The organism is Leisingera sp. M523 (genome assembly GCF_025141335.1).
Lineage (GTDB): Bacteria > Pseudomonadota > Alphaproteobacteria > Rhodobacterales > Rhodobacteraceae > Leisingera.
In genome coordinates, this window is record NZ_CP081036.1 from 3,047,495 (window position 1) to 3,158,376 (window position 110,882).

112 protein-coding genes, 1 other RNA gene, 9 pseudogenes and 1 riboswitch (2 of these 123 running past the window's edge) are annotated in these 110,882 nt (G+C 62.5%); of the genes and pseudogenes, 65 read left to right on the plus strand and 57 right to left on the minus strand.

From position 1 onward, the window contains the following. The 4 genes from K3557_RS15030 to K3557_RS15045 all read right to left on the minus strand — a co-directional run. Positions 1–480: the 5' end (the start) of a heavy metal translocating P-type ATPase gene (locus tag K3557_RS15030; RefSeq protein ID WP_259994767.1), read on the minus strand. It extends 1,698 nt beyond the left edge of the window; 480 of the gene's 2,178 nt are visible here — the first part of the coding sequence; it begins with the start codon at positions 478–480; its stop codon lies beyond the left edge, outside the window. A gap of 5 nt (positions 481–485) precedes the next feature. Then, positions 486–950 carry a FixH family protein gene (locus K3557_RS15035; protein WP_259994768.1) on the minus strand — a complete coding sequence of 155 codons (465 nt, stop codon included), beginning with the start codon at positions 948–950 and terminating at the stop codon, positions 486–488. 3 nt (positions 951–953) lie between these two features. Then, positions 954–2,387, minus strand: a complete 1,434-nt coding sequence (gene ccoG / locus K3557_RS15040; protein ID WP_259994769.1) for a cytochrome c oxidase accessory protein CcoG — start codon at positions 2,385–2,387, stop codon at positions 954–956. A gap of 232 nt (positions 2,388–2,619) precedes the next feature. Beyond that, positions 2,620–3,495, minus strand: a complete 876-nt coding sequence (locus tag K3557_RS15045) for a LysR family transcriptional regulator (protein ID WP_259994770.1) — start codon at positions 3,493–3,495, stop codon at positions 2,620–2,622. A 98-nt stretch (positions 3,496–3,593) separates the two neighbouring features. On the opposite strand from K3557_RS15045, the gene K3557_RS15050 reads away from it, so the two are divergent. From K3557_RS15050 to tnpC, 6 genes and pseudogenes are all read left to right on the plus strand, one after another. Continuing rightward, positions 3,594–3,773, plus strand: coding sequence for a hypothetical protein (locus K3557_RS15050; RefSeq protein ID WP_259994771.1), 180 nt, complete (start codon positions 3,594–3,596; stop codon positions 3,771–3,773). 258 nt (positions 3,774–4,031) lie between these two features. Next, the gene (locus K3557_RS15055) at positions 4,032–4,724 is read left to right on the plus strand and encodes a DUF2270 domain-containing protein (protein ID WP_259989953.1); all 693 of its coding nucleotides are present in this window, start codon (positions 4,032–4,034) and stop codon (positions 4,722–4,724) included. 383 nt (positions 4,725–5,107) lie between these two features. Continuing rightward, a pseudogene (locus tag K3557_RS15060) lies at positions 5,108–6,269 on the plus strand (IS1182 family transposase); the annotation flags it as partial. Positions 6,270–6,625: 356 nt separating this feature from the next. Continuing rightward, a complete protein-coding gene (locus K3557_RS15065) occupies positions 6,626–6,913 on the plus strand; it encodes a transposase (protein ID WP_259999647.1) in 288 nt (95 codons plus the stop codon). Beyond that, positions 6,861–7,145 (plus strand): annotated as a pseudogene (locus K3557_RS20635) (hypothetical protein); the annotation flags it as partial. The gene K3557_RS15065 and the pseudogene K3557_RS20635, both read left to right, overlap by 53 nt. Continuing rightward, positions 7,143–8,372 (plus strand): annotated as a pseudogene (gene tnpC / locus K3557_RS15070) (IS66 family transposase); the annotation flags it as partial. The pseudogenes K3557_RS20635 and tnpC, both read left to right, overlap by 3 nt. Positions 8,373–8,441: 69 nt before the next feature. Here the strand turns inward: tnpC and K3557_RS15075 are convergent. Together K3557_RS15075 and K3557_RS15080 are read right to left on the minus strand one after the other, a co-directional pair. After that, entirely contained in the window at positions 8,442–10,529 is a 2,088-nt protein-coding gene (locus tag K3557_RS15075; RefSeq protein WP_259993711.1) for a recombinase family protein, read from the minus strand. After that, positions 10,526–10,915, minus strand: a complete 390-nt coding sequence (locus K3557_RS15080) for a hypothetical protein (RefSeq protein ID WP_259993787.1) — start codon at positions 10,913–10,915, stop codon at positions 10,526–10,528. The genes K3557_RS15075 and K3557_RS15080 overlap by 4 nt, the downstream gene beginning before the upstream one ends. A gap of 68 nt (positions 10,916–10,983) precedes the next feature. On the opposite strand from K3557_RS15080, the pseudogene K3557_RS15085 reads away from it, so the two are divergent. Further along, positions 10,984–11,198: pseudogene (locus K3557_RS15085) on the plus strand (transposase domain-containing protein); the annotation flags it as partial. Positions 11,199–11,369: 171 nt separating this feature from the next. Here the strand turns inward: K3557_RS15085 and K3557_RS15090 are convergent. Continuing rightward, entirely contained in the window at positions 11,370–12,308 is a 939-nt protein-coding gene (locus tag K3557_RS15090) for a LysR family transcriptional regulator (protein WP_259994772.1), read from the minus strand. Positions 12,309–12,398: 90 nt separating this feature from the next. Here K3557_RS15090 and K3557_RS15095 point away from each other — a divergent pair, with 90 nt between their 5' ends. Further along, positions 12,399–13,235, plus strand: coding sequence for a TauD/TfdA family dioxygenase (locus K3557_RS15095; protein WP_259994773.1), 837 nt, complete (start codon positions 12,399–12,401; stop codon positions 13,233–13,235). A 20-nt stretch (positions 13,236–13,255) separates the two neighbouring features. Further along, entirely contained in the window at positions 13,256–14,887 is a 1,632-nt protein-coding gene (locus K3557_RS15100) for an arylsulfatase (protein ID WP_259994774.1), read from the plus strand. Positions 14,888–15,278: 391 nt separating this feature from the next. Here the strand turns inward: K3557_RS15100 and K3557_RS15105 are convergent. The 9 genes and pseudogenes from K3557_RS15105 to ccoN form a co-directional block, all read right to left on the minus strand. Next, positions 15,279–16,111 (minus strand): annotated as a pseudogene (locus tag K3557_RS15105) (transposase); the annotation flags it as partial. Next, a pseudogene (locus K3557_RS15110) lies at positions 16,098–16,532 on the minus strand (helix-turn-helix domain-containing protein); the annotation flags it as partial. The pseudogenes K3557_RS15105 and K3557_RS15110, both read right to left, overlap by 14 nt. A 65-nt stretch (positions 16,533–16,597) precedes the next feature. After that, positions 16,598–17,239: pseudogene (locus K3557_RS15115) on the minus strand (tyrosine-type recombinase/integrase); the annotation flags it as partial. A gap of 45 nt (positions 17,240–17,284) precedes the next feature. Beyond that, a complete protein-coding gene (locus tag K3557_RS15120; RefSeq protein ID WP_259994775.1) occupies positions 17,285–17,548 on the minus strand; it encodes a hypothetical protein in 264 nt (87 codons plus the stop codon). Positions 17,549–17,594: 46 nt separating this feature from the next. Next, a pseudogene (locus tag K3557_RS15125) lies at positions 17,595–19,023 on the minus strand (transposase). 214 nt (positions 19,024–19,237) lie between these two features. Then, positions 19,238–20,107, minus strand: coding sequence for a cytochrome-c oxidase, cbb3-type subunit III (gene ccoP / locus K3557_RS15130; protein WP_259994776.1), 870 nt, complete (start codon positions 20,105–20,107; stop codon positions 19,238–19,240). After that, positions 20,104–20,316, minus strand: coding sequence for a cbb3-type cytochrome c oxidase subunit 3 (locus tag K3557_RS15135; protein ID WP_259989940.1), 213 nt, complete (start codon positions 20,314–20,316; stop codon positions 20,104–20,106). The genes ccoP and K3557_RS15135 overlap by 4 nt, the downstream gene beginning before the upstream one ends. Positions 20,317–20,326: 10 nt before the next feature. After that, positions 20,327–21,055, minus strand: coding sequence for a cytochrome-c oxidase, cbb3-type subunit II (gene ccoO, locus K3557_RS15140; RefSeq protein ID WP_129369760.1), 729 nt, complete (start codon positions 21,053–21,055; stop codon positions 20,327–20,329). Between the two features lie 14 nt (positions 21,056–21,069). Then, the gene (gene ccoN / locus K3557_RS15145; protein WP_259989937.1) at positions 21,070–22,680 is read right to left on the minus strand and encodes a cytochrome-c oxidase, cbb3-type subunit I; all 1,611 of its coding nucleotides are present in this window, start codon (positions 22,678–22,680) and stop codon (positions 21,070–21,072) included. A gap of 204 nt (positions 22,681–22,884) precedes the next feature. On the opposite strand from ccoN, the gene K3557_RS15150 reads away from it, so the two are divergent. Further along, positions 22,885–23,724 carry a universal stress protein gene (locus K3557_RS15150; RefSeq protein ID WP_259994777.1) on the plus strand — a complete coding sequence of 280 codons (840 nt, stop codon included), beginning with the start codon at positions 22,885–22,887 and terminating at the stop codon, positions 23,722–23,724. A gap of 81 nt (positions 23,725–23,805) precedes the next feature. Here the strand turns inward: K3557_RS15150 and K3557_RS15155 are convergent, their stop codons facing one another. After that, positions 23,806–24,063 carry a GlsB/YeaQ/YmgE family stress response membrane protein gene (locus tag K3557_RS15155; RefSeq protein ID WP_259989933.1) on the minus strand — a complete coding sequence of 86 codons (258 nt, stop codon included), beginning with the start codon at positions 24,061–24,063 and terminating at the stop codon, positions 23,806–23,808. Between the two features lie 435 nt (positions 24,064–24,498). Between K3557_RS15155 and K3557_RS15160 the strand changes: the two genes are divergently transcribed. Then, positions 24,499–24,792 carry a hypothetical protein gene (locus K3557_RS15160; protein WP_259994778.1) on the plus strand — a complete coding sequence of 98 codons (294 nt, stop codon included), beginning with the start codon at positions 24,499–24,501 and terminating at the stop codon, positions 24,790–24,792. 215 nt (positions 24,793–25,007) lie between these two features. Here the strand turns inward: K3557_RS15160 and fnrL are convergent, their stop codons facing one another. After that, a complete protein-coding gene (fnrL, locus tag K3557_RS15165) occupies positions 25,008–25,748 on the minus strand; it encodes a transcriptional regulator FnrL (RefSeq protein ID WP_259989929.1) in 741 nt (246 codons plus the stop codon). A gap of 61 nt (positions 25,749–25,809) precedes the next feature. Here fnrL and hemN point away from each other — a divergent pair, with 61 nt between their 5' ends. Beyond that, the gene (gene hemN / locus K3557_RS15170) at positions 25,810–27,165 is read left to right on the plus strand and encodes an oxygen-independent coproporphyrinogen III oxidase (protein WP_259994779.1); all 1,356 of its coding nucleotides are present in this window, start codon (positions 25,810–25,812) and stop codon (positions 27,163–27,165) included. A gap of 332 nt (positions 27,166–27,497) precedes the next feature. Here the strand turns inward: hemN and K3557_RS15175 are convergent, their stop codons facing one another. The 4 genes from K3557_RS15175 to K3557_RS15190 form a co-directional block, all read right to left on the minus strand. Beyond that, positions 27,498–29,093, minus strand: a complete 1,596-nt coding sequence (locus tag K3557_RS15175; RefSeq protein WP_259994780.1) for an ABC transporter ATP-binding protein — start codon at positions 29,091–29,093, stop codon at positions 27,498–27,500. Between the two features lie 125 nt (positions 29,094–29,218). Beyond that, positions 29,219–30,325 (minus strand): ABC transporter permease, encoded by a 1,107-nt coding sequence (locus K3557_RS15180; RefSeq protein WP_259994781.1) that lies wholly within the window; start codon positions 30,323–30,325, stop codon positions 29,219–29,221. A gap of 3 nt (positions 30,326–30,328) precedes the next feature. Continuing rightward, positions 30,329–31,414, minus strand: coding sequence for a microcin C ABC transporter permease YejB (locus tag K3557_RS15185; protein ID WP_129369751.1), 1,086 nt, complete (start codon positions 31,412–31,414; stop codon positions 30,329–30,331). A gap of 9 nt (positions 31,415–31,423) precedes the next feature. Continuing rightward, positions 31,424–33,349, minus strand: coding sequence for an extracellular solute-binding protein (locus K3557_RS15190; RefSeq protein WP_259994782.1), 1,926 nt, complete (start codon positions 33,347–33,349; stop codon positions 31,424–31,426). A 229-nt stretch (positions 33,350–33,578) separates the two neighbouring features. Here K3557_RS15190 and K3557_RS15195 point away from each other — a divergent pair, with 229 nt between their 5' ends. Further along, positions 33,579–33,803, plus strand: a complete 225-nt coding sequence (locus K3557_RS15195; protein WP_247676989.1) for a DUF333 domain-containing protein — start codon at positions 33,579–33,581, stop codon at positions 33,801–33,803. A gap of 86 nt (positions 33,804–33,889) precedes the next feature. Here K3557_RS15195 and K3557_RS15200 read toward each other — a convergent pair whose 3' ends face one another. Then, positions 33,890–34,396 (minus strand): cytochrome c family protein, encoded by a 507-nt coding sequence (locus K3557_RS15200; RefSeq protein ID WP_259994783.1) that lies wholly within the window; start codon positions 34,394–34,396, stop codon positions 33,890–33,892. 119 nt (positions 34,397–34,515) lie between these two features. On the opposite strand from K3557_RS15200, the gene K3557_RS15205 reads away from it, so the two are divergent. Continuing rightward, positions 34,516–35,349, plus strand: a complete 834-nt coding sequence (locus K3557_RS15205; protein ID WP_129369747.1) for a prephenate dehydratase — start codon at positions 34,516–34,518, stop codon at positions 35,347–35,349. A gap of 193 nt (positions 35,350–35,542) precedes the next feature. Here K3557_RS15205 and ffs read toward each other — a convergent pair. Further along, positions 35,543–35,641: signal recognition particle sRNA small type (ffs, locus tag K3557_RS15210), an RNA gene on the minus strand. A gap of 63 nt (positions 35,642–35,704) precedes the next feature. After that, positions 35,705–37,564, minus strand: coding sequence for a 5'-nucleotidase C-terminal domain-containing protein (locus tag K3557_RS15215; protein ID WP_259994784.1), 1,860 nt, complete (start codon positions 37,562–37,564; stop codon positions 35,705–35,707). 336 nt (positions 37,565–37,900) lie between these two features. On the opposite strand from K3557_RS15215, the gene nudC reads away from it, so the two are divergent. Next, entirely contained in the window at positions 37,901–38,887 is a 987-nt protein-coding gene (gene nudC, locus K3557_RS15220) for an NAD(+) diphosphatase (RefSeq protein WP_259994785.1), read from the plus strand. 57 nt (positions 38,888–38,944) lie between these two features. Beyond that, entirely contained in the window at positions 38,945–39,412 is a 468-nt protein-coding gene (locus K3557_RS15225) for an SRPBCC family protein (protein ID WP_259994786.1), read from the plus strand. 25 nt (positions 39,413–39,437) lie between these two features. On the opposite strand, the gene K3557_RS15230 is transcribed toward K3557_RS15225, so the two are convergent. Beyond that, positions 39,438–40,316: a serine aminopeptidase domain-containing protein gene (locus K3557_RS15230; protein ID WP_259994787.1), complete on the minus strand. Its 879-nt coding sequence runs from the start codon at positions 40,314–40,316 to the stop codon at positions 39,438–39,440. An 84-nt stretch (positions 40,317–40,400) separates the two neighbouring features. Here K3557_RS15230 and K3557_RS15235 point away from each other — a divergent pair, with 84 nt between their 5' ends. The 3 genes from K3557_RS15235 (at position 40,401) to K3557_RS15245 (ending at position 42,281) form a co-directional block, all read left to right on the plus strand. Then, positions 40,401–40,991, plus strand: a complete 591-nt coding sequence (locus K3557_RS15235) for a TetR/AcrR family transcriptional regulator (RefSeq protein WP_259994788.1) — start codon at positions 40,401–40,403, stop codon at positions 40,989–40,991. A gap of 18 nt (positions 40,992–41,009) precedes the next feature. Continuing rightward, positions 41,010–41,232: riboswitch (cobalamin riboswitch) on the plus strand. 109 nt (positions 41,233–41,341) lie between these two features. Beyond that, positions 41,342–41,746, plus strand: coding sequence for a hypothetical protein (locus K3557_RS15240; protein ID WP_259994789.1), 405 nt, complete (start codon positions 41,342–41,344; stop codon positions 41,744–41,746). Between the two features lie 145 nt (positions 41,747–41,891). Then, the gene (locus K3557_RS15245) at positions 41,892–42,281 is read left to right on the plus strand and encodes a hypothetical protein (RefSeq protein WP_259994790.1); all 390 of its coding nucleotides are present in this window, start codon (positions 41,892–41,894) and stop codon (positions 42,279–42,281) included. Between the two features lie 18 nt (positions 42,282–42,299). Here the strand turns inward: K3557_RS15245 and K3557_RS15250 are convergent, their stop codons facing one another. Beyond that, a complete protein-coding gene (locus tag K3557_RS15250; RefSeq protein WP_259994791.1) occupies positions 42,300–42,848 on the minus strand; it encodes a protein-tyrosine phosphatase family protein in 549 nt (182 codons plus the stop codon). A gap of 195 nt (positions 42,849–43,043) precedes the next feature. On the opposite strand from K3557_RS15250, the gene K3557_RS15255 reads away from it, so the two are divergent. The 3 genes from K3557_RS15255 to K3557_RS15265 all read left to right on the plus strand — a co-directional run bounded on the left by K3557_RS15255 (position 43,044) and on the right by K3557_RS15265 (position 45,737). Further along, positions 43,044–44,858: a DNA polymerase III subunit gamma/tau gene (locus tag K3557_RS15255; protein WP_259994793.1), complete on the plus strand. Its 1,815-nt coding sequence runs from the start codon at positions 43,044–43,046 to the stop codon at positions 44,856–44,858. After that, on the plus strand, positions 44,851–45,321 hold the full coding sequence (locus tag K3557_RS15260; protein WP_259994794.1) for a DUF6998 domain-containing protein: 471 nt from the start codon (positions 44,851–44,853) through the stop codon (positions 45,319–45,321). The genes K3557_RS15255 and K3557_RS15260 overlap by 8 nt, the downstream gene beginning before the upstream one ends. Before the next feature lie 71 nt (positions 45,322–45,392). Further along, positions 45,393–45,737 carry a YbaB/EbfC family nucleoid-associated protein gene (locus tag K3557_RS15265; RefSeq protein WP_024088825.1) on the plus strand — a complete coding sequence of 115 codons (345 nt, stop codon included), beginning with the start codon at positions 45,393–45,395 and terminating at the stop codon, positions 45,735–45,737. A gap of 62 nt (positions 45,738–45,799) precedes the next feature. Here K3557_RS15265 and K3557_RS15270 read toward each other — a convergent pair whose 3' ends face one another. Next, entirely contained in the window at positions 45,800–46,291 is a 492-nt protein-coding gene (locus K3557_RS15270; protein ID WP_259994795.1) for a GNAT family N-acetyltransferase, read from the minus strand. Positions 46,292–46,474: 183 nt separating this feature from the next. Between K3557_RS15270 and recR the strand changes: the two genes are divergently transcribed. After that, positions 46,475–47,074, plus strand: coding sequence for a recombination mediator RecR (recR, locus tag K3557_RS15275; protein ID WP_129369737.1), 600 nt, complete (start codon positions 46,475–46,477; stop codon positions 47,072–47,074). An 81-nt stretch (positions 47,075–47,155) separates the two neighbouring features. Here recR and ltaE read toward each other — a convergent pair whose 3' ends face one another. Then, complete coding sequence (gene ltaE / locus K3557_RS15280) at positions 47,156–48,205, minus strand: low-specificity L-threonine aldolase (protein WP_259994796.1); 1,050 nt, start codon at positions 48,203–48,205, stop codon at positions 47,156–47,158. Beyond that, on the minus strand, positions 48,202–48,879 hold the full coding sequence (locus tag K3557_RS15285) for a hypothetical protein (protein WP_259994797.1): 678 nt from the start codon (positions 48,877–48,879) through the stop codon (positions 48,202–48,204). Before K3557_RS15285 ends, ltaE begins: the two co-directional genes overlap by 4 nt. A gap of 138 nt (positions 48,880–49,017) precedes the next feature. Here K3557_RS15285 and K3557_RS15290 point away from each other — a divergent pair, with 138 nt between their 5' ends. Next, entirely contained in the window at positions 49,018–49,914 is an 897-nt protein-coding gene (locus K3557_RS15290; RefSeq protein WP_259994798.1) for a LysR substrate-binding domain-containing protein, read from the plus strand. Between the two features lie 158 nt (positions 49,915–50,072). Here K3557_RS15290 and K3557_RS15295 read toward each other — a convergent pair whose 3' ends face one another. Next, positions 50,073–52,220, minus strand: a complete 2,148-nt coding sequence (locus tag K3557_RS15295) for an ATP-binding protein (RefSeq protein WP_259994799.1) — start codon at positions 52,218–52,220, stop codon at positions 50,073–50,075. A gap of 309 nt (positions 52,221–52,529) precedes the next feature. Beyond that, positions 52,530–53,297: a DUF1013 domain-containing protein gene (locus K3557_RS15300; protein WP_259994800.1), complete on the minus strand. Its 768-nt coding sequence runs from the start codon at positions 53,295–53,297 to the stop codon at positions 52,530–52,532. A gap of 130 nt (positions 53,298–53,427) precedes the next feature. Here K3557_RS15300 and K3557_RS15305 point away from each other — a divergent pair, with 130 nt between their 5' ends. Both K3557_RS15305 and K3557_RS15310 read left to right on the plus strand, forming a co-directional pair. Further along, complete coding sequence (locus tag K3557_RS15305) at positions 53,428–54,072, plus strand: ribonuclease T2 (protein WP_259994801.1); 645 nt, start codon at positions 53,428–53,430, stop codon at positions 54,070–54,072. A gap of 287 nt (positions 54,073–54,359) precedes the next feature. Then, on the plus strand, positions 54,360–55,217 hold the full coding sequence (locus K3557_RS15310; RefSeq protein WP_259989875.1) for a DUF2189 domain-containing protein: 858 nt from the start codon (positions 54,360–54,362) through the stop codon (positions 55,215–55,217). A 66-nt stretch (positions 55,218–55,283) separates the two neighbouring features. Here K3557_RS15310 and K3557_RS15315 read toward each other — a convergent pair whose 3' ends face one another. Beyond that, complete coding sequence (locus K3557_RS15315; protein WP_259994802.1) at positions 55,284–56,267, minus strand: NAD(P)H-quinone oxidoreductase; 984 nt, start codon at positions 56,265–56,267, stop codon at positions 55,284–55,286. A 92-nt stretch (positions 56,268–56,359) separates the two neighbouring features. Here K3557_RS15315 and K3557_RS20640 point away from each other — a divergent pair, with 92 nt between their 5' ends. Continuing rightward, complete coding sequence (locus K3557_RS20640; RefSeq protein WP_409201185.1) at positions 56,360–56,614, plus strand: transposase zinc-binding domain-containing protein; 255 nt, start codon at positions 56,360–56,362, stop codon at positions 56,612–56,614. A 344-nt stretch (positions 56,615–56,958) separates the two neighbouring features. On the opposite strand, the gene K3557_RS15325 is transcribed toward K3557_RS20640, so the two are convergent. From K3557_RS15325 to K3557_RS15335, 3 genes are all read right to left on the minus strand, one after another. Continuing rightward, complete coding sequence (locus K3557_RS15325) at positions 56,959–57,384, minus strand: hypothetical protein (RefSeq protein ID WP_259989870.1); 426 nt, start codon at positions 57,382–57,384, stop codon at positions 56,959–56,961. A 30-nt stretch (positions 57,385–57,414) separates the two neighbouring features. Beyond that, on the minus strand, positions 57,415–57,585 hold the full coding sequence (locus K3557_RS15330; RefSeq protein ID WP_259989868.1) for a hypothetical protein: 171 nt from the start codon (positions 57,583–57,585) through the stop codon (positions 57,415–57,417). A 120-nt stretch (positions 57,586–57,705) separates the two neighbouring features. Beyond that, a complete protein-coding gene (locus tag K3557_RS15335; protein WP_259994803.1) occupies positions 57,706–58,407 on the minus strand; it encodes a COQ9 family protein in 702 nt (233 codons plus the stop codon). 118 nt (positions 58,408–58,525) lie between these two features. Here K3557_RS15335 and rpsU point away from each other — a divergent pair, with 118 nt between their 5' ends. Both rpsU and K3557_RS15345 read left to right on the plus strand, forming a co-directional pair. Then, positions 58,526–58,732, plus strand: a complete 207-nt coding sequence (gene rpsU / locus K3557_RS15340; protein ID WP_024088814.1) for a 30S ribosomal protein S21 — start codon at positions 58,526–58,528, stop codon at positions 58,730–58,732. A 720-nt stretch (positions 58,733–59,452) separates the two neighbouring features. Then, on the plus strand, positions 59,453–60,505 hold the full coding sequence (locus K3557_RS15345) for a CAP domain-containing protein (protein WP_259994804.1): 1,053 nt from the start codon (positions 59,453–59,455) through the stop codon (positions 60,503–60,505). 84 nt (positions 60,506–60,589) lie between these two features. Here the strand turns inward: K3557_RS15345 and ppk2 are convergent, their stop codons facing one another. Together ppk2 and K3557_RS15355 are read right to left on the minus strand one after the other, a co-directional pair. Next, positions 60,590–61,507, minus strand: a complete 918-nt coding sequence (gene ppk2, locus K3557_RS15350; protein ID WP_259989860.1) for a polyphosphate kinase 2 — start codon at positions 61,505–61,507, stop codon at positions 60,590–60,592. A gap of 219 nt (positions 61,508–61,726) precedes the next feature. Next, the gene (locus tag K3557_RS15355; protein WP_259989858.1) at positions 61,727–62,185 is read right to left on the minus strand and encodes an Lrp/AsnC family transcriptional regulator; all 459 of its coding nucleotides are present in this window, start codon (positions 62,183–62,185) and stop codon (positions 61,727–61,729) included. Between the two features lie 139 nt (positions 62,186–62,324). On the opposite strand from K3557_RS15355, the gene ald reads away from it, so the two are divergent. The 3 genes from ald to K3557_RS15370 all read left to right on the plus strand — a co-directional run bounded on the left by ald (position 62,325) and on the right by K3557_RS15370 (position 65,651). After that, complete coding sequence (gene ald / locus K3557_RS15360; protein WP_259994805.1) at positions 62,325–63,443, plus strand: alanine dehydrogenase; 1,119 nt, start codon at positions 62,325–62,327, stop codon at positions 63,441–63,443. A 235-nt stretch (positions 63,444–63,678) separates the two neighbouring features. After that, positions 63,679–64,629: a calcium-binding protein gene (locus K3557_RS15365; protein ID WP_259994806.1), complete on the plus strand. Its 951-nt coding sequence runs from the start codon at positions 63,679–63,681 to the stop codon at positions 64,627–64,629. A gap of 215 nt (positions 64,630–64,844) precedes the next feature. After that, on the plus strand, positions 64,845–65,651 hold the full coding sequence (locus K3557_RS15370; protein WP_259994807.1) for a mechanosensitive ion channel family protein: 807 nt from the start codon (positions 64,845–64,847) through the stop codon (positions 65,649–65,651). A gap of 107 nt (positions 65,652–65,758) precedes the next feature. On the opposite strand, the gene K3557_RS15375 is transcribed toward K3557_RS15370, so the two are convergent. The 5 genes from K3557_RS15375 to K3557_RS15395 form a co-directional block, all read right to left on the minus strand. After that, positions 65,759–66,295 carry a hypothetical protein gene (locus tag K3557_RS15375; protein WP_259994808.1) on the minus strand — a complete coding sequence of 179 codons (537 nt, stop codon included), beginning with the start codon at positions 66,293–66,295 and terminating at the stop codon, positions 65,759–65,761. Between the two features lie 269 nt (positions 66,296–66,564). Next, entirely contained in the window at positions 66,565–67,107 is a 543-nt protein-coding gene (locus tag K3557_RS15380) for a GNAT family N-acetyltransferase (RefSeq protein ID WP_259994809.1), read from the minus strand. After that, entirely contained in the window at positions 67,104–67,553 is a 450-nt protein-coding gene (locus K3557_RS15385; protein ID WP_259994810.1) for a YtoQ family protein, read from the minus strand. Before K3557_RS15385 ends, K3557_RS15380 begins: the two co-directional genes overlap by 4 nt. Then, positions 67,544–68,206: a phosphoribosyltransferase gene (locus tag K3557_RS15390; protein WP_259994811.1), complete on the minus strand. Its 663-nt coding sequence runs from the start codon at positions 68,204–68,206 to the stop codon at positions 67,544–67,546. Before K3557_RS15390 ends, K3557_RS15385 begins: the two co-directional genes overlap by 10 nt. Before the next feature lie 48 nt (positions 68,207–68,254). Next, positions 68,255–68,890, minus strand: a complete 636-nt coding sequence (locus K3557_RS15395; protein WP_259994812.1) for a class I SAM-dependent methyltransferase — start codon at positions 68,888–68,890, stop codon at positions 68,255–68,257. Positions 68,891–68,977: 87 nt separating this feature from the next. Between K3557_RS15395 and K3557_RS15400 the strand changes: the two genes are divergently transcribed. Further along, on the plus strand, positions 68,978–69,856 hold the full coding sequence (locus K3557_RS15400) for a LysR family transcriptional regulator (RefSeq protein ID WP_259994813.1): 879 nt from the start codon (positions 68,978–68,980) through the stop codon (positions 69,854–69,856). A 94-nt stretch (positions 69,857–69,950) separates the two neighbouring features. On the opposite strand, the gene pheT is transcribed toward K3557_RS15400, so the two are convergent. The 5 genes from pheT to K3557_RS15425 form a co-directional block, all read right to left on the minus strand. Further along, positions 69,951–72,347, minus strand: a complete 2,397-nt coding sequence (gene pheT / locus K3557_RS15405) for a phenylalanine--tRNA ligase subunit beta (protein ID WP_259994814.1) — start codon at positions 72,345–72,347, stop codon at positions 69,951–69,953. 88 nt (positions 72,348–72,435) lie between these two features. After that, positions 72,436–73,251, minus strand: coding sequence for a PHB depolymerase family esterase (locus tag K3557_RS15410; protein ID WP_259994815.1), 816 nt, complete (start codon positions 73,249–73,251; stop codon positions 72,436–72,438). 642 nt (positions 73,252–73,893) lie between these two features. Then, the gene (pheS, locus tag K3557_RS15415; RefSeq protein WP_237456778.1) at positions 73,894–74,967 is read right to left on the minus strand and encodes a phenylalanine--tRNA ligase subunit alpha; all 1,074 of its coding nucleotides are present in this window, start codon (positions 74,965–74,967) and stop codon (positions 73,894–73,896) included. Between the two features lie 252 nt (positions 74,968–75,219). Then, positions 75,220–75,390, minus strand: a complete 171-nt coding sequence (locus K3557_RS15420) for a hypothetical protein (RefSeq protein WP_259989834.1) — start codon at positions 75,388–75,390, stop codon at positions 75,220–75,222. After that, on the minus strand, positions 75,390–75,539 hold the full coding sequence (locus K3557_RS15425; protein ID WP_259994816.1) for a hypothetical protein: 150 nt from the start codon (positions 75,537–75,539) through the stop codon (positions 75,390–75,392). Before K3557_RS15425 ends, K3557_RS15420 begins: the two co-directional genes overlap by 1 nt. A gap of 185 nt (positions 75,540–75,724) precedes the next feature. Between K3557_RS15425 and K3557_RS15430 the strand changes: the two genes are divergently transcribed. Then, positions 75,725–76,360 carry a DUF1326 domain-containing protein gene (locus tag K3557_RS15430; RefSeq protein ID WP_259989832.1) on the plus strand — a complete coding sequence of 212 codons (636 nt, stop codon included), beginning with the start codon at positions 75,725–75,727 and terminating at the stop codon, positions 76,358–76,360. A gap of 9 nt (positions 76,361–76,369) precedes the next feature. Here K3557_RS15430 and K3557_RS15435 read toward each other — a convergent pair whose 3' ends face one another. The 3 genes from K3557_RS15435 to K3557_RS15445 form a co-directional block, all read right to left on the minus strand. Further along, a complete protein-coding gene (locus K3557_RS15435) occupies positions 76,370–76,630 on the minus strand; it encodes a 50S ribosomal protein L20 (protein ID WP_259994817.1) in 261 nt (86 codons plus the stop codon). 188 nt (positions 76,631–76,818) lie between these two features. Then, positions 76,819–77,991, minus strand: coding sequence for a sterol desaturase family protein (locus tag K3557_RS15440; protein WP_129369710.1), 1,173 nt, complete (start codon positions 77,989–77,991; stop codon positions 76,819–76,821). Positions 77,992–78,082: 91 nt separating this feature from the next. Then, positions 78,083–78,799 carry a helix-turn-helix domain-containing protein gene (locus K3557_RS15445; RefSeq protein ID WP_259999649.1) on the minus strand — a complete coding sequence of 239 codons (717 nt, stop codon included), beginning with the start codon at positions 78,797–78,799 and terminating at the stop codon, positions 78,083–78,085. A gap of 118 nt (positions 78,800–78,917) precedes the next feature. On the opposite strand from K3557_RS15445, the gene K3557_RS15450 reads away from it, so the two are divergent. Together K3557_RS15450 and K3557_RS15455 are read left to right on the plus strand one after the other, a co-directional pair. Beyond that, positions 78,918–79,520 carry a pyridoxamine 5'-phosphate oxidase family protein gene (locus K3557_RS15450; RefSeq protein ID WP_259989822.1) on the plus strand — a complete coding sequence of 201 codons (603 nt, stop codon included), beginning with the start codon at positions 78,918–78,920 and terminating at the stop codon, positions 79,518–79,520. 150 nt (positions 79,521–79,670) lie between these two features. After that, positions 79,671–79,838: a phage integrase N-terminal SAM-like domain-containing protein gene (locus K3557_RS15455; protein WP_409201186.1), complete on the plus strand. Its 168-nt coding sequence runs from the start codon at positions 79,671–79,673 to the stop codon at positions 79,836–79,838. Between the two features lie 45 nt (positions 79,839–79,883). Here K3557_RS15455 and K3557_RS15460 read toward each other — a convergent pair whose 3' ends face one another. Beyond that, entirely contained in the window at positions 79,884–80,066 is a 183-nt protein-coding gene (locus tag K3557_RS15460) for a hypothetical protein (RefSeq protein WP_259999717.1), read from the minus strand. Positions 80,067–80,310: 244 nt separating this feature from the next. Between K3557_RS15460 and K3557_RS15470 the strand changes: the two genes are divergently transcribed. The 3 genes and pseudogenes from K3557_RS15470 to K3557_RS15480 form a co-directional block, all read left to right on the plus strand. Beyond that, entirely contained in the window at positions 80,311–80,583 is a 273-nt protein-coding gene (locus K3557_RS15470) for a transposase zinc-binding domain-containing protein (protein WP_259999651.1), read from the plus strand. Further along, positions 80,465–80,974, plus strand: a complete 510-nt coding sequence (locus K3557_RS15475; protein ID WP_259994818.1) for a transposase — start codon at positions 80,465–80,467, stop codon at positions 80,972–80,974. Before K3557_RS15470 ends, K3557_RS15475 begins: the two co-directional genes overlap by 119 nt. 111 nt (positions 80,975–81,085) lie before the next feature. Continuing rightward, positions 81,086–81,205 (plus strand): annotated as a pseudogene (locus tag K3557_RS15480) (transposase); the annotation flags it as partial. Positions 81,206–81,362: 157 nt separating this feature from the next. Here the strand turns inward: K3557_RS15480 and K3557_RS15485 are convergent. Then, entirely contained in the window at positions 81,363–81,827 is a 465-nt protein-coding gene (locus K3557_RS15485; RefSeq protein WP_259994819.1) for an enoyl-CoA hydratase-related protein, read from the minus strand. 697 nt (positions 81,828–82,524) lie between these two features. Here K3557_RS15485 and K3557_RS15490 point away from each other — a divergent pair. From K3557_RS15490 to K3557_RS15535, 10 genes are all read left to right on the plus strand, one after another. Beyond that, a complete protein-coding gene (locus K3557_RS15490) occupies positions 82,525–83,883 on the plus strand; it encodes a sigma-54 dependent transcriptional regulator (protein WP_259994820.1) in 1,359 nt (452 codons plus the stop codon). 4 nt (positions 83,884–83,887) lie between these two features. Beyond that, entirely contained in the window at positions 83,888–85,852 is a 1,965-nt protein-coding gene (locus K3557_RS15495) for a cache domain-containing protein (protein WP_259994821.1), read from the plus strand. 249 nt (positions 85,853–86,101) lie between these two features. Continuing rightward, a complete protein-coding gene (locus K3557_RS15500; protein ID WP_259989815.1) occupies positions 86,102–87,823 on the plus strand; it encodes an OFA family MFS transporter in 1,722 nt (573 codons plus the stop codon). 288 nt (positions 87,824–88,111) lie between these two features. After that, positions 88,112–88,357, plus strand: a complete 246-nt coding sequence (locus K3557_RS15505) for a hypothetical protein (protein WP_259994822.1) — start codon at positions 88,112–88,114, stop codon at positions 88,355–88,357. 80 nt (positions 88,358–88,437) lie between these two features. Further along, positions 88,438–89,259 (plus strand): ABC transporter substrate-binding protein, encoded by an 822-nt coding sequence (locus K3557_RS15510; protein WP_259994823.1) that lies wholly within the window; start codon positions 88,438–88,440, stop codon positions 89,257–89,259. After that, positions 89,256–90,161, plus strand: a complete 906-nt coding sequence (locus K3557_RS15515) for a MotA/TolQ/ExbB proton channel family protein (protein WP_259994825.1) — start codon at positions 89,256–89,258, stop codon at positions 90,159–90,161. Before K3557_RS15510 ends, K3557_RS15515 begins: the two co-directional genes overlap by 4 nt. A gap of 4 nt (positions 90,162–90,165) precedes the next feature. Next, positions 90,166–90,543 (plus strand): biopolymer transporter ExbD, encoded by a 378-nt coding sequence (locus K3557_RS15520; protein WP_259994826.1) that lies wholly within the window; start codon positions 90,166–90,168, stop codon positions 90,541–90,543. 10 nt (positions 90,544–90,553) lie between these two features. After that, on the plus strand, positions 90,554–90,937 hold the full coding sequence (locus tag K3557_RS15525) for a biopolymer transporter ExbD (RefSeq protein WP_259994827.1): 384 nt from the start codon (positions 90,554–90,556) through the stop codon (positions 90,935–90,937). After that, complete coding sequence (locus tag K3557_RS15530; RefSeq protein WP_259994828.1) at positions 90,934–91,734, plus strand: energy transducer TonB; 801 nt, start codon at positions 90,934–90,936, stop codon at positions 91,732–91,734. Before K3557_RS15525 ends, K3557_RS15530 begins: the two co-directional genes overlap by 4 nt. 574 nt (positions 91,735–92,308) lie before the next feature. Next, on the plus strand, positions 92,309–93,349 hold the full coding sequence (locus K3557_RS15535) for a radical SAM/SPASM domain-containing protein (RefSeq protein ID WP_259994829.1): 1,041 nt from the start codon (positions 92,309–92,311) through the stop codon (positions 93,347–93,349). Between the two features lie 96 nt (positions 93,350–93,445). On the opposite strand, the gene K3557_RS15540 is transcribed toward K3557_RS15535, so the two are convergent. Further along, a complete protein-coding gene (locus tag K3557_RS15540; protein WP_259994830.1) occupies positions 93,446–94,243 on the minus strand; it encodes a phytanoyl-CoA dioxygenase family protein in 798 nt (265 codons plus the stop codon). Positions 94,244–94,342: 99 nt separating this feature from the next. On the opposite strand from K3557_RS15540, the gene K3557_RS15545 reads away from it, so the two are divergent. Beyond that, positions 94,343–95,296 carry a LysR family transcriptional regulator gene (locus tag K3557_RS15545; RefSeq protein WP_259994831.1) on the plus strand — a complete coding sequence of 318 codons (954 nt, stop codon included), beginning with the start codon at positions 94,343–94,345 and terminating at the stop codon, positions 95,294–95,296. Here the strand turns inward: K3557_RS15545 and irrA are convergent. Then, positions 95,261–95,677, minus strand: a complete 417-nt coding sequence (gene irrA / locus K3557_RS15550; protein ID WP_027257565.1) for an iron response transcriptional regulator IrrA — start codon at positions 95,675–95,677, stop codon at positions 95,261–95,263. The two genes, K3557_RS15545 and irrA, sit on opposite strands and share 36 nt — an antisense overlap. A 218-nt stretch (positions 95,678–95,895) precedes the next feature. Between irrA and fabA the strand changes: the two genes are divergently transcribed. The 3 genes from fabA to K3557_RS15565 are packed head-to-tail and all read left to right on the plus strand — an operon-like array spanning position 95,896 to position 98,469. Then, positions 95,896–96,405, plus strand: a complete 510-nt coding sequence (gene fabA / locus K3557_RS15555) for a bifunctional 3-hydroxydecanoyl-ACP dehydratase/trans-2-decenoyl-ACP isomerase (protein WP_259994832.1) — start codon at positions 95,896–95,898, stop codon at positions 96,403–96,405. Between the two features lie 36 nt (positions 96,406–96,441). After that, positions 96,442–97,671 (plus strand): beta-ketoacyl-ACP synthase I, encoded by a 1,230-nt coding sequence (fabB, locus tag K3557_RS15560; RefSeq protein WP_259994833.1) that lies wholly within the window; start codon positions 96,442–96,444, stop codon positions 97,669–97,671. 6 nt (positions 97,672–97,677) lie between these two features. After that, on the plus strand, positions 97,678–98,469 hold the full coding sequence (locus tag K3557_RS15565) for an enoyl-ACP reductase (protein ID WP_259989793.1): 792 nt from the start codon (positions 97,678–97,680) through the stop codon (positions 98,467–98,469). Between the two features lie 271 nt (positions 98,470–98,740). Here the strand turns inward: K3557_RS15565 and K3557_RS15570 are convergent, their stop codons facing one another. Continuing rightward, positions 98,741–99,169 (minus strand): peptidylprolyl isomerase, encoded by a 429-nt coding sequence (locus K3557_RS15570; RefSeq protein ID WP_259989791.1) that lies wholly within the window; start codon positions 99,167–99,169, stop codon positions 98,741–98,743. Between the two features lie 136 nt (positions 99,170–99,305). On the opposite strand from K3557_RS15570, the gene K3557_RS15575 reads away from it, so the two are divergent. From K3557_RS15575 to K3557_RS15630, 12 genes are all read left to right on the plus strand, one after another. Next, positions 99,306–99,992: a haloacid dehalogenase type II gene (locus K3557_RS15575; protein ID WP_259994834.1), complete on the plus strand. Its 687-nt coding sequence runs from the start codon at positions 99,306–99,308 to the stop codon at positions 99,990–99,992. Between the two features lie 10 nt (positions 99,993–100,002). After that, positions 100,003–100,833, plus strand: a complete 831-nt coding sequence (locus tag K3557_RS15580; protein WP_259994835.1) for an alpha/beta fold hydrolase — start codon at positions 100,003–100,005, stop codon at positions 100,831–100,833. After that, positions 100,830–101,807 carry a threonine/serine dehydratase gene (locus tag K3557_RS15585; RefSeq protein ID WP_259994837.1) on the plus strand — a complete coding sequence of 326 codons (978 nt, stop codon included), beginning with the start codon at positions 100,830–100,832 and terminating at the stop codon, positions 101,805–101,807. The genes K3557_RS15580 and K3557_RS15585 overlap by 4 nt, the downstream gene beginning before the upstream one ends. A gap of 45 nt (positions 101,808–101,852) precedes the next feature. Further along, the gene (locus tag K3557_RS15590) at positions 101,853–103,049 is read left to right on the plus strand and encodes an endonuclease/exonuclease/phosphatase family protein (protein ID WP_259994839.1); all 1,197 of its coding nucleotides are present in this window, start codon (positions 101,853–101,855) and stop codon (positions 103,047–103,049) included. Between the two features lie 133 nt (positions 103,050–103,182). Next, on the plus strand, positions 103,183–103,974 hold the full coding sequence (gene pcaD, locus K3557_RS15595; protein WP_259994841.1) for a 3-oxoadipate enol-lactonase: 792 nt from the start codon (positions 103,183–103,185) through the stop codon (positions 103,972–103,974). After that, complete coding sequence (locus tag K3557_RS15600; protein ID WP_259994843.1) at positions 103,967–104,677, plus strand: alpha/beta fold hydrolase; 711 nt, start codon at positions 103,967–103,969, stop codon at positions 104,675–104,677. Before pcaD ends, K3557_RS15600 begins: the two co-directional genes overlap by 8 nt. Beyond that, positions 104,677–106,014 (plus strand): adenylosuccinate lyase family protein, encoded by a 1,338-nt coding sequence (locus K3557_RS15605; protein WP_259994844.1) that lies wholly within the window; start codon positions 104,677–104,679, stop codon positions 106,012–106,014. The genes K3557_RS15600 and K3557_RS15605 overlap by 1 nt, the downstream gene beginning before the upstream one ends. 108 nt (positions 106,015–106,122) lie before the next feature. Further along, the gene (locus tag K3557_RS15610) at positions 106,123–107,286 is read left to right on the plus strand and encodes a TCR/Tet family MFS transporter (RefSeq protein WP_259999653.1); all 1,164 of its coding nucleotides are present in this window, start codon (positions 106,123–106,125) and stop codon (positions 107,284–107,286) included. A gap of 89 nt (positions 107,287–107,375) precedes the next feature. Next, positions 107,376–108,464, plus strand: coding sequence for a Zn-dependent alcohol dehydrogenase (locus K3557_RS15615; protein WP_259994845.1), 1,089 nt, complete (start codon positions 107,376–107,378; stop codon positions 108,462–108,464). A gap of 24 nt (positions 108,465–108,488) precedes the next feature. Further along, entirely contained in the window at positions 108,489–108,857 is a 369-nt protein-coding gene (locus tag K3557_RS15620) for a hypothetical protein (protein ID WP_259994846.1), read from the plus strand. Positions 108,858–108,860: 3 nt separating this feature from the next. After that, on the plus strand, positions 108,861–110,093 hold the full coding sequence (locus tag K3557_RS15625) for a mandelate racemase/muconate lactonizing enzyme family protein (RefSeq protein ID WP_259994847.1): 1,233 nt from the start codon (positions 108,861–108,863) through the stop codon (positions 110,091–110,093). Positions 110,094–110,216: 123 nt separating this feature from the next. After that, complete coding sequence (locus tag K3557_RS15630) at positions 110,217–110,501, plus strand: helix-turn-helix transcriptional regulator (protein WP_129372959.1); 285 nt, start codon at positions 110,217–110,219, stop codon at positions 110,499–110,501. Positions 110,502–110,658: 157 nt separating this feature from the next. Here K3557_RS15630 and K3557_RS15635 read toward each other — a convergent pair whose 3' ends face one another. After that, positions 110,659–110,882: the final stretch of a fumarylacetoacetate hydrolase family protein gene (locus tag K3557_RS15635; RefSeq protein WP_259994849.1), read on the minus strand. 625 nt of this gene lie beyond the right edge of the window; the window shows 224 of its 849 coding nt (coding positions 626–849); its start codon lies beyond the right edge, outside the window; the stop codon is at positions 110,659–110,661.

Sequence of the window (110,882 nt, forward strand, 5' to 3'; positions counted from 1 at the left end):
GATGATCGCGGGAAAAGTGATCGCGGCAGAGATCCAATGGAACATGTCCCGCGTCGCATCCGATGCCCCGGACCAAACGGAAACCGACAGCAGCATCACATTCATCGAGGCAAAGAAAGCCACCGCCAGCCGCATCAATAGATCGCGGCCCGCCTTGTCGTTCTGGGTGGCAGCCAGCGCTGCCAGATCCAGTTCGTGCGCCTCGTAGCCGATGCTTTCCAATACCGGAATCAGATCCACGGCGCGCAGGTCCGGCTCGGCCTCAATCAATGCGCGTTTCAGCGTCAGATTGACCCGTGCGGAATGAATGCCGGGGTGTGCGCTCAGCTCCCGCTCCACCGCGGAAATACAGGCCTGGCAGTGAATGCCGGGCAAGGACAGCGCCAGCCGCGCCTCGGTTGGAGCTTGTTCAGCAACGTCCTGCGGGGCCGCGACACAGGCCGGACAGGCCGCAAGCGAGGGGCGGATCTGGGCGGTCATGGCAATCAGCCTCTCACATGCAGGATCACGCGCTGGGTGAACTCGGTGCCATCCTTGGCCCGCGCCACCATGCGGATATTCCAGTTGCCCGGCCCCAGCTTGGCCGGCGCCACATAGGCCTGGCCGTCAAAGGTGAACGCCGGGCGCTGGTCGTCCTGCACATGGGTCGCCCGGCCCAGCGTTGCGCTCAGCTTGGCGACCTCCACCGGGGCGCCGCCGGCATCGGTGATCTCCAGCTTGACCTGATCCCCCTGCGAAGACGCATAGACCGACCAGCCCAGCGCCTCCTGCGCAGAACGGCGCAGATCGAATTCCTGGCTGGCAACATAGGAATTCTTCACTTCCAGTCCTGGAAAGGTCTTCACTGCATTGACCGCCAGGGCAATGTTCACCCCGATGATCACCGCAAAGGCGCCGCAGAACAGCATCAGGGCGTGTTTGCCGGTAAATTCGCGTTCGCGTTTGGCCATGGCTCAGTCCCCCGTGCCGTTAAAGCTCGTGTCCTTGTGGGCGCGTTCCCCGTTTATCAGATCCTCGGCCCAGATGCGAACAGGGGTGCTGCCGGTTTGCGACGGCGCCGAGCCTTTGGCAGAGACAATGTAAACCCGTTGCAGCAGCGCGCTGTCGGCCGGCACATTGACCGAGTGATACACGGTGCCCTCCAACTGCAGCCGCATAGCCGGATCGCCCTTGATCGACAGTTTGAACACCCGGTCCTCGCCATGTTTGTTGCGCAGGCGCACGTCATAGGTGTTGCGGATCGCACCATCGGACAGTGTCACAAAGGTCGGGTTGCGTTCAGGTGCGACGGTCAATTCAATGTCGGAGCGGATGAACAGGGCAAACAGCAGCCCCGCACCGACCAGCGACCAAAGGCTGGTGTACATGATGGTGCGCGGCCGCAGGATGTGCTTCCAGATGTTCTTGGGCGGTTTGCCTGCGCGCTCCTCTGCCTCATCCGACAGCGCCATATAGTCGATCAGCCCGCGCGGCTTGCCGATCTTGGCCATCACGTCGTCGCAGGCGTCGATGCACAGGGCGCAGGTGATGCATTCCATCTGCTGGCCGTCACGGATGTCGATCCCCATCGGACAGACATTGACGCAGGCCATGCAGTCAATGCAATCGCCATGCACGGTGCCCGCCTCGTCCGTCTTGCGCGGCTTGCCGCGCGGCTCGCCCCGCCACTCGCGGTAGCCGACGGTCAGCGTGTCCTCATCCATCATCGCGGCCTGGATGCGCGGCCAGGGGCAGGCGTAGATGCAGATCTGCTCGCGTGCGAAACCGCCGAACAGAAAGGTGGTGCCGGTCAGCACCAGCATGGTGGAATAGGCAACGGGGTGCGCGTTCAGCGTCACCAGATCATAGGCCAGCGTCGGCGCATCGGCGAAATAGAACACCCAGGCACCGCCGGTGGCGAGACCGATCAGCAACCAGGACACCCATTTGGTCAGCCGCAGCCGCGCCTTGCGGAAATCCATTTTCTTCTGCCGGTGCAGGCGCAGGCGGGCGTTGCGGTCGCCCTCGATCCAGCGCTCCACCAGAATGAACAGGTCGGTCCACACCGTCTGCGGGCAGGTGTAACCGCACCAGACCCGGCCCAGCGCCGAGGTGAACAGGAACAGCCCCAGCCCCGCCATGATCAGCAATCCGGCGACGAAATAAAACTCATGCGGCCAGATCTCGATCCAGAAGAAATAGAACCGGCGGCCCGCCAGATCCAAAAGCACGGCCTGATCCGGCAAGCTTGGCCCGCGGTCCCAGCGGATCCACGGCGTCAGATAGTAGATCCCCAGCGTCACCGCCATGATGTACCATTTCAGGTTCCGGAACGGGCCGGACACGCGCCGCGGATAGATCGGCTCCTGGGCGGCGTACAGGCTCGGGGCTGGTTTGGAATCGCTCACGGACACTCTCCGTCTTGTGGCTGTCTCGCGCCGTTGTCACAGATGCATAATGCCAGAACATTGACGTGGATCAAAAAGCGCATCGCACAATCATGTTTTCAGGCACCTTCTCCGCGTACTGTGAAGGCAAAACGCCACCTATGCCTGCCCGCCCGGCGCCGCCAGGGGCAAGTTGCCGCAGCGCAGCGATTGCGGCGTTGCAAAGATGATCTCCGTCAGAACGCCAACGGCTTCACTCCTCCTTCTGCTGCCGCCGCAGCCAGCTGGTCAGATTGCGCGCCTCCCGGCGCAGCACGCCGGGGCGGGTCACGATGTGATAGCCCCGGTCTGCGCCTTCGGTGAACAGTTCCAGCAACCGCCCGCTGTCCAGATCCTCGGCAACAAACTCCCGCACACTGACTGCCACCCCCTGGCCCGCCCGCACCGCCTGCATCAGCAGATTGCCGGGCAGCCGGGTGCGCGGCCCGCGCAACGCCTCGGTGACACCGCGTGATTCCAACCAGCGCGAGGCCTCCGAGGTGCCCAGCTCTTCGAGCCAGGGCAGATCCAGCAAATCCTCCGGGGATGCCACCTGCCGCCCACCCAGAAGACTGCCGGCCGCAATGACCACCATCGGCGATTGCAGCAGCATCCCGGCCTCCAGACCCGGCCAGCTGCCGTCGCCATAGCGGATGGCAATATCCACACCGCCCGGCTTCAGCTCGACAATCTCGCCCCGCGGGTCCAGCACCAGATCAATCTCCGGATGCTCTGCCTGAAACCCGGCCAGCCGCGGCATCAGCCAATGCGCGGCAAACATCGGCGTGCAGGTCACATGCAGCGGCCGGGCAGCCCCAGCGGCGGAAATCTCCTGCACCGCCGCCTCGATCGCGCCAAACCCCAGATGCAGCGCGCGGGCCAGATGCTCCCCGTCCGGCGTCAGTGCCAGCGCCCTGCCGCTGCGGTCCAGCAATGCCGCGCCCAAATGCGCCTCCAGTGCGCGCAGCTGCTGGCTGATGGCAGCGTGGCTGACATTCAAAGCTGCCCCTGCCCGCACCACATTCCCGGTCTCAGCAAAGGCAGTAAAAGCTCTGAGCGCCGCCAATGGCGGCATGTTCAGCCAATCCATATGTAACTCAGCCTTACATAACGCTATTCCATTTAACTCGCAGGAATCGCGCATTCACGCAAGTATCAGAAACAGACGCCAGGATAGGAGGCACTGAAATGCTGATTGATATCTATGCCCGCTCGATGATGACCGCCACGCGGCAGGACTGTGTAAGGCTGCGGGACCTGCCTGCGCCACGCCCCCTGTCCCGCCCTGCAGGCAGGTTCACCTGGTTGATGCGCTGGCTGGCAGCAAAGCCGCCGAAAACCCGCTGCATTCATCCGCAGAACATCTGACGCCCCGGCCAAGAGAGAAGAAAGAAAAAGCGCCGGTTTTCCAGGAAACGCGCGAACAGATCGGAAAACCGGCGCATGACCCCGTTCAGCCTGCACGTCGGCCTTGCGGGATATCATGCTGCCCAGGAGGGCTGTTAAGCCAAGCAGCAATCTCTTTCACCTGTGGTTTTACCCGGTTTGCCGCCGGCAAAGTTTGACACGGATCAAAAAGGCGCAAATTAATTGCCCGGCTCCGGGAAAAAATCTACGCTCGGTCTTATGAACATCGAAACGCGCGAACAGGCGGTCACCAGTGACCGTGCACCGCTGACGGCGGCCGAAGTCGGCGCCCTGGCGCATTTGTACCGGGGCGAGATTTACCGCAGCACCGTCTGGCGCACCCGGCTGGACACCACCACAAACTGGGCGGTCGTCACGCTGGGCGTGGCACTGTCGATTTCCTTTTCCTCGCCCGAAGCCTCGCCCCTGCCGCTGATCCTGGTGGGGGTGCTGATCATCTTCTTTCTGATGCTGGAGGCCCGCCGCTACCGCTATTTCAACGTCTTCCGCGCCCGCGCCCGCTGGATGGAGACGCATTTTTATACCTCGATGCTGAAGGAGGGCGACCTGCATCTGGAAGATCATTGGCAGGACGTTCTGGCCGCGGATTATCTGCGGCCCCAATACCATGTAAGTGTCATGACTGCGATCGGACGGCGGATCCGGCGCAACTACTTTTGGATCCTGCTGATCCAGTCACTGGCCTATGCGGGCAAACTGGTGGTGCATCCAACCGCTGTCCTGTCCCTGCAGCAAGCGGTGGACCGCGCTGACATCGGCCCGTTTCCGGGCGAACTGGTGCTTGGCACCGGTGTTTTCTATGTGCTGCTGTGGGGCAGCATCGCCTGGTGGAGCACCAGAGCCGACGCCGCCCGCGCCCGCAAACGCAGCTCGATGACGTCGATGGGCTAAGGGGCATCCCGCACTGAATCTCTACAGCCGCTTAGCGCTGGAAGCTACCTAAGCAAAGCCTTGCTGTGGCTGGTTGCTCACGGGACTTTGCTGCCATTGCCCTTCCAGGCGATTGCTGACGCAGCATTCGCTTGCAGGTGCGGCAAGCTAATCGCTGCGTTGCACCCGTCGTCGCGAGACCGGCCATTCAAAGTCACTCTGAGGCGCGGAATTCAAACCGTCCTTTCGCTGCAGCCAGGATCTGCCAACGAGGAACGGACATTGTTGCCATCCGCTCTCTTGGTCTGGATGACCGCAGCCAGCCTGTTCTGTTGAAAAACCCGGGTTGTTTTGGGTGTTGAGTGCTGATTCACTTTCCGCGAGGCAAGCGGAGGTGCGTGGCAATGATGGGGCCACGGCAGGAAGCGCAGGGCGCGCTGTTCTATGAGTTCCCGATCGAGGATCATGTCCCGCAGGATCACATGCTTCGGGCGATAGATCGGTTCGTCGACCTGTCTGGCATCCGGCGGCACCTGGCTCCTTTCTACAGTTCGGCCGGCAGGCCGCCGGTTGATCCGGAACTGATGATCCGGATGCTCCTGGCCGGTTACACGATGGGCATCCGCTCGGAGCGGCGGCTCTGCGAGGAGGTGCATCTCAACCTCGCCTATCGCTGGTTCTGCCGCCTTGATCTGACCGGCCCAGTGCCCGGCCATTCGACCTTCTCAAAGAACCGGCACGGCCGTTTCCGCGATAGCGATCTCTTGCGGCATCTGTTCGAGACGGTGGCCGCGCGCTGCATCGAGGAAGGATTGGCGAGTGGTCAGCGCTTTGCGGCGGATGCCAGCCTGATCCAGGCCGATGCCAAGATGCCAACCGGCAGAACTCGCCGCCGCAAGCGGACTGGGCCCCCGAGAAGATCAACCCCGAGAACGCGCCGCGCGCTGTCAGGGAGGATCTGGCGGCGCTCGGCGATGCGGCCTTCGGCGCGGCCAGCCCGGTAAAGCCGAAGTTCACCTCGCATTCCGATCCGGCCTCGCAATGGACCGGCGCACGGGGTGGACCCGCTTATTTTGCCTATTCCACGAACGACCTGATCGACACCGGCAATGGCGTGATCCTTGATGTCGAGGCGACCCGCTCGATCCGGCAAGCCGGGGCCGGTGCCGTGCGGACAATGGTGGATCGGGTGAGCGATGCCTTCGACCTGAAACCTGGCCGCCTGATCGCCGATACCGCTTACGGCACGGGCGAAATGCTCGATTGGCTGGACCGGCAGCGCGGGATCGCACCGCATATCCCGGTGATCCACTGCCCGGCAGGGCATTGCGCAGCAATGTCCAGAGAGGGGACAAGTCCGGGCGCAAGGACGGCACCTTTGAAAGGGCCGGCTTCACCTACGATGCCGGGAACGACGCCTGCATCTGCCCTGGCGGCAAGGAGCTCAAGCAATACCGGCGCGCGTTCACGACACCCAGATCAGGCGACAATAAGGACGGCACCCTGCGCTACCGGGCCCGCAAACCAGACTGTGAGGCCTGTGCCCTGAAGCCGCGGTGCTGCCCCTACTGAAGTGGCCCGCCGTTATGTTTAGGAAAACGGAGGATCAGTGAACGAAGGTCCGGCCTTCAACAGACGGCCAAAAACGTGACAAAATCAAGCTGAGTTTTGCCAAAGGTTTTTGGCACGATATTTTTCCATGACTCTGGTGTAGGGGTGGTCAGTGACAAAAACGACCGTTTTTTTTGCCGGGTGGTTTTTTCAGGTTTTTTTGTCCATCTAACATTTCGTTTTTAGCTTAACTCGGGAGAAGTAAACTTAGAGAATTCAATGACCCGTAACCGGCGGCGGCGCCCCACGTTGTAGCGCCTATCCGGTGCTGCGAGATCTTGCACAACTCATAGTGGGGAGTGCGTTTCGCAATGTGCGCTACAAATTCGTTTCTAATTTCGTTGGGTGTCGAGATCCACGCGTCGGGTCACCGGCGGTGGCCGGATGAAGCCAAGGCCCAGGCAGTGGCGGATACGCTCGAACCGGGCGCGACTGTGAATGGCGTGGCGGGTGCGGTCGCTGGAGGCGCGCCGCCCGGCTGTGGCAGAGTGACTCGGGCAGCCGAAAGCCTGCTCCCAGAGGGGCAGAACAGGGTATGGCCCGGCCATGTCCAGCGCCCCGCCCATCGACCTTTCTGCCATTCCCGAAGACCAGCGTGACGCTGTCCTGGCAGTGCTGCGCGAGCGGGATGCGCTTCGGGAGGCCAACAAACGCCTGGAGCACCTCGTCGCCGAGCTGAACCAGGCCGTGCATGGCAAGCGGTCGGAGAAGCTGAGCGAGGAGCAAGCCATTGATGCGCCATTGGTTCGAGCGACAATGGCGGCCGGCAGCTGGCCTTCGCGGATCTCGAGACCGCAGTGGCCGAGGTCGAGACGCAGCAGGACGCGCAAACGGCCACTGGTCCGGCGCCGCAACCGGGGCAATCTGCCCAAGGACCTGCCGCGGATCGAGAGGGTGATCGAGCCGGACAGCCTGGACTGCCCATGCGGGTGCGGCGAGATGCACCGGATCGGCGTCGTGCCGCAGGCACGCCTTTGGCGTGACGACCGCACCGAGCGGTTGGATATTATTCCCGTGCAGCTCCGCGTCATTCACTGCCCGGCAGTGCATGTTTACATGCTCGAGAGGGATCACCGTCCGGCCCAAGTATGCCTGCCGCGCCTGCGCCGAGGGCGTCACCTAGGCACCGGCCCCCGCGCACCTGATCGAGGGCGGTTTGCCGACCGAGGACGCCATCGCGCATGTGCTGGTCAACAAGCTCTCGGATCACCCGCCTCTATATCGCCAGATCCAGATCCTGGCGCGGTCCGGGATCGACATTCACCGCAGTACGCTCGCCGATTGGGTTGGCACCGCCGCCTGCCACCTCGGTCCCGTAGTCGACCGGCTTGCCCGAGCACCTGGAGGGCTCGGGCAAGCTGTTCATGCCCTCTCGGCAGCATGCTGCGCATGCGCCTGCCGGGTAATAGACGAGACCACGGCGCCGGTCCTGGACCCGGGCCGCGGCCGGACAAAGACCGGATACCTTTGGGCGCTGGCCCGGGACGACCGCGGAAGGGGCGGCGATGACCCGCCCGGCGTGGTGTTCACCTATGCTCCCGGCCGCGCCGGGCAGAACGCGGAACAGATCCTGCAGGGCTTTGATGGCATCCTGCAGCTACCCTCCCGGCAGCATCCTGCGGATGCGCCTGCCGGGTGACAGACGGCTATACCGGCTGCAACCGGCTGACGCGCCCCTCGCGGAAAGGCGCGCGCCGGTCACCGTCGCGTATTGCTGGGCGCATGCCCGCAGGAAGCTGAAGGAGGTCTTCGACCGCGACGGCACCGTGTTGGAAGCACGCCTCCGGCATGACGATCGCCGCCGAGGGGCTGCGCCGGGTTGCGGAGCTTTACCGCATCGAGGGTGAGATCCGCGGCATGGACCCCGACCAGCGGCTGTCGGCCCGGCAGGCCCGCGCCGCGCCGCTGGCCGCCGGGTTCGGAGAATGGCTGCAAAACCAGCGCCGCCGGATCTCCTCAAAGTCGCGTCTCGGTGAGAAGCTGGCCTATATCCACCGCCAGTGGGGCGGGCTGCAGACCTTCCTTCACGACGGCCGCGTCGGGACCGGCTCCAATGCCCCTCTCGGCAGATTGCTTCGCAATTGCCTGCCCGAGAACCTGATCCGCCCGATCGCAGTTGGTTGGTCATTATGCACCCCCTTCGTAAGCGCTTGGAAACATTGATAGCTGGTCGTCGAGGTCAGCGCGACACGGGCGTCCTTTCCGTGCGAGAGCGTTTTTGACCTTATCCGAATGCAGGTCAGCCGTCCGGATTTGGTACGGCGCGCCATCGACCACCTGATTTGCGGGCAGAATACCGTCCTTTATCAGTTTGCGGATGACGTGATTGGTCACACCGAGCTCTTTCGCTGCCTCGGTCATTGTGCGCCACGGGCCATCCTTGTCAGCAGACAGGTATCCGTGAATGTCATTCACACGCCGGATGGATGAAACGCGTTTCGCATTCCAGGTCTTGCCCTGGCCAGTCTGCATTCCCATGCGGTTTAGACAGGCAGCAATCGACTCATCCGGCCAGCGTCCTGCCATCTCGCGAATGACTCCAAGCGCCTCTTCACTGGTGCGGGCATTGTGTTCGCCGCTCTTTGGCTTCTTGACGCGCAATTCCGTGTGCCGGCCGCCTTTCCAGTGGACGACCAGAACAATTTCGCCTGTATCGTCGTCGATATCCGCCACGATGTCTTCGATCAGCGTTCTGAGCAATCGTTGCTTGTCGCGCATGGAGGTCGCCGGAGCCGCCCAGGCGGCCTCAAGGTCCTGCGCCAGCCCCTCCAGGCGGGTGACATCCACGTCCGGGACTGCGGCAATCTCCGCATTCAGGCGCTGCTCGAAGCTTCGAACACGTCCCAGAGCCTCTTCCCATCGGTTCTCCAATTCCGCCGCGATGAGACGGTTATCCGGGTCACAGGCGGCGTAGCGCCGTTCCGCCAGAGATGCGTCGTACCGGGCCTGCTGCAACTCCATCTCGAGCACCAGCCGCTTGTCTTCCACGGCTTGGCTCAACATGGCACGTGCCTCGATAGCGGCGTTGATGGCAATTGGCGCCACGGCCTCAAGAACGGCCTCGGTGATGAGCTTGTCGGCCCGGAACCCGCCGAAGGTGATACAGCGCTTCTGTCCCAGAAGAAGGTTGGGGGTGTCGCAGCGGTAGACAGGGCGTGGACTGCGGCCGGTATAGACCACATGCAGCCGCCGCCCGCATCTCGAACAGCAGAGGAGGCCGGCCAGAAGCGCGCCGCCGCCGCGACCGGATTTGACCCCGCCGGCGCGCCCGAAAGCGTTCCTGGCCAGCTGTGCCTGATTGCGTTCATACTCCTCCCAATCGATATAGCCGGGGTGGTGATCCCTGATCACCACATCCCAGTCTTCGGGGGATTTGCGGTTCTTGTAAGTGACATGCGCGCGCCCGTCCCGGATTTCTGCTTGCCGGCCGGTCTTACCATAGGCGTAGACGCCCGCATAAAACATGTTCTTCAGCACGCTGATCACGTTGCGGTAGCGAATGGGCTGCCATTCGAAGCTCGTCAATCTGATACCATCGGAGGGTCTGGGGAAATGAACGCCCTCGGCAGACATGGCCAGAAGTACCTGCCGGGCACTTCCAAGCTCGCGAAACCGGCAGAAGATCTGCCGGACGACCTCCTGGATCCGGAGATCGGGATCGAACATCACCCCAGCGTCACGATCCCACAGATAGCCGGTCGGCGGGGTATAGCGCAGCTCTCCGCGGCGCGCTTTTGCGCGGGCGGCTTCAACCATGCGCGTGCGCAAGACGCCAAGCTCGAACTCGCTGATGCTGCCCTTCATGCCCAGAAGCAGCCGGTCATTGGGATGACGCGGATCGTAGACGCCGTCATGGTCCACGACACGCGCATCGACCAGGCCGCAAAGCTCCAGCATATGATGCCAGTCGCGGCCGTTGCGGGCCAGGCGCGATACTTCCAGGCAGAAGACGGCGCCGATCGAGCCCGAACACAGCATGGCCACGAGCCGTTCGAAGCCGGGGCGGGCGTGACAGCCACTGGCCGATACACCAAGGTCGTCGTCGATGACATCGATCCCGGCAAATCCATATCCGCGGGCCATCTCGACAAGATCGTATTGCCGGCGCTGGCTTTCGAGGTTCGTCATAACCTGGCTCTGCGTCGACTGGCGCACGTAGATCACCGCCTGACGCTTCAGCAGTTCCGGTGGAAACGTGAGGGCCATGTCATTCATTGCTGTGCCCTCCCGGACCGGCTTTTGCCGCGGTCAGCAGCAATTGCGCCAGGGCTGTCACCATCGACCGGTATTCCGGTTCCGTCAGCGATGGTGCCGGCGATAACGGCAGCGGCAACTGGGCTGGTGTCGAGGATCTGTGATGCTTCATTCGGGGCCTCCATGGGTGACCCGTCACCATTCAACCCTCGCCGGAAACCGAGGTGCCCGAGAACCGAATGAAGTTCGAAAAGCGCATCCGTGGACACCAAAGGTGCGCCAAGCTCGAAACTCTGACAAACCGAAGCATCCAGAATCCAAGCGGGTGCCAGGATCGCGATCCCCGCATCGCGCTCGATCCCAACATGTTGGCCATCACAGCGATTGAGCGTGCGGAAAACCTTCACGTCCGAGCCAAAATAGGCATGCCATCGATAATGAACCCGGTAAACTTGCCCGACATGGGCAGAATGAACGGGAACTGGCCCTGACCAGGAAGAACGCACTTTTTGCCGGTCACGACGAAGGCGGCCGCACCTGGGGCCGCATCGCTTCGCTCATCGCCACGGCGAAGATCAGCGGCGTCGCACCCTTCGCCTCCCTCCAGGCCACCCTCGAAGCCATCGCTGCAGGTCACCCTGCCAGCCGGCCGGCGAGCTCCTCCCCTGGAATTTCCAGCCGTCAAGCTGATCCCGCGTGGGGCGGGGGCAACGCTTACAAAGAGCCCGCTGAAGTTCAAGGGTTTAGCCCATTTCGCTGATGGCCGGTTCCGGCCTGTCCCTACCGCGGCGCCTGCTGCGTTGGCATTCGACGGCACTGAGCTCATTCTGACTGATGCTGCAGAAAAGACGAACGGCAGCATCAAAGGTTTGCAGAGCTTTGGATACCTGCAAGGCCTGAGACAGAGATCGGCGACTTGCAGACCTCTAGAAACCGGTCAATCAGCGCTGTCTGAACTGCTTGGCGCGAGCGGGCAATCACCACCCTGTATTGCCCGATGTTTTCCTTGAGCGGCCGCGCCACGATGGGGTCGCCTTCAGTTGTGTAGTCCTGTTTGGGCGGGAAGCCTGCAAGCGTAAAACCGAACCCCTTGCCGACGTAAGCCTGCACCAGCTCACGGGATTGGGACTGGAACGGAACCTCGGGGTGAACGCCCGCGGCCTGCAGCAGTTGCAGGTAGCTGGGGCCTGGGCCAGCAGGTGAGACGGAGATATATGGCAGACCGGTCAGGTCGGACAGGCTGATCCGGGCTTTCGCTGCCAAGGGGTGTGAGCCTGACAACAGAACCAGGGGCGGCAGCTCCAAAAGTACTTCAACCTCATGCCGACCGGGATCGAACCCCTGGTCAAAGACCACCAGCGCATCCACTTCGCCAGTGTCCAGCGCGGCCACCAATGCCGGATAGTCCGCTTCCTTCACCTCGATACGAACGCCCGGGTGGTTTTCGCGGAAAGCAAGCACCGCAGGCAGCACGATCTGCTGCGCCAGTGCGTGATGGGTGCCGATGTGGATCCTGCCAGCGCGGCCCGACGCAAGATCCGCGGCCCGCCGGTCCAGCGCCGAGGCCTGTACCAGCAGCGCCTCGGCCTGGGTGGCGAACGTCCCGCCAGCGCGGGTCAGCCGCATGCCTTGTGCCGGAAACCGGTCAAACAGGGTCAGGCCGGTGGCGGCCTCCAGCTTATCCAGAGCCGAGGCGACGGCTGCGGCAGAGACATTCAGCTGCCGCGCCGCCTGGGCAATACCGCCCTGCCGTGCGGTTTCCGTCAGGTAGGTGAGTTGGCGAAGGGTGAAGCGAACCATTGGGAAAATCTCTCTTTGAAACAGATTAAATCAGTTTTTCCAGCTTTTGGGCAGGCCCTATGCTGCCTGCAGGTAACAGCGGAGGATATCATGGACATTTTGCCAATGACCGGCGGGCTAGGTGCGGAAATCCTGGGGGCGGATATCCGCCGCAGCGAGGATTTCAGCGCCATCCGGGACGCCTTTGCGGAGTATTCGGTGATCGTGCTGCGGGGGCAGACCGCCGGACCGGGGGATCACCTGGCTTTTGCCCGCCGTTTTGGACCTGTGAATGTCAACCGGTTCTTCAAGCCGGTTGAGGGCCACCCGGAAATCGCCACGGTCCTGAAAGAGAAGGACCAGACAGAGGCCGTTGGTGAGGGGTGGCATACCGATCATTCCTATGATCAGGAACCGGCGATGAGCTCTATTCTTCACGCCATCGAGATGCCGCCCTATGGCGGCGACACGCTATTTGTCTCCATGGGCGCCGCCTATGAGGCGCTTTCAGAACCGATGCGCCGGTTTCTTGATGGTCTGACGGCCGTACACTCCTCGCGGCATGTGTTCGGCGCCGCCGCGATGGACAGCGAGGCCGTGAAATCGGGCCGTCTGGGCAATGCAGAGGCCGCCACCCAGGATGTCCGTCACCCGGTGGTCATCACCCATCCGCTGAGCGGAAGGCGCGGCCTTTTTGTGAACCCGGTCTTCACCACCCGCATTGAAGGGCTGAACCCGGAAGAATCCTCGGCGCTTCTGGCCATGCTTTATGCCCACTGCCAGCAGCCAGAGTTTCAATGCCGCGTGCGCTGGCGGGCCGGTGACATTACCATGTGGGATAATCGCGCCACCTGGCACAAGGCGATCAATGACTATCACGGCTTCCGCCGCCTGATGCATCGGGTCACCGTTGAGGGCGGCCCGCTTGCAACCACTCCCGCGGCCTGAGTCTTAGTGAATGTACCGGTATGACTAACAACAACCCTCAGGCAGAAATCAGTCGCCCCAATGTTATCCTGATCCTCGCGGATGACATGGGCTTTGCCGATCTCGGCTGCACCGGGTCTGAAATCCAGACCCCCAACATCGACGCCCTTGCGCGGGGCGGCGTGATGCTGTCTGCAATGTACAACTGTGCCCGCTGCTGCCCGACGCGGGCGTCGCTTCTGACCGGGCTCTACCCGCATAACGCCGGCGTCGGGCATATGGGCGCCAATCTGGGCACGCCTGCCTATCAGGGGTTCCTGCGCAACGACAGCGCCACCATTGCCGAGCATCTGCGCGCCAGCGGCTATGCGACGCTGATGTCCGGGAAATGGCATGTTGCAGGTGATTTCGAAGCGCGCGAGGTGGACAGCTGGCGGGTCGGAGACGTTGAGCATCCGACACCGCGCCAGCGCGGCTTTGACCGCTTTTACGGAATCATGGACGGGGCGACGCATTTCTTTTCGCCGCATTACATGCTGGAGGACGACAGCCGCGTCGAAACCTTCCCGGATGATTTCTACTTCACCGACGCCATCACCCATAAGGCCATCGGCATGATCGAAGGCGCGGTGGAGGCGGAGAAACCCTTTTTCCTCTACCTTGCCCATACCGCGCCGCACTGGCCGCTGCATGCCCACCCTGAGGACATCGCAAAATACGACGGCGTCTATGCCAAAGGCTGGGACCATATCCGTACCACGCGCCATGAAACGATGAACGGACAGGGCGTGTTCCAGTGCAGCTGGGACATCTCCCCTCGCGACAGCACTGTGCATGGCTGGGAACAGGAAAAGAACCAGGATTGGGAGGCCAGCAAAATGGCCACCTATGCGGCTATGGTGGACCGCATGGACCAGTCGATTGGCAGGTTGATCGCTGCTCTGAAACGGCTCGGGCAGTTCGAAAACACTCTGATCCTATTCCTCAGCGACAACGGCGGCTGCGCCGAATTCATGGCCGAGGACGGCTGGGCGAAGTTCTACCCGGACAAAACGCACGACGGCAGGCAGATCACCATGGGCAATGTGACCGGCCTGCGCCCGGGCGATGCCCAGACCTTTCAGAGCTATGACAAGCCTTGGGCCAATGTCTCCAATGCGCCGTTCCGCCTCTACAAGCATTATGTGCATGAGGGCGGCATCTCGACCCCTCTGGTGGCCCATTGGCCATTGGGGTTCAAACCGCGCGGCAATGCCCATGCGGCCTGTCATGTGGTCGATATCCTGCCGACCATCCTGGAAGCCGCCGGCGCCGCCTATCAGACCGAGATGGGCGGCCATGAAATCCAGCCGCTGCAGGGGGAATCGCTGATGAGCCTTTTTCAGGGCAAGGACTGGCAGCGCGCGCAACCGATCTTCTTTGAGCACGAGGGCAACGCCGCGATCCGGTTGGGGCAGTTCAAGCTTGTGCGGCTGCATGATTGCCCTTGGGAGCTTTACGACATCGAAGCCGACCGCACCGAACTAACCGATCTTGCGGGCTGCAACCCCGCCTTGGAGAAAGATATGTTCCGCCAGTATCAGGCTTGGGCGCAAACCGCCGGTGTCCTGGACTGGAACGAAGCGCTGCCGAAACTGCTGGCGGCGTGGAAGATGGAAACCCCTAATGGCTGAAACTGATAGCTAAGCGGCTACTGGGCCCCGCTTGGAAAAAGACCGGTTTTTTTAAGGTTTTTCGATGCGTGCCATGGCGCGAGGTATCGACGTGTACTGACTGTGGCCCGCGTTGGGAAACCCTGACAAGGAGGAGGCCGCGGAAGCTGGTCGGTGTCTATGGGGAAAGCGTTTCGCCGATGTTATTTTCCGGGAAGTGCTGACCGATTGGAAGCGGTTCTTTCCTTTGTGCCAAGAGCCTTGTTCAGCGCTGTCAGGCATCCGGGCATCGCCATTTCCCCGGTGCGCGTTGCTGGATGTTTGAGCTGCGGCATGATCCGGTGCAGGGCGGCACTGTCCAAAACCGCCTCACCGGCTCAGGCTGCTATTGAGCAATTTGATTTGCGTTCCATCATGCGGCCTGGTTCCTTGGCGGTGCGCGGGTGGTTGGCTTCTGGCCGCGCCGGAAGATCTCGATGATGCGCATGGGGCCACCGCAGTCAGGGCACGGCTCACGCAGTGTGAGCGGGATGATCTCGGTGCTTTCCTTGGGTTCCGGCGTCTGTTCCACTTCAAGTAGCTGCCGTATTTTTGCGATATTGGCTTTGCGGGCGAAACTGGCCTGCAGGCCGTAGTGACGGATGCGGTGGAAGCCATCCATTGCCCGGCAGGCGATTTGGCAGAGCCAAATCTGCCGAAAGGGGGCAGGACGTGGATCAGGAACCGGCGGATGAACTCGTCTGTGCTCAGGCGCATGACCTTTTGGCGGTCGCCTGATTTGACGCGGTAGTCTTTCCAGCGAAAGGCCACCGCCTGGGCATCCGCGCTGATGAGGCGGCTGCTGGAGATGGCGCCACGGTGGGTGTAGCGGCTGAGATAGCCCAGCACCTGCCCGGGTCCGCCGAAGGGCGGTTTGGCATAGACCATCCATTCGGTTTTGCGCTGCGGTGCGAGGTATCTGACAAAGGCCTCTGCATCCCCCAGTCCCCTCAGGTCGCCGAAGAAAGCAAGCTGCCCGGTGCGGTGCAGTGCCATCAACCCTTCGATGAACAGACGGCGAAACAGCCGCGACAGGACACGGACGTGTAAAAAGAACCCCGGCTTGCAGGCGCCCCATCTGGAGCCGTCCGGTGAAAGACTGCCACCGGGTACGATCATGTGAATGTGGGGATGATGCGTCATCGCCGATCCCCAAGTGTGCAACACGGACGTCATGCCGAAACGTGCACCCAAGCGCTTGGGATCGCCTCTCGGTGAGCAGGATGCCGTCCTGGGCGGCAAGGGCCTCCAAGGCCTTCAGCCGCTTCTTCATGGTTTCCAGATCGTTCAGCAGCCAGATCGAGCGGACGCCGGAAGACGACACCATGATGCCCTGCTGCTGAAGCTCCCACGAGGCGCGCTTCTGCCCCAGCGCCGGGTTTTCGATGGCCAGCTCGATCACTGCCTGCTCGACATGCTCCGGCCCCCGGTTCTTCAGGACCGGCTTGCGGCGGCTGAGATCCATCAGCGCCTGCTCGCCGCCCTGTTCATAGAGTTCCTTGAAGCGGTAGAAGCTGTCCCGGCTGTACCCCATCACCCTGCAGGCCTGCGAGACGCTGCCGAGCTGCTTGGCAAGTTCCAGCAGCCCCAGCTTCGGTTTGATGATCTTATCCTGAATACTCGTCATTGATCGGCACTCCATGCTTGCGCTCCAACAGAGCAGAAATGTCAGATCAAGTCGCGTGTTCTACAGTTGAAAGCCCGGCCCAGTTGCCTTGATGTGACCGGATTGATCTTGGGCTTGCCCGGGAAAAGCCAGCCCTCGGGTCGCGCCTCAACCCAGTACTCCCGCAGCAGGTCGAGCAGAGCGGGCGACAACATCACCTTGCGGTCTTTCCGGCCTTTGCCTTCATCGACATGGATCAGAAACCGGTCGCTATCGATGTCGGAGACCTTGAGATTGCAGACCTCTGAAGCCCGCAGACCCCCACCATGGGAAATGCTGAGCGCGGCGCGATACTTCAGACCCGGGCCGGGCGCTGCGGCGAGAAGTTCCGAAACATCTTCGACACTCAGCACCGTCGGCAGCTTCCGGGGCTGCGTGCGAAACTGCATGTACTTCTTCATGTCCTCGCGCCTGCAGGTCTTCCCGAACAGAAACCTCAGCGCCATGATCCGCGCATTGTACGTCGTTGGCGTCACACCGGTATCGGTCATGTGCAGCTGATAGGCGCGAAGATCGTCCGGTGCCGCGGTTTCGGGCGAGCGCTTCAGGAACCCCGCAAAACCCTTCACCGCACGAATGCGTGCCTTCTGGGCTTTGTCGCCCATCCCGTGAATGCGCATGTCTTCAGTCATCCGCTCGCGAAGCGATGTCGTTCTCTCCTCTGTCATTGGAACCTCCTCTGTCGACTGAGAACGCCCCAATCGTCAGACAGGTCACCAAGATCGCAAAATGCTCACCGCTTCCGGTTCATCCCCTACATCAGCCACAAACGCCATTGCCACGCCAGCGGCTTCGTCCTCGTCCGCTCCTTGTGAATTGACAGTTCCAGTCTCGCTGCGCGCTGCACCAATGGCCAGTTTCATCGCCGCGTCACAGCGCCAGATTTTGAGCGCATGCAGCATTTCTTCCGCTGCGGGCTCGTGCAGAGAATAATCACAATGACCACTCCGGGCATATTCCGTTGAAAAACTCCGCATTGCCACCGCCCTGAAGTCTTCTTCAGCAAGGCGCGTTCTCCGCTCTTCATGCCGGACGGGGCGTTTGCGGTATGGGCAGCAGCTTTGCGAGCTTTCTGAGGTTCTGGACGGCAGCTGCGAGGTGGAACTCGTCCCGCGCGCGGCATGGGCCGCGTAATCGGAGCCGGTTAATCCCAAGGATCCGCTTCAGGTGCGCAAACAGCATTTCCACCTTTTTCCGGAGTTTGCAGGAAATCGCGTATTGCGTTGCCTGGGCGATTGCACGAGCCACATCGCGGGAGGGTTCATAGATCGACCGGGTCACTTTGCGCTGGGGAGCTTTCGGGCAGCAGCCTGGTTTCAAGGCACAGGCATCACAATCGGACTTACGGGCCCGGTAGCGCAGCATGCCATCCTGATCCGGCTTGGCTTCCCTCGGTTTTGAGAACGCCCGGCGAAATTGCCTGAGCTCCTTGCCACCTGGGCAAATGTAAGCGTCGTTCGCGGCGTCATAGGTGACGGCGGCTCGCTCGAAGGTGCCGTCCTTACGGCCTGATTTATCTACCACCGGGATATGCGGTGCAATCCCTCGCTCTTCAGCCAGCCAGTTCAGCATGGGCCCGGTTCCATAGGCCGTACCGGCTATCAGCCGCTCGGGCTTAAGACCAAAAGTATCAGTGACCCGGTCCACCATCGTCCGTACGGCGCCAACCTCGGCCCGCCTGATCGAACGGGTGGCCTCGACATTCAGGATCACAGCATTGCCGGTGTCGGTCAGGTAGTTCGCGGAATAGGCAAAATAGGCAGGCCCGCCCCGCGCACCGCTCCATTGCGAGGCCGGATCGGAATGCGATGTGAACTTCGGCTTCACCGGGCTGGCCGCGCCAAAGGCGGCGTCATCCAGTGTGTCCAGTTACTCCCTGACTGCGCGCGGCGCATCCGTCGGGTCAAGCGTCGCCGGTTCCCAATCGTCCTGCGGCGAGGAGTTCTGCCGATTGGCATCCGCCTGGATCAGGCTGGCATCAGCTGCAAAACGCTGGCCGCTGGCCAGCCCTTCCTCAATGCAGCACGCAACCACGGTCCCGAAGACATGCCGCAGGAGATCGCTGTCGCGGAAACGGCCGTGTATCACCCGGCAGGCGATGCAAGCATCGCCTAGAGGGCCGGTTTTTCGAGAAGGTCGAGTGATCTGGCACCGGGTCAGTGAGATCGAGGCGGCAGAACCAGCGGTACGCAAGGTTCAGGTGAACTTCTTCGCAAAGCCGCCGCCCGGACCGGATGCCCATAGCGTATCCCACAAAAAGCATCCGGATGATCAGTTCCGGATCCACAGACGGCCTGCCGGTCGAACTGTAATAGGGAGCAAGGTGCGGGCGGATACCAGACAGGTCCACAAACTGGTCAATCGCCCGCAGCATGTGGTCACTCGGCACATGTCCCTCAATGGAGAACTCATGGAACAACGCACCTTGCGCTTCCTGCCTCGGTCCCATCATCGCCATCAATCCCAGATACCAATGTGAAGATTGAATCAGCGCTCAGACCGCAAGGCAACCTGAGTTTTTCAACGGAATAAGCTCGTTCCAGGCTTTCGCTGCAATGAATCTCGGCGGCCGGTTCGGGCTGACTGCCGAGCCTCCCATCACAACAAGTTTAAAAAAGGGCCGCCCGCAGGCAGCCCTCTCATCATTCTGATCAACCGGCTCCGGCTTATTCGCCGCCGCCCAGCTGGTGGACATAAGACGAGACCGCCCTGATCTGCGCCTCGGTCAGGCGGGTGTTCCAGGCCGGCATCACGCCATAGCGCGAATTGGTCACGGTCTCGCTCAGGGTGGCGTAATCGCCGCCGTAAAGCCAGATCGCATCGGCCAGATTCGGCGCGCCCTGGCTGCGGTCGCCGGTGCCGTCCTCGGCATGGCAGGAGGAACAATTGTCGGCAAAGACAACCGATCCGGCCTCAACCTTGGAAGCATCCTGCGCCTCGCCCGACAGCGACATCACATAGTTGACCACTTGGGAAATCTCTTCTTTCTCAAGCAGCTCGTCACGGCCGAATGCAGGCATCTCGGAATAGCGCGCATCGTCGCTGTCCTCGTTGCGGATGCCGTGGGTGATGGTGGCGTGGACATCCTCCACCGAACCGCCCCAAAGCCAGTCGTCATCCAGCAGGTTCGGGTAACCCTTGGCCCCTGCCGCACCGGACCCGTGGCACTGGGCGCACCAGGTCTTGAACACGGCAGAGCCTGCCGACACCGCGTAGGCGTTCAGCTCAGCATCTTCCGCAATGGCTGTCAGCTCGGTTGCTTCCAGCTTGGCGTTGACCGGCGCGTTGGCTTCTTCTACCGCGGTGATTTCAGCCGCCACGTCGGCGCGGGTCGACCAGCCCAGCACCCCGGCAGTGGCGCCGTTGATCAGCGGCCAGGCCGGATAGGCGATGGTGTAAAGAACGCCCCAGATGATGGTGGCATACAGGGTCCACAGCCACCAGCGCGGCATCGGGTTGTCGAATTCCTCGATCCCGTCCCATTCATGGCCGGTGGTGTTCGGATCGCCTTCGAACTTTTGCGATTTCTTGCTCATGCCCTCGCCTCCTTGGTCTCGGCGGGTTCGTCCGCACCTGCGGCAGGCGCCGGTGCATCATCATGCCGGAACGGGATGTCGGCGGTGTCCTGGTAAACCTTAGTGCTGCCCGGGCGGAACGCCCAGACCACAACACCGATGAAGAAGGTGAACAGGAACAGCAGCATCCAGCTGTCCGCGAATTGCCTGAGGAGTGTATAGAATTCCATCTGTCCCTCCTTAACGGCTCGCGTCCGGGGTGAAGGTCGAGAAATCGACCAGCGTGCCCATCATCTGCAGATAGGCGATCAGCGCATCGGCCTCGGATACCCCCGGCTGGCCGTCGAAGTTGCGCACATTGACCTTCTCGCCGTAACGCTCCAGCAGCCCGTCATAGTCGCTGTCGGGATCTGCCTGGGCGCGGAAATCGGCCTGGGCGGCCTCGATCATCCCGTCGGTGTAAGGCGTGCCCAGCATTGCATTGGTCGCCATCACGTCGCCGATGTATTTGCCGTCGACCCGCTTACGCTCAAGAAAGCCGTATTTCGGCATCACCGATTCCGGCACCACGGCCTGCGGATTGCGCAGGTGGTCCACATGCCACTCGTCCGAGTAGCGGCCGCCGACACGGGCCAGATCCGGCCCGGTCCGCTTGGAGCCCCACTGGAACGGACGGTCGTACATCGACTCTGCCGCCAGCGAGTAGTGGCCGTAGCGTTCGACCTCATCGCGCATCGGGCGGATCATCTGACTGTGGCAGACATAGCAGCCTTCACGGATGTAGATGTCCCGGCCCGCCAGTTCGAGAGGGGTGTAAGGGCGCATGCCCTCCACCTTCTCAATGGTGTTTTCCAGGTAGAACAGCGGTGCGATCTGCACCAGGCCGCCGATGGTCACAACCAGGAAGCTGCAGATCAGCAACAGGGTCGCGTTGGTCTCGAGGATCTTATGTTTGTCGAGAATGGACATAGCTGCCTGGCTCCTTATTCAGCCGGGACCGGAACCGTCAGGCTGGCTTCTTTTGCCGGGGCCTTACGGACAGTCATCCACAGGTTGTAGCACATGATAAGCGCACCAGCGAGGAACATGACCCCGCCCAGACCGCGCACCACATACATCGGGAACTTCGCTGCCACAGTGTCGGCAAAGGAGTTCACCAGGAAGCCGTTGGCGTCCACTTCGCGCCACATCAGGCCTTCCATGATCCCGGTCACCCACATTGACGCGGCGTAAAGCACGATACCGATGGTGGCGAGCCAGAAATGCCAGCTGACGAGGCTCAGCGAGTACAGACGCTCCCGCTTCCACAGCACCGGCACCAGGTAATACAGCGCACCAAAGGTGATCATGCCGTTCCAGCCCAAAGCACCGGAATGCACGTGGCCGATGGTCCAGTCGGTGTAATGCGACAGCGAGTTCACGGCGCGGATCGACATCATCGGACCTTCAAAGGTGGACATGCCATAAAAGCCGACCGAGATCACCATCATCCGGATCACCGGGTCGGTGCGCAGCTTGTCCCAGGCGCCCGAGAGCGTCATCAGACCGTTGATCATGCCGCCCCACGAGGGCATCCACAGGATGATCGACATCACCATGCCCAGGGTCGAGGCCCAGTCCGGCAGCGCGGTGTAATGCAGGTGGTGCGGACCGGCCCAGATATAGAGGAAGATCAGCGCCCAGAAGTGGATGATCGACAGTTTATAGCTGAACACCGGACGCTCGGCCTGTTTCGGAATGAAGTAATACATCATCCCCAGGAAGCCCGCAGTCAGGAAGAAGCCCACGGCATTGTGGCCGTACCACCACTGGATCATCGCATCCTGAACACCCGGCCAGACGATGACTGACTTGGAACCCCAGATCGAGACCGGAAGGGTCATGTTGTTGACCAGATGCAGCATCGCCACGGTGACGATGAACGCCAGGTAGAACCAGTTCGCCACATAGATATGCGGCTCTTTGCGTTTGATCACGGTGCCCAGGAACACGGCCAGATAGGCCACCCAGACCACGGTCAGCCACAGATCAACGTGCCATTCGGGTTCTGCATATTCTTTGGACTGGGTCGAGCCGAACAGATAGCCGGTCGCCGCCAGCACGATGAACAGCTGGTAGCCCCAGAACACGAACCACGCCAGGTTGCCGCCCCACAGCCGCGCCGCAGAGGTCCGCTGCACCACATAAAACGAGGTTGCAATCAGCGCGTTGCCGCCAAAGGCGAAAATGACTGCCGAGGTATGCAGCGGACGCAGGCGGCCAAAATTGGCCAGGCCTTGCGCCCACTCGAAATTCAGTGCCGGAAAGGCCAGCTGGAACGCAATGAAAGTCCCGGCCAGAAATCCGACCACGCCCCAAAAGGCGGTTGCGATTGTGCCAGCGCGCACGACGCTGTCGAAATACTCATTCTCCAGACCAACAACTGCCGGTTTCGGCTCGTTGGTGTGGCGCAAAGTATAAAGGAACAGGCCGCCAGCCACGATCATCACGATGATCGCATGCACCTGGTAAGCCAGATCCCGCGCGTAATTGGAACCGATCATCGCAAACAGCGTGACCAGACCAAGCGCTATCAGCTTGATATAGTTAGACATCTTGCGTCCCTTTGCCATGCCCCCGCGAATCCTGCGGATACGGGAACGTTATTAGACCGCGCCCTTCATGCAAAAGGCGCATCTTTGATGCCTTGATCTGCATCAAGACATATCCGCGCAACATGTGACACATCTGCCCGTGTAACGGAATTCTTTGCACCGCGGCCATCCGGGCTGCGCAGTATCATCGGCCGAGAGGTGTCAATGTCCTACAAGTCCTTGCTAACCATTCTCACAGCTGCGGAAACAGCAGCAGCGCCTTTGGCGCAGATTACGGCCCTGGCCGAAGACTTTGGTGCACATGCCAATGCGCTCTGCCTTGGGGTCGACCGTACCCAGACCGGCTATTACTACGCAGGCGCCAATGCGATGGTGCTGCAGGAAACCCTGTCCCGTGCCCAGGAAGAGGCCGAGCAGGTCGAAGCCCAGGCCGAAGCCGCGCTGCAGCAGGCCGGCGTGCCGTTTGCCACCGACAGCGGTGTCGCCCAAATCGCGGACCTCGGCCGCCATGTGGCGCGTCAGGCGCGTTTTTCCGACTTGGTTGTGCTAAGCAAACCCTATGGCCCGGGCAAGCGTGCCGAAGCCGAACCGATCGTCGAAGCCGCCTTGTTCGAAGGCCGCGCCCCGGTGCTGGTGGTGCCCGACGATGCCGCACCGATGCGCCAGCCCAAAACCGTTCTGGTGGCCTGGAACGAAAGCATCGAGGCGATGACCGCGATCCGCCGGGCAATGCCATTCCTGATTGGCGCCGATCTGGTGCGTATCGCAGTGATCGACCCGCCGCAGCACGGGCCGGAACGCTCCGACCCCGGCGGCTTGCTGGCGCAGATGCTGTCCCGGCACGGTGTTTCTTGCGAAATTGATGTGCTCAGCAAGACCCTGACCCGGGTATCCGATGTGCTGAACCGCCATGCGGCGGACACTGCCGCTGATCTGATTGTGATGGGCGCCTACGGCCATTCCCGCTTCCGCGAAGCGATCCTTGGCGGTGCCACCCGCAACATGCTGGAACAGGCCAAAGTACCGGTGCTGATGGCGCATTGACGGCCCTGTCAGTCAGCAATCTTACCGAATAATAAAGGGCGCCCTGCGGGGGCGCCTTTTTCGTCAATTGTCGCCTGCACCCTACCCGGCCTTGCGTATGAGGCCGATCAGGAACAGCAGGATCACCGCCCCGATGGTGGCATGGATCAGCGACCAGATGAAACCGCCGCCCGCGGCAAACCCCAGTGCCGGAAAGATCGTTCCGGCCAGAAAGGCGCCAACCACGCCGACGATGATATTGCCAAGGATGCCAAAGCCGCGCCCTTGCATGATCTTGCCTGACAGCCAGCCGGCCAGCGCCCCGATGATCAGCATCCCGATCAAGCTTCCAAACTGCATTTCCGCCTCCGTTTGTTGTGATTGCCCCAATAGACCACAGCCGCGGCACCGGGTCACCTGCAGGCAGCAAGGGACCTGGCGGCAAGCGCAGCAAAGCGGCGCAGCTCCCGCCCGTCGTCCGCCCATCTGGCGAAGGGCCTCCTCCCGTTGGGCGTGGCACCGCTGCGCGGTGCCACGCCCAAGGCTGCCAGCGGGTCCGGCACAGCCGGGCACGCGCAGGCGCGGGAGCCCCCCTGTTCTTCCGGTCTTAGCCCTGGCGGACGTAGTGCATCCCTTGAAAGGCCCCGCGGAACTCTGCAGTTTTCCCCGCCAGCGCCGCCGGGACCTCTGCCCGCAGACCATCGGCCATCAGCTCCACTAAGCGCGGTCGTGCTTTGGCTCCACCCTGCGGCGCACCAATTCAGGGGTCCCGATGCGCACCCCGTTCATGCCGCATTGGCGGGCGGCATCGAAAAGCACCTTGGCACCGTCCACATCGCCGCCCTGCCCGCGATTGCGCAATTCCGGCAGTCACCGCGCCTGCGCGCCGAGATGCCGGACACCAAGGATTCGATCACCGCAACCGAAGAGCCGCAGAACCTTGAGCGCACGCCCAATGACCTGTGCCTGTTCCACGGCGGTGAACAGGGCGCTGTGACCGAACAGGACGTGATCTTTCCGGTCTGCGATCCGCCTGCCCGGATCAGGTCCTGCACCTGCGAGGGCCGCAGTATTCGCTGTATGCGTTAGCAATTGAGGCGGACATCAACGGCGCCGGGATATTCATCGGCCATCAGGCTTTTCAGGCGCCGCTGCTGGCCAGCGGGCGTCCTTTGACATCCGTGTCAGCCTGCCACGGGACCTGCGGCAGTGGAGCCTGCGCGCCTCAGGTCCGCGCAGCACTGCGGCGCGGGTGGCGGGCTGGCTGATTGAGAACATCCAGAGGATTGCAGGGAAATGCGGCCTTAGCCCAGGAAGCCGCCGTCGCTGTCGTCGCCGGCCTCTTCCATCAGGCGGCGCATGTCGGGCACTGTGACGTGACGCTTGCCTTCCAGCTCAATAACACCGTCCCTCTTCAAAGCCGAAATCTGCCGGCTCACGGTTTCCAGTGTCAGGCCCAGGTAATCCGCCATTGCCTCGCGGGTCAGCGGCAGGTCGAACACCATGCGGCTGGTGGCGCCGCGCGGTGTCAGCGAGGCATCGCGGCGGGCAATGATCGACAGCAGGCTGGCGATCTTTTCGCGCGCGGTCTTGCGGCCCAGCACCAGCATCCATTCGCGGGCGGCGTCCAGCTCATCCAGTGTCATCTCCAGCAGCCGGTGGGCGATATGCGGGGTGCGCTCCATCAGCTCTTCAAACGGTTTCTTGCGGAAGCAGCACATCACGACGTCGGTGGTCGCCACCACATCATAGGCCGCCCCTTCACGTCCGGGCCGGCCGACAAAATCGCTGGGCAGCAGCAGCCCCACCATCTGGGTGCGCCCGTCCTCCATCGTCTGGGTCAGCGAGGCAATACCCGACACAACCGAGCCGACAAAGGTCATCACATCGCCGGACCAGATGATCGGCTGACCGGCCTCATAGGTGCGGTAGTATTTGACCGCATCCAGCTCCTCCAGCTCATCCGCGTTGCAGCGCGCGCAGACGGCGCGGTGGCGGATCGGGCAGTCGCCGCATCTGGATTGTGACAATACTGGAGCGTGCATCAGGGGATCCCGGTTGATCTGGGTCAAGGTTTGCCTGTCGGGCGTGCCTAAAACTAAAGGAATGGATCAGAAACCTCAATTGGCCGAACTCGGATTATTCGACGCCAAAGTGCCGCGCTATACAAGTTACCCGACGGCGCCGCATTTCGGAAATGCAGTGGATCCCGCCCGGTTTTCCAATTGGGTTTCAAAGATTTCCCCCGGCAGCAGTATTTCCATGTACGTGCATGTGCCGTTCTGCCGCAGGCTGTGCTGGTTCTGTGCCTGCCGCACCCAAGGCACCCGCTCGGACGCGCCGGTGGAGGCCTATGTTCAGGTATTGAAGGCCGAGATTGCACTGCTGCGGCAGCAGCTGCCGGAGGGCGTGACCCTGTCGCGCCTGCATTGGGGCGGCGGCACTCCGACGATCCTGAACGCTGAGCTGATCCGCGATCTGGCCGGCACCATCGCAGAGGCCATTCCCCTGGCGCCCCGGGCAGAGTTCTCGGTTGAAATCGACCCGAATGAGATCGGGGACCGGCGGCTGGAGGCGCTGGCCGGGGCTGGCATGACCCATGCCACGGTTGGAGTTCAGGATTTCGACAGCACCATTCAGCAAGCGATTGGCCGCATCCAAAGTTTCGAGTCGACCCGGACGGCCATCGAACAGCTGCACAGCCATGGGATTGCCGGCCTGAACGCCGATATCCTGTACGGGCTGCCGCATCAGACACCGGCAGGAATGACCGAAAGCGTGCAAAAGCTCGTTTCGCTGACCCCCGGCCGGGTGGCGGTTTACGGCTATGCCCATGTGCCCTGGATGGCCGGGCGGCAAAGCATGATCCGCTCGGATACTCTGCCAACGCCCGAAGCCCGGCTGCAGCTGTTTGAGACCGCCCGACGGCTGTTCCTGTGGGACGGCTACCGGGAGGTCGGTATCGATCACTTTGCACGGCCCGGTGACGGGCTGGCGGTGGCGCAGCGGACCGGGCGGCTGCGGCGTAGTTTCCAAGGCTATACAAATGACCCGGCGGAGGTGCTGATCGGGATCGGCGCCTCGGCGATCTCACGGTTTCCACAGGGCTATGCGCAGAATGCGCCGGGCACATCGGCCTATATCCGTGCCATCCGCGACGGGCAATTCGCCACTGCCCGCGGCCACGGGTTCAGCGGCGAGGACCTCTTGCGGGCGCGGCTGATCGAGGCGCTGATGTGCGACTTCAGGATCAGCCGGGAAGAGATCCTGTCGCGCTTTGCCGTGCCTGCCGCAAGATTGGAAAGGATGTTCGCCGAGGCCGGCGCCGCCTTCCCCGGCATGCTGTCGGTGTCCGCCCAAGGCCTTGCCATCCGCGAGGAGGCCCGTCCGCTGACCCGGATGATCGCCCGCAGTTTTGACGCCTATGATCTCAGCACGGCTGCCCACAGTACAGTGGTTTGAAATCTCTCCCGGATTGCCAGTCTCTCCCGCCCGTCGACGCTGCGCCATATGGCACAGCGCTTCCGTTGGGCCAGGCTCAGCGCCAGCGGCGCTGAGCCTGGCCCAAGGCCGCCAAGGCACGTCCGGCATCAGCCGGGCGGGCCTGCGGGCGCGGGAGGTTTCCGCCTGTTCCGCCTGTTCTGGGGGGGGGGCGAAGGTAGGTCAGCACCGCTGCCGCAATGTTTCGCGCGCGAAACATTTGGTCAAAAGGGCTGCCGCAACTTGCAGGCGTTGCGCCGGCAGCGCGCGCATAAATGCTGCAAAGCCTGCCACAATGTTAACCAGGCGGCGGGTTAACCCGCCGCCGCCAGCAGCCGGCGGGTGTAGTCTGCCTGCGGGTTTGTGAACAGCTCCTCGGCCGCACCGGTCTCCACCACGTCGCCCTGGTTCATCACCACCACGTTATGGGACATCGCCCGCACCACGTTCAAATCATGGCTGATGAATAAATAAGCCAGCCCGTAGCGCGCCTGCAGGTCGCGCAGCAGTTCCACAATCTGCACCTGCACTGTCATATCCAAGGCCGAGGTCGGCTCATCCAGCACCACCAGTTTGGGGCGCAGCACCATGGCGCGGGCAATGGCAATGCGCTGGCGCTGGCCGCCGGAAAATTCATGCGGGTAGCGGTCCATCGCCGCCGGGTCCAGGCCGACCTCTTGCATCACTTCGGCCACCAGATCGCGGGGTTTGCGGTGCTGGTCGACCTTGTGGATCGCCAGCCCCTCGGAGATGATCTGAGCGCAGGTCATCCGCGGACTTAGCGAGCCGAAGGGATCCTGGAACACGATCTGCATGTCTTTGCGCAAGCGCCGCAGATCCCGTGTGGACCATTTGCGCAGATCCTGGCCCTGGAAGGTGACCGCGCCCTCGGACGAGATCAGCCGCATAATGGCGAGTGCCAAGGTGGTTTTGCCCGATCCGCTCTCGCCGACAATGCCCAGGGTTTCCCCGGCCCGGATGGAGACAGACATCGGGTTCACCGCCTTCACATAGCCGATGGTGCGTTTCAGCAACCCGCGCTGAATCGGGAACCAAACCTTGAGGTCCTGTGCAGCCACCAGCTCTTGCGCACCCGCGGGCACCGGCGGCGGGGTGCCGGAGGGTTCCGCCGCCAGCAGTTTCCGGGTGTAGGGGTGCTGCGGATTGACAAAGATCTCTGCCGCCGCGCCTTCCTCGACTATTTCACCGTCCTTCATCACGCAGACCCGGTCGGCGATGCGGCGCACGATGCCCAGGTCATGGGTGATGAACAACAACCCCATGCCTTCGCTTTTCTTCAGATCCGCCAGAAGGTCCAGGATCTGCGCCTGGATTGTCACGTCCAGCGCCGTTGTGGGTTCGTCTGCGATCAGGATGTCGGGCTTGTTGGCCAGCGCCATGGCAATCATTACCCGCTGCCGCTGGCCGCCCGACAGCTGATGCGGATAGGCGCTGAGCCGGCTTTCCGCGTCGCGGATGCCGACCTTGTTCATCAGCTCCAGAATACGGTCCCGCGCCGCACGGCCCGTCAACCCTTGGTGCAGGGCGATGGATTCCTCCAGCTGGCGTTCGATGGTGTGCAGCGGGTTGAGCGAGGTCATCGGCTCCTGAAAGATGAAACTGATGTCATTGCCACGCACGTCCATCAGGTGTTTTTCGCTGGCGCCGACCATTTCAGTGCCGTTGTAGGTAACCGAGCCGCTCACCATGGCGCTGTCGCCCAGCAGCGACACAGTGGAGAGAGCCGAGACCGATTTGCCGGAGCCGCTCTCGCCCACCAGCGCCACGGTCTCGCCGCGGCCCACCGAGAAAGAGACGCCGCGCACCGCTTCGGTCACCTTACCGTCCTGGCGGAAGGAGACGCGGAGGTTCTGGACGTTCAGGAGGGGGGAAGAATCTGAATTGCCCATTTATTCTGCGTCTCCGTCAACACAATTCCCGCCCGGGTCGCTTGCAGCCCGGACCGCGCCTGCCTGCCCCCCGGCAGGCGCGTTTGCGCCCGCCCAGGCAGCCACGCCCCTAATGTTCCGCACACTCATGAAAAGGTCTTTCTGGGGTCGAAGGCATCGCGCACGCCTTCAAAGATGAAGACCAGGAGCGACAGCATGATCGCAAAGGTGAAAAAGGCGGTGAAGGCCAGCCAGGGGGCCTCCAGGTTCTGCTTGGCCTGCAGGGTCAGCTCACCCAAGCTGGGCGCCGAAGACGGCAGGCCGAAGCCGAGGAAATCCAGCCCCGCCAGCGCCGAGATGGTGCCGGTCACGATAAAGGGCAGCATGGTCAGCGTTGCCACCATCGCGTTGGGCAGCATGTGTCGGAACATGATGGTCATATTGCCAACCCCCAGCGCCTTGGCGGCACGGACGTACTCAAGATTGCGGGCGCGCAGGAATTCGGCCCGTACCACGCCGACCAGCGCAGTCCAGCCGAACAGGATCATCAGGAACACCAAGAGCCAGAAACCGCGCCCCAGGATCGCAAACATGATGATGATCACATAGAGCGTCGGGGTGGAGCTCCAAATTTCAATGACGCGCTGGAACACAAGGTCCAGCCAGCCGCCGAAAAAGCCCTGCACCGCACCGGCCAGGATGCCCAGCACGGTGGCAGCGCCGGTCACGATCAGGGTGAACAGGATCGACAAGCGGAAGCCGTGGATCACCCGCGCCAGCACGTCGCGTTTGGTGTCATCGGTGCCCAAAAGATTCTGCCCATTAGGCGGCAGCGGTGCGGCGCCGGGACGGTCCACGGTGGTGTTGAAGCTGTAGGGGATCGGTGGCCAGAGGGTCCAGCCTTGGTGAAACCCTTCCGCTGCATAGGTGCCTGCTGCAATCTGTTCCAGGATGGTTTCGGGTTCGTCAAAGCAATCCTCAACCCCGCCGGAGCGGATCAGGCATTCCACCTCGGGGTCGCTGTAGATCGCCTCGGTCTGGAAATCGCCGCCGAATTTGGTCTCCGGATGGAACTTGAACACCGGCGTATAAAGCTCGCCCCGGTAACTCGCCAGAATGGGTTTGTCGTTGGCGATGAACTCGGCAAAAAGCGAACATGTGAACAGCACGGTGAACAGGATCAGTGACCAGAAGGCGCGCTTGTTCTTGCGGAAATTGCTCCAGCGGCGCTGGTTCAGGGGGGAAAGCGCCATCAGTCAACCCTCCCGCTTGTCAAAGTCGATGCGCGGGTCGACCAGCACATACATCAGGTCCGAGACGATGCCGACAACCAGGCTCATCAGGCCGAAGATGAACAGGGTGCCGAAGATCACCGGATAGTCGCGCGCCACCGCCGCCTCAAACCCCAACCGCCCCAGACCATCAAGCGAGAAAATCGTCTCGATGATCAGCGAACCGGAGAAGAACACCCCGATGAAAACCGAGGGAAAGCCGGCAATCACGATCAGCATCGCGTTGCGGAACACATGGCCATAAAGCACCCGGTTCTCGCTGAGGCCTTTGGCGCGGGCGGTCATCACGTATTGCTTCTTGATCTCGTCAAGGAAGGAGTTCTTGGTCAGAAGCGTCAGCGTGGCAAAGGCGCCGATGGTTGAGGCCAGCACCGGCAGTGCGATGTGCCAGGCATAATCGCCGATCTTACCGATCAGGCTCAGCTGATCCCAGTTGTCCGAGGTGAGGCCCCGGAGCGGGAAGATCTGCCAATAGGAGCCGCCGGCGAACAGCACCAGCAGCATGATGGCAAACAGGAACGACGGGATCGCATAGGCCGCGATGATGAAACCGCTGGTCCAGGTGTCAAAGCGCGAGCCGTCGCGCAGCGCCTTGCGGATGCCCATCGGGATTGAGATCATATAGGCGATCAGCGTGGACCACAGACCAAGCGAGATCGAGACCGGCATTTTCTCCAGCACCAGGTCGGTCACGTCGATCTTGCGGAAGTAGCTTTCACCGAAATCGAACCTTGCGTAGTTGCCAAGCATCGTCAGGAAGCGCTCCAGCGGCGGCTTATCAAGGCCGAACTGCTGCTGCAGTTCTTCGATCAGTTCGGGCGGCAGGCCCTGGCGCCCGGCGTAGTTTTCATTGGCGCTGATCGCCTCGGTGCCGGTATCACCGCCGCCGCCGGCAAAGCCTTCGAACACATCGCCGCCGCCCTCAAGCTGGGCGATGATCTGCTCCACCGGGCCGCCGGGCACAAACTGCACCAGGGCAAAGTTCACCAGCAGGATGCCGAACAGCGTCGGGATCACCAAAAGCAGGCGTCTGAAGATATAGGCTGCCATGTCTCTGTCTTACCGCAGCGCGCCGGCGGCTTTGAGTTCGGCCTCGCGGGACGCATCGATCCACCACAGGTCCAGCATGCCGGTGTCATAGGGCGGCAAGTTGTCCGGCTGGCGGTACATGTCCCAATAGGCGATCCAGCTGACATCCAGATACCAGGCCGGCACCATGAACCGCTTGGCGCGCAGCACCCGGTCCAGCGCGCGGGCATTGGCGCGCAGGTCATCTTGCGTCTTGGCGTTGACGATATTGCCGATCAGCGCATCCACGGCCGGGTCCGCCAGCCCTGCCGGGTTGAACACCGAATATTCATGCGCCTCGGATCCGAATTGCTGGTACAGGCCGGTCGAAGGCTCCAGCGACATCCGGTAGGCCGAGGAGATCATGTCAAACTCCTTTTCCCGGCGGCGGCTGGTGTATTGGGCGTAGTCGACCCGGTTCACCACCGCATCGACCCCCATGGTGCGCAGGTTGGTGGCATAGGGCTGCACGATGCGTTCAATGGTCGGGCTGTCGGCCAGAAACTCCAGCTTGAGCACCTCGCCGTCTGCATTGCGGCGCAACCCATCATCGCCGACGGCCCAGCCAGCCGCGTCCAGCAGCTTCATGGCGCGGCGCAGGTTCTTGCGGTCGCCGGGACGCGACGCCTTGGAACTATGCGCCATCACCGGTTCCGACGTCAGCAGGGACGGGTCGATCTGATCGCCCAGCGCCTCCAGAACCTCTTTCTCACGGCCCTCAGGCAGACCTTCCGCCTGCAGCGGCGAATCCTGCCAGAAGGAAGAGCGGTGGCGGAACAGCCCGTATTGCAGGCTTTCATTGGTCCATTCAAAGTTGAACGCCAGCTGCAGCGCCTCGCGGACGCGGATGTCCTGGAACTTAGGCCGCAGCAGGTTCATCACAAAGCCATTGGCGGATGGCACGTTGCCGTCGGGGATTTCGCCCTTGATCACCTGGCCCTTGTCCACCGCGGCAAAGTCATAAGATGTTGCCCAGCTTTTCGAGTTGTTCTCGGGGCGCAGGGTATAGACGCCGGCCTTGAAGCCCTCCATCGCGGCGATCGCGTCGCCGAAATACTCGATCCGGATGCGGTCATAGTTGTGTCGGCCGATGTTCACGTTCAGACCTGCGCCCCAATAATCCGGGTTGCGGCGGTAGGTGATGCGCTGGTTCACCTCAGCGCTTTCCAGCACATACGGGCCGGAGCCGATACCCGGATCCAGCCGCGGCTCATCCAGGCGGCGGTTTTCAGGATCGGCCTCAAACCAGGCTTTGGAGAACACCGGCGTGCCGCCGACCTGGGTGATCATCGCCCGGCGGGGAAAATCCGGGGAGAAATGGAATTTAATCCGGTGCTGGTCCAGTGCTTCCGCCTTGGGGATGCGTTTGCGCACCGCCTCGGCATAAGATTTCAACCCTTGGTCCAGCAGGATGTTGTGGGAAAACACCACGTCATCAGCGGTGACCGGGGAACCGTCGGAAAACGCCGCTTCGGGGCGCAGGTTGAAGATCACCCAGTCCTGGCTTTCAGGATATTCCAGGCTTTCGGCGATCAGCCCGTAGTAGGAACCCGGTTCATCATAGGATTCCACCAGCAGGCTTTCGAACTGGTTCGAGGACAATGCCCCGGCACGGCCATTGCGGGTATAGGGGTTCATGCTGTCAAAGGTGCCAACGGCAGAGATCGACAGCTCACCGCCCTTGGGGGCCTCAGGGTTCACATAGTCGAAACGGGCAAAGCCTTGCGGGTATTTCAACTCGCCGAATTCGGCAAAACCATGCGCCTTGATGACAGTCTCTTCCGCCCTGACCAGCGTCGCCGCAGCCAATGCCAGGAAAAGCCCCAGTATCAGTACCGGGGCCAGTGCCGCCGCAGCCTGCAGCGGAGTCGCCCTTTCTTTTGCGCGCACGCGCGCCGCGGCTCGAGCGGTGTTCATCTGCCATGACCTCCTTTGCCCGGAGCTTCGGTCCGGATTTCTGCTGCCAAGCTAATGGCCGGGGGCGGTAACATTCAAGTTGAGATTAAGTGATATCCCCGGCTCTCTTGGCACAAAGCAGCCGAAAGGCACGCTTTTTCCAGGCGGCGCTTGCACGCAATAAAATTGCCTGCCAGCCTCGCATCACGATTGCGTTATATAACGAGGGAGTTTGCCGATGCCGAAGTCAATGAAACTTGCCGCCCTTGCGGTTGCCGGGGCTGCCGCGCTCAGCGCCTGTGCCCAGCAGGAAGAGGAAGTGGTCTACAGCAGCCCGGAAGAGGCGTATTGCGTGCAGACCGGCGGCAGTTATGTGCTGCGCAGCGGCAAAGCGGGCACTATCGGCGTCTGCATCCTGCCAGACGGCCAGGAGCGCGATGCGCTGGCCTATTACCGGGAAAACAACCCGGCCTAAGGCGGTCCGGTTCAAACCCGCATCAAAAAAGCCGCTGCAAATCTGCAGCGGCTTTTTCAATTGGATAGCTTGGACAGAAGTCCGGATCAGCCGTCGAGGCTGTCCAGATAGGCGATGAGGTTCACCCGGTCATTTTGCTTTTTCAGGCCGGAGAACGACATGGTGGTGCCCGCGGCATAGGCCGACGGCTTGGTCAGGAAGGCGTCCAGCGCCTCGGCGGTCCAGTCGCCGTCCAGGCCGGTCAGGGCGCCGGAATAGCCAAAGCCCGGGGCCGCTGCGATGTCGCGGCCGACAACGCCGTACAGATACGGGCCGGTCGAGTTGGCGCCGTCTTCCAGCTTGTGGCAGGCAGAGCATTTCTTGAAAACTTTGGCGCCTTTGGCAACGTCGGCAGAGGCCATCAGCTCTTCAAAGCTGACTTCCGGCTCATCGCTGGCTGCGGCATCGGCCGAGGCGACTTCGATCACATAGGCGGCCTCACCATGGCTGTCCATGTGATACAGGCCGCTGGCGGCCCATTTGCCCAGCAGGAGAACCAGGAACGCGCCGCAGACGCCTGCGGTCGCTTTGGTAAGGGTCATTGTGTCAAACATGAATCGCGGGTCCATTTAGCTGTCTGCGTGGCTGTCTAAGGCTTCCCCTTCAAAGTGGCAAGGTATAGACAGCGCGACGAAACGCCCAATTCTTGAAGTTTTGCACGGGGAACACACCCATGAGCCGCAAAATCGCCATTCAGGGGGAGCTCGGCTCCTACAGCCACGAAGCCTGCCGCAATGCCCGGCGTGATCTGGAGGTGCTGCCTTGCCGCACCTTTGAAGACGTGATTGCAGCGGTCAAAAGCGGCGAAGCCGAACAGGCAATGCTGCCGGTGGAGAACTCCACCTATGGCCGGGTGGCCGATATTCACCGGCTGCTGCCGCACAGCGGGCTGCACATTATCGACGAGGCCTTTGTGCGGGTGCATATCAATGTGCTGGGGGTGCCGGGCGCCCGGCTGGAAGACATCCGCGAGGCGAAATCGCATCTGGTGCTGCTGCCGCAATGCGGGACTTTTCTGCGCGAGCACGGCATCACCGGCCGGATCAGCCCCGACAACGCCCGTGCCGCCCGCGATGTGGCGGAAGCCGGAGACAAGCATGTGGCGGCGCTGGCCAGCGAATTGGCGGGCGAGATCTACGGGCTGGAGGTGCTGGCCCGCCACATCGAGGACAACGGCGACAACACCACCCGTTTCCTGATCATGTCGCCGGAGCCGGATTTCCGCCGCCGCGGCGCCCACAGCATGATCACCAGCTTTGTGTTCCAAGTCCGCAACATTCCGGCGGCGCTTTATAAGGCGATGGGCGGATTTGCCACCAATGGCATCAACATGACCAAGCTGGAAAGCTATATGGTCGATGGATCCTTCACTGCGACGCAGTTTTATGCGGACATCGAAGGTCACCCGGAAGATCCCAATGTGCAGCTGGCAATGGATGAGCTGAGCTATTTCACCACCAATGTGGAAATCCTCGGCGTCTATCCCGCGAACAACGGCAGATTCTGAGGCACGAAACCGGACGGGGCGGGGCGCTGCCCCTCTTGGCCTTACGGCCAATTCACCCCGGGGTATTTCAAACCAGAAAGAAGCGGCACCCCGCCGCGCGTCAGCGCGGCGCCCGGCCCAACGGCCGCGGGGCAATCTTTGATTGCGCCGGGGCGGGCGGGAGAACCACCTTGCATTTCTTCTGTGCGGGATAAAGTGAGAGGCTGGACATCGACCCAAGCGGGGCTCGTTGTGGCTGCTTCCTTCCGGATCTGACCAGGTTGGCGAGGCGCCTGCCCGCGCCAACCTCTCGAATCCCGATATAAGCGCCGCCGCCGGGAATGGCAAGTGCCCCGCCTGCCCTGCCTTCTGCGTTTTAAAGCTGCAGCTGCAATTCCAGAAAGCCGCCGCTGCTGTGCCCTCGCGGTTCAGCCAGCCCGGCAGGCAGTTCCTCCAGATACCCGATGGCGCCCGGCCCGGTAACGGCAACCGCGCGGGTGCCGGGCACCGGCGCCAGTTGCCAGGGATAGGGTGCCTCTGCCAGCGGATCGGCGGGCAGCCGCCCGGCGATATAGTCGCGGATTGCCTGGCGGATCCGCATCGGCGGCAATGGCAGTTCTTTGGCCTCGCGCAGCATGCTGAAGCTGCCGCCGCCGCTGACCCGGTAGCTGTTGGCCGCAACCGCAAAATGCTGGGCAGGATCCACCGCCCGGCCGTTCCAGCACAGGTTCCGGATCCGCCGGGCGCTGGGATTGATCCGCACGCCCGCTGCCGAGAACCGTGGCGGCTGGACTGGGTCTATCTGATAACTCAGCCCGAAAATCACATCGAAATTATGCCCTGCCCGCTGCGGGTCGGCCAGCAGCTGCCCGGAGCTGCCCGGCGTGATCCGGCTGAACAGCCCTGCCGACATTTCCAGCCAGTCCAGCAGCTGAGCACCGGTGACCTCGACCACCCGCAATTCATTGGGGAAGACCTGCAGATCAGCGATATTGCGGGCACAGAGATCCCCGGCCGCAATGTCGGTATAAAAATGCGGCCCGGAGCGGCCGCCGAATTTGCACGGTGCAACAGCCGACAGCAGCGGCAGGCTTTTTCCGGCGGCACTCTCAAGCAACGGCCGCACAGCAGCAGCCTGGGCGCTGCCCACCAGTGCCAGGCCGCGATCCGGCGCGAAGAAAGTAAAATAGGAATGCATCGCAACCGAGCTGTAGCCCGCGGGCTGGCGCATACGTTGCAAAGTGCGCGCGTGGTCTTCTGCCAGCGCCTCCGTAAAACCAGGGTCCTCCGGCACCAGCGGTTGGGCTGCCCCGGCTTCCCGGTGGCGGCCCGCCGGCTGCAGGTTGGCCGAGCCGCCGGCTGGCCGCCAGGCCCCGCTGTGATGCTCCAGTTTCAGCTTCAGAATACCCAGATGCGAGCCATGCGCTCCGGGCATCACGACGGGTTTGGCAAAGGGATGCGCGGAATCCGGCAGCGTCAGATGCGTGTGGCCGCCCACAACGGCATCAATTTCCGTCAGTGCGGCAAGCTGCTCCAGTTCATTTTCGCCGCGGCCCGCCCCGGCGTTACTGTCAATTCCCGTATGCGCCAGCGCCAGCACCAGATCGCAGCCCTGGGCCTTCAGCTGCCGGGCCTGGGCCGCGGCGGTTTCAACGATGCCGCCCGCGGCGAGTTGCTGCTGCAACGCCTTGCCGCACCAGATCAGGGTCTGCGGCGGCAGCACTGAAAACAGCCCGATCCGGACCGGTCGCAAACCGGGGCAGCCAGGCACCGCCCGCTCCAGCACCGCCCAGGGTACAAATGGCAGCCGAAGATCCGGCTGCCGCGCCGTCAGGCTTGAGCACAGCACCGGACATGGCACGTCTTTCAGAACGCCTGCCAGCGCCTCCAGGCCGAAATCAAAGTCATGATTGCCAAGTCCAACGGCATCATATTTCAAAAACCGGAATGCGCGCGCCAATGGATGGGGGCCTTTGGCGCCCGGCACGATGTCCCCCAGCGGCGACCCCTGGAAGCCGTCGCCGTTATCGACCAGAAGGCAGGCCGCGCCCAGGCGGTCAGCCTCAGCCCGCGCGCGGTTGATCAAGGTGGCAGCGCGGGACAGGCCGATAGCCCCGTCCGGGCGGTCGGCATAATAATCATGGCTCAGCAGATTGCAGTGCAGGTCCGTAGTGGCCAGCACGTGCAGCAGCCCGGTGGTGGCCCGGGATTGCGAGGCGCGCGCCCCGCTTGTCATGTCCGATATTCCGCTGACACTGCCTGCTGCCGCTCCTTCCCGCACCATTTGGTGCCGTTCTTGTTTTGCGGCTATTTGAATCAGCGTTTTAACGATTTGCAAAGAACCCTTTTTGCTGCATTTGATTTTTTCCTGCTGCCGAGGCTTCAAAGGGGCCGGCGCGCCCTGCCCAGCAGTGAAAAGCCGCAATTCCCACCCGCCAGGTGTGGCGGTGCAGTGACAGGCAAGCGCAGATCGCTGCCGATTGCTGGCAACGCCTGCGGCACGCTGCCATGGATGGCGCTATTTCATCCATGGCACCCAAAAGAAACCGCAGCCAGCCAAAGGAGAGCCGCAATGAAACACGCAGAACAAGTGACATTCGGCGGCGGCGGCGGGCTGGAGCGGGCGGCCCATCTGCGTACGGATACCGCAGCGCTGGAAGCGGCCTGGATCAGCCCGGAGGCCCAGGTGCTGCTGATGTGGCGCGGCAAGCCGCTGACCCGGCGCGAAACAGATGCGCATCTGCCCTGCGGGCTGGGCTGGACCGATCCGGCGCATCCGCTGGCCGCTGGCTGCAAGGATGCCGCATTGTTTCTTGGCCTGGCACCCGGCGGCGCGCCATGTTTTGCCTGTGATATCAGCGGCTGGCAGCCCGAAATCCTGGATCAGGAAGCGCTCAGCAGTTTTGCCGATGCCAGCGAGCAGCAGCACCCTGATCTGCCCGCGTCCCAAGTCTTTGCCGAGCTGCGCCGGGTGATGACCCGCCTCACACCGCTGGAGGCGGAACTGGCTGCCACTGCCAAGGCGCTGCTGGCCTGGCACCGCAGCCACCGGTTTTGCGCAGCTTGCGGCGCGCCCAGCGATTTGGCGCAGGCAGGCTGGCAGCGGATCTGCCCCGCCTGCAAGGCACCTCATTTCCCACGCACCGACCCGGTGGTGATCATGCTGATCACCCATGGCGATGCTGTGCTGATGGGCCGGTCCCCCGGCTGGCCCGAGGGGATGTATTCGCTGCTGGCAGGTTTTGTCGAACCGGGTGAGACGCTGGAAGCAGCCGTGCGCCGCGAAACTTTTGAAGAAACCGGCGTGCAGGTCGGGCGGGTCAGCTACCTGTCGAGCCAGCCCTGGGCCTTTCCGATGTCGCTGATGTTCGGCTGCGCGGGCGAGGCGCTGAGCACGGAGATCACCATCGACCCGGCTGAGATCGAAGACGCGCTGTGGGTCAGCCGCCAGGACATGATGACGGTCTTTGCCGGCGAACACCCGGTTCTAAAGCCGTCACGTCAGGGGGCAATTGCGCATTTTCTGCTCAAGAACTGGCTTGCGGACACCCTGGACTAAATAGCATATTGCCGAAAACGGCGCGCCGGCACGGCAGCGCAACCAAAGCAGGCGCGCATGGAATTTCAAAGCAAAGAAGATATCGAAGCCCCGATTGCCGACGTCTTTGGCGCGGTCTCCGATTTCGGACTGCTGGAGCGCTCGGCCCTGCGGCGCGGCATCGACGTGCAGCGGACCGGCGACACCGCCCATCCGGAAAACGGCCTGGCCTGGGATATCGGCTTTCGGTTTCGCGGCAAGCAGCGCGACATCAGGCTGACGCTGGCGTCTTATACCCCGGTCACCGGGCTGGCGCTGACCGGCAGCGGCAGCGGCCTGGACGGCCAGCTTGAGGTTGAGCTGCTGGCGCTGTCGCCGCGGCGGACCCGGATGTCGGTGCAATTGAAGCTGGCGCCGACCACCCTGACCGGCCGGCTGCTGGTGCAATCGCTGAAACTGGCCCGCAGCAACCTCACCCGCCGGTTCAAGCTGCGGCTGGCCGACTATGCCCGGATCACCGAGGAACGGCTGAACCGCTCCGCCTGATCCCAAGGTTTGGCGGGGCGCCGTGCTATTGCGGCGGCAGCAGCCGCGGCCACAGGGCCGCATTGGCGCGGGCAAAGGCGCCCAGGTGGCCAATCTTCTGCACGCCCGCCTCCTGCGGCACCAGCACAGTCCGCCGCTGCGGCACATCGCCAAAGACGTCCCCCAGCCGCCAAACGGCCGCGGGCGGCACAACGCCGTCATCCGCCATCGCATACAAATCCACCGGCACGCCGGTGCCTGCCCATTTGGGCCGCGGCAAGGCCAAGCCGGTTTCCGGCAGGTAGCTGCCGGGCGTGGTGCACCAGCGCCGCCACTGCCAGTACACTCCGGCAGGCAAATCGGCCCCGAACCCCACCGCGCGCCCGGGCAGATAGCCCAAGGCACGGACCAATGGCGGCACATGGCCGAACCAGAAAGCCAGCGCCAGCGCGCGGTAGGGCCAGGGATGATCGTGGTGATGCACCAAGCCGCCCGCAACCACGATCATGCGGGCGACGTCCTTCAGGCCATCCTGCAGGGGCATCAGCATTGCCCCCAGAGAATGGCCGATCACCCACAACGGCACGCCCGCATAGTGCCGTTGCAGTTCGGCCCTGGCGGCTGGCTGATCTTCCAGCGCCCATTGAACCATTGTTACGTCGGAATGGCGCGGATGGCCCCGCGCCGAGTCTCCGAAATCCCGGTAGTCATAGGTCAGGCAGGCCACTTGCTGCTCTGCTGCCAGCCAGCGCGCGAAATGCCGGTAAAAGCGCTGCGGCACCCCGGTTGCGCCATTCAGCACCACTGCTGCCCGCGCCGGCCCCGCAGGGTGGTACAGCCGCCCGGCCAGCATGTGGGTGCCAGATGCAAACCGCAGGGCCTCCTCGCGGATAACCGCGTTATGTTCTGCGCTTTTGTCCAGCATGGCAGCCTCCTGAGTCGTTTGACCTAGACCGATTGGTCTAATTCATCTCTGGACCAATCGGTCCAATGCTGTCAAGTTGCCGCCATGAATGACGTAACGACAGCCAAGGCAGGCGGGACCAGCCTGCCCCCAACCCGCGAGCGGCTGATCCGCGCCGCCGTCGGCCTGTTCCGCAACAAGGGCTACAGCGGCACCGGGCTGGCGGAACTGCTGGCTGAGGCGGGGGCGCCCAAGGGCTCGCTTTATCACCATTTCCCCAGTGGCAAATCCGATCTGGCCCTGGCCGCAGCGGATTGGGCGTCAGGGCAGATGCTGCTGCTGATAGAGGCATCTTTCACCCCGGCGCCCACCTTTCGGGAGGGGGCCAAGACGGTCTGTTACAAACTCGCCAAGCTGTTTGACAAACAAGGAAAATGGAGCGGCTGCCCGGTTTCGGCTACCCTGTTCGAAGGGCCGGAGAACGAGGCGTTCCACCAGCACGCCGCGCATCTGTTCGAGGGCTGGATTACTGAAACCACCCGCCACGCCCGCCGCCTGGGCCTGCCCGAACCTGAGGCCCGCGCGGCGGCGGAGAATTTCTACATCCTGCTGCAGGGCGGCTGGCAGCTGGCCCGGGTGCGGCGCGACTCGGATGTGATCCGGGGGCTGTATTTGCAGATGCAGAAAAACAATTGACGACTCGGGCACCCAACCGCTACCGCTTGTGCTGATGGTTCCCGTGCCACAGAATCTTGTGTCCGGGATGAAAAGGGAACACGGTGCGGCCTGCGCAAGCTGGCCCAGTCCGAGACTGCCCCCGCAACTGTAAGCGGCGAGCGACCCCGATAGAGCCACTGGCCCTCGAAACGAGGCCGGGAAGGATCGGGAAAGCATCGACCCGCAAGTCAGGAGACCTGCCATCAGACGTGTAACTCGAACCCGGGCGGGGTGTCCGGACAGGGTCTGATGGCTGCGGCGGCTGTGATCCGTCTTTCATCCGGTCTCTTGTCCCCATGACCCCCGTGCCACGCGCGGAGGGCGCAGATATGATGTGGACCGACCAGACGCATTTCTATGCGGCAACAGATTGCAAGTATTTGGGGCGCCCCTGCCCCGCGGCACAGCGGATGATCACCAAACTGGCCGAGGCGATGACCAAGGCAAAACCGCTGACGCAAGACGATTTCGAGATCACCGGCACCACCGCACTGGACGGCTGCCCGCGCAGCTGCCCGGCGCAGTTTGCCGCCGGCCACGACCGGATCCGGCTGTATTGCGGTGTCGGTGAAGAGGCGCCGCGCGAGGGGCTGGACCGCTTTGCCGATGCCATCCTCAGCCGCGACGGCACCGGTTTTGCGGCCTCGAAACTGGACGCCCGCCCCTGCGCGCTGATGGAGGCGCTGCCGAAAACGGTGAACGCGCGGGAAGCAGAGCGGATGATGGCACTGTGATCCGCAACCCGAACGGGCTGGTGCGGTTCCCTGCGGCCCGAAACATATCCGGCTGACAGAAATGTGTTCGGCATCAGGCTGGCCCGTCTGCCTGATCGGCTCTAGGCAATTCCCGGTATTCAGACTTTATGCAAGGGGATTGCCAATGTTTAAGACCTTTCTGCCGGCCTGTGCTGTCATGAGTGCCTGCGCAACATTTGCCGCCGCCGAACAGCCGCTGTCCACCGGAGAGATCATGGACCTGCTGACCGGGAAAACGATTGAAGGGCTGCATTTCGAGAGCCATACCCGCCAGTATTTCTCGGAGTCCGGACTGACGCTCTGGATCAAGCAAGGCGACGCCGCCCCTTCGGAAGCACGTTATAAAATCGAAGACGGCCAGTACTGCTCCAGCTGGTCCGGATTATGGAACACACCGGAATGGGGCTACTATGCCATTGTGAAAGATGCGGAGCAGGGGCTTTACTATTTTCATGGTGAAAACTTCCGGGCGCCTTTTATCATCGGTAGAGGTTTTGATCTGAGCTTCGACTAGCCCCAGTGGCGGCGCTGGTCACCGCCCGGCAGCCTGCGCACCGGCACAGGCCCAATCCAGCTGCTCCTCCGTCTCGACCGCGCAGGGCCGTACCGCCCGCAGCCGGATCAGCGCCTGCGCCGGGGCTTCGCCGCATTCGATCATCAGCCGCAGCACCGCCATGCCGGAGCGCCCGCAGCCGCCCCTGCAATGCACCAGCACCCGGCCGCCGCCGGACAGTGCTTGCCGTGCAGACCGGCTGGCCGCCGCCCATTTCACCGCCACAGCGGGCGGCGGCACCTGGAAATCCGGCACCGGCAGGTGCAGCCAGCGGCAGGCCATGCTTTGAATATCAATCCCCAGCCGCGGCACCCCGGCTGCTGCATGCTCGGCCTCGGTGGTCATTGAGATGACCAGCCCCGGCCTCCACTGATAGATCTGGATCAGGTCATTGCGGTAATCGCCTCCCGCCCCGGGCAGCGGGCATAGCGCCAGAATACCGCCGCCTGCTGACAGTGCGTGGATGGTCAGGCCTGCCGGCGCCGCGCCGTCCTGCGCCGCAGGTTCCGGGATATCCTCAGTTCGCATACCGCCTCCTTAGCCGCTGCGTTCCTGCATTTCCCCCGCAGTCCCCTGCCTTCGCAGCCTAAGCGTTAAGCAGGCAATCCCAAAGCTCTTTTGCGGCCCCGGGACGGCCCCATCGGCGGTGGACGAACGGGCTGCGCTTCAATACCCTGCGCGGAACGCGAAACACCCCGCATCCCGAATCCGGCACGAGACATCATGAACGATACCCCCAGCGGCACCTCCGGCGCATCCGGCCAATCCCAATACCAGGTTCTGGCGCGTAAATACCGGCCCGAAACCTTTGCCGATCTGGTGGGGCAGGACGCCATGGTGCGGACGCTGAAAAACGCCTTTGCCGCTGACCGGATTGCCCAGGCCTTTATTATGACCGGCATCCGCGGCACCGGTAAAACCACCACCGCGCGGATTATCGCCAAGGGCATGAACTGCATCGGTGCGGACGGCCAGGGCGGCCCCACCACTGATCCGTGCGGCCAGTGCGAGCATTGCACCGCGATCATGGAAGGCCGCCATGTCGATGTGATGGAGATGGACGCGGCGTCGCGCACCGGCGTCAACGACATCCGCGAGATCATCGACAGCGTGCAGTACCGCGCCGCCTCGGCCCGCTACAAGATCTACATCATTGACGAAGTCCACATGCTGTCGACCAGCGCCTTCAATGCGCTGCTGAAGACGCTGGAGGAACCGCCCGCGCATGTGAAGTTCATCTTTGCCACCACCGAGATCCGCAAGGTGCCGGTGACGGTGCTGTCGCGCTGCCAGCGGTTTGATCTGCGCCGCATTGAACCCGAAGTGATGATCGCGCTGCTGCAAAAGATTGCCGGCGCTGAAAACGCCCGGATCGCCGAGGATGCGCTGGCGCTGATCACCCGCGCCGCCGAAGGTTCCGCCCGCGACGCGACCTCACTGCTGGATCAGGCGATTTCCCATGGCGCCGGAGAGACCACCGCCGACCAGGTGCGCGCTATGCTGGGCCTTGCTGACCGGGGCCGGGTTCTGGATCTGATGGACATGATCCTGCGCGGCGATGCGGCGGCGGCGCTGACTGAACTCAGCGGCCAGTATGCCGAGGGCGCCGACCCGCTGGCGGTGCTGCGCGATCTGGCCGAGATCACCCATTGGGTCTCGGTGGTGAAGATCACGCCGGATGCCGCCGAAGACCCCACCGTCAGCCCAGATGAACGCGCCCGCGGCAGGGCAATGGCGGATGCGCTGGCGATGCGCGTCCTCACCCGGATGTGGCAAATGCTGCTGAAAGCGCTGGAGGAAGTCGCCGCTGCCCCCAATGCGATGATGGCCGCCGAGATGGCGGTGATCCGCCTGACCCATGTGGCCGACCTGCCCAGCCCCGAAGAACTGATCCGTAAGCTGCAGGACACCCCGCCGCCGCCGCCGAATGGCCCTGGCGGCGGAGTGCCTATGCAGGGCATGGGCGGCCCGGCTCTGGGCGGCGGAGGCGGCAACGCGCCCGCCGGTTATGGCGGCCAACCTGGTCCCGCAGGCGGCGCGCCGGTGGCGCATGGCGGCGGCGGCACTATGGCGGCACTGGCGCCGCAGGTCAGCTCAGCACTGGCGCGCTATCCGTCCTTTGAACATGTGGTCGAGCTGATCCGCACCAACCGCGATGTGAAACTGCTGGTCGAGGTCGAGGGCGGCGTGCGTCTGGTCTCCTACCAGCCGGGACGGATCGAATTCACCCCGTCCTCGCAGGCGCCGCGCGATTTGGCGGCGCGGCTTGGCACGGCGCTGCAAAACTGGACCGGTGCGCGCTGGGTGGTGTCGATCGCGCCCGACGGCGACGCGGCCACCATTGCCGAAGTCCGAGACGCAGCTGAAAACGCCCTGCGCGAGAAAGCCGCCGCCCATCCGCTGGTGCAGGCGGTGCTGGAAAGCTTCCCCAAGGCAAAGATCAAACGCATCCGCACCGCGCAGGAGCTGGCCGCAGAAGTCGCCGCCGAGGCCCTGCCCGAGGTGGAGGATGAATGGGACCCGTTCGAGGATGGGTGATATCCCTAAAGTTCGCTCTCAGTCCGAAATTCTTTCTGACGTGAAGTCCTTAGCCATTGAATATTATCGAAATTTTAACAAGCCGCTTGGCGTGACTGGTGAAATTGCAGAAGTAGAGGCCGCCCAGGCACTTGCGCTTGGACTGGCAGAAGCCCGCAGTCCTGGCTTTGACGCCGTTAGGACCTGCAACGGCAGGCATCAAACAATTCAGATCAAAGGGCGATGGAAAGCTGACGGAAAAAATTGGGGCAGGGTCTCTTCAATCAACACAAACCATGACTTTGATTTTGCCATGCTTGTTTTGATGCACAAGGGGTACGAGCTTTATGGCATTTGGGAAGCCCCGAAGGAAAAAGTTCGTGAGTTTCTAGACAGGCCTGGGTCCAAGGCCAGAAATTCCAGACGCTCAATGTCAGTTTCCCAGTTCATTTCTATCGGCACCAGGGTTTGGCCGAGAGAGTAACCTCTCCCCTCTTGTTTCGCAGCCCCGCGGCCCGTATCTGTGCCCCGAACCGGAATCTCAGGAGATGACAGATGCTCAAAGGCCTCGGCGGCCTTGGCGATATGGCCAAGATGATGAAATCGGCACAGGAACTGCAGGGCAAAATGGCCCAGATGCAGGAAGAGCTGCACAATGTGATGGTAACGGGCGAGGCCGGCGCCGGCCTGGTCAAGGCCACGGCGTCCGCCAAGGGTGACCTCAAAGGCCTGGATATTGACCCGTCGATCTTCAATGGCGATGACAAGGAAGTGGTCGAGGACCTGATCCTGGCCGCGATCAAGGACGCCCAGGCCAAGGCTGCGGAAAAAGCGCAGGAAGAGATGGCCAAGCTGACCGAAAGCATGGGTCTGCCCAAGGACATCAAGCTGCCGTTCTAAGCGCTGCCAGCTTTACCGATCTAAAGGCGGCCCGTCAGGAGCCGCCTTTTTCTTTGCCTCGTTCAAGCTGTTTCCAATCGGAATTTCAGAAAACGCTGCCCCTCATGCAGCACTTCATCGGTTTGCACCGCGCCCAGCCGCACCAGCGGCCGCAGATGGTGCCGCGTCGGCGGCAGCAGGAAAGTCACATGAGGGATGCGCGGATCGAGGCGGGCAAACGCCAGCGCTTGCCGGGCAATGGCCGGGCCCAGCCCAAAACAGCCGGGCCGCAATACCAGCCCAAAATCCCATTCCTCGCCCTCTTTCTGAAACCCGCCCCAGCCAAGATATTGACCTTTCTGCACAAACGCCCAATGACCCAGGCCATCCCTTTGCCAGCAGTTCTCCTTGGCGGTAACAAAGGCTCTGGCAGTTTCTTCGTCCCAGGGGCCTGTCAGCAGCGGCATATGCTCTGCCATCCGCGGATCTGACATGTGGCGGGCAATCTCCTGCGGCGCGATCCCGGTCAGCCGGGCAAAACGCACCGGGTGCTGGGTGTTGTCCTGCCGTCCCATTGCCGCCCCTTTTCCTTCCTGCGCAAGATGTGCTGAAACAGATACGCCCTGCCGCCCGCCAGCTCAATTGCCCTTACCCTGGCAGGTGCCGAGGCAAAACAAACCCTGAACATTTTGCAGCCCTGCCCTTGCGCTTTCCTGCTGCAATCAGCCTATATGGCACAGCACACAAAGGCCCGGGGCATGATCAGAAATTCCACCAGCGATATCGAAGACCTGATTGCCCTGATGGCCAAGCTGCCGGGGCTCGGCCCGCGGTCCGCCCGCCGGGCGGTGCTGCATCTGATCCGCAAGCGGGCGCTGCTGCTGACGCCCCTGGCCGATGTGATGACCGAGGTCGCCGCCACCGCGCGCGAATGCCTCAACTGCGGCAATATCGGCACCAGCGAGATCTGCCCGCTTTGCACCGACCCGGAACGCGCCAATGGCGAGCTGTGCGTGGTCGAGGATGTGGCCGACCTTTGGGCGATGGAGCGCTCAGGCGATTTCAAGGGCCGCTACCACGTGCTGGGCGGCACCCTGTCGGCGCTGGACGCGGTGGGGCCGGAAGATCTGCGTATCCCGCGGCTCGCGGACCGGGTTGCAACCGAAGGTATCAGCGAGGTGATCCTAGCGCTGAACGCCACCATCGACGGCCAGACCACGGCGCATTACATCGCCGACCAGCTGCAGGGGCAGGTCAGGCTCACCTCGCTGGCGCAGGGCGTGCCAATCGGCGGTGAGCTGGACTATCTGGATGACGGCACGATCTCTGCAGCGCTCAGGGCGCGGAAGGAAATCTGACGGTGCAGCCGGGCGCAAAATTCTTCAAAGAATTTTGGCCGGAAAATTCGAATTTTCCGGAGCCACGCCCGCCATTGTTTTTCAGCCGTAGAAACTCTTTAACCCTTGCACCGCGCGGTCCAAGGCGCCGTTATCCACATCTTTGTGCAGCACCATGCGGATGGCGCCGGAACTGCCGCCACCGATTACAACGCCCTCAGATGCCAAATGCATCCGCAAGGCATCATTGCGCCCTTCCTTCGGCGTGAAGAACACCATGTTGGTGGCCTGGGAAACCTCCCCTGCCCCCAAACCGCGCAGCACATCCGCCAGTTCCGCCGCGCGGTCATGGTCCTGCGCCAGCCGCTCCACGTTGTGCTCCAGCGCGTAAAGCGCCGCCGCCGCCAGCACGCCTGCCTGCCGCATGCCGCCGCCCAGCATCTTGCGCCAGCGCCGCGCCTTGGCAATCAGGTCTGCAGGCCCCGCCAAAACCGACCCGGCCGGCGTGCCCAGCCCTTTGGAAAGGCAAATGGACACCGTATCCATCAGCCCGGCCAGCGCCGCTTCCGAACACCCCAGCGCCACCGTCGCATTAAAGAACCGCGCGCCGTCCAGATGCACCGCCAGCCCTGCCGTCCGGCCCGCCGTCGCCGCCGCCGCCATATCCGCCAGGGGCACTGCAAGCCCGTTATGAGTGTTCTCCAGCGACAGCAGACGGCTCACGGCCAGATGGCTGTCATCCGCCTTGACCGCCCCGGCAATCACCTCCGGGTCCAGCGCGCCATCGTCCCGCACCGGCACCGGGCACAGCGATATCCCGCCCAGCACCGAGGCCCCCGCGGCCTCATAGGCATAGACGTGGTAACCCGCGCCCAGGATGATCTCTTCGCCGCGCTGGCAATGGGCCAGCAGGCCCGCCAGGTTGCTCATGGTGCCGGTCGGCAGGAACAGTGCCGCTTCCTTGCCCAGACGCTCGGCCAGCACGGCCTCCAGCCGGTTCACCTGGGGATCTTCACCATAAACGTCATCGCCCAGCTCCGCCGCCTGGATCGCCCGCATCATGCCCGCATCGGGCCGCGTCAGCGTATCGCTGCGCAGATCGCAAAGGGCCGCATTGGCGCCCGCACCTGCCAATCCTGCGTATTGGCTCATTCCGTCACCTGATCATAGGCCAGCGCCGCCACGATATGCACCCGCCGGGTTTCGCCGCCGTTCAGCGCAGTGTGATAGCCGCGGGTATCGGTGAAATAGACCGAGCCATCGGCCGGCAGATGCGTGACGTGATGATTCACGATGAACAATGAGCCGGGGTTGGAGACCACCGGAATATGCAGCCGCGGCTCCGGGTCGCGGTGCCAGGAGTTGCAATTGTACAGCCCCTTGGACAGCACCCGCGTGCGCCCGATCGGAAACCGCTTGGCCAGCTCTGCGTGCACATGCTCGAAATAGGTGCCTGCGAATTTGGGATTGAATTCGGAAAAATCCACTTCCGGCACCAGATCCTCGCGCGGCTCTTCGACATAGCGGGTGTCGGCGCGCAGCCAGTAGCGGCCCGACAGGTCATTAGCGGTCCATTCGGTCTGACCCGGCCGCTGGGTCAGCGGCAGCGCGGCAAAGCCCTGGTCCTGCAAGCCGCCCATAAAGGCCTCGCGCTTCAGGCACTCCTCCAGCGCTTCCTGCAGCTTTTCGATGTCAAACTTCAGCTCCAGCCTCTGGATACCCGGTCCGGGCACAAACTCCGCCACCGATGCAGAATCCGGTATGGCGCCCATGGCCCTGGTGACAGCCTGCACATCGGCGTCGTTGATCTGCGGTTCAAAACTCATGTCGCGCGCTCCCATTCTTTGTGCTGATTGCAAGGGGTGATGCTTTGAATGCGATACTGGCAGGCCAAGAAGCCGGAAAAAAGCCGGGCTATTGCAATACATATTGCAAAAATTGCAACATATGGCAGGGTGCGGGCCATGCGCCGCAAGATCCCGCCCACCTCTGCCCTCCTGTGTTTCGAGGCTGCCGCCCGGGCCGGCAGCTTTGCCGGAGGAGCGCGGGAGATGAACCTGTCGCAAAGCGCCTTCAGCCGCCAGATCCAAAGCCTGGAGGTGCTGACCGGGCAAACCCTGTTCAAGCGTGAACGCCAGCGGGTGCAGCTCAGCGGTGCCGGACGGATGCTGCAGGAGGAGCTGGCACCGCAATTGGAAGCGCTGGAGGCCACCTTTTACCGGTTGCGCACCCGCGACAACCCATATGGCGCGCTCAATATCGGCACCTACCCGACACTGGGCAGCCGCTGGCTGATGCCGCGCCTGGCAACGCTGGCACAGGCGCAGCCGCGGCTGACAATCAATACCATCACCTATCTGGACAATAGCCAGGTGGACCCCAGCCTGGTGGATCTGGCCATCGTGCAGGGCGATCCGCCCTGGCCGGGCTTTCGCGCGGATCTGCTGATGCCAGAGACCCTGATTGCCGTTGCAGCACCGGATCTGCTGGATGGCCCGCTGCAATCCGCCGCCGGGCTTCTGGAGTTTCCAGCCCTGCAGCACAGCACCCGGCCGCTTAGCTGGCAGATTTGGTTCGAGGATCAGACCGGGAGCCTCGCCGCCCGTCCCACCGGGCCGTTGTTCAGCCAGTTCGAGATGCTGATCGACGCGGTGAAATACGGCCATGGCGTTGCCATTCTTCCGGAGCTGCTGGTGCTTCGGGAGCTGTCCGAGGGCACCCTGATCCAAGCCCATCCGCACCGCTGCACACCCGCCAGCGCCTATTATCTGCTGACACCCCAGGCCAAAACGGGCACCAGCCGGATCGAGCGGGTCCGCGACTGGCTGCTGCGTGACGCCAGAAGCCCTAGCGCAGGCTGACCAGCCATTGCCCGCAATAACCTGCAACAAAATGCGACATTTCTGCCGGGCGCACCCCGCCGCGCACCAGCGCGGCGCCGGGCCCAAGGCGGCCAAGGGGCCCCGTTAGGGGCACATGCGGGCGCGGGAGCCTTCCGCCAGCGCCAAAGCCGCCGCCCTTAGGTAAAAACCGCCTTATACAGCTTTTCCTTGGTAAACGGCTTGTCCAGCACCGGAACCCGGGACAGATCCGGAAACCCCGCCGCCACGGCGCTGATGGCAAAGCCGCTCATCATCACCGCCTTCAGCCCGGGCTGGATCTTGCGCAGGCCCGCCAGAGTCTCCCAGCCGCTGCGCCCCGGCATGCTCATGTCGATCACCGCGCCGTCAAACGGCCCTGCCGCCTGCAGCTGCGCCAGCGCCGCGTCATAGCCATCGGCCTGCAGCACGACGCAGCCGCGCAACTGCAGCAGACCGGCCACTGCCCGGCGCACGGTTTCCTCGTCATCCACCACCAGGATCCGCCGGATCTCCGCACCGCGCCGCTGCGCCGGCGGCCCTGCCGGGCACGCTTCCGCCGCCGGCTCAGCGGTGCAGGCAGGAAAGTAAAAGCGGAAGGCACTGCCCTCGCCTTCGCGGCTTTCAACCGCCAGGCCGCCCTGATGGCGGCTGATGATCCCCAGCGCCGCGGCCAGGCCAAGGCCGCGTCCGCCGGGTTTGGTGGTAAAGAACGGGTCAAAAATCCGGGTCACGGTCTCGCGGCCCATACCGCTGCCGGTATCGCGCACCTCCAGCAGCAAGCAAGCGCCGGCCGGCATGTTCCGCCCCTTCAGCAGCTTGCGCCGCTCTGCATCGCTCAGGCTGGTCTTGCGGGTACTCACCGTGACCGTGCCCGCAGCCGGCCCGATCGCCTCGGCAGCATTGAAGACCAGGTTCAGCAACAACTGACCCACCTGAGACGAATCCATCTGCGCCGTCAGCGCCCCTTCTTCCAGATCAAGCACCACCTGTTTGCCCAGCTTGCGCTCAACCGGGACCAGCGCCATGGTCTCCTGCACGATCCCGTTCAGATCACACGGCCCCTGCTCCCGGCTGCCGCCGCCCTTGGCGTAATTCAACAGCTGCCGGACCAGCAAGGCAGAGGCCTGCAGCCCCTGCTCGACCACTTGCAGATGCCCTTGCGCCGGATGCGCGGCCTCCAGATGTGCCAGCGCCAGTTCGGCGCGGCCCTGCATCGAGGCCAGAAGGTTGTTGAAATCATGCGCGATGGTGCCCGCCAGCAACCCCAGGCTTTCGGTCTTGCGCTTGATCAGCAGCGCCTCTTCCGCCTGGGCGCGGCGCCTTTCGGCCTTGCGGCGGCGCAGCTCCAGCCCGATCCGCGCGGCAAACAGCGCGATCAGATCGGTCTCCAGCTTGCGCTGTTTGATTTCCCGGTCGTGCTGCAGCGCAAAATGGCCGATCACCGTGCCATCCGCATCGGCCAGCGGGATGCCCAGGTAGGAATGCAGGTTCTGGCTGCGGAACTGCGCCTGCTCTGGAAACGCCTCCTGCAGCCCGTCCGGCACCAGGAATTTCTCCCGCCCCTTTAAAAACGCACAAGGGGTGCCGTCAAAAGGCACAACCGTGTCTTCCACCCCTTCCATCTGCTGACCTTCAAAGCAGCACGCCAGCACCCGGAAACACTCAGGCTTGTCGCCCAGGCATTCCGCAATGAAGGCCGAGCGCACCTTGAGCGCGCCCTGCAGCTGCGCGGCCAGCAGCCGGAACGCCTCACGCGGAGACGTGCCGCTTGGCCCTTCGGCCAGCACTGACAGCGTGGCCAGTGTCTGCAGCCCGGCGGTCTCGGCCCCTAGCCGGGGCGCGAACTGCTGCATTACAGATGCGATATGCTGCGCCAGTGCGCCGTCGATTTCATAGCGCCACGAGGCCTGGACCAGTCCGATCGCCTCGCCATCGGCGTTTTTCAGGGCGACCCCGACATAGCTTTGGATGCCTTCCTCGATGAACATCTCGTCATCCGGATACAGCTCCTGCACCCGGCAGGGAAAGACATGCGGATCGCCGCTCAGCACCACGTCATGGCACGGCGTCACGCAAGCCTCGTATTCGAAATCCCCCAGCTGCAGCCCGTCAAACCAGCTTGCCAGCACCTTGATGCGCTCGGTCTCCATGACCTTCAGCTCACCCACGGTGACCAGATCGGCCCCATAGGCCTGCGCCAGCTGATCCACAAATTCCTGGCAGAACTCCAGGCCGCTCAAACAGGCCAGTGTCTCCAGATCCAAGCGGCTGCTTTCCCCAAGCGCCGCGGCCCCTGCTGCGTCCATTGCTTGTACTCCTGCCATCCCTTTGCGGACAGGCCTGCAAGGCCGGACCGCTGGCAATACTCTGTAACTTCCCGTTCCTTACACTTTGGAAAACCGCCCCGGAACAAAAGGCCCTTCCCGCACCCTGGTCTTTGCGGGCAATCTGGAACACAACTGCCCCGCAACATCATGCTGCGCAAAACAGGGGTACATAGTCAACATATTGTAACGTAGAGAGTCAATTCTATCAGAAAAAGCCGCAAATCCTGAGTGAAGGATCTGCGGCTTTTTAATAAATTTCTTTAGCCGGCACCGCCAGGGCGGATGGGATCAGAAGCGGGGATCTTCGTCGTCATCCTCGTCGTCCCCGCCAGCGGGCAGGTTGAAGAAGCTGTCCGCGTCGGGGATTTCCTCTTCCTTCTTCCGGTCATCATCACTCAAACCGCCGCCCAGGGTAAAGGTTTCCAGCCCCTCGATCGCGCTTGGGATCTTCGGCTCGGCGTCCATCTCCAGCGACTGTTCGGTAGAGACCAGCTTGCGGCGCTCATCGTCGCTCATCACGCCGCCTTCGGCGGCTTTCTTGGCCGCGGCCTTTTGCACCACGGCATCCAGCTCGGACTGGCGGCACAGGCCCAGCGCCACCGGGTCGATCGGCTGCATGCTGGAGATGTTCCAATGGGTGCGCTCGCGGATCGACTGGATGGTCGGCTTGGTGGTGCCGACCAGCTTGGCGATCTGGCCATCGCTGAGTTCCGGGTGGAATTTTACCAGCCACAGGATCGAATTCGGACGGTCCTGGCGCTTGGACAGCGGGGTATACCGCGGGCCGCGGCGTTTTTCCTCGCCGGCGGCAGCCGGGTTGAACTTGAGCTTCAGCTTGTGCAGCGGGTTGGCTTGCGCCCTGTCGATCTCATCCTGGGTCAGCTGGTTGTTGGCCATCGGGTCGAACCCTTTGACGCCTGCGGCCACTTCGCCATCGGCGATGCCCTGGATTTCCAGCTCGTGCATGCCGACGAAATCGGCGATCTGCTTGAAGCTGATCGTGGTATTGTCCACCAGCCACACGGCGGTTGCCTTGGCCATCAACGGTTTTGCCATGCGCTCATCTCCTTAAAACACATCTTCCCCGCCGCCTGGATCAAGGCTGCCCCGCTTTCGGGGTCTGGTTTCCGTTGTCGGGGAACTTCAGGCCTGTATAGTCGGCTTCATTGCATAAGGAAAGAGGCCAATGCGCAAGTTATTGCTGGGGCTGGCGGCTGTTTTGGCCGGTTTTACCACCCTTGCCGCAGCAGAGGGCGAGCCGGCCGGGGAGTTCGACTATTACGTGCTGGCGCTCAGCTGGTCGCCGAACTGGTGCGAACAGGAAGGCGATGCACGCCGCGCAGAGCAATGCAAGGCGCGCTATGACTATGGCTGGACCCTGCACGGGCTATGGCCGCAATTCCATCGCGGCTGGCCCAGCTACTGCCGTTCCGCAGAGGCGCCGCCGAACCGCCGCATGAGCCGCGAGATGGCGGATATCATGGGCAGCCCCGGCCTGGCCTGGCATCAGTGGAAGAAACACGGCACCTGTTCCGGCCTCAGCGCAAGGGCGTATTACAGGCTGATGCGCGACGCCTACCGGCGCGTGGCCCGCCCCGCCGTCTTTCGCAAGCTGGACAAGCCCGTGACCCTGCCCGCCGCCGTGGTTGAGGAGGCCTTTCTCAAGGAAAACCCAAGCCTGGCGCCAGACAGCCTGACCATCACCTGCAGCAGCGGCGCCATCCAGGAAGCCCGCATCTGCTTGTCGAAAACGCTGCAGCCGGTGCCTTGCGGGCGGGATACGATCCGCGACTGCACGTTGAAAAACGCCCGGCTGGCACCGGTGCGCTAAGGTTGAGGGCGGGTACAGGGGCGCTGCCCCTCTTGGCCTGACGGCCAATTCACCCTGGGGTGTTTTTGACCAGAAAGAAGCAGAACCCGCGCCTTTGTCAGACCGCGTGATCCGCACAGCCGCACCCCGGCCCCTTTGCCGGGAGTGCCCCTGCCCCGCTGCGCGCGCGGCAATAAATGGCCTGTGATCCACACTTCCCGGGGTTTTGTGCTAGTATAATGAAACGTGCCGCGCCCGGCCCTGCCTGAACGGCACTTCCGTTATGGTCAGCGAGGAGGAAGAAGCGCATGGCAAAGACAATCGGGAACCCGCTCAGCTGGCTTCTGCAGGGGGCAGAATCCACGGGGCAGCATATCGGCCAGACGGTCGAAGAGATGGGCAGCGACGGTGTCAAGGAACTGCCCAAGGCCTGCACCCTCACCATGGACGACATCATACATTCGCTGGCCGCCGGACTGGAGGATTTTGCCGCCTGCCGCAGCGATGCCATGTTCCTGGTGCTGTTTTATCCGCTGATCGGCATCACGCTGATCGTAATGAGCCTGTCGATGAATTTGCTGCCCCTGATCGTGCCGATGATCATGGGTTTTGCCATCCTTGGCCCGGTGGCCGCGGTTGGGCTTTATGAAATGTCTTCGCGCCGTGAAGCCGGGTTCGAGCCGCGCTGGATGGATGCCTTCGGCGTCATCCGCTCGCCTGCGTTTGGCGGCATTCTGGTGCTGGGGCTGTATCTGGCAGTGCTGTTCATTGTTTGGCTGGTGGCCGCGGACATGATCTACAGCCGCACCCTGGGGCCGGAACCGCCGGCTTCGATCCTGGGCTTTGCTGCGGAAGTGGTGACCACCCGCGAGGGCTGGATCATGGCCATTGCAGGCGGCATCACGGGCGCGGTCTTTGCCTTTGCCGCTTTGGCGATGAGCCTGGTGTCTTTCCCGCTGCTGCTGGACCGCCATGTGGGCCTGCCGGTAGCTGTGGCCACCTCGATCAAGGTGCTGCGCAAGAATCCGGTGATTTGCATGACTTGGGGTGTCATCGTTGGCACCGCGCTGGTGGTTGGCGCAATCCCCTTCCTGGCCGGGCTGATCATTGTGGTGCCGGTGCTGGGGCACGCGACCTGGCATTTGTACCGGCGCGCCGTGCAGTAAGGACATCCGCATATCAAAATGGGCCGGCAGATCTGCCGGCCCTTCTGTGTCAGGCACTCTGAAGTTTCAGCCTACTTTCAAAACAATCTTGCCGATATGGCCGGAGCTTTCCATCCACGTGTGTGCAGCGGCGGCCTGATCCAGTGCAAATTCGCTGTCCATCACCGGTGCCACCTTGCCAGCTTCGATCAAGGGCCAGACCGCTTCGCGCAGGTCCCCGGCAATCTGCGCCTTTGCCAGGTCGCTTTGCGGCCGCAGGGTCGAGCCGGTCAGGGTCAGCCGCTTGACCATCATCAGGGCAAAGTTCAGCTCTACCTTCGGCCCCTGCAGAAAGGCGATCTGCACCAGGCGGCCGTCTTCGGCCATTGCCTTGACATTGCGCGGGATATAGTCGCCGCCGACCATGTCGAGGACCAGATCAGCGCCGCCTTCGGCCTTCAGAACCTTGACGAAATCCTCGTCGCGGTAGTTGATTGCACGTTCGGCGCCGAGATCCAGGCAGGCCTGGCATTTCGCATCCGATCCGGCGGTGGAAAACACCCGCGCACCAAAGGCCTTGGCCAGCTGGATCGCCGTGGTGCCGATCCCGGAAGAGCCGCCATGCACTAGGAACCGCTCGCCCGCTTTCAGCCCGCCGCGGGTGAAGACATTGGACCAGACGGTGAAAAACGTCTCCGGCAGGCAGGCCGCCTGTTTCAGATCCAGTCCGGCAGGCACCGGCAGGCAATGGGCGGCTGGAGCAGCCACATATTCCGCATAGCCGCCGCCGGGCAGCAGCGCGCAGACCAGATCGCCCACGCGGATGCCGCTGACGCCTGCGCCCACAGCCGTCACCTCGCCCGAGGCTTCCAGCCCCGGCAGGTCGCTGGCACCCTTGGGCGGATCATAGGCGCCCGCGCGCTGCAGCGCATCAGGCCGGTTCACCCCGGCATAGGCCACCTTGATCACTACCTCGCCGTGGCCCGGTTGCGGCACCGGGCGCTGGCAAGGCTGCAGCACTTCCGGCCCGCCGGGTTTGGTGATCTCCACCGCGCGCATCATCTCTGTCATGGCAATTCGTCCTCCTGATCCTTGCCCCTTGCCTAGCACCCGCCCGGTTGAGCGCAAACAGCAAAGGCGCCCTGCTAAGGCTGCTTTGCGGAATGCCCGGCCTGTTCCGCGGCGACTACCGTGAGGCACAGCCAAGAGGTTGGACGTTCCCGGGCCGCAACCGGCATAGCCCGAAGCGCCAGGGCGCTGCGGTGCAGGATTGGATGCAGGCGCGCATGGAAGATCTGTTGCCGGCCGGATACTTCTATGTGGTCTTCACGCTGCCAGCCCGGACCGCCGGGATTGCTTATCAGAACAAGGCAGCTTACTTGCGTTCCCTGGCGTCACGCAGCCGTTCGGTTTGCTGATCAAGCGATGCAGCCCTGAACCGCAATCCCCATAGCACCGGAAACCTGCACGCGGTTTCCTCGTTGCCTGATTGTCGCCGCTGCAGCTCACGCTGACTGCAGCCGGAATTCTTAGACAGAGCTGGCTAAGGCCTTGGCAGGTTCCGGGCAACCGCGCAGGCCAAAGCAGCCTTTTGCAGACGGAGTCCCGAAATCCGCTTGGAGATTGCAAGCAGAAGCACAGACGCGCAATTGGCAACCCAACAGGCTGCCAATTGCGCAAGAAAAACGGGGCGCCGCAGGAGATCGCGTCAAGCGGGACGCCGATGAGGCTTACAGGAGCATCGCCGGTGCGGATGCCCGGTTCATGTCAGTTTGCCGGTGCTGCAGTCAAATGCGGCCTTTGCGCCTGAGAGCTTGGGAGCGGCCTTGAAGATACTTTTGCACGCCGCCGTCAAGGCCTTGTTCGGGTCACCTTTGAAGTACTTGTTAGCGGTCCACTCTTTGCCAAGCTTGACATGGTATCCGGTGATTTTGGTCCCCTTCGGGTGGCCTGCCTTAAAGGCCTTGTCCAGTTTTCCCTTCGCCGCCTTCAGCGGCTTGTCGTCGATCTGAATATTCTCGGCAGGGCCGCTGCGGCAGGGCGTCGTCACGAAGTGGTACATCGTGCCGACCTGCTTGTTCTTGTCATAGGCCACCAGACAGATGCAGTCGCCCAGGCCCGAGGTTTCAAGCGGGTCCCATTTGTCGCTGTGTCCGAACCCGCCGATTTTAACGCTCACTTTTCCCATGGATAAGCCCCTCAGATTAAGTTTCTGAATTCACGTGATGCTGCTGGTTCCGGCTGCAAGATTCGAAAACTGGCCGGCATCCGCCGGAGCACAGCCTTCACACATGCTGAGCAGCACCCGCATCCGCATTGCGGCAGCAACTTCTGCATAGTGCGGCAGCGATTTAATTGGGGTTAATGGAACGGTGATCCGGCGGTTCACGGCCACCCGGCAAAGATGCAATTTCCCAATGCAGCTGATCAGTTCTGCACCGGGGGAGCAGCATGACGCATTTGCGCAATGCGCTTCAGGCTGCCGAAAACCTTGCTTTCACTGTGCCACTCACCGCCGCGGGCTCAAAGAGCCCGGCAGGTCGTCACGGCCCTTGGGCGGTTTGATCTGCTCGGCCAGCCAGTTCGGCCCCACCAGGAACGGCTTCAAAAGCGGATTTTTCTGCAGCCCGGCCTTCAGCTTCTCAAAATCCATCACATTGCCGATCCGCCGGTCAAGAAACTCCCACGTTGCCTGATGGCCCAGGCTGTCATCGCCCAGCCAAAACAGCACTGTGGCGGAATAGATCCCGGCCAGCGATGCGCGCTTGGTATACCAGTTCAGATCATCCGAGCCGTCGCCCAGCGTCTCCCAGATCAGATCGCAGGTGCCCCAGATCGCCTTGATCCCGTCGCCGGCATATTGCGGCAGTGTCAGCAGCGTTGTGCCGCGGCGCACCGCTTCCTTGTCATCCACGGCTTCCAGCCGGAACCGTACCGCCGCCGCCACCTTGTCGCGGAACCGCAGGCCGGACAGGTCCTCGGCGTCCAGCCGCGCCAGCATCCGCGAATCGCCGCGGGCGTGATAGGCCAGCGCCAGGTCCACCCCGCCGCGCGGGCAAACCGCATGGGCCAGCACTTCAGCCACCTGCACGTCCTCGCAGGCGGCCCGGAATGTCACCTCGGACCAGCCGTCAAACGGCACATGGTCCAACGCCGCATCCAGCAGCTTTTCCTTGATATCGTCCTGCGCGCGATCCTGGTCGTCGGTCATTTCACCCTCCCGCTTTCAGCGTCCTGATACCCTACTAGACAAAATAGCCGGCCTTTGCTATACGGCCACTTCCTGCAATTTCCTTGCAACTCAAACTTAGAAAGGTGGTGAAAACCACATGCAGGTTAGTGTTCGCGACAACAATGTCGATCAGGCGCTTCGTGCCCTGAAGAAAAAGCTGCAGCGTGAAGGCGTATTCCGCGAAATGAAGCTCAAGCAACATTTCGAGAAGCCGTCCGAGAAAAAAGCGCGCGAGAAAGCTGAAGCGATCCGCCGTGCCCGGAAACTGGCACGTAAGAAGCTCCAGCGCGAAGGTTTGCTCTAAGCAGCAGGCCGTCCGGCTTTGGACAGCACTGGGCCGGTCTTGCGACCAGCCGGAACTTAAGTTCAGACGACCCCCGCGGCTCTGCCTCGGGGGTTTGTCATTTCTGCCGCCTAAGAAAATGCCGTTTCTTAAGTGGATACACAGAAATACCGCAATTTTGCCCGAATTACATCTTTAGGGTGTATTTCGTTAATTTTCTCTGCTATACGGAGTATACGGCAGGGCAAATCTGATGCGTTTCCCTAAACACTGCCCCGCCGTCCGGGATTGGAACACCCGGTTCATTGAAACCCGGGGCAGGCCGCGTCTCCCCCCCAAACGAACCGGCGCCTGTCTTGGTCCCTGCAAACAAGACATTGCCTCTCCGGGTTTTCAGTATTGCCGGGCGCCGACAGCTTCCCCCCGACGGTGCCCGGCCCCCCCCCCTTTCTTCGGCTGATTTTGCGGCACAAACCTGCCTCCTGACGGCAGCTGCCCCCCGAATCCTGCGCTGCCCGGCCAGTTGCCCCGCAGCAGGATTGCGCCGATGCCCTGCCAGCAGTTGCACAGCGCTGCCCGCGGCCGCCGCGCGCGCAGGAATCCGCGTATCCGCCCCCATGCGACGGGCAGAGCTTTGCCGCAATTCCGCTGCTGCACCTTCCAGCCCTTTCGGCGCCTTAAATTTCCGTTAACCGAAGAGAGCACCGCCGCACAGCCGGCACACTCACGGAGCAGTTACAGATGTCACAGGCAAGCCAACTCGAGCGCCAGATGCTCGACCTGATCAACGCCGAGCGCACGTCGCGCGGGCTCAACCCGGTCCAGCTGGAGCTGCGCCTGAACGATTCGGCCGAAGACCACAGCGAATGGATGCTGCAGCAGGATGTCTTCTCCCACACCGGCTCTGGCGGCTCCAGCGCCGGCGACCGGATGAAAGATGCCGGTTTTCAGTTCTCCGGCAGCTGGACCTGGGCCGAGAACATCGCCTGGCAAAGCGAACGCGGCGCCGCCGGGCTGGCCGACGATGTCGTCAACCTGCACGAATCGCTGATGAACAGCCCCGGCCACCGCGCCAACATCCTCAACGCCAATGTCGAGGTGATCGGCATCGGCATCGAACAAGGCAATTTCAACGGCTGGGATGCGGTGATGGTCACCCAGAACTTCGCCCGCACCAGCGCGGACCTGCAGCTGGATTCCGGGTCCGGAGGCGGTAATGGCGGAGGCTCCGGCGGCAATACCGGCACTGGCGCCACCTCCGGAAACGATGCCCTGACCCTCGGCAGCGCAGGCAGCCTGGATGGTCTCGGCGGCAATGACACGCTGACCGGCAGCAGCGGCCAGGACCGCCTCGACGGCAGCGAAGGCCGGGATAAGCTGAACGGCAAGGCCGGCGGCGACGAATTGAACGGCGGCTCCGGCAACGACACGCTGCGCGGCAACAACGGCGCGGATGAGCTGAATGGCGGCAGCGGCAAGGACAAACTGTTCGGCGGCCGCGGCAAAGACACCCTGGACGGCGGCAGCGGCAACGACAAGCTGGCCGGCAAGGGCGGCGGCGACCTGTTCATCTTCAGCGGCGGCGATGACACTGTGAGTGATTTCAACCCGGATGCCAGCGGCGAGCGCATTGATCTGGGCGCGGCGACAGGCATCACCGGCTTCAGCGACTTGATGAACAATCACACCAGCCAGACCAATGCCGGCCTGCTGATCAGCGACAGCGATGGCGACAGCCTGCTGCTCAGCGGCATCACAGAGCAGGAGCTTCAGGCCAGCGACTTCCTGTTCTGACCCTCGCCGGGCAACCGTGGAAAGGGCGCGCCTTGGCGCGCCCTTTTGCAATTTCAACGCCGGGAGCCAGGCCCTTAACTGGCCTCAATAGATCTTGGGCACGTACAATTCATCCGGCAGCACCTGGCGCTCGTAGTCGGGATTGTACTTGCGGTCCGGCAGATCCACCTTCTCGTGCGGCACCTCCTCATAGGGGATCTTGGTCAGCAAGTGCTCGATACAATTCAGCCGTTCACGTTTTTTGTCATTGCCTTCAACGATGTACCAGGGTGCCTCAGGGATGTTGGTGCGCTTGAACATCTCTTCCTTGGCCTTGGTGTACTGTTCCCAGCGGATCCGGCTTTCCAGATCCATCGGCGACAGTTTCCACTGCTTCATCGGATCATGGATGCGCATCATGAACCGCAGCTGCTGTTCCTCGTCAGTGATCGAGAACCAGTATTTCAGCAGGATAATGCCCGACCGCACCAGCATCCGTTCAAATTCGGGAACGTCCTGAAAGAACTGGTCAACTTGGTCGTCGCTGGCAAAGCCCATCACCCGCTCGACGCCCGCCCGGTTGTACCAGGAGCGGTCGAACAGAACGATCTCGCCCCCCGCCGGCAGATGCGGCACATAGCGCTGAAAATACCATTGGCTTTGCTCGCGGCGGTTCGGCGCCGGCAGCGCCACTACCCGCGCGACCCGCGGGTCCAGCCGCTGGGTGATCCGCTTGATCACCCCGCCTTTGCCCGCCGCGTCGCGGCCTTCGAACAGAATACAAACCTTGGCACCCGAGTTCTGCACCCAGTCCTGCACCTTGATCAGCTCCGCCTGCAATCGCAAAAGGTTGCGGAAATAGATCTGCCGGTCGAGCATTTCCGGGTGCTGTTCGCGGTAGATCTTGCGGATCTCTTGGCTCAGCATCGGTTCCGAGAATTCAATCTCGATATCCTCGTCCAGCGTGTCCTGCAGCTCCGCTTCCAGCCAGTCCAGGGATGCGGTTTCAAATTCGCGGGTCACGGGCAGGGTTCCTTCCTTGTCAGGTCGTGCAAACGCCGCCTTATACGGGCGGCATGCGACTGTTTGATGTCACTCAGCCGGGGCGGCCGCAGACAGCAGTCACCGCAGCACCGGCGGCAATCATGCGGCCCCGGCTGCGCCTTCCCCCAAGGCAACCGGAATTTCCACCGGGGTTCAAGCGCAAAAGCCCCGGACCCGGCCATCAGCATCAAAGCTGCATCAAACCGGCAGTGCCGTGGTCTTGAACACCGTGCGCAGCGCAAAACTCGATTGCATCTGCGCCACCCCCGGCAGCCGCGCCAGATGCTGACGGTGGATGCGGGCGAAGTCCTCGGTGTTTTCCGCCACCACCTTAAGGATATAGTCCGCCGTGCCCGCCATCAGGTGGCATTCCAGCACATCCGGTATCCGCGACACCGCTTTTTCAAACGCGTCCAGCACCTCATCCGCTTGCCCGGACAGGGTGATCTCGACAAACACCGTGGTCGGCACGTTCATCTTGCGCGCATCCAGCAGCGCAACATAATCACGAATGTATCCGTCAGCCTCCAGCCGCTGCACCCGCCGGTGGCAGGCCGAGGCTGACAGGTTCACCCGCTCCGACAGGTCGGCGTTGGAGATGCGGCCCTGCTTTTGCAGCACCGAGAGAATGCGACGATCTGTTTCGTCCAGAGCCATTTCACGAAGATCCTTGCTGTATATCACCGTTATACGCGAAGAATCTTCGAAAGGTATGTTTTTCTTCCGCCCAAAAAAGAAGCACATTTTGCAGACGCTGCGGCAAAATGACCGCAGAGAGTTTTGAGGAGATACTCACATGAAAATCGGCTGCCCCACCGAGATTAAACCCCAGGAATTCCGTGTTGGCATGACCCCGGATGCTGCCCGCGAAGCGGTGTTCCACGGCCACGGCGTTGTGATCCAGAAAGGCGCCGGCCTGGGCGCCGGCTTCACCGACGAGGACTATGTGTCCGCCGGTGCGGTGATCCTCGACACCGCCGAGGAAATCTTTGCCACCGCCGACATGATCGTCAAGGTGAAGGAACCCCAGGCGGTTGAGCGCAAGATGCTGCGCGAAAGCCAGCTGCTGTTCACCTACCTGCACCTGGCCCCCGATCCGGAGCAGACCCACGACCTGCTGGAATCCGGTTGCACCGCGATTGCCTATGAAACCGTGACCGACGACCGCGGCGGCCTGCCGCTGCTGGCGCCGATGTCCGAAGTGGCCGGCCGCCTGGCCCCGCAAGTGGGCGCCTACACCCTGCAAAAGGCCAACGGCGGCCGCGGTGTGCTGATGGGCGGCGTGCCTGGTGTGGCCCCGGCCAAGGTTGTGGTGATCGGCGGCGGCGTCGTCGGAACCCACGCGGCCAAGATCGCAGCCGGCATGGGCGCGGATGTCACCATCCTGGACCGTTCGCTGACCCGCCTGAAGTACCTGGACGACGTGTTCGGCCGCACTTTCAAGAACCAGTACTCCACCGCCGGCGCCACCGCCGAACTGGTGCGCGACGCCGATATGGTGATCGGTGCGGTTCTGATCCCCGGTGCTGCGGCGCCGAAACTGGTGTCCCGTGCCCAGCTTGGCGAAATGAAGCCGGGTGCGGTGCTGGTGGACGTCGCCATCGACCAGGGCGGCTGCTTTGAGACCTCCAAGGCGACCACCCACGCCGACCCGATCTATGAGGTCGACGGCATCATGCACTACTGCGTGGCCAACATGCCGGGCGCCGTGGCGCGCACCTCGACCCAGGCACTGGGCAACGCGACTCTGCCCTTCATGCTGAACCTGGCCAACAAGGGCTGGCGCAAGGCCTGCGAGGACGACCCGCACCTGCTTAACGGCCTGAACGTGCACGCAGGCCAGCTGACCTATTACGCAGTTGGCGAAGCCCTCGGCCTCGACGTTCTGTCGCCGAAGCTGGCGCTGAAGCAGTAAGCAAAGCGTTTCCAGATCACTGATTTGAGGAAAGCCCCGCCGGATTGGCGGGGCTTTCCCATTACCAGGGCGGCATCCCGCATCTTGCAGCGCTCAGGTAATGACTGTGCGTAAACCCCGGACATGCGGAACGGTTGCGACTTGAACCCTCCGCAACCAGTGGTGTAAGCCTTTCTCAAATCCGTCTTCAGCCAAAAACTGGCGAAACTTTTCAATGGTTAAATCAATGCCGACTATGACCGTGACAGGTTCCCTGACGACCCAGATGACCGGGCTTATTCAAACCTTCAACGGGGCACGGCTGACCAATAAATACGACACCGGAACATTCTTGCTGATTTCCAACTACCCCGAAACCGTGAGCCTAAACGGCTATGATCTGCGGGCTCCTGGCTCAGGCAGCTATTTTATCACCGGCGACATCACCAAATTCCACTATGCTGAGATTTCCTTGACCCCGTCATTCCACACCATCGAAAAGCTGGTGCTGGACGACGTCGATGTCAGCGCTGAAGGCCTATTTGACCTGACCAACCGCACGGCCACTACCGCAACGGGGAAATTCAACCTTGAAACGTTCCAATCCTTCGTGAACGGAGAAGACTGGACCATCAAAGGCTCGCGCGAAGACGATGACATCAGGCCCGGCGCCTTTTTCACGATGTCTCGAAGCGAGACCATCAGAGCCGGGCACGGCGCAGATACTGTCGCAGGTGGAACCGGTGCCGATTCCATTTCCGGCGGAAGCGGTAAGGATGTTCTAAAGGGACAGAATGGCAGAGATACCCTTGATGGCGGCGGCGGCAATGACAACCTTCTGGGCGGTAACGGAAGCGACAAACTGCTGGGCGGCGGTGGAAGCGACAAACTACTGGGCGGCGGTGGAAATGATAAGCTGCTAGGCGGCAACGGCAAGGATGTTTTGCGCGGCAACAAGGGCAAAGACACGCTCGATGGCGGTGGCGGCGCCGACCTGTTTATCTTCAAGAGGGGCGACGGCCACGATACGATCCGCAACTTTGACGCAAGCGAAGACCTGATCAGGATTTACCGCGGTGCATCCAAATTCTCCGATCTGGAGATCAGCGACACCGGCAAAGACGTCGATATCAGGTTTGCAGATGTTTCTATCACCCTTCGCAATTTTGACGCGGACGATGTGACTGCTGATTTGTTTGTTTTCTGAAACCAGGGCAAGGCGGGGGCGCTGAACCCCAGCTCCTCCTCTGTGCCGGCTGACTGTTCTCGGGCGCGCGTCCGCACCATCCTGCGGCACGCGGCCTGCCTCCCCCAAAGGTTGAGCCTTTGCCGCCCGATCTTTCCCCGCTGCACCCTATTGCCTCAGCACGCCTCATCCACGACATTCGGGCACAGTTAGGGAAACCGGTTGGGACTGCGGACATGGAACAGATGATTGAACAGGCGGGCGCCTATTGGCCCCTGATGGTAAATGGCGCCAAAGCGCTGGTGGTGCTGATCCTCGGCTGGATCGCTGCCGGCTGGATCAGCGGCGCGGTGCGCCGCCGCATCAACAAGACCCCGCAGATCGACCCGACATTGGGCAATTTCGCCGCCAGCGTCGTGCGCTGGGTGCTGCTGCTTGTGGTGCTGGTCGCCGTCCTAGGCATCTTCGGCATCGAGGCCACCAGCCTGGTCGCGATGCTTGGCGCCGCCACGCTGGCAATAGGACTGGCACTGCAGGGCACGCTCAGCGATCTCGCAGCCGGTTTCATGCTGATCCTGTTCCGCCCCTACAAGATCGGCCAGTATGTCGATATCGGTGGCACCGCCGGCACGGTAAAAGACCTGAACCTGTTCATCACAGAACTGGCGACACCGGACAATGTGCAAATCATCGTCCCGAACGGCCAGGCCTGGGGCGCGGTCATCACCAATTTCTCGCATCACGACACCCGCCGCGTCGACATGGTGTTCGGCATCGACTACGGCGACAGCGCTGATGCTGCCAGGGCGATCATCCTCGAACAGGCCGCCGCCGACGCGCGGGTGATGCAAGATCCTGAACCTTGGGTGCGGGTGACCAATCTGGGGGACAGTTCCGTCGATCTGACGGCCCGTGTCTGGTGTGAAGCGGCGGATTACTGGGAAGTGAAATTTGCTCTGACACAGGGTGTGAAAGAGGCTTTCGACGCCAAGGGCATTTCTATTCCTTATCCGCATTCTGTGGAAATCAAGAAGGAGGGCTGAGGCGCTCCCGCCCGTCTTCGGCCCCGGCGGGCCTCATCCCGTTGGGCCTGGCACCCCGCCTATGGCGGGGCGTTTGTGCGCTGCAGCCCGGGTGGGTGGCCGGGGGCCTAACCTGTCCGCGCCGCCTGCGCGGCCCGTGCCGCGGCCAGCTGGGCCCGCGCGGCGCGGGCGCGGTCTTGCAATCTGTCTTCAGGCTCGGCGGGCGGCCAGCCGCACAGAACAGTATACCCATCCGCATCGGCAAAGGCCCATTGCGCGGCCAGCAGCTGATAGCTCTTGACCTCCCAACCGGAGGCATCGCGATCAAAACGCAGCCGCCAGGTGCCGCGCACCTGGACCGGCAGCCGCAGCCGCCGGATGCTGTTCATCGCTTCGTGGCCATGCATCGCCGTACGCACCCCCTGCACCCGCAGCTTCTTCATTTGCGTCACCAGCCCTGCCGCTTCACGCATCCGGCGCCCGGCAAAGATCACCTCGATCTCCGCATCCGGCTGAACAATCCCCTTCACCACCAGATCCCCGCGGTTGTTCCGGCTGAACACCGGCACCAGCTCCAACGGGACATCGCGCACCTCGCGCTTGAACAGGCCCGCATCCTCAATCAGCGGAGTAATTTGCAAAACAGGTCTGCGGCGGTTCGTCATGTAGTCTTCCCAAGCCCCGCGCCCGTTGGAGCGCAGTACTTTACGTAAAGTCGTCGTGCGTTAAGAAACCAATTAGTCCACTCGGCGTTAATGAACCGTTGAGGGGCGCTGCAAATCGCAAAATCGGCGTAAAAAATCCCGGCAAGGTTACACCGGATTCTGCAAAGGGAACTGACACCGGCGGCACACGGCCTGCACCGCGCATCGCGCGGTGCCGTGCCCAACGCTGCAATGCGCTTCCTCTGGAAGCGCTTTCAGGGGCGGGAGCCTTACGCTGCCGTGCCAGGCTGCCCGGTCTTGCGCGCCATCACCAGCGACGTGCCGCCGCGGTACTGGACCTCCTGGCGAAATTCATACCCGGTCTTCGCGGCCAATTTTTGTGACGCTGTGTTCTCCGGGTCCAGCAGGCAAACCGTTTCCGGCCAAAGACCTGCGGTGTCCGCCCAGGCATGGGTCCGCAGCACCGCCTCTGCCGCGATCCCCTGCCCCTGAGCTTCCGGCGCCAGCACCCAGCTTGCCTCAACCGCATCCCCCAACAGCGGGTCGCATTGGCGCGGTGTAACGAAGAACCCCGTCTCGCCCAGATACCGGCCGCTGCCGCGCTCTGTGATCACCCAGACCCCAAACCCCATCGCCTGCCAGTGGCCGTGATGGAACATCAGTTTTGCCCAGGCGCCTTCCGGCGTCTCAACGACTGGCTGAATAAAGCGCACAGTCTCAGGGTTTGCCCACAGGGCGGCCACATCGGCAAAATCCTGCACCCGGTGCGGGCGCAGGATCAGCCGGTCCGTCTCCAGAACCGGGGGTGTCATGCAGGCAGTTTGCCCGTCAGCACATAAGCGAGGATTTCAACGACCTGGCGCGGTTCTTCAGCCACCGCCAGCGCTGCGGCGTGGACCTCTTTCAATGCGTGCTGATGCTCCGGCGGGCTAAGGACAATGACCGACTTGCCAAGCGCTGCGGCATAGCCTGCATCAAAGGCCGCGTTCCATTGTTTATACTTGTCGCCAAAGCGCACAACCACCACATCGGCATCGGCAATCCCCTTGCGAGTACGGATCGCGTTGACCATCGCACCCTTGTGGTCATGCCAGTATTTATTGTCCTCGGCACCCAGCACCGCCACGCCGCAATCATCGCTGGCACCGTGATCGGTCACCGGCGCGCTGAAACTGACCTCCAGCCCTTTTGCGCCTGCGATGATCTGCTCCCGCCAATCGGTGTGAATCTCGCCTGAGAGATAAACATTCAATGCCACGTTCTGTCCTTTCCTGCGCCAGCCTGCGGGGCCGCGGCCAAAGCAGCCATGACCTCTGCGTCGCTGGTTTGCGTAAAATCCCTGTAGTGCACGCCGACAGCCCGGAATTCCTCCGGACTCAGCAAGCAGATCACAGTATCCACCAGCGGACGCAATTCGTCCACCGCTTCCGGCGGCGCCACAGGGACGGCTAAAATAACGCTGGCCGGTCCGCGTTCCTTAAGCCAGATATGCGCCGCCATGAAAGTTGCGCCGGTGGCAATGCCGTCATCCACCACGATCGCCGTGCGCCCGGCCAGCTCAACCGGTGCCCGCCCGCGCAGATACCGGGCGCGGCGGGCGGCATTCTCCTCCCGCGCCTGCGCAACCTGGGCTGCAAAATCCTCGGGCCTCAGGCCCGCAATCTGCAGCAATGCGTTATTAAAAATGGGATTGCTGCCCTCCGCCAGCGCGCCGGCCGCCAGCTCCGGATTGGACGGCATGCCGATTTTGCGCACCAAAAGCAGGTCCATCGGCGCCTGCAAGGCCTGCGCAATGGGCAGCGCAACAGGCGCCCCGCCCCGCGGCAGCGCCAGCACCACAGGGTCCTTCACCGGCAGTTCAGCCAAATGGCCGGCCAGCTGAAGCCCGGCGGATATCCGGTCCTCGAACATATAGGCCTCCGCCTTGTAACCTAGGGCTGGAAGGCGAAAGGCAAAGGATCAACGCCGCCGCGCCACCAAATAGCGGCCTGGCGTGTCCGCCGGGTAGTTGCCGGTCTCAATGATGTCGAACCCGGCCCGCTGCACTGCGGCCTCCAGGGTGCGGATGTCGATGAAATCCACATAACTGGGCGCATAACCCACAAGCCGCATCAGCGGAATCGCCACCTGAAACATCCGGTACTTCCAACTGCCCCGCATCTCTCCCAGGCAGGGGGTTTTGGAGATGAACAGCCCGCCGGGTGCCAGCCGCGCTGCCACACCATTCAGAACAACCTCCAGATCCGGCAGCAGATGCAACAGGTTATGCGCCAGCACCGCATCAAACGGCCCCTCCGGCGTCTCGCCAGCGCTGCTGCATTGAAACTCCACATTGCTGGCCCCAGCGTCCCACGCCCGCTCGCGGCCCACCTCAAGCATTGCTTCCGACAGATCGGTTGCAGTGATTTTGGAGACGCTGCGTGCCAGCTCAATCGCAGTGGAGCCGGTGCCGCAGCCCAGTTCAAGCACGCTGTCTTCCGGTTTCAAATAAGACCGGGTCCGTTCCAACGCATAGCGGTAAGCATCTTCGTCGCGGATCGCTGATTTGGCGTATTTCGGGGCGACCTTGTTCCAAAATCGGGCGTCGGCTGTCATCGCGGATCTCCTTGGTTGCCGGAACCCTACCCATGCAGGAACCACAGATAAATTGCCGAAATTCGCAAGTTCGTTATACATATTTGCATGAACAGCCCTGACTGGAACCACATTCGCGCCTTTCTCGCCACCGCTGAAACCGGCTCACTGTCGGCGGCAGCACGTCGGCTCGGCCTCACCCAGCCTACGTTGTCGCGCCAGGTTGCAGCCCTTGAGGCCGAGCTGGGCGTGCTGCTGTTCGAACGCCTGGGCCGCACCCTGGCCCTGACCGAGGCGGGGCACGAGCTGCACTCCCACAGCCGCAAGATGGGAGCGGCAGCCGATGGCTTGTGTCTGGCCGCCACCGGCCAGGCGCAATCTATCGACGGCACGGTGCGGATCACCGCCTCGGATGTGATGTCCGCCCATGTGCTGCCGCCGGTGCTGCACCAGCTTCGCCAGCGCGCGCCCCGGCTCACCATCGACGTGGTGGCCGCCAATGATATCCGCGACCTGATGCGGCGCGAGGCTGATATCGCCATCCGCCACGTCCGCCCCGAACAGCCCGAGCTGATCGCCCGTCTGGTGCAGGAAGCCACCGCCCACTTCTATGCCGCCGCCAGCTATCTGGAACGGCGCGGCCGCCCTGCATCAGCGGCAGCGCTGGCGGATCATGATTTCGTGGGCTTTGCCGATGTGGAGCGTTCCATCGCATTCATGGCGCCGCTGGGCATTCCCCTGACGCCTGACAATTTCCGTATCAAGTCCACCAGCGGGCTGGCCACGTGGGAACTGGTGAAACAAGGGTTTGGCATCTGTCCGATGATGGATAGCGTCGCAGCCGCCGCGCCGGAGGTGGAGCGCCTGCTGCCTGGCATGGAACCGATTGTTTTCCCGGTTTGGCTCACCACCCACCGCGAGCTGCACACCAGCCGCCGGATCCGGCTGGTGTTCGACCTGCTGGCGGAGTTCTTCTCCGCGAGGTGACGCATAGAGAGGGCAGCGCCCCAACAGGTGCGCTGCCCAAAAGTTTTACAGAAAACTTTTGCCAAGACTTTTCTTCAAAAGTCTTGGTCCCGCCTTAGCCCCGCAGGGTGCCGCCGGTGGCCTTGGTCACTTTGGCGATGATTTTGCCGCTCACCGCTTCAATGTCCTTTTCCTGCAGCGTCTTGTCGCTGGGCTGCAGCCGCACGGTGATCGCCAGCGACTTCTTGCCCTCACCCAAAGAACCGCCGATGAATTCGTCAAAAACGCGCACATCTGCGATCAGCGCCTTATCAGCCCCGGCTGCCGCATTGACCAGGGTCAGCGCCTCAACCTCTGCATCAACAACAAAGGCAAAGTCCCGCTCCACCGCTTGCAGGTCGCTGATATCCAGCGCCGGGCGGCTGGCACCGGATTTACGCGGCATCGGAATCTCATCCGGCCAGATGGTAAAGGCAACAGCCGCGCCTTTGATCCCCATCTCTTTCAGCACCTTGGGATGCAGTTCGCCAAACACGCCAAGGGTCTTTTTTGGCCCCAGGCAGATGCGGCCATGACGGCCCGGATGCCACCAGGACTGCGCTCCGCGCAGGATCTGCACCTTGGCCGGCGCGCCGATGGCTGCCAGAACCGCCTCAACGTCCGCCTTGGCATCGTAAAGATCGACAGCGCGCGAGGCGCCATGCACATCCTTTGGACCGGTGCGGCCGACCAGCAGGCCGGAAATCAGGTTGTGCTGCTCGCCCGGCTCACCGCCGTGGAAGGCGGGACCCGCCTCAAACAGGGCCAGATCCATGTAACCGCGCGCCTGATTACGTGCCGCCGCCTGCAGCAGGCCCGGCAGCAGCGCCGGGCGCATATGCGACATCTCGGTTGAGATCGGGTTCGCCAGCATGGTGGCATCGCCGCCGCCGCCGAACAGCGCAGCCGAGGGTTTGTCGATGAAGGTGTAGCTGACCACCTCGTTATAGCCGAGGCTGGCGCAGGTGCGGCGCGCCATTTGCTGACGGCGCTGCTGCGGTGTCATCACCGGCTTTGGGATACCGTCGGTCAGCCGCGGCAGCGGTTTGCCCTGCAGCTTGGTCAGAGAGGCAATCCGCGCCACCTCTTCCACCAGATCGGCCTCGCCCTGCACATCCGGGCGCCAGCTGGGCACATGCGCCATGTTGCCCTCCAGGCGGAAGCCCAGGCGGGTCAGGGTCTGGCGCTGGTCGCTTTCCGGTATTTCCATCCCCACCAGCGACTGCACCCGGCCGGAATCCAGTTTATAGGCGCGCGCGTGATCCGGCACGTCGCCGGCGATCACCACCTCGGACGGCTCACCGCCGCAGATATCCAGGATCATCTGCGTCGCGCGGTGCAGGCCCTCGATCGTGTACTCCGGGTCCACGCCGCGCTCAAAGCGGTAGCGCGCGTCGGAATTGATCTTGAGCGCCCGGCCCGCCATCGCGATCTGCACATGGTCCCAGAACGCGCTTTCCAGGAACACATCCACGGTTTCCTCAGTGCAACCAGTCTCTTCGCCGCCCATGATGCCGCCGATGCTTTCGGGGCCATTGGCGTCCGAGATCACCATCTGGCCCGCGCCGAATGTGTATTCCTTTTCATCCAGCGCCTTCAGCGTCTCGCCGCCTGCCGCGCGGTGGACGCGCAAGTCACCAGACACTTTGGCTGCATCAAACACATGCAGCGGGCGGTTCTGGTCGAAGGTGAAGAAGTTGGTCACATCCACCAGCGCCGAAATCGGGCGCAGGCCAATCGCCGTCAGCCGGTCCTGCAGCCATTGCGGGCTGGGACCGTTTTTCACGCCCTTGATCAGGCGGCCGGCAAACAACGGGCAGCCGTCCAGCGTGTCTTCGTCGATGGTCACTTTGATCGGGCTTGCAAAATCGCCCGGCACCGCCTCAAACGCGCGGGTTTTCAGGGTGCCAAGGCCGCGTGCCGCCAGGTCGCGGGCAATGCCGTAGACGCCCAGCGCATCGGGGCGGTTCGGAGTGATCGCAATCTCGATGACCGGATCGACCTTGGCCGGATCGTTCTCTGCCAGCCAGTCCACGAACTTGTCGCCGACTTTGCCCGAGGGCAGCTCGATGATGCCGTCATGCTCTTCCGACAGTTCCAGCTCGCGCTCGGACGCCATCATGCCATAGCTTTCCACACCGCGGATCTTGCCGACGCCGATGGTGATATCCAGCCCCGGAATATACATGCCCGGCTTGCAGACCACCACGGTGATGCCGGTCCGGGCATTCGGCGCGCCGCAGATGATCTGCAGCTCGCCCTCGTCGGTGTCGACCTTGCAGACCCGCAGCTTGTCGGCGTCGGGGTGCTTTTCGGCATGTGTCACATAGCCAAGTTTAAAGTCCTTCAGCGCGTCGGCTGGATTAACGACCCCTTCAACCTCAAGACCCAGATCGGTCAGAGTCTCGGTGATCTCGTCCACCGAGGCATCGGTGTCGAGGTGGTCTTTCAGCCAGGAAAGCGTGAATTTCATCGGTCGGGGACCCCTTGGCAGACATGCAGTTTGCCAGAGGCAATGACAAAGAATGCGCCAAGGTTCAAGGGCGCGAGCGTCCTTGCAGTCACGGATAGCTGGGAGTGCGCCCCAAAAGCTCGTCCAATTGCCGCCCGATCCAGCCATGCGGGATGAAATGGCCGCCCGGATGGGTATCCAGCACCACCTGCCCGCTCGCACAGTTCCGCCATTCGGTGCGGCTGAGTTTCAGGAAATCCACCACCTGCCAGTCGCCCGCCGCCTGCCCGGCGCCGCAGTCCAGCCTGGCGCGCCACAGCCCCATTGGCGCCGCCTGCCCGCCGGGACCGTCGTCGGGAAAGGGCATCACAGTATCGCTCACCCCGTGCACATGGCGCACCTCGCGCGGGGCCTCGGGGCAGGTCTCCCCCGGCGGAAACGCCCCGGCAATCCCCAGCAAAGCGGCCACATGATTGCCGCTCTCGCACACATACCGCCAGGCCATCGCCGAACCATAGGAATAACCCGAGACATAGACACGCCCCGCATCAACAGGGTAGCGCTTGGCCACGTCCCGCAGCACTTCGTTGGTGAAACCGACATCCCCGGTCTCCGGCGACCAGAAGTCCCAGGTCTTGCGCCGCCCGTTCGGCGTCACCAGCAGCACACCGCGCCGTTTGGTTGAGGCGCCGATCCGGCCGCTGCGCTGCGCATTGACCCCGGTCCGCGCCCAGCCGTGGAAATGCAGCAGCACCGGCAGCGGCGTGACCCCGTCCCAGCCCTCCGGCTCCATCACATGATAGGAACGGTCCCCGAGCTGGCAAGCCGTCTCGTCATGGCAGTCAGAGGGTTTCGACGGCCCCATGGCAGCAGCGGCGGAGGCCCATAGGAGGACGGCGGAGAAGGAAAGGGCTGTTCGGATCATTTGGCTGAGCCTAGCCAAGGGGGGGCAAGTGTCACGTCACAAGTTTGTGGGTTGCCAAGCCGCGCCATCGCCTGACCGCGGGGAGGCGATCCACCGGTAGTGTTTGGCAATTTATGCCGGCCAAGCCCGTTCGACGCCGAACTGGTGCGCTTGCGGCACCAAATCGCCTGCCCGTGCGGGCGGTCAGGCGATGGCGCGGCGGCCTCTCGGCCTTGGTTCCGCGCCTTAGGCCTGTGTTCGAACCCCACAGTCTCTTGGCGCTATCATTTCCATGGTACACGAAGCATCGCGCCGGACCCGACGGTGGGCGCGATGCGGGGCTGCGCCTCACCGAACAGTAACTGACTAACGCCTCAAGTCCTTGAGCTTCGCTTTGGTGTCCCAAAGGAGGTTGCGTCTCTGGTCTTCCGACTTTCTGCGTTTGATCCAACCCCACATCGCAAGAAGTAGGAAAACCTGCAACGGAAGCATCACAGCATATGAGTAGGCCATATGCACCCAATCAGGTGCGTATTCGATCAAGAGTACCCAGCCAAAGAAACCTAACAGGAACAGACCAACTGCATGCCAAAGCTTCAGCCTGTTTGAGCAATCCTTGAGCCATTCCATACAGCCAGACACGGAGAAACCTAAGAACGGCATTTACCGTGACAAACCGCCATGCAGCGCCGGCATGTCCAGGCTCTGGAAGCCGTAGTGCCGCAGCCAGCGCAGGTCGCTGTCGAAGAAGGCGCGCAGGTCGGGGATGCCGTATTTCAGCATCGCCAGACGGTCGATGCCGATGCCAAATGCAAAGCCCTGATAAATCTCCGGATCAATACCGCCGGCCGCGATCACCTTGGGGTGCACCATGCCGGAGCCAAGGATCTCCATCCAGTCGTCGCCCTCGCCGATCTTCAGCTGGCCGTTATCCCAAGAGCAGCGGATGTCGACTTCGGCAGACGGCTCGGTGAAGGGGAAATGCGAGGCGCGGAAGCGCAGCTCGACGTCGTCCACCTCAAAGAAGGATTTGACAAACTCCTCCAGCACCCACTTCAAGTTCGCCATCGAGATGTCCTTGTCCAGCGCCAGGCCTTCGACCTGGTGGAACATCGGCGTGTGGGTCTGGTCGTAATCGGCGCGGTAAACACCGCCCGGACAGATGATGCGCAGCGGCGCGCCCATCTTCTCCATCGAACGAATTTGCACCGGGCTGGTGTGGGTGCGCAGCACATGCGGCGGGCGGTCGTCGCCTTCCGCGCGGTGCATGTAAAACGTGTCCATCTCCGCCCGCGCCGGATGGTGGCCGGGGATGTTCAGCGCATCGAAGTTGTACCAGTCGGTGTCGATCCGCGGCCCTTCGGCAACGGAAAATCCGAGTTCGGCAAAGATCGCGGTGATCTCTTCCTGCACTTGGCTGATCGGATGCAGGCTGCCCACGCGGCGGGCGCGGGTCGGCAGGGTCACGTCCAGCCATTCGGTGCGCAGACGCTCATCCAGGGCGGCATCTTCCAGGCCCGCCTTCTTGGCCGCCAGGGCCGAGTTGATCTCATCCTTCAGCGCGTTCAGCGCCGGGCCTGCGACCTGGCGCTCTTCCGGGGTCATCTTGCCCAGCTCGCGCATCTTCAGCGCCACTTCGCCCTTTTTGCCCACGGCGGCAAGGCGGATCGCTTCCAGCGCGGATTCATCCGCGGCATCGGCAATCTGACCCAGATACTTGGCTTTAAGATCGTCCATCACGGCCCCTCGAATTCTGCTTGTGCCCTGCTACCACAAGGGCCGGCGAAAGCAAGAGGGCCAGGGCGTAAGCCCGGCGGGTGTGTCACCGCGCTGCTGTGGCGCGGCGACACCTTTGGCACAAACCGGTACCAGCTTTGAGACACGAAATTTGAATTTCTAACGGATTGTGCGGCGTTTTACGCCAGATCATCCAGTTCAAACCAGCCCAAATCCATAGAACCAGACGGTGTGATGAGGTCCGTGACCGCATCAGCAAAGGCGCGGGATTTGGCCGCGCGGTTCACCGATGCGGCCCAGCAGCTTCAGCGGTGCCGCTTCCTTCTCAGACAACTCAACTTCAGTACGCTCACCGTCCGGCTCATAGACGTCGCCAGAGCGGCGAATGCGGGACAGGACGGAATAAGTGGTCAGCTTGTCCATCACGCCGCCCCCGTAGCATTCTGGATCAGGAAGCCCGCGCGGCTGGCAACGATCTTCTCAGCCACCGTCTCGGCAGACCGCACGGGAACGCCGCCGCCCGCGCCGCTGCGGACTATGGTTACGCCGTCACCGTGGCCGAAGATGTTCACAAGGCCTAAATGTCTGCGCTTGGTTTTGCCTATGCCACGGTGCTCAGCACCAGCGCCATTACTGCAGGCTGAAGCTGCCGGCCCGGGCCCCGCGGCGGCCCCGGGCTGCGCCCTCCTGAATTTGCGGCTGCTTTATGGTATAGTTTCCCTGCATCTTTTCAGCAGCAGAACCGGAGGAGACAGTCATGGCGCATGTGGATTGGTACATCGAGGGCCGCAGCTTCGGGAACTGCAACTGCAACTATGGCTGTCCCTGCCAGTTCGAGGATCTGCCCACCCATGGCAATTGCACCGGGTTTGAGGTGATCCATATCGACCAAGGCCACTTCGGCGAAATCGACCTCGCCGGCACCCGCGCCGCCGTTCTTTACGCTTGGCCAGGCCCGATCTTCGAGGGCAAGGGCGCATTGCAGCTGATTGTCGACGACCGTGCCAGCGACGCCCAGCGCGAGGCGCTTTCCACCGTGATGCTTGGCGGCGAAACGGATGAGGAAGCCACCCATTGGTGGGTGTTCCGCGCCATGTGCGACACCGTGCATGACACGCTGGTTCAGCGGATCGACTACGAGGCCGACATCGAAAACCGCACCGCAAAAGTGGACGTCAAGGGCCTGCTGCACGCCACCGGCCGCCCGATCCAGGCCCCGCACGGCGGCGGCGAGCACCGGGTCCGCATCGACATCCCCGGCGGGATTGAGTTCACCCTGGCCGAAGTGGGCAGCGGTTCCAGCAAATCCACTGCCGCCATCCCGCTGGATCTGGAGGATACATACGGCCAATGGGCCATCATCCGCCACGGCCCGCACGGGGTTGCAGCCTGAGGCTGGAGATCAGGCCTTCAAACAAGCGGTGAATTTCGCATGTTTCTGTTCTGTGAAAACACCACCGGGACGCACTCCGGCAGCTTCTTCGGGTGTCATGAACTTGTACAGGTCGCCCTTGATACCAGCTTGTTTCCAGCAGGTTTCGATCTGCGCTTTGGTTATGCTGTCTGAAGCGGGCTGGGGCGTTACTGTGGCAGAACTTTGCACAGTGTTTTGACACCCCGCAGCCAGTGCCGCGAACATCATGCATATTGCCTTGATTTTCATAAGGTTCGTCCAATTTTGCTAATAATTTCTTCGCGCGCAAGTTATCGGGATCAGGTCGCCTGTCAACTTGGAAACCGGTGCCGCTGCCAGCCTGGAAAAGAAACTGGATTTGACAAAGGAACGTTGCACGTGCCGACCTAAAACTGATCCGATCTCCAGGTATCTATGATAACAAGAGACTGCGGGTCTCAACCCAGCCCATGCCGGTCCTCCTCGACCTTCCTCTTCCAGCGCTTCCGGTTGAACGGGTACAGGAACTGCCGCCAGTAACCGTTCGGCACCGTGTCCCCCGCCACGCCGTATTTTGATGGCCAGGCTTCCTCGGGTAAGTAATGGGTGCCGAACAGCCAGTCATAGAGTGGAAAATGCGAGGCATAGTTGATGTCGATCGCTGCCCGCTCGCTGCCGTGATGCCAGTGGTGATAGCGCGGCGTGACCAGGAACCGCTCCAGAAATCCCAGCTTCCAGCCGATATTGGCGTGGATGAAGCTGGAATAGAAATAGATGATCAGCAGATAGGCTTGGATCGCCTCTGGCTTGAAACCCAGCGTGAACATCGGCACCGCCGTCAGCCCGCGCAGCACCGCGATTTCGATGAAATGCATCCGCGCGCCCGCCAGCCAATCCATTTTCTTGGCCGAATGGTGGATGGCGTGGAAATGCCACAGCGCCGGAAAGGTGTGAAAGGCGCGGTGCACCCAGTACTGCACGAAATCCGTTGCCGCCATCACGATCAGCACCTGCACCGCAAACGGCAGATTGGTGATATGGGCGCGGATACCCTCCAGATCGGCGTTTGCATTGACATAGTTCGCCGGCGCCAGCGTCAGGAAAGTCAGCACCTGCACCAGCATTGAGCTGACCAGATAATAGAACATGTCCTCGCGCCATTCGGTGCGGAAAACCGTCTGCTCGCGCCGCGCTGCAAAGAACCGTTCCAGCGGCACAAACAAAAAGCCGACCAGCAGAACGTTGACAATGAAGTAATCCAGCCCGAAATACAGGCTCTGCGGAGTGCCGCCTGCGTGCTGCGGCTGCGCCGTCGCCATCAAAGAAGCCACAACCGACAAGCCCAGGGCAGCCCAGCCCAGCGCCTTCTGGCGGCTCAGGATCAGGCTCAGCAGCGACAGCGCATAGCCCGCCAGCAGTACAAAGCGCAGAAAGGCGGTGACATAGCCGCTGGAATGGATAAAGCCGAGCTGCGGATACGAGAACGTCTCGGGATACCAGCGCAGCAGCACCAGCAGCAGCCCGGTGAGCGCCGCCAGCAGCGCCATGGTTCCCGACAGCCAGCCGCTGCCCAAGGGCCGCGCCTCGCGCGGGGTTTCCAACTGCGCAATCACATCGCGGATGAACTTCATGGCTGCCTCACTCACCTCAATTCCGGCGCAACCTGCCACAATGCCGCCCGCAGTGCGATTAGGGAATTCAATAGGGAAAACCGCTGCCTGTTTACACCAGCCGGCGCATCATCGCCTGCAGCGCGTAGCGACTGGCATAGCCAAGATCGCGGGCGACCCGTTCCATCTCTTCGCCCCGCGCCTGTGCCCGCAATGCGATCTGGCAACGCAACCGCTCCCGCCACTGCCCGAAGCTGCGGCCGGTCTGCCGTTGAAATGCCCGGGTGAACGAGCGGCGGCTCATCCCTGCCAGCGCCGCCCAATGGTCAATTGTCCGGACACTGCCCGGATCCGCCATCAGCGCATCGCAAACCCGGCGCAACCGCCCGTCAGGCGGGTACGCCAAGGCCAGCGGCGTGTCTGGTGCAGCTTCCAATTCGATCAGGATCAGCTGGCTCAGATGATGCGCCCGGGGCGGCAACGGCCAGGGATTGCCCATCGCGCAAAGCGCCTCGATCAGGCCCGCCAGCAGCGGCGGGATAGTCACCGCACGGCAGGCGGCCATCGCCCCGGCGCCGGTTTCCGCCGGATCAATATACAAGGATTGCAACTGCACCTCTCCCACCATCCGGATCTCATGCAGCATGGCCGCAGGCACGATCAAACCAGAGCCCGCAGGCACCGCCCAACTGGTGCCGTCGGCCTCAGCCATCATCAGCCCGGCCACTGCATAAACCAGCTGGTGGCGCGGATGATCATGCCAGGTGGAGACATAGCCGTCTTTGTAGCCGCGCGCATAAGACGCCACTCCATGCGGCAGCAACTGCACAGCATCAGACGAAGACCACCCTCGCCGGCGGATATCCGCATTTTGGCCCATTTGATCCGAAACTGACCCCATTAGCGCAAAAGGGCAAGATATCCTGCAGCCAAAGGGAGGCCAGAGCATGCAGAAAATCACCGGCATCGAAACACTTGAGCACATCTACGGCACCCCGGTGCCGCGGTCGCTGAGCAAAGTCGCCACCCGTCTGACACCGCTGTACCAGCGCTGGATCGAGGCCTCCTGGTTCCTGGTGCTGTCTACCATCGGCCCTGAGGGCACCGACGCAAGCCCGCGCGGCGATGATGGCCCGGTGGTGCATATCGCGGACGCCTGCACCCTGTGGCTGCCGGACTGGCGCGGCAATAACCGGCTCGACTCGCTGCGCAACATCGTGCGCGACAGCCGTGTCAGCCTGATGTTCATGGTTCCGGGCGAAAACAATGTGGTGCGGGTGAACGGCACCGCATACCTGACCGCCGACGAAACCGCCTGCACCACCTTTGAACGCAAGGGACGGCGCCCGGCCACGGTGGCCGTGATCACCATAGACGAGCTGTATTTTCAATGCGCCAAGGCGATTATGCGTTCGCGCCTGTGGGATCAGGACCGTGAACGCCCGGAACTTCCCACCGCGGGCCAGTTTCTAAAGGAGCAGGAGGCCGGGTTCGAAGCCGAAGCCTATGACGAAGGCTATGCGGAATATGCGAAAGGCCGACTGTGGTAAGGGGCCGCTCCGAAACCAAGGGCAAAGGCGCTTTGCGGCAATGGCGTTTGTGGCTGGTGTAGTGAACCATCCCGGGATTCTTCGCATTTCGCGATCTTCCTGACCGGTCTGACGATTGGGACTTTCTCAGTCAATTGACAGGAGGTTTCCATGACAGAGGAGAAGATGACCCCGCTGCGTGCGCGGATGATCGAAGACATGCACATCCGGGGGATGGGCGACCAGGCGCAGAAATCACATATCCAGGCGACTAAGGATTTTGCGAAGTTTCTGCAGCGATCACCGGGCACTGCCACGCCAGAGGATTTGCGTGCCTAAAAGTTGGACATGACAGATACCTACCGTGTTGTTTCAGTCAACACATCACACCATGCAAGCCTGGGCAAAAAGCGTGTAATCCTCATCCATCGAAACGCTTTTTGCCCAGGCGATTTCATCAGAGCCGCCGTTCATTCGCAGCGCAGCGGATTCATCGAACGAGCCCGAAACCGACCGGTTGCTGATCCATGCCGGCCAAGGCAAGGGTGGCAAAAATCGCAAGGTCATGCTGTCACCGGGATTGCTGGATCTGCAGCACGACAATTAGCGGGAGGCGCGACCGGAGGGTTGGCTGTTTCCCGGCAAGCCGAAGGTCAACCCGATCTCATCGCGGCAACTGAACCGCGCCTTCGCCCCCGGCCAAACACACGGCAAGTGTTTCCAAACCTGCCACGCTGCATAGCTTGCGGCACAGTTCCGCCACCCGTCTGCTGGAGGTGAACACCGATGCGCCAAGTGCGGCCACCATCACATCGCCTATAACTCTTACAAGAACCGGTACTACCCGAAGTGCCAGGGGCCGGCGGCGCGCGGCTGGTTGGCAGCGCGGGCCGAAGACCTGCTGCCCTTGGCGGTACTTCCATATGGTCTGCGGCCTGCTGTTCCGCGTCTCGGCCGGATCGGTCATGACCCTCGCCGCAGGCCCCAAGCGCCCCGGCGCCCGCGCCGGAATGACCAGCGTGCTCCACACTTGGGGATCAGCGCTGGCGCATCATCCCCGCATCCGCATGATCACCCTCGATAGAGGCCTGTCACCGGACAGCACCCGGCGGCTGGCCTGCAAACCGGGTTTCCTTCTGCATCTGCGTGTCCTGCCCAGACTGTTCAGGCGCCTTTTCCTCGAAGGGCTGATGGAGTTGCACCGCACTGGCCAACTGGCCTTCTTCGGCGATTACATGGTGCTGGCAGACGCAAAGGAATTCGCCGCTCGGCTCCGAAAGACCAAATGGGCCGCTCACGCCAAACCACCCTTCGCGCACCCTGTCCGTGCTGCGGCGGCCCGATGCGCATCATCGATATCTTCCGGCGCGGTCAAAACCGATACCGCGCGCACCACCGAGGGAGCAGACCGCATCCACCAGACCATTGCGCCTGCGCAAGCCCCGCCTCCAGCCATCGGCGCGCTTTCCCCATAGGCTAATCCCAGGCCCGTGCGGCTTCCACTTTGGGAAGTTTTTCCAACGCAGGCCGAGGTCGCGCCGGGCCCCGCCCTAATACCACGGCCTGCACGGTGTTGTTGCAGACCTCTGGCGGGGCTGGACTGGCCCGTTCCCGATTACTCAACGCTGTGCCGCCGGTATAAGACCCTTGCCATTCAGATCCCGTATCGCCGTGCCGACGGGCCGCTGAACCCGCTTGTCCCCTCAGGCTCGAGTTGCCCAACAACGCCCATCGCAAGAGTGACTTTCGTGTTCTTTCAGTGCTTTCGAACTGAATTGGCTTCTACTTCTTGCTTTTAATCATCAACGTTCGTTCCTTGACTTTGCCGACAGCAATGACATCAGCTTCTTATTTCAGCACAACTCAAAATGTGGGCTCTCGTCTTTCCATGAATGCGGTGAGTGCCTCTGTAAATTCTTCGGATTTGATGCCCGCACCGAATTGCACGATCTCGCCGCGAACTCGATCTCTCAGATTTCCGGTCAGAGGTGCCTTCAGAAGGGCTTTTGAATTGATGACAGCGTTGGGTGGCTGTTTGACGAGAGCCATGACAGCTGGTTCCGCTGCCTGTGCGACTTCATCTGCAGGCAGAGCGTTGTTGACCAGGCCGAGAGTGACCGCCTCTTCGGCACCGAACATACCGCCCAGCAATATCAACTCGGCCGCCTTTGCGTGCCCGATTAACCGTGGAAGCAGATAGGATGCGCCGACTTCAGGTACCAGGCCGAGATTTACAAACGGAAGTTGGAACTGGGTGTCATTGGACGCGCAAATCAGATCGCAGTGCAGGAGCATGGTTGTTCCGATGCCGATCGCCAGACCCTCCACCCGCGCGACAATCGGTTTGGGAAACGTGACAAGTGCGTTGATAAACCGGGCCGCCGGCCAATCGTCACCGTCAACCAGTTTGCGAACAGTCGTCTATGTCATTCCCGCTTGTAAACGCGCGCCCCGCACCTCTGATCCAAACGGCCCGGATTGAGGCATCCGCCGCAGCTTCATCAAGCGCCTCACCCATCTTGAGATACGTGCCACTGCCTATCGCGTTCTTTTTTGCGGCACCGGGAATGTCAGGCGCAGGGCGGTGTCCAAGCGCTCGACAACAACACCTGCGGTATCGGTATTTTCAGCGCCCATGTTGCGGGGTCCTTGATCCTGGAGTGAAGTGGAAATGCTGCCCAACGTGCCAACGAGGCGTGTTGAGGGTCGCTGCGGGCAGATTGCCGAGCGGTGGCGGGCAGGCGTTGGCTTCGTCATGAAACCCGTCTGATTGCATGGTTTCGAAATGTGAATCTTGCGGGCGCAAATTTCTGCAACGGCGCCCTGACGCATTTAGCCGCGCTAGGCATTGGTATTGTGACGACTTGCCGCAAACACGCTGCTCATTGCGGAGACACATTGGCAACTTCTTTGCTTCATTCCAGCTATGCATATCAGCCCAGCCCCGGCTGATGGATCTGTTCTCTCGACAAACCGCTGGAAAGCGACAATAGTCCGTCCCCGCCCCCACCGAAAAGCGGCAGGTATGACAATTACAGATTTGGCAGCGCTGACCGACCCGCTTGAACTGGCAAGCATACTCATTGTGGACGATGAGCCGGGCATGCGTAATTTCCTGGTGAAAACCCTGCGCCCTCTGTGCCGGCTGGTGGATGAAGCCGAAAACACCGAAGCTGCCGCCGCCCTGCTCAACACCCGGCAATATGACGTGATGATTCTCGACAACATTATGCCTGGCCAGAAAGGCCTCGAATGGCTGGCGGAGCAACGCCGTGACGGCGGCTTTACCGACACCATACTGATCACTGCCTATGCCGATCTGCAAACCGCGATCGACGCCCTGCGCGCCGGTGCGTCGGACTTTATCCTTAAGCCATTCCGCTCGAACCAGATTCTGAATGCCCTGCGCCGCTGTCTGGAAACCGCCCGCCTAAAGCGGGAAAACATGCTGCTGCGCCGCGAGCTGGAAACCACCGGCGCCGGCCGCCGCCGCCGCCGCGAACTGGTCGGAACCTCCCCCGCAATTGCCCGGGTCTGCAGCACCCTGGACCGGGTCGCACAGGTTTCAACACCGGTGCTGATCACCGGCGCTTCCGGCACCGGCAAGGAGGTCGCCGCCCGCCACCTGCATATGCGCTCCAATCGCGCCGGGGCGCCCTTTGTGCCGGTGCAATGCGGCGCCATCCCGGCTGATGTGATCGAATACGAGCTGTTCGGCCATGCCCCCGGCGCCTTTCCCGGCGCCCCGGCGGGCCGCGAAGGGCTGCTGGCCTCGGCGCAGGGCGGCACTGTGTTCTTTGATGAAATCGGCGAGCTCAGCCCTTCGGCGCAAAGTACGCTGCTGCGGGTGCTGGAAGACGGGCGCATCCGCCCGATCGGCACCGAACGCACGGTGCAGCTTGATCTGCGCTTTGTGATGAGTTCCAGCCGCGCTTTGGCCGAGGCTGTGGACGCCGGGAGTTTCCGCGCCGATCTGCTGTTCCGCATCAACGTGATCGACATTGCGATGCCGCCCCTGCGCGAACGCGGCTCCGACATAATTGACCTTGCCGAACTGTTCCTGACTGAAATCGCCGCCCAGCTGCAGCTGCCGCCGCTGGCGCTGCCCGCCGGCGTCAAATCGGCTTTGCTGCGGCATGACTGGCCCGGCAATATCCGCGAGCTCAGGAACTTCATTGAACGCTCCCTGATCTTCGGCAGCTTCTCCCTGGACACCCTGGCGCCCGCCCGGCCCGCGGCCAGTATCCTGCCGCTGGAGGAGGTTGAACGCCGCGAGATCCTGCAGGCACTGGAGGCCGTTGGCGGCAACCGCAGCGAAGCGGCGCGGCAGCTGGGTGTCTCGCGCAAGACAATCGACCGCAAATGCGCGGCCTGGGGACTGTAAGCCCATGAACAGCCTGCGCCCGCTGCTGCAATCGGTCCGGGTCCGGTTGCTGGTGATTGCCCTGATGCCGATGCTGGTGCTGATGCCGCTGCTGCTGGGTTTCACCACCTGGCGCTGGTCGGACAAAATCGACGGGTTGCTGATCAGCAAGGTGACCGGCGATCTAACCATTGCCGACCAGTATCTGGCACGGCTGACCGCCACCTCGGGTGAGCAGCTGGACGCGGTGGCGCAATCGGTCCGCCTCCGCAGCGCGCTGACGGCGGGCAGCACGGCGGATTTCCTGGCGCAGGAAAAGGCCCGGCTCGGCCTTGATTTCCTGTATCTTGCAGGCCCCGGCGGCCAGCCCGGGTTTACGCCCGCCGACTGGCCGGTTCTGAGCGGTGCCCTGGCCGGGCAATGGCAAAGCGCCGTCGACATTCTGAACGCCGCCCAGCTTGATACGCTGGCCCCCGGCCTCGCCGCCCGCGCCGCCATCCCGCTGGTCGCAACCGAAGCTGCAGTGCCAACCAGCCGCAGCGCCGAAACCCGCGGCATGATCATTCACTCGGCCGCCCCGGTCACCCTGCCGGATGGCCGTCCTGCGCTTCTGGCCGGCGGGCGGCTGCTGAACCGCAATCTCGGCTTCATCGACACCATCAACGCGCTGGTCTACCGCGAGCAAAGCCTGCCGGAAGGCAGCCAGGGCACCGCCACGCTGTTTCTCGAGGACGTGCGGATCTCCACCAACGTGCGGCTGTTCGAAAACGTGCGCGCGCTTGGCACCCGGGTCTCGGCCGAGGTGCGCGGCCAGGTGCTGGGGCGCGGCGAAATCTGGCTCGACCGCGCCTTTGTGGTGAATGACTGGTACATTTCCGCCTATGAACCGATCCTCGACAGCCGCGGCAGCCGGGCCGGGATGCTTTATGTCGGCTTTCTGGAAACCCCGTTCCGCCAGGCCAAGCGCAGCTCGGTGCTGGCGTTGGGGGGCGCTTTCCTGCTGATCGCCGCCTTGTCGGTGCCGATCTTCCTGCGGTGGGCAGGGCGCATCTTCCGCCCTCTCGAGGGCATGAACCAGACCATCGCCCGGGTTGAACAGGGCGACTTCACTGCGCGCAACCGCCCGCAGGCTGCCAGCGGCGAAATTGCCCGCGTGGCCGCCCATTTCGACAGCCTGCTGGACCAGGTCCAGGAGCGCGACCGGCAATTGCGGCACTGGGGCGAAAGCCTTGAAGCCAAGGTCGGGGAACGCACCGCTGATCTGCGCGAGGCGAACCGGCGGCTGGAACAGACCACCGAACGTTTGATTGTCTCTGAAAAGCTCGCCGCGGTTGGTGAAATCACCGCCTCCGTCGCGCATGAGATCAACAACCCGGTGGCGGTGATCCAGGGCAATCTCGACCTCGCCCGCTCGGTACTGGGCGAACATGCCGCCCCGGTCGAGGAGGAATTCCGCCTCATCGACGATCAGGTTTACCGGATCGGCGTGATCGTCTCAAAACTGCTGCAGTTCGCCCGCCCCGAAGAATACTCCGGCGCCTCCGGACTGATCTCCCCGGCCGAGGTGCTGTCGGACTGCCTGGTGCTGACCCGTCATCAGCTCGACGCCAGTTTGGTCGAGGCAGAGACCCGCCTGACCAGCACGCGCGAGGTGCGGATGTCGCGCACAGAACTGCAGCAGGTGCTGGTCAATCTGATCCTCAACGCAGTGCAGGCCATGCCCGGTGGCGGCCGCCTGACTTTGACCGCTGAAGATGCCCCGGACGGGGTGCTTTTGGCCGCCGCAGATACCGGCACTGGCATTCCGCCCGAGCTGCAGAACCGCATCTTCGATCCGTTCTTCACCACCAAACAGGCGCAGGGCACCGGGCTGGGCCTGTCGATCAGCCACCAGCTGGTGAGTCGCGCAGGCGGGCGGATCACTGTCCAGTCGCAACCCGGACAGGGCAGCCGCTTCGAGATTTTTCTGCCCTGCCCGGCTGATGCCTGATCCGGACAATTTGGCGCAAATCCCGGCGCAACCGCCGTACAGGTGCGGACAGAATGTCCCGGCACCGCCCTGCGGCCCTGACCCCAGTGGACAAAGTGTCGCGATAAGCTATTGTTATTGCTAAATTATTTAATTGACAGCTGTGGCAATCCTCCGCCCTTGTCAAGCCACGGCACATTGCCGAACGCCATTCCGGACCGCCGCAATAGGAGGTTGCAGCAGCCGGAACAGCACAAGGGAGGACAACACATGAGCAACCGATCACCCGGCGGGCTGGGGATCCTGCACAAGGCCCACATCACTGCCGGACCCGGCTTTAACCGCTGGCGCGTGCCGCCGGCATCCATCGCAATCCACCTCTGCATCGGCTCAGTCTATGCCTGGTCGGTCTTCAATCCGCCGCTGACCCGCGAACTGGGGGTGATCGCCTCCAGCGCCGATGACTGGAGCCTGGCTTCGGTGGTCTGGATCTTCTCGGTGGCCATCGTCTGCCTTGGCCTGGCCGCAGCCTTTGCCGGAAAATGGCTGGAAGAGGTCGGCCCCCGCATGGTCGGCGTGGTGGCCGCGCTGCTCTGGGGCGGCGGTTTCATTGTCGGCTCTTTCGGCATTTCCAGCCATCAGCTGTGGCTGGTCTATCTCGGCTACGGCGTGCTCGGCGGCTGCGGGCTTGGTCTGGGCTATGTCTCGCCGGTCTCGACGCTGATCCGCTGGTTCCCCGACCGCCGCGGCATGGCTACCGGTATGGCCATCATGGGCTTTGGCGGCGGCGCGATGATCGCCGCACCGGTCAAAGGCTGGCTGCTGAGCCTGTACCAGACCGCCCCCACCTATCTCGGCACCCAGGACGCCGTGCAGACAGTGGTCGAAAACGGCCGGGTGTTTGCCCAGACAGCCCAGGGCCAGGTCGAGGTGGTGCTTGCCAGCGCTACCCAGGCAGCTGCCTTTGGCGGCGAAGCCGGCGCCTATGCGGTGGGCACCGGCAGCACCGGCGCTGCGCAGACCTTCATGACGCTTGGCATCGTCTATTTTGTGGTGATGATCCTGGCCGCCTTCCAGTACCGGGTTCCGGCCAAGGATTGGACGCCGGAAGGCTGGACACCGAAACCCGCCGCCTCGGGGCTGGTGACACAGAACGACGTGCATATCGACCAGGCGCTGAAGACACCGCAATTCTGGCAGCTGTGGGTGATGCTGTGCTTCAACGTGACCGCCGGCATCGGCGTGATCGGGGTTGCCAAGACCATGATGTCCGAGATCTTCGGTTCGGTGATGCCGCTGGTGGCAACCGCCGCCTTTGCATCAACCTATGTGCTGATGATTTCCGTGTTCAACATGGTCGGGCGGTTCTTCTGGGCTTCTGCGTCAGACTATATCGGGCGCAAGGCCACCTACATGTGCTTTTTCATTCTGGGCACCGCGCTGTATCTGTCGATCCCCTATTTCGCCTCTGCCGCTGCGGCCAATCCGTCGCTGATCTATCTGGCGGGCTTCTACCTGGCGACAATGCTGATCTTCTCGATGTACGGCGGCGGCTTTGCCACCATCCCGGCCTATCTGGCCGATATGTTCGGCACCATGCATGTGGGCGGCATCCACGGCCGGCTGCTGACAGCCTGGTCGACCGCAGGGGTTCTTGGGCCGCTGGCCATCACCTCGCTGCGGCAGATGTCGGTGACCAGCGCGGTTCAGGATCTGGCAGCCAAAGTCGACCCGGCTGCCTTTGCGGCCAAGTTCGGCGCCCCCGTGGCGCAGCTGGATCAGCTGGTTGCGGCCAAAACCGTGACCATCGCCAAACTGATGGAGATCGCCCCGGCCGGCACTCTGGATCCGACCCCCGGCCTCTACAATACCACCATGTATTGCATGGCGGCGCTGCTGGCGGTGGCCTTCTTTGCCAACCTGCTGATGCGCCCGGTCAAAGAGCATCACCACCATGATGAGCCGGAGCTTCAGGCCGTACCCGGCGAATAAAACCGCAGCCGGGGCGCCCAGTGCGCCCCGGCCATTTGATCCCGCAGTTTGATGGTGTGATCCTTGCGTAGGAGTGAACGGAAACACTATGGGACAGACGTCGTGATGGCAGCGCCGCACCCTGTCACCCGGCGGGGTGTTGCGCTGCAATGTCCCGGGATACGCAGGCTTCGATCGCGGAGCTGAACCGGAAGCTTGGCATCACCCCGAAGACGGTTGCGAAGTGGCTGAAAGCTCCATCTCTTTGCAGCCATTGACCGTGCCAGCAATGTCGCGGCGGCACAGCCGGTGGATAAGGCCAATCGCAAAACCGTGTTGGCACTCCTCGAACACCAGCTTGAAACAGTGCTCTGCCTGCTGGCACGCAAAAAATTCTTGACGAAACAACTAAGGTTTCTTATGAATTCCCGCGCGCCATATGGGCGCGAGTTCAGCAAGACGCTGGCGGATTATTTTTCCGCCGTTAGTCCAGCCACCCCCAAAGAACATGGCCTTCAGAACCTCCTGAGGCAGCCGGCTGGAGAGATGTTGTGACGCTGAGGCTGTGGCTGAAACCTCCGGGTGCCAATCCCGCGCAGCCGATTTGCTGTGGCCTGCTGCACCGGACAATTAGAATGACGGTACAAGCGTCGGCCATGCTGCTGGCCACCGCTCTGTCCGCCGCAACGGATACGTTTCCGGTAGAAATACAACACCAGTCCAGCTTGGCCGCCGTGCCTGCCAAACCCGAACGCATCGTCTCTGTCCGCTTTTTCGGGCATAATTTTCTGCTGGCCTTGGGCCAGGCGCCAATCGCCCTGCGCAAATGGCATGGCAACGACCGCTCTGGCGTGTGGCCTTGGGGCCATGATGCGCTGGGAGACGCCCGCCCGGCGGTGTTTCAAGGCGAAATCAATTTCGAGAAGATCACGGCGCTGGAGCCGGAGCTGATCGTTGGCCGGTGGTCCGGCATGACCTGGCGCGACGACGCATTTTTGTCGCGCATTGCGCCGGCCATCGCCCCACGGGCTGAGTTCGGCTCCTATGGCACGCCCTGGCAGGAGGTGCTGCACACGCTTGGCGCCGCCACAGGAACCTCCGGACGCACCAAGACCGCCATCACCCGGATCGAGAGCCGGGTATCCGCCATCCGCGAGGAACATCCCGAGAGGGACGGCGCCAGCGCGCCCCTGTCCTGGGCGGGCCAGACCGCAGCCTATACCAGCCGCGGCATCCGCAGCCCCTTGCTGGAGGCGTTGGGGTTCCAAGTGCCCGAGGCCGCCAATGGCCGCGTCCTGCTGGCGGAGCGCGCGCTGGCGGAGCGGGGGCGGTACCTTGGGTATTCCCTTTGGTTTGCCTGTGATAAGGCCGAATCCCAGCACCTGCGCGCAGCGCTCATGGCAAAGCAGACAAATCCTAAAACCAGTTACATCGCAGCATATTGGAGCCAGACATGACCATTCGTATCCCTGCAGCGCTGGCGGCATTTTTGATGCTGACCGCGGCCTGGGCGGCAGCCCAGGAAACCCCTGCCACGCCGGTGCCGGAGATTGCATTGGACGCGCCGGGGGGCTCTGTGCCTCAACTTCCAGCCAGCGCGCCGGTGACTGAAGTGCCGGAGGGAAGCGGGAAACCGGTGACAGCAGCCGAGGCGGGCCCAGTGCCCCCGTCAGTCCCGCCCGCCAGCCAGGATGAACTGGCACAGGTGGCACGTGACGCTTCATCCAAGGCCTTGAAATTCCTGCGCGATGGCGGCCCTTCAATCTGGGCGATCGCCGTCTTGTCGGTTGTTACAATGGCCCTGATTCTGTGGAAGATCTGGCGCCTGGCGCTGATCGGCGCCTGGTCGCGCGGCAAGGCAGGACAGGCCGTGCAAGCCTTTGAACGCGGGGACCGCACCGCGGCCCAAGCGATCGTCAAAAACCGGATCGGGGTGCGCTCCAAAGTCGTCAGCGCAGCGCTGACCGCCGCCGCTGCCCTGCCCGAGGACCGCGCCCGCGAGGAAACCGCCAGGGTGGCCAAACTGCATCTCGCCAGAGCGGCCACCGGTCTTGGCGCGCTGGAGCTGATTGCCACCATCGCCCCGCTTCTGGGCCTGCTGGGCACCGTTCTGGGCATGATTGCCGCCTTCCAGGCGTTGCAAGCGGCCGGCTCCAAGGCTGATCCTGCGCTGCTGGCAGGCGGCATCTGGGAGGCGTTGCTGACCACTGCCGCAGGCATGGCAGTGGCGATCCCCGCCTCTGCCGCGCTGACCTGGTTTGAAGCGGTGATCACCCGCATCCGCCGCGACCTTGAGGACAGTGCCGCCCGTATCTTTATCGCCCATGATCCGCAGCTGCTGAAACTGGCGGCCGAATAGAGCCATGGAGTTCACCGAAACCCTGAAACCGCGGCGCAAGCCAAGCCTGACGCCCATGATCGACGTGGTGTTTCTGCTTCTGGTGTTCTTCATGCTGGCGTCGCGCTTTGGCACCGATGCGGTGCTGCAGCTGCCGCTGGCGGCCCAGGGCGGCAGCTACTCGGGACCGCCGCGGCTGGTCGGAATCGGTACGGGAAATCTGGATGTGAATGGCGTGCCGGTGGCAGACAGCAACCTGGCCCAGGCACTGGCACCGCTGATGGAAAAACCCACCGATATGCTGATCCTGCGCGGCCGCGACGGCGCCGACTTGCAGCGTATCACCGATGTGACCGGGCTGCTGCGGCAGGCAGGCTACAGCAATTTTGTGCTGGTGGAATAAGGAGCCGCGCATGGACCTGACAGAGGCGCCCCGCCGTCCGCGGACTGAATCCATCGTACCGATGATCAATGTGGTGTTCCTGCTGCTGATCTTTTTCCTGATGACCTCGCGCCTAGCGCAGCCTGACCCGTTTGAGGTAGCGCCGCCGGACGCAGCAATTGAAGCAGACCCCGGAGCCGGGCCTGTGCTGTACATCAATGCCGAAGGCCGGATGCATTTCGATGGGGCTGAAGGCGGCGAAGCCCTCACGCGGCTGGCTGCGGTCAGCAGCGGCACCCCGGTTCTGCAATTGCGCGCCGACGCCCGGCTGGAGGCAAAAGCCCTGGCCCGCCTCCTGCGCCAGCTGGCGGCAGCAGGCTTCAGCCAGGCCGAACTGGTGGTCCGCCAGCCATGAAACGTGCCGCTGAATTCACCGTTTTTGCCGGCATTGCCGTGTTGATCCATGTGGCGCTGTTTGCCCGCGTGCCTGGTTCCGGTGCGCAATCCAGCGGCGCGGGCGGCACGGCGATGGTGTCAATCCAGGCGGCGCCTGAAGCTGTAGTGGAAATGGCCGAGGCCTGGGAGAAGCCGCCGCAGACTTCCCCGCAGATCGCAACCCAAAGCGTTGAACCGTTGCCGCCGGCCAACGTCCCTTCCCTGCCGCAACTGGCACTTGACCAGGCACCGCGGGCCGCAGCACAGATTGCAATACCTGCGCCGGCAAGAACGGATAATCTGCAAATCGACACTGCGCCACCATCACCGCCAAAGCCGCAGAAACCAGAGCCAAAGCCGGAACCGCAGCAGGCCCGTAAATCCGAACAGGCCTCGGCCGGCCAGGCCGAACAGCGGGCCGCCGGATCGGGCGGCGGCGCTCAGGCCGGGCAATCAGGCGGGGCACAGGTGGCAACAGCAGAGTCCGGACGGCGAGCCAAGCTGCGCAGTATCTGGGGCGCCAAGATCCGCGCCCGTGTGGAACGGCGCAAACGCTACCCCGCCGGCGCCAGCGGCCAAGGTCAGGTTGTGGTGCGCCTTACCGTCTCCCGGTCGGGCCAGCTGCTGAGCCACCGGATTGCCAGGTCATCGGGCGTCGCAGCCTTTGATCAGGCGGCCCTGCAAGCCGTCGCCCGGGCCGGCAAGTTCCCAGCGGCGCCGAAAAAGCTGCAGATCAATCAAATCAGCTTCAACCTGCCTATGAGTTTCTCGAAGTAACCGCCGGAAGGCTGCCGCTCCAGCCAGCCCCGCCGGAGTGCCAGATCCCGAGGCTCAAGGTCAATCCGCAAGTTCCGGCGCCGGCGGGGGCTGTGCGCGGCATTGTCCTTCCTTCGGCGCGCAGACCCTCGTGGCGGGCGCCTGCCGCGTGTTTCTTGTTTCGCTGATGCGGCTGGACGATGTCCATGGCAGGCCCCGGGATCGGCTCCCGGACGCTGTCTTGGATCGGGTCACAGATGCCTCTTCTGCCGGGGTATGGCCGCATTGCTGGGCCTGCAGCCGCCAGTCGTCGCTCATCAATCAGCATATTGCTGCCCTTTGCGGCGCACAGCTGACACCAATTGAAGGCAGCGATTCCGTCCAAAACCGGCGGTGACCGCTGTTTTGAATTTCCGTTTCCACACACAATGCAGCTTTTACTGGCTGTCTGCGGGCTTCTTCTCCGAACAGGCCAGATGCAGCTTTGCTGTTTGGCCGCTCACGTAATGCTCACGCAATGTGACCCCGCAAAGGCTTGCCTCGCCTCTCCCGGCCCTTAAGGTGGATCCCGTACGCAGCATATTGAGGCCAACGCATGAAAGATCTAGCCCCCGTTCCGGACCTGAAGCCGGAAACAGCGCAGCCAGACCTGCCCGCCAAGCCGCCGGCACTGCATGAACGGGCTCTGCATATGCTGGCCCGGCTGCTGCCGCTAGCGTACTTCCGGCGGCCGCCAAAGATCATCATCATCGACGCCACCAACAGCTGCAACCTGCGCTGCCCGGTGTGCCCGGTCACCTTTGCCATGCAGCGCAAACGCGGCATGATGAAGCCGAACGTGTTCCGCAAGATCATCGACGATTTCAAGGACCAGCGGGAAAAGCCCGCGATCTATTTCAGCTTCTCGGGTGAGCCGACCCTGCACAAAGACCTGCCCGATTTCATCGCCTACGCTCATGAAAATGGCCATGACACCTATCTGTCGACCAATGCCACCCGCCTCACTCCGGACATGAGCGAACGGCTGATCCGCTCGGGACTTGCCCGCGTAAATCTGTGCATGGACGGCTTTTCAAAGCAGGCGCAGGAAACTTACCGGGTCAATTCCGACTTCGATAAGGTCAAGGCCAGCATTGAAGAATTCCTGAACATCAAAAAGGACCTGGGCTTCAAGACCCCGGTCACAGTGCTGCAGACACTGCTGACCAGCTATTCCGAACCGCAGATGGACGAAATGGAAGCCTGGGCGCGCAACGCCGGTTTTGACCGGGTGCGGTTCAAGACATTCTCGATCGGCTCCTACACCTCTGACGATCAGAAACGCGAATTTGCGCATTTCCTGCCGCGTCAGAAAGAGCTGCGCCGCCACCCGCGCCACACCAGCCATGCGATGTGCACGGTGCCGCTGTTTCAGTCGGTGGTGTTCTGGAACGGCGATCTGGGCCTGTGCTGTATCGACTATGACCAGGTGATCCAGCTGCCCAATGTCGAGCAGGACGGCTTCCTTGCCGCCTACCGTTCGGACGAGGCCGCCGGAGCCCGCAAGCGCGGTTTTCTCAAACAGTTCGGCATCTGCAAAACCTGTTCGTTTTCCAACGCCGAAAACATGGGCATCCGCCGTGATCTGAAAAAATAAGCGCGCGGCCAAGGCTGCCCGCTTCTGCTTCTTTCTGGTTAAAATACCCTGGGGGTGAAGGCCGCCAGGCCTGAGGGGGCAAAGCCCCCTCCCCTGCTACCGCTGCAGCAGGACCGGGAACCAATCCTCGCGCAGCCGCTGGCCGGGCTGCATTTCATGCCCCGGGAATGGCGGCGATGTGGGGCCGGGACGCTCAACGTAGCGTGCATCATCGCCCACCAGCCGCAGCGAAAACGCACGGCGGCGCGCAGTTGAGGTGTTGCCACGGGAACCGTGCAGCGTCTTATAGTTAAAGGCGATCGCATCACCCGGTTGCATCGGGTATTCCACCACGGTCATGCCTTCGGCATCAGGATCAGGAACAGCCATATACTGCCCTTCGTCCGCAAAGAAGTCCTCCTCGGAGACCCAACGGGTCGGCAGCACTTCCTTTTCCCATTTGTGGGAGCCTGCCACACAGCGCAATGCGGCTTCCTTCACCTCATCCAGCGGCGACCAGAAACTGATGGTCTGCTGCCCCTCGACAAAATAGTATGGCCCGTCCTGATGCCATGGGGTCGGCATTGATGTGCCCGGTTCCTTGACCAGAACATGATCGTGGAACATTTGCACCGAAGTGGATTTCATCAGGTCAGCGGCGACTTCTGCAGCCGGGGATTGCGCGATCGCCTGCTGGAATTCGGGGATCCGGGTCCAGTTGCAGTAGTCGTCAAAGAAGCGTCCGGTCTGGCCGGCCTTTTCGTTATTCGACGCATATGGCCCAGGGTTTTCCATATTGGCGGCCACCCCGGCGCGCAGCAGCTCAACCTGTTCGGTAAACAACCCGCGGATAAGAACAACGCCGTCGCGCTGAAACTGTTCGATGTGTTCTGGAGTGATAAGGGGGTGGACCATGGCGGCCTCCGCTGCTGAATGATGCAATTCTGGTGCGACATTCCTGCCGGTCAAAGGGCATAGTTTCAAATCATATCTTTCTATTATACACTTAACCTCATGTTATATCTTACGTTGCGCCATTATGAATACATCTGCGCCGTGGTGCAGCATGGCAGCCTGTCCGCAGCGGCCGAGGCGGTGCATGTAAGCCAGCCAGCCCTGTCTGCAGCCCTCAGCCGGATCGAAGACCACCTTGGTTATTCTCTGTTCCTGCGCCGCCGCGGGGCGGCGCTGGCATTGACACCCCAGGGCCGGGATTTCGCGGCACATGCGCAGGAACTGCTGGATCATGCCCGGCGGCTGGAAGACCCGAAAGGCTCCGGTGCCGTGCAAAGAGGGTTAATGCTGGCCTGTTTCTCGGACCTTGCGCCGTTCCTGCTGGCACCAGCGCTGAAGGCCCTGCGCCAAGCGCTGCCAGAGGTGGAGATCCGCCACCGTGCCTGCGGGTTCGACCCTTTGATCCATGCGCTGACCGAAGGCGAAGCGGATCTGGCTATCACCTATGACCTGGGTTTGGATGCCGGGTTCAGCCGGGCGGAACTGGACCGGTTTTCACCCCACGCGCTGGTGCCGCCTGAACATCCGCTGGCAACGCGCAGCGGCCTTACCCTGGCAGAGGTGGTGCTGCATCCGCTGGTGCTGTCACAGGAAGGCTTATCTGTGCAGCACATGCTGGGATTGTTCAAGGCGCAGGGGCTGGTGCCACGGATTGCCCACCGGGCGGATTCGCTGGAATTGCTGCGCAGCCTGGCCGCCAATGGCGAAGGTGTCGGCATCAGCTACAGCCTGCCGCCTGGCGGGATGAGTTATGATGGCAAGCCATTGTGCGCTATTCGGATCACAGACCAAGCCGCAGAGGAGCCGGTGATTCTGGCGGCGCATAGGCAATTGCCGGACGCTTCGCCGGCCTTTAAGGCGCGTGCTATTCTGCGCACAGTGCTCAGTGCCCGCAGGTCAGAGCTCAGTGCCGGCGGGTCAGACCTTGCGCAGGCGGATCACCACATCGACTGAGGCGATCTCCATCCCCTCGGGGGCTTCCGGCAGTTTGTGAATCACCAGTTCCTGTGCGGGCGCGTCGCTGACGCGGCCTTCATCCTCCCAGAAGAAATGCGGATGATCGTGGGTGTTGGTGTCGAAATAGCTTTTGGAGCCGTCCAGCGGGATTTCTTGCAGCACACCGGCATCGCAAAAGGCGCGCAGAGTATTATAGACGGTGGCCAGCGATACGGCGGCGCCTTTCTTCTTGGCCGACTCGAACAGGCTTTCGGCGGTGATATGGCGGTGTTTGCCGTCGCCGACCAGCAATTCGGCAAGCGCCACCCGCTGCCGGGTGGGTCTTAGCCCGGCCTCTGTCAGCCAGCGGGTGGCTGTGTCTTCGCTGTTTGGCGTCATGAGCAGATCCTGCATCGCGTTGCTGACCGTATATATAGGTGCAACACCCAGGGTTTTTCAAATGAAATTCATTCGCAGCTAGGCAGGTGTTTCTTGTGTGCGTGTGGCACATTCAGCGCAGGAAGTGACGCGGGGTCCCCTTGCAGGACCCTTTGGCCGGGTGTTACACGAAGCCAGAAATACTTATAGACCAGACCCTAGGCAGGAGATACGCCCGAATGGCCGATTACCCGAGCAGCTTTGACAAGAACGAATTGCTGAAATGCGCGCGGGGCGAGCTGTTTGGGCCGGGCAACGCCCAGCTGCCGGCACCGCCGATGCTGATGATGGACCGCATTACAGACATCAGTGCGGATGGCGGCGAGTTCGGCAAAGGCCATGTTGTTGCGGAATTCGACATCACCCCGGACCTGTGGTTCTTCGACTGCCATTTCCCTGGCAACCCGATCATGCCCGGCTGCCTGGGCCTGGACGGGCTGTGGCAGCTGACCGGCTTTAATCTGGGCTGGCGCGGCATGACCGGCAAGGGCATGGCCATGGGCGTCGGCGAGGTCAAGCTGAAAGGCATGGTCAAACCCGACCGTAAAATGCTCACCTATTTCGTGGATTTCACCCGTGTCATTGACCGCAAGCTTAAGCTTGGCGTTGCCAATGGCCGTGTACTGGCGGATGGTGAAGAAATCTATCAAGTCAAGGACATGAAGGTCGGGCTGGCAGACGAAAGCTGACCTCTATCCGTTTGATCGAATCCAAGGAGTACGCCTATGCGTCGCGTCGTCGTCACCGGTTTGGGGATTGTCTCCTCCATCGGGAACAATGCTGAAGAGGTCACCGCCGCGCTGAAAGCCGGTAAATCCGGCATCGAAGCCAGCCCCGAAATGGCTGAGCACGGCTTTCGCAGCCAGGTGGCCGGCACGCTGAAAATCGACACTGCCCAGCATGTGGACAAGCGCACCCTGCGGTTCATGGGGCCAGGTGCGGCTTACGCCCACATCGCGATGAGCCAGGCAATTGCCGATGCAGGTCTCTCGGAAGACCAGGTTGTGAATGAGCGCACCGGCCTGGTGGCAGGCTCCGGCGGCCCGTCGACCTCGGCCATGCTGGCAGCGCACCAGGTGGTCGCCAAAACAGGCGCCACCAAACGCATCGGCCCTTTTGCCGTGCCAAAGTGCATGTCCTCGACCATTTCCGCCAACCTGGCGACGGCGTTCAAGATCAAGGGCGTCAACTATTCGATCACCTCGGCCTGCTCGACCTCGCTGCATTGCATCGGCAACGCGGCTGAACAGATCATGATGGGCAAACAGGACGTGATGTTTGCCGGTGGCGGCGAGGAGCTGGACTGGACCCTTAGCTGCTTGTTCGACGCTATGGGCGCAATGTCTTCGAAGAAGAATGATGACCCCACCGCGGCCAGCCGGGCCTTTGACCAGGACCGCGACGGGTTCGTGATCTCCGGCGGCGGCGGCATTGTGGTGCTGGAAGACCTTGATCACGCGCTGGCCCGCGGTGCCAAAATTTACGCCGAAGTGACCGGCTTTGCCGCCACCTCCGACGGCCACGACATGGTGGCGCCCTCTGGTGAAGGCGGCGAGCGGGCAATGCGGCTGGCGCTGTCGACCCTGCCTGAAGGCCGCAAGGTGGACTATATCAACGCACATGGCACCTCGACCCCGGTCGGCGACGTCGGCGAAGTCGAGGCCGCGCGCCGTGTATTCGGCGAAGGCGAGGTACCGCCGATTTCCTCGACCAAGTCGATGACCGGCCACGCCCAGGGCGCTGCCGGCGCGCTAGAGGCGATCTTTTGCCTGCTGATGCTGGACAATGATTTCATCACGCCGTCGATCAATGTTGATACCCTCGCCGAAGGCATTCAGCCGGGCGAGATTGCCACCGCACTGGTGGAAAACGCCGGCCTCGATTCGGTGATGACCAACAGCTTCGGCTTTGGCGGCACCAATGGCTCGATGGTTCTGAGCAAATACAAGGGATAAGTGACGATGGCGGGACTGCTGACCGGCAAACGCGGCCTGATTATGGGCGTTGCCAATGACCGCTCCATCGCCTGGGGCATTGCCAAGGCCATGGCCGAAGCCGGTGCCGAGCTGGCCTTTACCTATCAGGGCGAAGCCTTTGGCAAGCGGCTGGAGCCGCTGGCACAGAGCGTCGGCTCGGACTTTATGGTCGACGTGGATGTGACCGACGACGCCTCGCTTGATACGGCGTTTGAACAGCTTGGCAGCCGCTGGCCGTCGATTGATTTCGTGGTCCATGCAATTGCCTATTCGGACAAATCCGAGCTGACCGGACGGTTCTTGGACACCAGCCGGGCGAATTTTAAGAACTCGCTGGATATCTCTGCCTATTCCTTCATCGAAGTGGCGCGCCGGGCACATCCGCTGATGAAGGAAAACGGCGGCACCCTGCTGACGCTGACCTATCAGGGCTCAAACCAGGTGGTGCCGAACTACAATGTGATGGGCGTGGCTAAGGCAGCGCTGGAATCGGCGACCCGCTACCTGGCCAACGACCTGGGCCCCGAGGGCATCCGGGTGAATGCAATTTCGCCCGGCCCGATGAAGACACTGGCCGGTGCTGCCATCGGCGGCGCGCGCAAGACCTTCAAGCACACAGCCCAGAATGCGCCAATGCGCGACAACGCAACGCTGGAGGCGGTCGGCGGCACCGCAGTATACCTTGCGTCTGATGCAGGCTCTTGCACGACCGGTGAAATCATCCGGGTCGATGGCGGTTTCCACGTGCTGGGAATGCCGCAGCAGGATTATCTGTAAGCAGGTATAAACCGCTGACATCTGGAAAGGCGCCCCTGGAGGCGCCTTTTTTCTTATCCAGCAGTGGTTTCAGGACGCCGAGGCTTTGCAGTGCGTTCGCCTGCCTCCTATCCGGCGCACTCCCGCCCGTCGCCGGGCTTTTGGCAAAGCCCGCTTCCGTTGGGCGTGGCACTGCGCGTGGCGCAGTGCCACGCCCAAGGCCGCCAAGCGTTTTCCGGCACAGCCGGAAGACCTGCGGGCGCGGGAGTGCCGCCTGCCCGCAGACCGAACATCAGGATACCGAGACCAGCGCGATATCGAAAACCAGATCTTTGCCCGCCAGGAAATGGTTGGCATCCAGGGTGACTGTCTCGTCGCCGACCTCGACCACGGTCACCGGCAGCACTTGGCCGTCCGGGCTTTGCATCTGCAGCTGAGTACCCAGTTCCAGCGGGATATCCTCGGGGATGCCCTCGCGGGGGATCTCCTGGCGTGCGGCAGGGTTGATCGGTCCGTATCCTTCGGCGCAGGGGATATCCAGCGTCTTGCTCTCTCCCACGGACATGCCTTCAAGCCCCGCGTCCATGCCCGCGATCACATGCCCCGCACCGACGGTGAATTCCAGCGGATCACGGCCCTCGGAACTGTCGAAAACGGTGCCATCCGTCAGCTTGCCTGTGTAATGGATGCGCACGGTGTCGCCGTTCTTTACCCCGGTCATATGACCTCCAATCGGTTGCGGGTTGATAAAGGGGCGCAGCCTAGCGTCCGCGAATGTGATGTAAACCCGTATGGATACAATTTCCCGCTTTGCCCGCCCGGGGCTTCGTGCAACGCTCCGGCAAAGGGAGCGCCCCATGCCAATTACAACTTGTATCTTTGACGCCTACGGCACCTTGTTCGATGTGGCCGCTGCGGCGCGGCAGGCCGCCAGCGAGCCGGAATTTCCGCATCTGCAGGACAGCTGGGCAGAGCTGGCCAGCAACTGGCGGCTGAAGCAGCTGCAATACACCTGGCTGCGGGCGATCACCAATACCCATGCCGATTTCTGGGATGTAACGCAGGACGGGCTTGATTGGGCGATGGAGGCGGCCGGGTTGGCCGCAGATGCCGCGTTGCGCCAGCGGCTGCTGGATCTTTACTGGCAGCTGCAGGCCTATCCGGAAGTGCCCGCAATGCTGAACACGCTGAAGTCCGCCGGCATGAACACCGCAATCCTGTCCAATGGATCCCCTGCCATGCTCGATGGTGCAGTACAATCCGCCGGGCTGGGCGATGTGCTGGATGATGTGCTGTCAGTGGAAAGCGTCGGCATCTTCAAGCCCGACGCCCGCGTCTACGATCTGGTTGGTGCCCGGTTCAATTGCGCCCGCGAAGAGGTGTTGTTTGTCTCCTCCAACGGCTGGGACGCGGCGGGGGCATCGGGCTACGGGTTTGTCACCGCCTGGGTCAACCGGGCGGGCGAGCCTGTTGACAGGCTGCCCTGGAAGCCGGCGCATATCCTGCCGGACCTCACCACAATTCCTGATCTGGCCAAGGGATAAACGTTCACACATGCCGTTTTTTGAAACCTCAGACGGGTTGCAGCTGCATTACTCCGATACCGGAGAGGGTGTGCCGCTGCTGTGTTTGGCGGGCCTGACCCGGGACAGCCGCGATTTCCGCTATTTCGCACCTCATGCCTCAGGCTGCCGGATGATCACCCTGGACGCCCGCGGACGGGGGCAGTCGGATCATGATCCGGACTTCATGACCTACAATGTTCTGCGCGAGGCGCAGGATGTGCTGGAGCTGCTGGATCATTTGGAATTGGGCCGCGCTGCCATTCTGGGCACCTCGCGCGGCGGATTGGTGGCGATTACACTGGCCGCCATCGCCAAAGACCGGCTTGCCGCGGTGATCCTGAATGATGTCGGCCCAGAGATCCCCGCTGATGGCATTGCCCGGATCATGGACTACGTTGGCCGGCGCCCGGCTGCAAAGACACATGCACAGGCTGCAGAAGCGCTTGCTGCACTGATGGCGCCGGCCTTTCCCGGTGTCCCGGCTGCACGCTGGCGCGAGGAGGCCGAGGCATTCTACGATGAAGATGCCGGCGGGCTCAGCCTGCGTTATGATCCGCGCCTGCGGGACGCGCTTCTGGCACAAGCGGAGGCGGGGCCTCCCCCGGATCTCTGGCCTCTTTTCATGACCCTGGACGGCCTGCCCTGCGGGATCATCCGCGGCGCAAATTCGGACATATTGAGCGCCGGAACCTATGGGGAAATGCAGCATCGCCTGCCCGCGCTGCAAGCCGTGGAAGTTCCAAACCGCGGCCATGTGCCCTTTCTGGACGAGCCAGAGGCGCTTGCCCTCATCCATTCCCTATTGGACCAGATCAAATGACCTCAATCGCCATGATCGAAGCTGCGGCAGCGCGGCTGAAAGGCCATGCCCGCGTCACGCCGCTGCTGTCTTCGCCGTTTCTGGACGAAATCGCCGGTCGCCGTGTGTTTGTGAAGGCCGAATGCCTGCAGCACACCGGATCCTTCAAGTTCCGTGGCGGCTGGTCGGCGGTCTCGGCGCTGCCGGAAGAGGCCCGCGCACGGGGTGTGCTTGCCTATTCCAGCGGCAACCATGCGCAAGGCGTGGCCGCAGCATCCAAAGCGTACAAAACGCCTGCTGTTATCGTGATGCCCGCCGATGCACCTCGGCTGAAGATCCGGAACACCCGTGACCTGGGCGCCGAGGTTGTTTTGTACGACCGCGCCGGCGGCGAAAGCCGCGAAGCCGTTGGCACCCGGCAAGCTGGGGAACGCGGGCTGACTCTGATCAAACCCTATGACGAACCGCTGGTGATTGCCGGTCAGGGCACCTGCGGGCTGGAGATTGCGGAACAGGCCGCTGACAAAGGCGTCGCCAAGGCAGAGGTTCTGGTCAACTGCGGCGGCGGCGGATTATCGTCGGGAATCGCTCTGGCACTTGAGGCGCGCGCACCGGGCCTGCGGGTACGCCCGGTGGAACCGGAAGGTTTCGACGACGTGACCCGTTCGCTGGCAACCGGAGAAATCCAGCAGAACCCCAGCCCGTCCGGTTCTATTTGCGACGCGATCCTGACACCGCAACCGGGTGAGATCACCTTTCCCATCCTCAGCCGCTTGTGCGGGCCGGGCCTGGTCATCACCGAAGAAGAAGCGATGCGGGCGATGGCGCAGGCCTTTTTGCGGCTGAAAATCGTTCTGGAACCCGGTGGGGCTGCATCGCTGGCGGCGGCCCTGTTCCACCCTGACAAGATCGGCGGCGAAGCCGTGATTGCAGTCGCCACTGGCGGCAATGTGGATGCAGCGCTGTTCCAGGAAGCGCTGTCGCGTTATGCTTGAACTCTGACCGCACGGGAATCCGTACGGCAGCCAAGGGGGCCTTTCATGACACGTTTCACCATCGCCTCGTTCAATGTCAAAAATCTGATCGGACCGGAGCGGGAATACTACCGTTTTCAAAGCTACACGCCCGAGGAATACGCCTGGAAAGCAGATTGGATGGCCGACCAGCTGCTGACGCTGAATGCGGATATCGTTGGGTTTCAAGAGATCTTTGAAGAGGCGCCGCTGCGCCAGGTGATTACAGAAGCGGACCGTCGCGGGGCTGAGGCGAATGCGGCCAGCATCCCCGACCCCTCCAAGCGCTATCACCGCAAGGCGATTTTTCAGAAGCTGGCCTATGGGTCTTATGCTGAGGCTGCGCTGGCATTCGCTCCGAATGTCAATGACACGGGCGAGCCTGGAAAGCGGCGCCCAGGTCTTGCGGTCCTGTCGCGGTTCGGATTTGAAGGCGACGCAGAGGTGATCCAGGAGCTGGCGCAACCGCTGGACATTCCGATGGCTTGCCTGGGCGAAGATGACGACGCCGGGTTCTATACCCTGCGCCGCCTGTCGCGCCCGATTCTAAAAGTGCGCGTGCCGGTTGGCGATCTGGTCATCACCGTCTTCAACTGCCATCTGAAATCGAAGCTGGGTGAATACATAACACCGCAAGGGGCGGATTACGCTCCGGAATCCGTGCTGACAGCATATGACGCCGCAGGCCGTGCCCTGGGCTCCTTGCGCGCAGCATTACGGCGGATGGGAGAAGCCTGGGTGCTGCGCCGTGCGGTGCTGGACGAGTTGGAACAGGGCCGCCCGGTGATGGTGCTGGGGGATTTCAATGACGGCGAACACGCGGTCAGCAGTGAAATCATTTCGGGCGAGGCACCATTCAAGAACTACGCCTGGATGCTGCGCCATGATGCCCGGCACGGCGGTGACCGCTACAGCGAAGAAGAAGACAGGCAGATCCACGAAGCCATCGACCGGGTGCGGTTGCGATCGGCTGAGAAAATGTTCCTGAAGAAGAGCTTGCGTGACGTGGTCTACACCACCGCTTTTGGCGGCGTGCATGAAAGCATCGACCAGATCTACATGTCGCGCCATTTCGACCCTGCCTGGAGCAGAGCGCTGGGGGAGATGCAGTACTACAGTGTCTTCAACGATCATCTGACCGACGGCAGCCACCCGGAGGCGCCCTATAACAAGCTGGCATCAGACCATGGGCAGATCATGGCCCATATGGAGCTGCGCAGCTGAGGAGCATCGGAAAAATCAGATTTTTCCGGCCAATTTTCTTCCTCAAGAAAATTCCACCGCCTGTAGCAGGCGGCTGGTTTACCTCACCGCCCCGGCGCAGGTAGATTGCGGCGGAACAACAATGAGGCATCTCATGCAGATCGCAGACCTGGGCGATGTCCAGCTTCACTACCGCATTGACGGCGACGCGGATGGCGCGCCCATCGTCTTTGCCAATTCGCTGGGCACGGACCTCAGGGTTTGGGATGCGGTAGTAGACCTGCTGCCAGCGGGCCTGCGCGTTATCCGTTATGACAAGCGCGGCCATGGGCTGTCGTCCTGCCCGCCGCCCCCCTATTCGATGGGCGCGCTGGTGCGCGATGCAGAACGGTTGCTGGATTTTCTGGAGGTGCGCGATTGTGTTTTCGTAGGGCTGTCAATCGGCGGCATGATTGCACAAGGGCTGGCAGTGAAGCGGCTGGACCAGATCCGGGCGCTGGTGCTGTCGAACACTGCGGCCAAGATCGGCACCGCCGAGATGTGGAAGGACCGCGTGCAGATGGTGCAAGCCCAGGGTATCGGGGCACTGGCCGATGCCGTGATGGAGCGCTGGTTTTCCCGCGGCTATCGCGCGTCGCCTCAACTGCAGCTTTGGCACAACATGCTGGTTCAACAGTCCCGCGATGGCTATGCCGGCTGCTGTGCGGCAATTGCGGGCACTGATTTCTATACGCCGACCAGCGGTCTGCGGCTTCCCTGCCTGGGCATCGCGGGATCGGAGGACGGCGCCACACCGCCCGATTTGGTGCGCGAGACGGTCGATCTGATCCCCGGCAGCCGGTTCCACCTGATCCGCCGCGCAGGCCATATCCCTTGCGTCGAGCAGCCAGAGGAATACGCTGAACGCCTGACCGCTTTCCTGCAGGAGACCGGGCACATTGGCTGAGGTTCTTCTGATCCATGGATCCTGCCATGGCGCCTGGTGCTGGCGCGATGTGATCCCGGCGCTGGAAGCGACCGGCCACAGCGCCCGTGCAATCACCCTGCCCGGCCATGGCGACGGCCGCGATCCGGCAAGCGTCACTTTGGCAGAAACGGCTGAAGCCATCGCAGCAGCCTCCACTCCGAACACCCTTGTGCTAGGGCACTCCTGGGGCGGTTTTCCCATTTCCGCCGCGGCTGAGGCAGCACCTGAAAACCTGCGCGGATTGATCTATCTTTGCGCCTACATCCCTGTCAGCGGCATGTCCCTGATCGATATGCGCAAGGCTGGACCCCGGCAGACGCTGCAGGGTGCAACTGCCAAGAACCCGGCCGGCACAGGCTACAGGTTCCTACCCGATACCGCGCCAGACCTATTCTATCACGATTGCCCGGCGGAAACTGTTCGCTTTGCTCTGCAGAACCTCTGCCTACAGCCGATCCCGCCGCAGGACACAGCGATCCAGCTGTCTGAACGGTTCGAAGGCGTGCCCAAGGCCTATATCCGCTGCTTAGGCGATCGGGTGATCCCGCCGGAATACCAGACGCAAATGGCAGCGCAGCTGCCACCGCAGCGAGTCTACGACATGCAAACATCCCATTCGCCCTTCTTTGCGGACCCCGACGGGCTCGCCGATCTGATCGGGCGCATCGCAAAGGACTTCTGATGGCAGGTTCCGTCTTTGACAGCCAGGTTTACGGTGATCTCTTTGGCAGCGGCGATGCCGGCCGCCTGTTCTCCGACAGTGCCGAAGTGCGCGCCATGCTGCTGGTAGAAGGCGCGCTGGCCAAGGCGCAGGGCGCGGCCGGGGTTATCCCGCAGGAGAGCGCCGCCGCAATCAGCCGGGCCGTGGTGGAAATCGCCATTGATCCCGGTGTTTTGAAGCGGCCCACAGGGCAGAACGGCGTACCGGTGCCAGGGCTGGTCGCGGCCTTCCGGGAAGAAATGAAAGCGCCAGAGCACGCGCAGTACGTGCATTGGGGCGCCACCTCGCAAGACATCATGGACAGCGCGCTGATGCTGCGGCTGCGCCAGGTGCTGGCGCTGATAGAAACGGATTTGACCGCAGCAGTAAAAACGCTTGGCACATTGTCCAAAACACATGCAGAGCTGCCGATGGCCGCCCGCACCTACGGCCAGCACGCCACCCCGACCAGCTTCGGTGCGGTGGCGGCGGGCTGGGGTGCGCCGCTGCTGGGGTTGCTGGAGGAACTGCCTGGCTTGCGCCGCTCCTGCCTGCTGGTGTCCTTGTCGGGCGCTGCGGGAACCTCATCTGCATTGGGACCGAAAGCAGATGAGGTACGTGCGGCCATGGCCAATGGGCTGGGGCTGGGCGATCCCGGACACAGCTGGCATACCAACCGCACCCCGGTCCTGCGGATTGCGGACTGGCTGGCGCGCGTGACGCTGGCATTCGGCAAGCTGGGAGAGGACAGCACCGCGCTGGCGCAAAGCGGTATCGGGGAGGTTTCGCTGGGTGGTGCCGGCGCGTCCTCAACCATGCCGCAGAAACAGAACCCGGTAGCGCCGTCGGTTCTGGCGGCGCTGGCGCGGCAGGGCAGCGGTCTGCTTTCCGTCCTGCAGGGCGCTTCAATCCAGCAGCATCAGCGTGACGGGGCGGCCTGGTTCACCGAATGGATGTGCCTGCCCCAGATTGTACTGGGTGCAGCCAGTGCCGCAAAGACCGGAAGGGCGCTCTGCGCCGGCCTCGCACCGAATGCGGCGGCCATGGCATCCGCGCTGTCGGACGGGCTGGGCATGATCCACGCCGAGGCGCTGAGTTTTGCCCTCGCCGCAAATATGCCGCGGCCAGATGCGCAGGCGGCGGTCAAGATGCTGTGCCAGGAAGCGCAATCCACACGAACCCCGCTGCAGGAGCTGGTGGCGCTGGCGTACCCGGATCTGGACGCGGCAGCCCTGTTTGATCCGGCACAGCAGATGGGCCGGGCCCCGTGGGAAGCCTTGCAATTTGCCAAGAAGACAGAAGAACTGGGCGGCGAATAGAAGCCGCTAAGGAGAGCAGAATTGCCTGTGCTGCCGGCAAAAACGGACGAGGGCGGCAGGGCTGAACGCCATAGCCGCCTATCCCTCGTCTTTGTCCTGGCGACCGTGATGATTGATGCCATGGGCATCGGGCTGATCATGCCGGTAATGCCCGGCCTGATCACCGGGGTGCAGGGCGGCTCGCTGGCGCAGGCAGCAGTTTGGGGCGGTGTGCTCAGCACTGTCTTTGCAGTGATGCAGTTCCTGTTCAGCCCGGTCCTCGGCAGCCTGTCCGACGCGGTGGGGCGCAGGCCGGTGCTGCTGGTGTCGCTGTTTGTGATGGCGCTGGACTATCTGATCATGGCCCTTGCCGGCACTATGTGGCTGCTGCTTCTGGGCCGCATTCTGGGCGGGATCACCGCCGCGACGCATTCGACAGCGGGCGCCTATATCGCCGACATTTCGCCGCCGGAAAAGAAGGCCGCCAATTTCGGCCTGCTGGGTGCCGCCTTTGGTGCCGGATTTGTGCTGGGGCCGCTGATGGGCGGGCTGCTGGGCGAGTTGGGCACGCGGGCGCCGTTTTATGCCGCTGCGGTTCTGGTGCTGGTGAATTTCGCTTTCGGCTGGTTTGTGATGGGCGAAACGGTTCAGGACAAGAACCGCCGTCCCTTTGATTGGCGCCGCGCCAACCCGTTTGGCGCCTTCCGCGCAGTCGGGCGCATACCGGGCATCAAGCCGCTGTTGTGGGTCTATTTCCTCTATTCTGTTGCGATCTATGTCTACCCTGCGATCTGGGCCTATTTCACGCTGGAACGTTTCGGCTGGCAGCCGCAGGTGATCGGCCTGTCGCTGGCGGTCTACGGTATCTCGATGGCTTTGGTGCAGGGCTGGCTGCTGCGCTATACAGTGATCTGGTTCGGCGAGCGGCGGACGGTGATCTGGGGGCAGCTGTTTGACTTCATCGCCTTTGGCATTCTCGCGTTTATTTCCAGCGGCACCCTTGCATTGCTGCTGATCCCGGTCTCGGCCCTGGGGGCAGTTGTCCAGCCCGCGCTGCAAGGAATGATGGCACAGGCGGTTGAGGACAACCAGCAGGGTGAACTGCAAGGGGTAGTGACCGCCGTCAATGCGCTGGCGATGATCCTGTCACCGCTGATGATGACGGCGGTGTTTGCCCGTTTCACCGGCGAAGGCGCCGGCCTCTACCTGCCTGGCGCGCCGTTCCTGCTGGCGCTGCTGATGATGGCGATCGGCTGCGTAGTGTTCCTGCGCAGCAAGACTTCCGTCGCGTAAAAGCGCCGCTCTGCCGCGCTGCTGCCGCATTCCGGCTTGCCTGCGGGACGCACACCGCGCCACGCTGCCTGAAAACGGGGAGAAAGAACATGCAAACCATCAAAGCCGCCGTCTGCCATGAATTCGGCGCCCCGCTGGTGATCGAGGAGGTGCAGCTGGCGCCGCCTGGAATGGGCGAGGTTGAGGTCACGCTGGACGCGGTTGCCATCTGCCACAGCGACATTTCCTTTGCCGAGGGCGCCTGGGGCGGGCATCTGCCTGCCGTCTACGGGCATGAGGCTGCCGGTGTGATCACCGCAGTTGGCACTGGTGTCCAAGGTTTTGCCGAAGGTGAATCCGTGGTTGTCACCTTGATCCGCAGCTGCGGCACCTGCCCCTCCTGTGCTGGCGGCAGGCCGGTGATCTGCGAAACGCCGCATGATACCGTGCGCGGCCCGCTGAAAACCGCGGACGGCAAACCGCTGGATCAGGCCATGGCCTGCGGCGCCTTTGCCGAGAAGGTTGTGGTGGACCAGCGCCAGATCGTGAAAATCCCGGAAGACATGGGTAAGGATGCCGCGGCGCTGGTTTCCTGCGGGGTGATCACCGGTGTGGGCGCGGTGGTCAATGCGGCGCAGCTGCGGGCGGGCCAGGATGTGGTGGTTATCGGCGCGGGCGGCGTCGGCCTCAACGCTATACAGGGCGCCCGCATCGCCGGCGCCCGCCGCATTGTAGCGGTCGACATGAACCCCGGGAAACTGGAGATCGCCAAGGAATTCGGCGCCACCCACGGGGTGCTCGCCACCGAAGAAAAGCCATGGAAAGCCGCATACAAGGCGCTTGGCGGCCGCGGCGCTGATGCGGTGCTGATCACCGTTGGCGCCATCCCGGCCTATGACCAGGCCCCCCGCTACCTGGCGCGCGGCGGCAAGGCGGTGTTGATCGGGATGCCCCACTCCGGCGCCAAGGCTGCTTATGAACCGGTGGTTCTGGCAGCCATGGGTCAGGGGCTGATCGGCTCCAAAATGGGCGATGTGGTGATCCAGCGCGATATCCCCTGGATGGTGGACCTCTACCAGCAGGGCAGGTTGAAACTGGATGAGCTGATCTCGGGCCGCTGGTCCTTGGAACAGATTAACGAGGCGATTGCCGACACCAAGACTGGTTCAGCCAAACGCAATGTGATTGTCTTCAGCTGACACTTTCAAGGCGGAGCGCAGGGCGTGCTGAAATTTTTGACCGATCTCTTCAAACCCGAGGCCCCCAAGCCGCCGCCGATCACGTCTGAGGCATCGATGAATTTTGATGCCGGCAGTGCCGGCCCTTTCCTGACCCGGCTGGCCAATAATCCCCGTTTCGGCCTGCCTGCGGATTTCACCGCTTCCGTTGCCGGCGCGATCCAGGACATGGCGTTGAACGAAACCCGCCGCTGGCGGATTGACGGCGCCTTTGACGGGTCGCGGGTGCAGATCGAGATCGAGGTTTTTATGGACGATGCAGAGGCCCCTGACCTGGCGTTTTTCAGCACAGGGGCCGCAATTGATGAGATCGGCAAGGAATTAGCAGCCTTTGCCGAGGCTTCGGAGACCTAAACTATGAAACTTCAAGATCTGGATATCATCATAACCGCCCCGCCCGCCCCTGGCTGGGGCGGGCGTTATTGGATTCTGGTGAAAGTCACCACGGACACCGGCATCACCGGCTGGGGCGAATGCTACGCGTCGTCAGTGGGGCCCGATGCGATGACCCATGTGATCCGCGACGTATTCGCGCGCCACATGGAGGGCGAAAACCCGGAAAACATCGAACTGATGTTCCGCCGCGCCTATTCCTCGGGTTTCACCCAGCGTCCGGACCTCACAGTGATGGGGGCCTTCTCGGGCCTGGAAATCGCCTGCTGGGACATCCTGGGCAAAGACCGCGGGCGGCCAGTGCATGCTTTGCTTGGCGGGCGGATGAATGACCCCATCCGCGCCTATACCTATCTCTACCCGCTGCCGCATCAGGACATCACGGAGTTCTGGACCTCGCCTGATTTGGCTGCCGAGGCCGCAGCGCAAAAGGTCAGCGAAGGTTACACCGCACTGAAATTCGATCCCGCAGGTCCGTATACGATGCGCGGCGGGCATATGCCTGCAATGTCGGACATCTCGATGTCGGTGGCGTTCTGCAAGGCGATCCGCGATGCCGTGGGCGATAAGGCAGACTTGCTGTTTGGCACCCATGGCCAGTTCAGCACCGCCGGTGCCATCCGCCTGGGCCAGGCAATAGAACCCTATTCCCCGCTCTGGTTTGAGGAGCCGACGCCGCCTGACAATATCGAAGACATGGCCCGCGTTGCCCGCAACCTGCGCATTCCTGTGGCTACCGGCGAACGACTGACCACAAAGGCAGAATTCGCTGCAGTGCTGCGGGCTGGTGCCGCCGAGATTCTGCAGCCCGCCCTGGGTCGCGCCGGCGGGATCTGGGAAATGAAAAAGGTCGCGGCCATTGCCGAAGTGTTCAACGCACAAATGGCGCCGCATCTTTATGCAGGACCGGTGGAATGGGCGGCCAACATCCACCTGGCAGCCTCAATCCCGAACATTCTGCTGCTGGAAACCATCGAGACCCCTTTTCACGATCAGCTGATCAAGGGATCTATCCGGATAGAGAACGGATTTATCACCCCGCCGGAGGCACCGGGGCTGGGCATCGAAGTGGACGAAGACCTTGCCCGTGCCCATCCGTTCACCGGAACTGACTTGCACCTCAATATGCAAGAAGCACCTTGTGATTACGCCAATGGCAACGCCTTTGCCGGTGGCTCTCCGCCGATCGTGGGCTGAGGCCGTAATTCCTGGGTGACTTGGCCCGGAGAATAGAGGCAATATGCGGCAGACGACCAGCCAGGATGCCGCATATTGCCTGCCCAGAACAACGACCTCATCGACCCGGAAACGCCAGTCGACATGCAGGAACGCGCCGCAGCAGCGGCTGCTTTCCTCAAAACGCTTGCCCATGAAGGGCGGCTGATGATCCTATGCCATCTTGGCACCGGCGAAAAATCCGTGGGTGAGCTGGAAGCCCTGTTAAACATGCGCCAGGCCGCAGTCAGCCAAATGCTCGCCCGGTTGCGTGAAGATGATCTGGTTGCCACGCGGCGGGAAGGCAAGACGGTTTTCTATTCCCTGACTGACGGCAACACACAAGAATTGATAGCCTTGCTGTATAAGCAATTCTGCAGCGGCGCTTGAACGCTCGCGGCCGCGTGCAGCCAGGCAGCTTCGGCATGTTCTGCTTTAGGGCCGCAGAATTCAGGCCCGCGCTGCGCATGGCGCAGCGCCACGCCCAACCGGGGAGGCGCATTCTGCGAATGCGCCGGAACGGGCGGGAGAACCCGCCTGCGGGCCGTCACACGTCTGACCGGATCGTTTGGGTCTGCACTCCCAGTCCTTCGATCTCCAGCCGCATCACGTCGCCGGGCTGCAGATAGACCGGTTGCGGTTTGCACCCCATGCCGACGCCCGGAGGGGTGCCAGTGGCGATCACATCGCCCGGATGCAAGGTCATCAGCTGGCTTAGATGCGAAATGATCTGTGCCACGGTGAACACCATCGTGGCCGTGGTTCCAGTCT

Bases quoted from the DNA above. Each gene is read 5' to 3' on its own strand.
- K3557_RS15255 (WP_259994793.1), top strand. From the start codon at position 43,044: ATGAACGATACCCCCAGCGGCACCTCCGGCGCATCCGGCCAATCCCAA.
- ccoO (WP_129369760.1), bottom strand. From the start codon at position 21,055: ATGTCCATTCTCGACAAACATAAGATCCTCGAGACCAACGCGACCCTG.
- K3557_RS15260 (WP_259994794.1), top strand. From the start codon at position 44,851: ATGGGTGATATCCCTAAAGTTCGCTCTCAGTCCGAAATTCTTTCTGAC.
- K3557_RS15410 (WP_259994815.1), bottom strand. From the start codon at position 73,251: ATGATCCGAACAGCCCTTTCCTTCTCCGCCGTCCTCCTATGGGCCTCC.
- K3557_RS15195 (WP_247676989.1), top strand. From the start codon at position 33,579: ATGAAACTTGCCGCCCTTGCGGTTGCCGGGGCTGCCGCGCTCAGCGCC.
- K3557_RS15305 (WP_259994801.1), top strand. From the start codon at position 53,428: ATGCGCAAGTTATTGCTGGGGCTGGCGGCTGTTTTGGCCGGTTTTACC.
- K3557_RS15175 (WP_259994780.1), bottom strand. From the start codon at position 29,093: ATGGGCAATTCAGATTCTTCCCCCCTCCTGAACGTCCAGAACCTCCGC.
- irrA (WP_027257565.1), bottom strand. From the start codon at position 95,677: ATGACGCCAAACAGCGAAGACACAGCCACCCGCTGGCTGACAGAGGCC.
- ccoP (WP_259994776.1), bottom strand. From the start codon at position 20,107: ATGAGCAAGAAATCGCAAAAGTTCGAAGGCGATCCGAACACCACCGGC.
- fnrL (WP_259989929.1), bottom strand. From the start codon at position 25,748: ATGCACGCTCCAGTATTGTCACAATCCAGATGCGGCGACTGCCCGATC.
- K3557_RS15610 (WP_259999653.1), top strand. From the start codon at position 106,123: ATGATTGATGCCATGGGCATCGGGCTGATCATGCCGGTAATGCCCGGC.
- K3557_RS15090 (WP_259994772.1), bottom strand. From the start codon at position 12,308: ATGGTTCGCTTCACCCTTCGCCAACTCACCTACCTGACGGAAACCGCA.
- pcaD (WP_259994841.1), top strand. From the start codon at position 103,183: ATGCAGATCGCAGACCTGGGCGATGTCCAGCTTCACTACCGCATTGAC.
- K3557_RS15430 (WP_259989832.1), top strand. From the start codon at position 75,725: ATGGCGCATGTGGATTGGTACATCGAGGGCCGCAGCTTCGGGAACTGC.
- K3557_RS15310 (WP_259989875.1), top strand. From the start codon at position 54,360: ATGGCAAAGACAATCGGGAACCCGCTCAGCTGGCTTCTGCAGGGGGCA.
- K3557_RS15245 (WP_259994790.1), top strand. From the start codon at position 41,892: ATGTTTAAGACCTTTCTGCCGGCCTGTGCTGTCATGAGTGCCTGCGCA.
- K3557_RS15180 (WP_259994781.1), bottom strand. From the start codon at position 30,325: ATGGCGCTTTCCCCCCTGAACCAGCGCCGCTGGAGCAATTTCCGCAAG.
- K3557_RS15475 (WP_259994818.1), top strand. From the start codon at position 80,465: ATGACCCTCGCCGCAGGCCCCAAGCGCCCCGGCGCCCGCGCCGGAATG.
- ald (WP_259994805.1), top strand. From the start codon at position 62,325: ATGAAAATCGGCTGCCCCACCGAGATTAAACCCCAGGAATTCCGTGTT.
- K3557_RS15285 (WP_259994797.1), bottom strand. From the start codon at position 48,879: ATGAGTTTTGAACCGCAGATCAACGACGCCGATGTGCAGGCTGTCACC.
- K3557_RS15045 (WP_259994770.1), bottom strand. From the start codon at position 3,495: ATGGATTGGCTGAACATGCCGCCATTGGCGGCGCTCAGAGCTTTTACT.
- K3557_RS15590 (WP_259994839.1), top strand. From the start codon at position 101,853: ATGACACGTTTCACCATCGCCTCGTTCAATGTCAAAAATCTGATCGGA.
- K3557_RS15375 (WP_259994808.1), bottom strand. From the start codon at position 66,295: ATGACGAACCGCCGCAGACCTGTTTTGCAAATTACTCCGCTGATTGAG.
- K3557_RS15510 (WP_259994823.1), top strand. From the start codon at position 88,438: ATGACGGTACAAGCGTCGGCCATGCTGCTGGCCACCGCTCTGTCCGCC.
- K3557_RS15265 (WP_024088825.1), top strand. From the start codon at position 45,393: ATGCTCAAAGGCCTCGGCGGCCTTGGCGATATGGCCAAGATGATGAAA.
- rpsU (WP_024088814.1), top strand. From the start codon at position 58,526: ATGCAGGTTAGTGTTCGCGACAACAATGTCGATCAGGCGCTTCGTGCC.
- K3557_RS15585 (WP_259994837.1), top strand. From the start codon at position 100,830: ATGACCTCAATCGCCATGATCGAAGCTGCGGCAGCGCGGCTGAAAGGC.
- K3557_RS15500 (WP_259989815.1), top strand. From the start codon at position 86,102: ATGAGCAACCGATCACCCGGCGGGCTGGGGATCCTGCACAAGGCCCAC.
- K3557_RS15240 (WP_259994789.1), top strand. From the start codon at position 41,342: ATGATGTGGACCGACCAGACGCATTTCTATGCGGCAACAGATTGCAAG.
- K3557_RS15290 (WP_259994798.1), top strand. From the start codon at position 49,018: ATGCGCCGCAAGATCCCGCCCACCTCTGCCCTCCTGTGTTTCGAGGCT.
- K3557_RS15065 (WP_259999647.1), top strand. From the start codon at position 6,626: ATGTGCGCTACAAATTCGTTTCTAATTTCGTTGGGTGTCGAGATCCAC.
- K3557_RS15605 (WP_259994844.1), top strand. From the start codon at position 104,677: ATGGCAGGTTCCGTCTTTGACAGCCAGGTTTACGGTGATCTCTTTGGC.
- K3557_RS15035 (WP_259994768.1), bottom strand. From the start codon at position 950: ATGGCCAAACGCGAACGCGAATTTACCGGCAAACACGCCCTGATGCTG.
- K3557_RS15365 (WP_259994806.1), top strand. From the start codon at position 63,679: ATGACCGTGACAGGTTCCCTGACGACCCAGATGACCGGGCTTATTCAA.
- K3557_RS15270 (WP_259994795.1), bottom strand. From the start codon at position 46,291: ATGGGACGGCAGGACAACACCCAGCACCCGGTGCGTTTTGCCCGGCTG.
- K3557_RS15545 (WP_259994831.1), top strand. From the start codon at position 94,343: ATGTTATATCTTACGTTGCGCCATTATGAATACATCTGCGCCGTGGTG.
- fabB (WP_259994833.1), top strand. From the start codon at position 96,442: ATGCGTCGCGTCGTCGTCACCGGTTTGGGGATTGTCTCCTCCATCGGG.
- K3557_RS15225 (WP_259994786.1), top strand. From the start codon at position 38,945: ATGGAATTTCAAAGCAAAGAAGATATCGAAGCCCCGATTGCCGACGTC.
- ltaE (WP_259994796.1), bottom strand. From the start codon at position 48,205: ATGAGCCAATACGCAGGATTGGCAGGTGCGGGCGCCAATGCGGCCCTT.
- K3557_RS15565 (WP_259989793.1), top strand. From the start codon at position 97,678: ATGGCGGGACTGCTGACCGGCAAACGCGGCCTGATTATGGGCGTTGCC.
- K3557_RS15235 (WP_259994788.1), top strand. From the start codon at position 40,401: ATGAATGACGTAACGACAGCCAAGGCAGGCGGGACCAGCCTGCCCCCA.
- K3557_RS15540 (WP_259994830.1), bottom strand. From the start codon at position 94,243: ATGGTCCACCCCCTTATCACTCCAGAACACATCGAACAGTTTCAGCGC.
- K3557_RS15570 (WP_259989791.1), bottom strand. From the start codon at position 99,169: ATGACCGGGGTAAAGAACGGCGACACCGTGCGCATCCATTACACAGGC.
- K3557_RS15200 (WP_259994783.1), bottom strand. From the start codon at position 34,396: ATGTTTGACACAATGACCCTTACCAAAGCGACCGCAGGCGTCTGCGGC.
- K3557_RS15615 (WP_259994845.1), top strand. From the start codon at position 107,376: ATGCAAACCATCAAAGCCGCCGTCTGCCATGAATTCGGCGCCCCGCTG.
- K3557_RS15400 (WP_259994813.1), top strand. From the start codon at position 68,978: ATGAACAGCCCTGACTGGAACCACATTCGCGCCTTTCTCGCCACCGCT.
- K3557_RS15390 (WP_259994811.1), bottom strand. From the start codon at position 68,206: ATGTTCGAGGACCGGATATCCGCCGGGCTTCAGCTGGCCGGCCATTTG.
- K3557_RS15495 (WP_259994821.1), top strand. From the start codon at position 83,888: ATGAACAGCCTGCGCCCGCTGCTGCAATCGGTCCGGGTCCGGTTGCTG.
- K3557_RS15155 (WP_259989933.1), bottom strand. From the start codon at position 24,063: ATGCAGTTTGGAAGCTTGATCGGGATGCTGATCATCGGGGCGCTGGCC.
- nudC (WP_259994785.1), top strand. From the start codon at position 37,901: ATGAAACACGCAGAACAAGTGACATTCGGCGGCGGCGGCGGGCTGGAG.
- K3557_RS15185 (WP_129369751.1), bottom strand. From the start codon at position 31,414: ATGGCAGCCTATATCTTCAGACGCCTGCTTTTGGTGATCCCGACGCTG.
- K3557_RS15490 (WP_259994820.1), top strand. From the start codon at position 82,525: ATGACAATTACAGATTTGGCAGCGCTGACCGACCCGCTTGAACTGGCA.
- K3557_RS15335 (WP_259994803.1), bottom strand. From the start codon at position 58,407: ATGACCGACGACCAGGATCGCGCGCAGGACGATATCAAGGAAAAGCTG.
- K3557_RS15380 (WP_259994809.1), bottom strand. From the start codon at position 67,107: ATGACACCCCCGGTTCTGGAGACGGACCGGCTGATCCTGCGCCCGCAC.
- K3557_RS15450 (WP_259989822.1), top strand. From the start codon at position 78,918: ATGCAGAAAATCACCGGCATCGAAACACTTGAGCACATCTACGGCACC.
- K3557_RS15535 (WP_259994829.1), top strand. From the start codon at position 92,309: ATGAAAGATCTAGCCCCCGTTCCGGACCTGAAGCCGGAAACAGCGCAG.
- K3557_RS15460 (WP_259999717.1), bottom strand. From the start codon at position 80,066: ATGACCTTGCGATTTTTGCCACCCTTGCCTTGGCCGGCATGGATCAGC.
- K3557_RS15515 (WP_259994825.1), top strand. From the start codon at position 89,256: ATGACCATTCGTATCCCTGCAGCGCTGGCGGCATTTTTGATGCTGACC.
- K3557_RS20640 (WP_409201185.1), top strand. From the start codon at position 56,360: ATGCCCGGCCTGTTCCGCGGCGACTACCGTGAGGCACAGCCAAGAGGT.
- K3557_RS15190 (WP_259994782.1), bottom strand. From the start codon at position 33,349: ATGAACACCGCTCGAGCCGCGGCGCGCGTGCGCGCAAAAGAAAGGGCG.
- ccoN (WP_259989937.1), bottom strand. From the start codon at position 22,680: ATGTCTAACTATATCAAGCTGATAGCGCTTGGTCTGGTCACGCTGTTT.
- K3557_RS15395 (WP_259994812.1), bottom strand. From the start codon at position 68,890: ATGACAGCCGACGCCCGATTTTGGAACAAGGTCGCCCCGAAATACGCC.
- K3557_RS15345 (WP_259994804.1), top strand. From the start codon at position 59,453: ATGTCACAGGCAAGCCAACTCGAGCGCCAGATGCTCGACCTGATCAAC.
- K3557_RS15100 (WP_259994774.1), top strand. From the start codon at position 13,256: ATGACTAACAACAACCCTCAGGCAGAAATCAGTCGCCCCAATGTTATC.
- K3557_RS15250 (WP_259994791.1), bottom strand. From the start codon at position 42,848: ATGCGAACTGAGGATATCCCGGAACCTGCGGCGCAGGACGGCGCGGCG.
- K3557_RS15575 (WP_259994834.1), top strand. From the start codon at position 99,306: ATGCCAATTACAACTTGTATCTTTGACGCCTACGGCACCTTGTTCGAT.
- K3557_RS15440 (WP_129369710.1), bottom strand. From the start codon at position 77,991: ATGAAGTTCATCCGCGATGTGATTGCGCAGTTGGAAACCCCGCGCGAG.
- fabA (WP_259994832.1), top strand. From the start codon at position 95,896: ATGGCCGATTACCCGAGCAGCTTTGACAAGAACGAATTGCTGAAATGC.
- K3557_RS15075 (WP_259993711.1), bottom strand. From the start codon at position 10,529: ATGAATGACATGGCCCTCACGTTTCCACCGGAACTGCTGAAGCGTCAG.
- K3557_RS15355 (WP_259989858.1), bottom strand. From the start codon at position 62,185: ATGGCTCTGGACGAAACAGATCGTCGCATTCTCTCGGTGCTGCAAAAG.
- K3557_RS15050 (WP_259994771.1), top strand. From the start codon at position 3,594: ATGCTGATTGATATCTATGCCCGCTCGATGATGACCGCCACGCGGCAG.
- K3557_RS15630 (WP_129372959.1), top strand. From the start codon at position 110,217: ATGCAGGAACGCGCCGCAGCAGCGGCTGCTTTCCTCAAAACGCTTGCC.
- K3557_RS15420 (WP_259989834.1), bottom strand. From the start codon at position 75,390: ATGGACAAGCTGACCACTTATTCCGTCCTGTCCCGCATTCGCCGCTCT.
- recR (WP_129369737.1), top strand. From the start codon at position 46,475: ATGATCAGAAATTCCACCAGCGATATCGAAGACCTGATTGCCCTGATG.
- K3557_RS15520 (WP_259994826.1), top strand. From the start codon at position 90,166: ATGGAGTTCACCGAAACCCTGAAACCGCGGCGCAAGCCAAGCCTGACG.
- K3557_RS15055 (WP_259989953.1), top strand. From the start codon at position 4,032: ATGAACATCGAAACGCGCGAACAGGCGGTCACCAGTGACCGTGCACCG.
- hemN (WP_259994779.1), top strand. From the start codon at position 25,810: ATGGATCAGAAACCTCAATTGGCCGAACTCGGATTATTCGACGCCAAA.
- K3557_RS15315 (WP_259994802.1), bottom strand. From the start codon at position 56,267: ATGACAGAGATGATGCGCGCGGTGGAGATCACCAAACCCGGCGGGCCG.
- pheS (WP_237456778.1), bottom strand. From the start codon at position 74,967: ATGGACGATCTTAAAGCCAAGTATCTGGGTCAGATTGCCGATGCCGCG.
- K3557_RS15150 (WP_259994777.1), top strand. From the start codon at position 22,885: ATGTCCTACAAGTCCTTGCTAACCATTCTCACAGCTGCGGAAACAGCA.
- K3557_RS15325 (WP_259989870.1), bottom strand. From the start codon at position 57,384: ATGGGAAAAGTGAGCGTTAAAATCGGCGGGTTCGGACACAGCGACAAA.
- K3557_RS15135 (WP_259989940.1), bottom strand. From the start codon at position 20,316: ATGGAATTCTATACACTCCTCAGGCAATTCGCGGACAGCTGGATGCTG.
- K3557_RS15435 (WP_259994817.1), bottom strand. From the start codon at position 76,630: ATGAAAATCAAGGCAATATGCATGATGTTCGCGGCACTGGCTGCGGGG.
- K3557_RS15625 (WP_259994847.1), top strand. From the start codon at position 108,861: ATGAAACTTCAAGATCTGGATATCATCATAACCGCCCCGCCCGCCCCT.
- K3557_RS15095 (WP_259994773.1), top strand. From the start codon at position 12,399: ATGGACATTTTGCCAATGACCGGCGGGCTAGGTGCGGAAATCCTGGGG.
- K3557_RS15580 (WP_259994835.1), top strand. From the start codon at position 100,003: ATGCCGTTTTTTGAAACCTCAGACGGGTTGCAGCTGCATTACTCCGAT.
- K3557_RS15370 (WP_259994807.1), top strand. From the start codon at position 64,845: ATGGAACAGATGATTGAACAGGCGGGCGCCTATTGGCCCCTGATGGTA.
- pheT (WP_259994814.1), bottom strand. From the start codon at position 72,347: ATGAAATTCACGCTTTCCTGGCTGAAAGACCACCTCGACACCGATGCC.
- K3557_RS15300 (WP_259994800.1), bottom strand. From the start codon at position 53,297: ATGGCAAAACCGTTGATGGCCAAGGCAACCGCCGTGTGGCTGGTGGAC.
- K3557_RS15525 (WP_259994827.1), top strand. From the start codon at position 90,554: ATGGACCTGACAGAGGCGCCCCGCCGTCCGCGGACTGAATCCATCGTA.
- K3557_RS15215 (WP_259994784.1), bottom strand. From the start codon at position 37,564: ATGACAAGCGGGGCGCGCGCCTCGCAATCCCGGGCCACCACCGGGCTG.
- K3557_RS15530 (WP_259994828.1), top strand. From the start codon at position 90,934: ATGAAACGTGCCGCTGAATTCACCGTTTTTGCCGGCATTGCCGTGTTG.
- K3557_RS15295 (WP_259994799.1), bottom strand. From the start codon at position 52,220: ATGGACGCAGCAGGGGCCGCGGCGCTTGGGGAAAGCAGCCGCTTGGAT.
- K3557_RS15205 (WP_129369747.1), top strand. From the start codon at position 34,516: ATGAGCCGCAAAATCGCCATTCAGGGGGAGCTCGGCTCCTACAGCCAC.
- K3557_RS15230 (WP_259994787.1), bottom strand. From the start codon at position 40,316: ATGCTGGACAAAAGCGCAGAACATAACGCGGTTATCCGCGAGGAGGCC.
- K3557_RS15455 (WP_409201186.1), top strand. From the start codon at position 79,671: ATGACAGAGGAGAAGATGACCCCGCTGCGTGCGCGGATGATCGAAGAC.
- K3557_RS15120 (WP_259994775.1), bottom strand. From the start codon at position 17,548: ATGCGGAGTTTTTCAACGGAATATGCCCGGAGTGGTCATTGTGATTAT.